This is a genomic window from Mycobacterium spongiae, assembly GCF_018278905.1.
GTDB lineage: Bacteria > Actinomycetota > Actinomycetes > Mycobacteriales > Mycobacteriaceae > Mycobacterium > Mycobacterium spongiae.
On sequence record NZ_CP046600.1, the window covers coordinates 4,149,731 to 4,265,073 of the forward strand.

At 65.2% G+C, this 115,343-nt stretch carries 98 protein-coding genes, 2 pseudogenes and 1 riboswitch (2 of these 101 running past the window's edge); of the genes and pseudogenes, 48 read left to right on the forward strand and 52 right to left on the reverse strand.

The genetic code is table 11. The features are described from left to right. The 4 genes in view from F6B93_RS16810 to F6B93_RS16825 are tightly spaced (at most 14 nt apart) and all read right to left on the reverse strand, a layout consistent with a single transcriptional unit that may run on beyond the window. Window positions 1–782 carry the 5' portion of a carbohydrate ABC transporter permease gene (locus F6B93_RS16810; RefSeq protein ID WP_211699556.1) on the reverse strand. The gene continues 43 nt to the left of window position 1, outside the view, so only the first 782 of its 825 coding nucleotides appear in the window; the start codon lies at window positions 780–782; its stop codon lies off the left edge, out of view. Between the two features lie 4 nt (window positions 783–786). Beyond that, on the reverse strand, window positions 787–1,704 hold the full coding sequence (locus tag F6B93_RS16815; protein WP_246540813.1) for a carbohydrate ABC transporter permease: 918 nt from the start codon (window positions 1,702–1,704) through the stop codon (window positions 787–789). Beyond that, entirely contained in the window at window positions 1,701–3,167 is a 1,467-nt protein-coding gene (locus tag F6B93_RS16820; RefSeq protein ID WP_211696093.1) for an extracellular solute-binding protein, read from the reverse strand. The genes F6B93_RS16815 and F6B93_RS16820 overlap by 4 nt, the downstream gene beginning before the upstream one ends. A gap of 14 nt (window positions 3,168–3,181) precedes the next feature. Continuing rightward, a complete protein-coding gene (locus F6B93_RS16825) occupies window positions 3,182–3,709 on the reverse strand; it encodes a general stress protein (protein ID WP_211696094.1) in 528 nt (175 codons plus the stop codon). A 199-nt stretch (window positions 3,710–3,908) separates the two neighbouring features. On the opposite strand from F6B93_RS16825, the gene F6B93_RS16830 reads away from it, so the two are divergent. From F6B93_RS16830 to F6B93_RS16865, 8 genes are all read left to right on the forward strand, one after another. Beyond that, window positions 3,909–4,484: a DUF4190 domain-containing protein gene (locus F6B93_RS16830; RefSeq protein WP_211696095.1), complete on the forward strand. Its 576-nt coding sequence runs from the start codon at window positions 3,909–3,911 to the stop codon at window positions 4,482–4,484. 56 nt (window positions 4,485–4,540) lie between these two features. Further along, window positions 4,541–5,839 carry a magnesium transporter MgtE N-terminal domain-containing protein gene (locus tag F6B93_RS16835; protein WP_211696096.1) on the forward strand — a complete coding sequence of 433 codons (1,299 nt, stop codon included), beginning with the start codon at window positions 4,541–4,543 and terminating at the stop codon, window positions 5,837–5,839. Then, the gene (locus tag F6B93_RS16840) at window positions 5,836–6,378 is read left to right on the forward strand and encodes a DUF1003 domain-containing protein (RefSeq protein ID WP_211696097.1); all 543 of its coding nucleotides are present in this window, start codon (window positions 5,836–5,838) and stop codon (window positions 6,376–6,378) included. The genes F6B93_RS16835 and F6B93_RS16840 overlap by 4 nt, the downstream gene beginning before the upstream one ends. 110 nt (window positions 6,379–6,488) lie before the next feature. Further along, window positions 6,489–7,952 carry a lytic transglycosylase domain-containing protein gene (locus tag F6B93_RS16845; protein ID WP_211696098.1) on the forward strand — a complete coding sequence of 488 codons (1,464 nt, stop codon included), beginning with the start codon at window positions 6,489–6,491 and terminating at the stop codon, window positions 7,950–7,952. A 51-nt stretch (window positions 7,953–8,003) separates the two neighbouring features. Next, window positions 8,004–9,167 (forward strand): Mrp/NBP35 family ATP-binding protein, encoded by a 1,164-nt coding sequence (locus tag F6B93_RS16850; protein WP_211696099.1) that lies wholly within the window; start codon window positions 8,004–8,006, stop codon window positions 9,165–9,167. Window positions 9,168–9,196: 29 nt separating this feature from the next. After that, window positions 9,197–9,730, forward strand: a complete 534-nt coding sequence (locus F6B93_RS16855; RefSeq protein ID WP_211696100.1) for a PH domain-containing protein — start codon at window positions 9,197–9,199, stop codon at window positions 9,728–9,730. Next, window positions 9,727–11,220 (forward strand): PH domain-containing protein, encoded by a 1,494-nt coding sequence (locus tag F6B93_RS16860; RefSeq protein ID WP_211696101.1) that lies wholly within the window; start codon window positions 9,727–9,729, stop codon window positions 11,218–11,220. Before F6B93_RS16855 ends, F6B93_RS16860 begins: the two co-directional genes overlap by 4 nt. After that, window positions 11,217–12,053 (forward strand): HAD-IIA family hydrolase, encoded by an 837-nt coding sequence (locus F6B93_RS16865; protein WP_211696102.1) that lies wholly within the window; start codon window positions 11,217–11,219, stop codon window positions 12,051–12,053. Before F6B93_RS16860 ends, F6B93_RS16865 begins: the two co-directional genes overlap by 4 nt. Window positions 12,054–12,065: 12 nt before the next feature. Here F6B93_RS16865 and tatB read toward each other — a convergent pair whose 3' ends face one another. The 4 genes from tatB to sigE all read right to left on the reverse strand — a co-directional run bounded on the left by tatB (window position 12,066) and on the right by sigE (window position 15,554). Next, window positions 12,066–12,476, reverse strand: a complete 411-nt coding sequence (tatB, locus tag F6B93_RS16870) for a Sec-independent protein translocase protein TatB (RefSeq protein WP_211696103.1) — start codon at window positions 12,474–12,476, stop codon at window positions 12,066–12,068. Window positions 12,477–12,478: 2 nt separating this feature from the next. Further along, on the reverse strand, window positions 12,479–13,993 hold the full coding sequence (gene htrA / locus F6B93_RS16875; RefSeq protein ID WP_211696104.1) for a serine protease HtrA: 1,515 nt from the start codon (window positions 13,991–13,993) through the stop codon (window positions 12,479–12,481). 185 nt (window positions 13,994–14,178) lie between these two features. Continuing rightward, a complete protein-coding gene (gene rseA, locus F6B93_RS16880) occupies window positions 14,179–14,586 on the reverse strand; it encodes an anti-sigma E factor RseA (RefSeq protein WP_211696105.1) in 408 nt (135 codons plus the stop codon). A gap of 203 nt (window positions 14,587–14,789) precedes the next feature. Further along, entirely contained in the window at window positions 14,790–15,554 is a 765-nt protein-coding gene (gene sigE / locus F6B93_RS16885; protein WP_211696106.1) for an RNA polymerase sigma factor SigE, read from the reverse strand. A 250-nt stretch (window positions 15,555–15,804) separates the two neighbouring features. On the opposite strand from sigE, the gene F6B93_RS16890 reads away from it, so the two are divergent. After that, on the forward strand, window positions 15,805–16,479 hold the full coding sequence (locus F6B93_RS16890) for an O-methyltransferase (RefSeq protein WP_211696107.1): 675 nt from the start codon (window positions 15,805–15,807) through the stop codon (window positions 16,477–16,479). Between the two features lie 185 nt (window positions 16,480–16,664). Further along, the gene (locus F6B93_RS16895) at window positions 16,665–17,339 is read left to right on the forward strand and encodes a methyltransferase family protein (protein ID WP_211696108.1); all 675 of its coding nucleotides are present in this window, start codon (window positions 16,665–16,667) and stop codon (window positions 17,337–17,339) included. A 37-nt stretch (window positions 17,340–17,376) separates the two neighbouring features. On the opposite strand, the gene F6B93_RS16900 is transcribed toward F6B93_RS16895, so the two are convergent. Then, entirely contained in the window at window positions 17,377–21,378 is a 4,002-nt protein-coding gene (locus F6B93_RS16900; RefSeq protein ID WP_211696109.1) for a PPE family protein, read from the reverse strand. A 401-nt stretch (window positions 21,379–21,779) separates the two neighbouring features. Further along, window positions 21,780–22,994, reverse strand: coding sequence for a glucose-1-phosphate adenylyltransferase (glgC, locus tag F6B93_RS16905; RefSeq protein WP_211696110.1), 1,215 nt, complete (start codon window positions 22,992–22,994; stop codon window positions 21,780–21,782). A gap of 402 nt (window positions 22,995–23,396) precedes the next feature. Between glgC and glgA the strand changes: the two genes are divergently transcribed. Continuing rightward, a complete protein-coding gene (gene glgA / locus F6B93_RS16910; protein ID WP_211696111.1) occupies window positions 23,397–24,560 on the forward strand; it encodes a glycogen synthase in 1,164 nt (387 codons plus the stop codon). Window positions 24,561–24,596: 36 nt separating this feature from the next. Here the strand turns inward: glgA and F6B93_RS16915 are convergent, their stop codons facing one another. From F6B93_RS16915 to F6B93_RS16945, 7 genes are all read right to left on the reverse strand, one after another. Beyond that, on the reverse strand, window positions 24,597–24,764 hold the full coding sequence (locus F6B93_RS16915; protein ID WP_003406247.1) for a DUF3117 domain-containing protein: 168 nt from the start codon (window positions 24,762–24,764) through the stop codon (window positions 24,597–24,599). A 203-nt stretch (window positions 24,765–24,967) separates the two neighbouring features. Then, window positions 24,968–25,546 (reverse strand): DNA-3-methyladenine glycosylase I, encoded by a 579-nt coding sequence (locus tag F6B93_RS16920; protein ID WP_211699558.1) that lies wholly within the window; start codon window positions 25,544–25,546, stop codon window positions 24,968–24,970. A gap of 5 nt (window positions 25,547–25,551) precedes the next feature. Continuing rightward, window positions 25,552–25,923, reverse strand: a complete 372-nt coding sequence (locus tag F6B93_RS16925; RefSeq protein ID WP_211696112.1) for a DivIVA domain-containing protein — start codon at window positions 25,921–25,923, stop codon at window positions 25,552–25,554. Between the two features lie 59 nt (window positions 25,924–25,982). Next, window positions 25,983–26,981 (reverse strand): glucosyl-3-phosphoglycerate synthase, encoded by a 999-nt coding sequence (locus F6B93_RS16930; protein WP_211696113.1) that lies wholly within the window; start codon window positions 26,979–26,981, stop codon window positions 25,983–25,985. Further along, a complete protein-coding gene (gene folP / locus F6B93_RS16935) occupies window positions 26,978–27,802 on the reverse strand; it encodes a dihydropteroate synthase (protein ID WP_211699559.1) in 825 nt (274 codons plus the stop codon). The genes F6B93_RS16930 and folP overlap by 4 nt, the downstream gene beginning before the upstream one ends. A gap of 104 nt (window positions 27,803–27,906) precedes the next feature. Beyond that, window positions 27,907–29,688, reverse strand: coding sequence for a long-chain-acyl-CoA synthetase FadD6 (gene fadD6, locus F6B93_RS16940; RefSeq protein WP_211696114.1), 1,782 nt, complete (start codon window positions 29,686–29,688; stop codon window positions 27,907–27,909). A gap of 133 nt (window positions 29,689–29,821) precedes the next feature. After that, complete coding sequence (locus F6B93_RS16945) at window positions 29,822–30,394, reverse strand: TIGR00730 family Rossman fold protein (protein WP_211696115.1); 573 nt, start codon at window positions 30,392–30,394, stop codon at window positions 29,822–29,824. 103 nt (window positions 30,395–30,497) lie between these two features. Between F6B93_RS16945 and F6B93_RS16950 the strand changes: the two genes are divergently transcribed. Continuing rightward, the gene (locus F6B93_RS16950; RefSeq protein WP_211696116.1) at window positions 30,498–32,738 is read left to right on the forward strand and encodes a GTPase domain-containing protein; all 2,241 of its coding nucleotides are present in this window, start codon (window positions 30,498–30,500) and stop codon (window positions 32,736–32,738) included. 56 nt (window positions 32,739–32,794) lie between these two features. On the opposite strand, the gene dapE is transcribed toward F6B93_RS16950, so the two are convergent. Further along, window positions 32,795–33,859, reverse strand: coding sequence for a succinyl-diaminopimelate desuccinylase (gene dapE, locus F6B93_RS16955; RefSeq protein ID WP_211696117.1), 1,065 nt, complete (start codon window positions 33,857–33,859; stop codon window positions 32,795–32,797). A 49-nt stretch (window positions 33,860–33,908) separates the two neighbouring features. Here dapE and dapD point away from each other — a divergent pair, with 49 nt between their 5' ends. Beyond that, entirely contained in the window at window positions 33,909–34,862 is a 954-nt protein-coding gene (gene dapD / locus F6B93_RS16960) for a 2,3,4,5-tetrahydropyridine-2,6-dicarboxylate N-succinyltransferase (protein ID WP_211696118.1), read from the forward strand. A gap of 12 nt (window positions 34,863–34,874) precedes the next feature. On the opposite strand, the gene F6B93_RS16965 is transcribed toward dapD, so the two are convergent. The 5 genes from F6B93_RS16965 to F6B93_RS16985 form a co-directional block, all read right to left on the reverse strand. Further along, window positions 34,875–35,375, reverse strand: a complete 501-nt coding sequence (locus F6B93_RS16965; RefSeq protein ID WP_211696119.1) for a MarR family winged helix-turn-helix transcriptional regulator — start codon at window positions 35,373–35,375, stop codon at window positions 34,875–34,877. A gap of 623 nt (window positions 35,376–35,998) precedes the next feature. Then, entirely contained in the window at window positions 35,999–37,426 is a 1,428-nt protein-coding gene (locus F6B93_RS16970) for an acyl-CoA synthetase (protein WP_211696120.1), read from the reverse strand. A gap of 38 nt (window positions 37,427–37,464) precedes the next feature. After that, window positions 37,465–38,292 (reverse strand): esterase/lipase family protein, encoded by an 828-nt coding sequence (locus tag F6B93_RS16975; RefSeq protein ID WP_425518561.1) that lies wholly within the window; start codon window positions 38,290–38,292, stop codon window positions 37,465–37,467. Continuing rightward, window positions 38,289–39,200: an alpha/beta fold hydrolase gene (locus tag F6B93_RS16980; RefSeq protein WP_211696122.1), complete on the reverse strand. Its 912-nt coding sequence runs from the start codon at window positions 39,198–39,200 to the stop codon at window positions 38,289–38,291. The genes F6B93_RS16975 and F6B93_RS16980 overlap by 4 nt, the downstream gene beginning before the upstream one ends. A 51-nt stretch (window positions 39,201–39,251) precedes the next feature. Beyond that, on the reverse strand, window positions 39,252–40,733 hold the full coding sequence (locus tag F6B93_RS16985; RefSeq protein ID WP_211696123.1) for an aldehyde dehydrogenase family protein: 1,482 nt from the start codon (window positions 40,731–40,733) through the stop codon (window positions 39,252–39,254). A gap of 276 nt (window positions 40,734–41,009) precedes the next feature. On the opposite strand from F6B93_RS16985, the gene F6B93_RS16990 reads away from it, so the two are divergent. The 6 genes from F6B93_RS16990 (at window position 41,010) to F6B93_RS17015 (ending at window position 47,443) form a co-directional block, all read left to right on the forward strand. Then, on the forward strand, window positions 41,010–41,558 hold the full coding sequence (locus tag F6B93_RS16990; protein ID WP_343232741.1) for an FAS1-like dehydratase domain-containing protein: 549 nt from the start codon (window positions 41,010–41,012) through the stop codon (window positions 41,556–41,558). 50 nt (window positions 41,559–41,608) lie between these two features. Next, window positions 41,609–42,073 carry a MaoC family dehydratase gene (locus F6B93_RS16995; RefSeq protein WP_211696125.1) on the forward strand — a complete coding sequence of 155 codons (465 nt, stop codon included), beginning with the start codon at window positions 41,609–41,611 and terminating at the stop codon, window positions 42,071–42,073. Window positions 42,074–42,076: 3 nt separating this feature from the next. Continuing rightward, window positions 42,077–42,700, forward strand: coding sequence for a TetR/AcrR family transcriptional regulator (locus F6B93_RS17000; protein WP_211696126.1), 624 nt, complete (start codon window positions 42,077–42,079; stop codon window positions 42,698–42,700). 79 nt (window positions 42,701–42,779) lie between these two features. Continuing rightward, window positions 42,780–44,351: a phospholipase C gene (locus tag F6B93_RS17005; protein WP_211696127.1), complete on the forward strand. Its 1,572-nt coding sequence runs from the start codon at window positions 42,780–42,782 to the stop codon at window positions 44,349–44,351. 154 nt (window positions 44,352–44,505) lie between these two features. Continuing rightward, window positions 44,506–46,038: an SLC13 family permease gene (locus F6B93_RS17010; protein ID WP_211696128.1), complete on the forward strand. Its 1,533-nt coding sequence runs from the start codon at window positions 44,506–44,508 to the stop codon at window positions 46,036–46,038. Between the two features lie 40 nt (window positions 46,039–46,078). Beyond that, window positions 46,079–47,443, forward strand: coding sequence for a glycerate kinase family protein (locus F6B93_RS17015; protein WP_211696129.1), 1,365 nt, complete (start codon window positions 46,079–46,081; stop codon window positions 47,441–47,443). Window positions 47,444–47,466: 23 nt separating this feature from the next. Here F6B93_RS17015 and F6B93_RS17020 read toward each other — a convergent pair whose 3' ends face one another. Continuing rightward, window positions 47,467–48,435, reverse strand: a complete 969-nt coding sequence (locus F6B93_RS17020) for a proline dehydrogenase family protein (protein WP_211696130.1) — start codon at window positions 48,433–48,435, stop codon at window positions 47,467–47,469. Then, window positions 48,435–50,066: an L-glutamate gamma-semialdehyde dehydrogenase gene (gene pruA / locus F6B93_RS17025; RefSeq protein WP_211696131.1), complete on the reverse strand. Its 1,632-nt coding sequence runs from the start codon at window positions 50,064–50,066 to the stop codon at window positions 48,435–48,437. The genes F6B93_RS17020 and pruA overlap by 1 nt, the downstream gene beginning before the upstream one ends. Window positions 50,067–50,149: 83 nt before the next feature. On the opposite strand from pruA, the gene F6B93_RS17030 reads away from it, so the two are divergent. Both F6B93_RS17030 and F6B93_RS17035 read left to right on the forward strand, forming a co-directional pair. Next, on the forward strand, window positions 50,150–51,778 hold the full coding sequence (locus F6B93_RS17030; RefSeq protein ID WP_211696132.1) for a PucR family transcriptional regulator: 1,629 nt from the start codon (window positions 50,150–50,152) through the stop codon (window positions 51,776–51,778). Window positions 51,779–51,859: 81 nt separating this feature from the next. Next, the gene (locus tag F6B93_RS17035; protein ID WP_211696133.1) at window positions 51,860–53,371 is read left to right on the forward strand and encodes an HNH endonuclease signature motif containing protein; all 1,512 of its coding nucleotides are present in this window, start codon (window positions 51,860–51,862) and stop codon (window positions 53,369–53,371) included. Here F6B93_RS17035 and F6B93_RS17040 read toward each other — a convergent pair. Continuing rightward, window positions 53,368–55,119 carry a PE family protein gene (locus tag F6B93_RS17040; protein ID WP_211699560.1) on the reverse strand — a complete coding sequence of 584 codons (1,752 nt, stop codon included), beginning with the start codon at window positions 55,117–55,119 and terminating at the stop codon, window positions 53,368–53,370. The genes F6B93_RS17035 and F6B93_RS17040 overlap by 4 nt on opposite strands. A gap of 190 nt (window positions 55,120–55,309) precedes the next feature. On the opposite strand from F6B93_RS17040, the gene F6B93_RS17045 reads away from it, so the two are divergent. Next, complete coding sequence (locus F6B93_RS17045) at window positions 55,310–55,813, forward strand: hypothetical protein (RefSeq protein WP_211696134.1); 504 nt, start codon at window positions 55,310–55,312, stop codon at window positions 55,811–55,813. Here the strand turns inward: F6B93_RS17045 and F6B93_RS17050 are convergent. Then, window positions 55,761–57,113: a sugar porter family MFS transporter gene (locus F6B93_RS17050; RefSeq protein ID WP_211699561.1), complete on the reverse strand. Its 1,353-nt coding sequence runs from the start codon at window positions 57,111–57,113 to the stop codon at window positions 55,761–55,763. The genes F6B93_RS17045 and F6B93_RS17050 overlap by 53 nt on opposite strands. A gap of 284 nt (window positions 57,114–57,397) precedes the next feature. Here F6B93_RS17050 and F6B93_RS17055 point away from each other — a divergent pair, with 284 nt between their 5' ends. Continuing rightward, window positions 57,398–57,973, forward strand: a complete 576-nt coding sequence (locus tag F6B93_RS17055) for a hypothetical protein (RefSeq protein WP_246540817.1) — start codon at window positions 57,398–57,400, stop codon at window positions 57,971–57,973. Window positions 57,974–58,001: 28 nt separating this feature from the next. Here F6B93_RS17055 and F6B93_RS17060 read toward each other — a convergent pair whose 3' ends face one another. Beyond that, the gene (locus F6B93_RS17060; RefSeq protein ID WP_211696136.1) at window positions 58,002–58,472 is read right to left on the reverse strand and encodes a hypothetical protein; all 471 of its coding nucleotides are present in this window, start codon (window positions 58,470–58,472) and stop codon (window positions 58,002–58,004) included. Between the two features lie 60 nt (window positions 58,473–58,532). On the opposite strand from F6B93_RS17060, the gene F6B93_RS17065 reads away from it, so the two are divergent. Then, window positions 58,533–61,355: a DEAD/DEAH box helicase family protein gene (locus F6B93_RS17065; protein WP_211696137.1), complete on the forward strand. Its 2,823-nt coding sequence runs from the start codon at window positions 58,533–58,535 to the stop codon at window positions 61,353–61,355. Window positions 61,356–61,398: 43 nt separating this feature from the next. Here F6B93_RS17065 and dapC read toward each other — a convergent pair whose 3' ends face one another. Together dapC and fdxA are read right to left on the reverse strand one after the other, a co-directional pair. Continuing rightward, window positions 61,399–62,493, reverse strand: a complete 1,095-nt coding sequence (gene dapC / locus F6B93_RS17070; RefSeq protein WP_211699562.1) for a succinyldiaminopimelate transaminase — start codon at window positions 62,491–62,493, stop codon at window positions 61,399–61,401. A gap of 32 nt (window positions 62,494–62,525) precedes the next feature. Then, window positions 62,526–62,852, reverse strand: a complete 327-nt coding sequence (gene fdxA / locus F6B93_RS17075) for a ferredoxin (protein ID WP_211696138.1) — start codon at window positions 62,850–62,852, stop codon at window positions 62,526–62,528. 222 nt (window positions 62,853–63,074) lie between these two features. On the opposite strand from fdxA, the gene F6B93_RS17080 reads away from it, so the two are divergent. From F6B93_RS17080 to F6B93_RS17090, 3 genes are all read left to right on the forward strand, one after another. Then, window positions 63,075–63,644, forward strand: a complete 570-nt coding sequence (locus tag F6B93_RS17080) for a PadR family transcriptional regulator (protein WP_211696139.1) — start codon at window positions 63,075–63,077, stop codon at window positions 63,642–63,644. Then, entirely contained in the window at window positions 63,641–65,704 is a 2,064-nt protein-coding gene (locus F6B93_RS17085) for an NADPH-dependent 2,4-dienoyl-CoA reductase (protein ID WP_211696140.1), read from the forward strand. The genes F6B93_RS17080 and F6B93_RS17085 overlap by 4 nt, the downstream gene beginning before the upstream one ends. Before the next feature lie 194 nt (window positions 65,705–65,898). Beyond that, a complete protein-coding gene (locus tag F6B93_RS17090; protein ID WP_211696141.1) occupies window positions 65,899–66,231 on the forward strand; it encodes a hemophore-related protein in 333 nt (110 codons plus the stop codon). A gap of 35 nt (window positions 66,232–66,266) precedes the next feature. Here F6B93_RS17090 and F6B93_RS17095 read toward each other — a convergent pair whose 3' ends face one another. Beyond that, window positions 66,267–70,826 carry a cellulose binding domain-containing protein gene (locus F6B93_RS17095; RefSeq protein WP_211696142.1) on the reverse strand — a complete coding sequence of 1,520 codons (4,560 nt, stop codon included), beginning with the start codon at window positions 70,824–70,826 and terminating at the stop codon, window positions 66,267–66,269. A gap of 1,490 nt (window positions 70,827–72,316) precedes the next feature. Here F6B93_RS17095 and F6B93_RS17100 point away from each other — a divergent pair. Beyond that, on the forward strand, window positions 72,317–73,438 hold the full coding sequence (locus F6B93_RS17100; RefSeq protein WP_211696143.1) for a polyprenyl synthetase family protein: 1,122 nt from the start codon (window positions 72,317–72,319) through the stop codon (window positions 73,436–73,438). A 129-nt stretch (window positions 73,439–73,567) separates the two neighbouring features. Continuing rightward, window positions 73,568–74,185: an isopentenyl-diphosphate Delta-isomerase gene (gene idi, locus F6B93_RS17105; RefSeq protein ID WP_211699563.1), complete on the forward strand. Its 618-nt coding sequence runs from the start codon at window positions 73,568–73,570 to the stop codon at window positions 74,183–74,185. A 13-nt stretch (window positions 74,186–74,198) separates the two neighbouring features. Here idi and F6B93_RS17110 read toward each other — a convergent pair whose 3' ends face one another. Next, entirely contained in the window at window positions 74,199–76,784 is a 2,586-nt protein-coding gene (locus F6B93_RS17110) for a bifunctional FO biosynthesis protein CofGH (RefSeq protein WP_211696144.1), read from the reverse strand. Between the two features lie 311 nt (window positions 76,785–77,095). Here F6B93_RS17110 and F6B93_RS23450 point away from each other — a divergent pair, with 311 nt between their 5' ends. Beyond that, complete coding sequence (locus F6B93_RS23450) at window positions 77,096–77,962, forward strand: PE family protein (protein WP_211696145.1); 867 nt, start codon at window positions 77,096–77,098, stop codon at window positions 77,960–77,962. Window positions 77,963–77,976: 14 nt separating this feature from the next. Here F6B93_RS23450 and F6B93_RS17120 read toward each other — a convergent pair whose 3' ends face one another. From F6B93_RS17120 to F6B93_RS17140, 5 genes are all read right to left on the reverse strand, one after another. Next, window positions 77,977–78,474, reverse strand: coding sequence for a hypothetical protein (locus tag F6B93_RS17120; RefSeq protein WP_246540818.1), 498 nt, complete (start codon window positions 78,472–78,474; stop codon window positions 77,977–77,979). 92 nt (window positions 78,475–78,566) lie between these two features. Next, entirely contained in the window at window positions 78,567–79,463 is an 897-nt protein-coding gene (mshB, locus tag F6B93_RS17125; protein WP_211696146.1) for an N-acetyl-1-D-myo-inositol-2-amino-2-deoxy-alpha-D-glucopyranoside deacetylase, read from the reverse strand. Window positions 79,464–79,503: 40 nt separating this feature from the next. Next, entirely contained in the window at window positions 79,504–81,387 is a 1,884-nt protein-coding gene (locus F6B93_RS17130) for an ABC transporter family substrate-binding protein (protein ID WP_211699565.1), read from the reverse strand. A gap of 55 nt (window positions 81,388–81,442) precedes the next feature. After that, a complete protein-coding gene (gene typA / locus F6B93_RS17135; protein WP_211699566.1) occupies window positions 81,443–83,329 on the reverse strand; it encodes a translational GTPase TypA in 1,887 nt (628 codons plus the stop codon). A 10-nt stretch (window positions 83,330–83,339) separates the two neighbouring features. Then, entirely contained in the window at window positions 83,340–83,744 is a 405-nt protein-coding gene (locus F6B93_RS17140; RefSeq protein WP_211696147.1) for a (deoxy)nucleoside triphosphate pyrophosphohydrolase, read from the reverse strand. 27 nt (window positions 83,745–83,771) lie between these two features. Here F6B93_RS17140 and F6B93_RS17145 point away from each other — a divergent pair, with 27 nt between their 5' ends. Then, window positions 83,772–84,056: a 4a-hydroxytetrahydrobiopterin dehydratase gene (locus tag F6B93_RS17145; protein WP_211696148.1), complete on the forward strand. Its 285-nt coding sequence runs from the start codon at window positions 83,772–83,774 to the stop codon at window positions 84,054–84,056. Here the strand turns inward: F6B93_RS17145 and F6B93_RS17150 are convergent. Beyond that, a complete protein-coding gene (locus F6B93_RS17150; protein ID WP_246540819.1) occupies window positions 84,053–85,372 on the reverse strand; it encodes a mannosyltransferase in 1,320 nt (439 codons plus the stop codon). The genes F6B93_RS17145 and F6B93_RS17150 overlap by 4 nt on opposite strands. A gap of 85 nt (window positions 85,373–85,457) precedes the next feature. Here F6B93_RS17150 and F6B93_RS17155 point away from each other — a divergent pair, with 85 nt between their 5' ends. After that, on the forward strand, window positions 85,458–86,177 hold the full coding sequence (locus tag F6B93_RS17155) for a hypothetical protein (protein WP_211696150.1): 720 nt from the start codon (window positions 85,458–85,460) through the stop codon (window positions 86,175–86,177). Window positions 86,178–86,221: 44 nt separating this feature from the next. Continuing rightward, entirely contained in the window at window positions 86,222–87,373 is a 1,152-nt protein-coding gene (locus F6B93_RS17160) for an Rv1157c family protein (RefSeq protein WP_211696151.1), read from the forward strand. A gap of 31 nt (window positions 87,374–87,404) precedes the next feature. Here F6B93_RS17160 and F6B93_RS17165 read toward each other — a convergent pair whose 3' ends face one another. The 4 genes from F6B93_RS17165 to F6B93_RS17180 all read right to left on the reverse strand — a co-directional run bounded on the left by F6B93_RS17165 (window position 87,405) and on the right by F6B93_RS17180 (window position 88,914). Then, window positions 87,405–87,551, reverse strand: coding sequence for a DUF1059 domain-containing protein (locus tag F6B93_RS17165; protein WP_211696152.1), 147 nt, complete (start codon window positions 87,549–87,551; stop codon window positions 87,405–87,407). A 46-nt stretch (window positions 87,552–87,597) separates the two neighbouring features. Continuing rightward, on the reverse strand, window positions 87,598–88,176 hold the full coding sequence (locus F6B93_RS17170; RefSeq protein ID WP_211696153.1) for an HhH-GPD-type base excision DNA repair protein: 579 nt from the start codon (window positions 88,174–88,176) through the stop codon (window positions 87,598–87,600). Window positions 88,177–88,250: 74 nt separating this feature from the next. After that, window positions 88,251–88,448 carry a DUF5302 domain-containing protein gene (locus F6B93_RS17175; protein WP_211696154.1) on the reverse strand — a complete coding sequence of 66 codons (198 nt, stop codon included), beginning with the start codon at window positions 88,446–88,448 and terminating at the stop codon, window positions 88,251–88,253. Window positions 88,449–88,470: 22 nt separating this feature from the next. Next, a complete protein-coding gene (locus tag F6B93_RS17180) occupies window positions 88,471–88,914 on the reverse strand; it encodes a PPOX class F420-dependent oxidoreductase (RefSeq protein ID WP_211696155.1) in 444 nt (147 codons plus the stop codon). Window positions 88,915–88,991: 77 nt separating this feature from the next. Between F6B93_RS17180 and F6B93_RS17185 the strand changes: the two genes are divergently transcribed. Together F6B93_RS17185 and F6B93_RS17190 are read left to right on the forward strand one after the other, a co-directional pair. After that, window positions 88,992–89,519 (forward strand): DUF1697 domain-containing protein, encoded by a 528-nt coding sequence (locus tag F6B93_RS17185; RefSeq protein ID WP_211696156.1) that lies wholly within the window; start codon window positions 88,992–88,994, stop codon window positions 89,517–89,519. Next, window positions 89,516–90,349, forward strand: a complete 834-nt coding sequence (locus tag F6B93_RS17190; RefSeq protein ID WP_211696157.1) for a class I SAM-dependent methyltransferase — start codon at window positions 89,516–89,518, stop codon at window positions 90,347–90,349. Before F6B93_RS17185 ends, F6B93_RS17190 begins: the two co-directional genes overlap by 4 nt. A gap of 8 nt (window positions 90,350–90,357) precedes the next feature. Here the strand turns inward: F6B93_RS17190 and F6B93_RS17195 are convergent, their stop codons facing one another. Further along, entirely contained in the window at window positions 90,358–90,723 is a 366-nt protein-coding gene (locus tag F6B93_RS17195; protein ID WP_211696158.1) for an Rv1152 family transcriptional regulator, read from the reverse strand. A 37-nt stretch (window positions 90,724–90,760) separates the two neighbouring features. Between F6B93_RS17195 and F6B93_RS17200 the strand changes: the two genes are divergently transcribed. Next, complete coding sequence (locus tag F6B93_RS17200) at window positions 90,761–91,474, forward strand: NAD-dependent deacylase (RefSeq protein WP_211696159.1); 714 nt, start codon at window positions 90,761–90,763, stop codon at window positions 91,472–91,474. 3 nt (window positions 91,475–91,477) lie between these two features. Here the strand turns inward: F6B93_RS17200 and F6B93_RS17205 are convergent, their stop codons facing one another. From F6B93_RS17205 to F6B93_RS17215, 3 genes are read right to left on the reverse strand one after another with little or no spacing between them, the layout of a single operon-like run. Further along, the gene (locus F6B93_RS17205) at window positions 91,478–92,125 is read right to left on the reverse strand and encodes a methyltransferase domain-containing protein (protein WP_211696160.1); all 648 of its coding nucleotides are present in this window, start codon (window positions 92,123–92,125) and stop codon (window positions 91,478–91,480) included. Continuing rightward, window positions 92,122–92,337 carry a hypothetical protein gene (locus F6B93_RS17210; RefSeq protein WP_211696161.1) on the reverse strand — a complete coding sequence of 72 codons (216 nt, stop codon included), beginning with the start codon at window positions 92,335–92,337 and terminating at the stop codon, window positions 92,122–92,124. The genes F6B93_RS17205 and F6B93_RS17210 overlap by 4 nt, the downstream gene beginning before the upstream one ends. 8 nt (window positions 92,338–92,345) lie before the next feature. Further along, window positions 92,346–94,721, reverse strand: a complete 2,376-nt coding sequence (locus F6B93_RS17215; RefSeq protein WP_211696162.1) for an MMPL family transporter — start codon at window positions 94,719–94,721, stop codon at window positions 92,346–92,348. A 298-nt stretch (window positions 94,722–95,019) separates the two neighbouring features. On the opposite strand from F6B93_RS17215, the gene F6B93_RS17220 reads away from it, so the two are divergent. Continuing rightward, window positions 95,020–95,175, forward strand: coding sequence for a hypothetical protein (locus F6B93_RS17220; protein WP_211699674.1), 156 nt, complete (start codon window positions 95,020–95,022; stop codon window positions 95,173–95,175). Window positions 95,176–95,338: 163 nt separating this feature from the next. Here F6B93_RS17220 and F6B93_RS17225 read toward each other — a convergent pair whose 3' ends face one another. Together F6B93_RS17225 and F6B93_RS17230 are read right to left on the reverse strand one after the other, a co-directional pair. After that, window positions 95,339–96,100 (reverse strand): 3-hydroxyacyl-CoA dehydrogenase, encoded by a 762-nt coding sequence (locus F6B93_RS17225; RefSeq protein WP_211696163.1) that lies wholly within the window; start codon window positions 96,098–96,100, stop codon window positions 95,339–95,341. Between the two features lie 66 nt (window positions 96,101–96,166). Then, the gene (locus tag F6B93_RS17230) at window positions 96,167–97,270 is read right to left on the reverse strand and encodes a CaiB/BaiF CoA transferase family protein (protein ID WP_211696164.1); all 1,104 of its coding nucleotides are present in this window, start codon (window positions 97,268–97,270) and stop codon (window positions 96,167–96,169) included. Between the two features lie 213 nt (window positions 97,271–97,483). Between F6B93_RS17230 and F6B93_RS17235 the strand changes: the two genes are divergently transcribed. Beyond that, window positions 97,484–98,860, forward strand: coding sequence for an NAD(P)H-binding protein (locus F6B93_RS17235; protein ID WP_211696165.1), 1,377 nt, complete (start codon window positions 97,484–97,486; stop codon window positions 98,858–98,860). Window positions 98,861–98,882: 22 nt separating this feature from the next. Here the strand turns inward: F6B93_RS17235 and F6B93_RS17240 are convergent, their stop codons facing one another. After that, on the reverse strand, window positions 98,883–99,605 hold the full coding sequence (locus F6B93_RS17240; RefSeq protein WP_211696166.1) for a CPBP family intramembrane glutamic endopeptidase: 723 nt from the start codon (window positions 99,603–99,605) through the stop codon (window positions 98,883–98,885). Window positions 99,606–99,845: 240 nt separating this feature from the next. Here F6B93_RS17240 and F6B93_RS17245 point away from each other — a divergent pair, with 240 nt between their 5' ends. The 4 genes and pseudogenes from F6B93_RS17245 to F6B93_RS17255 all read left to right on the forward strand — a co-directional run bounded on the left by F6B93_RS17245 (window position 99,846) and on the right by F6B93_RS17255 (window position 102,536). Next, window positions 99,846–100,940 (forward strand): type III polyketide synthase, encoded by a 1,095-nt coding sequence (locus F6B93_RS17245; RefSeq protein ID WP_211699567.1) that lies wholly within the window; start codon window positions 99,846–99,848, stop codon window positions 100,938–100,940. Further along, entirely contained in the window at window positions 100,934–101,446 is a 513-nt protein-coding gene (locus F6B93_RS17250; RefSeq protein ID WP_211696167.1) for an isoprenylcysteine carboxyl methyltransferase family protein, read from the forward strand. Before F6B93_RS17245 ends, F6B93_RS17250 begins: the two co-directional genes overlap by 7 nt. Window positions 101,447–101,454: 8 nt before the next feature. Beyond that, window positions 101,455–101,547 (forward strand): annotated as a pseudogene (locus tag F6B93_RS23805) (hypothetical protein); the annotation flags it as partial. Further along, the gene (locus F6B93_RS17255; protein ID WP_211696168.1) at window positions 101,523–102,536 is read left to right on the forward strand and encodes an NAD(P)/FAD-dependent oxidoreductase; all 1,014 of its coding nucleotides are present in this window, start codon (window positions 101,523–101,525) and stop codon (window positions 102,534–102,536) included. The pseudogene F6B93_RS23805 and the gene F6B93_RS17255, both read left to right, overlap by 25 nt. On the opposite strand, the gene F6B93_RS17260 is transcribed toward F6B93_RS17255, so the two are convergent. Further along, complete coding sequence (locus F6B93_RS17260) at window positions 102,533–103,279, reverse strand: crotonase/enoyl-CoA hydratase family protein (RefSeq protein ID WP_246541153.1); 747 nt, start codon at window positions 103,277–103,279, stop codon at window positions 102,533–102,535. The genes F6B93_RS17255 and F6B93_RS17260 overlap by 4 nt on opposite strands. Window positions 103,280–103,597: 318 nt before the next feature. On the opposite strand from F6B93_RS17260, the gene F6B93_RS17265 reads away from it, so the two are divergent. The 3 genes and pseudogenes from F6B93_RS17265 to F6B93_RS17270 all read left to right on the forward strand — a co-directional run bounded on the left by F6B93_RS17265 (window position 103,598) and on the right by F6B93_RS17270 (window position 110,842). Then, the gene (locus tag F6B93_RS17265; protein ID WP_211696170.1) at window positions 103,598–107,152 is read left to right on the forward strand and encodes a PPE domain-containing protein; all 3,555 of its coding nucleotides are present in this window, start codon (window positions 103,598–103,600) and stop codon (window positions 107,150–107,152) included. Window positions 107,153–107,401: 249 nt separating this feature from the next. Then, window positions 107,402–107,932 (forward strand): annotated as a pseudogene (locus tag F6B93_RS23810) (PPE family protein); the annotation flags it as partial. Window positions 107,933–108,130: 198 nt separating this feature from the next. Continuing rightward, window positions 108,131–110,842: a beta strand repeat-containing protein gene (locus F6B93_RS17270; protein WP_425518562.1), complete on the forward strand. Its 2,712-nt coding sequence runs from the start codon at window positions 108,131–108,133 to the stop codon at window positions 110,840–110,842. 134 nt (window positions 110,843–110,976) lie between these two features. Here the strand turns inward: F6B93_RS17270 and F6B93_RS17275 are convergent, their stop codons facing one another. Then, complete coding sequence (locus tag F6B93_RS17275; RefSeq protein WP_211696172.1) at window positions 110,977–111,906, reverse strand: LLM class flavin-dependent oxidoreductase; 930 nt, start codon at window positions 111,904–111,906, stop codon at window positions 110,977–110,979. 5 nt (window positions 111,907–111,911) lie between these two features. Between F6B93_RS17275 and F6B93_RS23455 the strand changes: the two genes are divergently transcribed. After that, window positions 111,912–112,046, forward strand: a complete 135-nt coding sequence (locus F6B93_RS23455) for a hypothetical protein (RefSeq protein WP_281426102.1) — start codon at window positions 111,912–111,914, stop codon at window positions 112,044–112,046. A 59-nt stretch (window positions 112,047–112,105) separates the two neighbouring features. On the opposite strand, the gene F6B93_RS17280 is transcribed toward F6B93_RS23455, so the two are convergent. Beyond that, window positions 112,106–113,290, reverse strand: a complete 1,185-nt coding sequence (locus tag F6B93_RS17280) for a PPE family protein (RefSeq protein WP_211699568.1) — start codon at window positions 113,288–113,290, stop codon at window positions 112,106–112,108. Between the two features lie 415 nt (window positions 113,291–113,705). Here F6B93_RS17280 and F6B93_RS17285 point away from each other — a divergent pair, with 415 nt between their 5' ends. Together F6B93_RS17285 and F6B93_RS17290 are read left to right on the forward strand one after the other, a co-directional pair. Then, complete coding sequence (locus F6B93_RS17285; RefSeq protein WP_211699569.1) at window positions 113,706–114,548, forward strand: SDR family oxidoreductase; 843 nt, start codon at window positions 113,706–113,708, stop codon at window positions 114,546–114,548. Window positions 114,549–114,563: 15 nt separating this feature from the next. Next, entirely contained in the window at window positions 114,564–115,211 is a 648-nt protein-coding gene (locus tag F6B93_RS17290; protein ID WP_211696173.1) for an SDR family oxidoreductase, read from the forward strand. A gap of 28 nt (window positions 115,212–115,239) precedes the next feature. Beyond that, a riboswitch (cobalamin riboswitch) is annotated at window positions 115,240–115,343 on the forward strand (it continues 114 nt past the right edge of the window).

Genomic DNA, 115,343 nt, shown 5'->3' on the forward strand with positions numbered 1-115,343 from the left:
CGTTGGAAGACTAGAACAAAGATGACGATCGGGACCGTGATCACTATCGCACCGGCCGCGATCGATCCGGTCGGCTCCTCGAATTGCGAACTGCCGGTGAAGTTGGCGATAGCCACCGGAGCGGTAATGGCCGCTTTGGTGGCGGTCAGCGACAGCGCAAGCAGCAGGTCGTTCCAGGCGAAGATGAACACGAGGATGGCCGCGGTCACCAGACCCGGCGCCGCCAGCGGCACGATCACCTTGCGAAAAGCCTGGCCCGGCGTGGCGCCGTCCATTGTGGCGGCCTTCTCCAGGTCCCACGGAATCTCCCGGAAGAATGCCGACAACGTGTATATCGCGAGCGGCAATGCGAACGTGATGTAGGGCACGATCAGCCCCGTCCAGGTGTCGAACAGACCGATCGCGCGTTCGATGTTGAACAACGGTGTCACCAGCGAGATCGCCGGGAACATCGTGATCAGTAGAGCGGCTCCGATCAGCACGCGTTTGCCCCGAAATTCCAGCCGGGCAACCGCATAAGCCGCCATTGCGCCAAGCACCACCGCGATCACCGTGGTGATCAGACCGATTCCGATGGAGTTGATCAACGCGGAGCTGAAGAAGTCGCCGCGAAAGATGGCACGGTAGTTGTCGAGAGTCACCGTCGACGGAATGAGCCTGCCATCCTTGACGGTTGACGTTGGCTTGAGGGACAGGCTCAGGATCCACAGCACCGGAAGTAACGCGTACCCCACCACTACCGCGTCGACGGCGACCCACATCGTGGCGCGCCGCGCGCTCACTCGGTCAGCGCCCATGGGCGTTCCCACCGGGCGCCGCGGCGCCGAAGATCTTGATGAAGAGGACCGCAATGAGGGCCACGCAGCCGAAGATCAACACACTGATCGCCGAGCCGAGCCCCACATTGAAACCCTTGAACAGGTTGTCGTAGCCGAGGATCGACACCGACCCGGTGTTGTTGTCGCCGCCGGTGAGCACATAGATGTTGTCGAAGATCCGGAACGCGTCCAGAGTCCGGAAGAGCAAGGCGACCACTACTGCCGGCTTGATGATCGGCAACGTGATCCGCGTCAGCCGCCGCCAGGCACCGGCACCGTCGACCTCGGCAGCCTTGAGTAGATCCTCGGGCACTAGCGCGAGGCCGGCCAGCAACAGTAGCGACATGAACGGTGTGGTCTTCCAGACCTCGGCGATCACGACGATGCCCAGCGATGGGATCTGCTGAGTCAACGGCGCCTCGGTCAGCGGTGAACCTTGCGGCAGCAAGTTCGCCAGATACCCGGTGCCCGGCGTCCATGCGTAGTACCAGCTGTACGACGCGACCACCGTGACAATGCCGTAGGGGATGAGCACCGCTGTGCGCACCAATCCCTTGCCGATCAGCGTGCGATGCATCGCCAGCGCCAGCGCCAGGCCCAGCACGAACTCCAGCGTCACTGAAACCACGGTGATCGCGACCGTCACGGACAGCGCCGTCCACCAGTATCGGTCGGTCAAGACCGTCTGATAGTTGGCGAGGCCGACAAACGCCGTGTCGTTCGGGGTGGCCAGGTTATAGCGCTGCAGGCTTAGCCACACCGCGTAACCGATCGGATAGGCCGTCACCGCCAGCATCAGCAGCGCCGCAGGCGCAACCAGGATCAACGCCAGTCGCTGTTCGGCGCGCCGACCCCGATTTCGGGTCCCGGCGGCGAGGGCGGTCACGGAAGCAGGCCCCTGCCGTCAATGGCCTGCTGCGCCTGCGCGGCGAGTTCATCGGCCGTGGACTCCGGATCGATCTCGGTGACGGGGCTCAGTGCCGCCGCGAGCCGGATAGACAACGCCTGATACACCGGCGTCGCCGGGCGCACCGCGGCGTCGGTGAGTTGCCGGCGGATGATCGAATGCATCGGGTACTTGGCTTGAAATTGCGGGTCGGAGTACAGCGACGCCCGCACCGCGGGCAGACCCCCTTCCAGCGACACATATTTCTGGTTCTGCAGATCACGCAAGCAGCGCACCGCCTCGAACGCCTCGGCGCGGTGCCGGGTCGTCTTGGCCACGGCCAGGTTCAACCCGCCGATTGTCACCTTGGCAGTCCTCCCGGGCGCCACGCCCGGATAGGGCGCGAAACCGAACACCTTCTGGCTGGCCGCATACGCGACGCGGAACTGCTCGTCGGTGGGCGCGAAGGTTCCGACGTCGTTGATGCTGCCCGCCAGCTCCGGGATCCGGTTGAGCGGCAGGAACGGTACGCCGCCCTTGACCGCGTTCTCCAGCATCGACGCGAGCACGTACGGCCAGTTGACCTCCAGCGCAGCCTTTCCCTGTTCAACCGCCAGCCGCGCGGTGCCTTCGTCGCTGCGCGTGATCGATGGGTCGGCTCCGGGGGCGATGGCCACCGACTTCATGATCCGCAGCGCGGCGACGGTCGCGGCGCGGTGAGCTGGCGTATCGATCAAGGTGACGTGCTTGCCGTCCTCGGAGAGCACTGATCCGCCGGCACTGGCCAGCAGCGTGTTGAACCACACCACCAAGCCCTCACCTTGGTTCGCCTGGACAGCGATCCAGCTGGGCTCACCCGCAGCGTGCAACCGGGTCGCGTCAGCCACCATCGCGTTCCAATCCGATGGCGGCTTCCCCACCAAATCCGCTCGATACCAGAGTAATTGGGTGTTGGTAGTGACCGGAGCCGCGTAGAGTTCGTGCTTCCACCTGGCCGTCGCGAGCGGGCCCGGCAGGGTGTCGAACGTTGCATCTGTCTCGGCCTGCCCGGCCGGGTCGGCAGAAAGCGGTAGCGCCCACCCCGCCTCGGCGAACTCCGCGGTCCACACCACGTCCATTGCCATCACGTCCAAGGTGCGGTCATTACCTGTCAGCCGCCTCGCCAGCTGCAGTCGTTGGTCGTCGGGCGATTTGGCCAGACTGAAGTGCTCAATGGTGAACCGGTTGTCCAACCGTTCGGTGCAGCGCTCGGCAATCGCCGTGAATGTGGCGCTGTCGCTGGCCGGCGTGTAGAGGCTGATCACCAGCCCACCCGACCTGCCCCAACCGCCGTACCCGCAGGCAGCGACAACCGAAGCGACAACCACCATGCCCAGCGCAGCCGCGCCCAGCGGCCGAATGCGTTCGCCCAGACTCAACACCGCTCGGACTACCCCACGCCTCTCATGACGCCTCTCATGCATCTCGTCGCGGAGCGTCAGATCGCCAGGCGAGCCAGCAGATCCCGCGCCTTTTCCGCGTTTTGCGGATCACAGAGTACGTCGTAGCGGCCGGCCACCAATTGCATGGTTGAGCTGAAATCCCTGGTACCGCGTGCCATTGCGTAGGGGACCGCCGAAGTAATCAGTCCGAAGAACACGCCGGCGATCAGGCCGGTGGCCAACGCGGCCCACGGGTTGGGGCTGAAAAACCCCAGGATGAGCCCGATGAACAAGCCGAGCCAGGCGCCGCTGATCACACCGCCACCGATAACTTTCGGCCACGTCAACCGGCCGGTGACCCGTTCCACCTGCATGAGGTCGACGCCGACCATGGTCACCTGCTGTACCGGGAATTGCTGTTCCGATAGGTAGTCGACCGCGCGCTGAGCCTCGGCATAGGTGGGATAGGACCCAACGGGCCAGCCTTTGGGCGGCGTCGGCAATCCGGGAACGCCGCGCCGACCCGCAGCTGCACCGGTGGGTGTGGAACCAGGAACCTGTCCGGGCTGGAATGGGCTAGTCATCGGTTGCCATTGTCCTCTGCCCCCTTCGCCAGGGCCATAGTTTCACGTCCAGTCAGGTGCAGCGATTCGGTCACACGATTGCCAGTCCGCGCGGGCAATCGAGACGCGCTGCCCGTCGCGTCCGGGCCACCCGATCCGCTGCCGCGCCCGCCCCCAACCCCCCGTTCCCGCGCCTGCCCGGCAGGCTAGGTTGAATACCATGACAGCTCCGGGCGGCCCCCCGAACGAGGGTGCGCACGACGGCGCAACGGGGCCCCCGGCGGCCGGGGATCCGGGCCCCGAACAGGTTTGGGAAGCTCCCGGGGCTGCCCCGGCTCCGCCGCCGATGGCCGGTTATCCGCCTCCGGCCTATGAGCCGCCTGGCGATGCCCCCGGATACCCACCGCCCGGTTACCAACCGCCAGCAGGCTATGGCGACCCGCCGTTCCCACCCATGCCACCACCGTATGGCGCGGCTCCGCCCAACTACGGACCGCCACCGTATCCGGGCGGGTATTCCGGCGGTTATCCGCCGGCGCCGGGCTACCTGGGTGGGTACGGAGCACCGCAACAGGGGCTGAACGCCATGGCGATCGCCGCCTTGGTCGCGTCCGGCGTCGGTGTCTTCTGCTGCATCGGCTCGGTGGTCGGCATCGTGCTCGGCACGATCGCGATCAACCAGATCAAGCAGACTCGTGAGGACGGCTACGGGCTGGCGGTGGCAGGCATCGTGCTCGGCATCGCAACCTTGGCGGTGTATCTGATCGTCGGGATCTTCACCCTGCCTTCGCGATAATGATGGCCGCCCCTCGGCACCTGCCTGCCGGCAACCGGCTGCCTAGGCTCTCCACCATGGGATCGGTCAACAGGGTGTATGTGGCGCGGCTGTCGCGGATGTTGGTACTCGGACCACTAGGCGAATCCTTCGGACGCGTCCGCGACGTGGTGATCAGCATCAGCATCGTCCGTCAACAACCACGAGTCCTGGGGCTGGTCGTCGACTTGGCGACCCGCCGGAAGATCTTCATCCCGATTCTGCGGGTCGCCGCGATCGAGCCCCATGCGGTGACGCTGAGCACGGGCAACGTGTCACTGCGCCACTTCGAGCAACGTCCGGGCGAGGTTCTGGCGCTGGGCCAGGTGCTCGACACACCGGTCCGGGTCAACGATCCGGAACTGCCGGAGCTGGCCAGCGTCGACGTCGCGATCACCGACCTGAGTATCGAGCAAACCCGGACCCGCGATTGGCTGGTATCCCGGGTCGCCGTCCGGAGCCACCGCCGGCTGAGACGACGCGGCCCCGTGCACGTCGTTGAGTGGCACAACGTGCATGGATTGACGCCGTCCGCGTTGGCGATGCCGGGTCAAGACGTGGCCCAGCTCCTCGCCCAGTTCGAGGGCCGCAAGGCCGTCGATGTGGCGGACGCCATCCGCGGGCTACCACCGAAGCGCCAATACGAGGTGTTCAAGGCGCTGGGCGACGAGCGATTGGCCGACATCCTGCAGGAACTGCCCGAGCTGGATCAGGCCCAGGTGTTGTCGCAATTGGGCACCGAACGCGCGGCTGACGTCCTCGAGGAGATGGATCCCGACGATGCCGCCGATCTGTTGGGTGTGCTGAGTCCGAACGATGCCGAGCTCCTGCTGACGCAGATGGATCCTGGGGATTCCGGTCAGGTGCGACGGCTCCTGACGCATTCTCCCGATACCGCGGGCGGCTTGATGACGTCCGAGCCTGTAGTCCTGACCCCCGACACCTCCGTTGCCGAGGCGCTAGCCCGGGTGCGTGATCCCGAACTCACGCCTGCGCTGTCGTCAATGGTCTTTGTCGCTCGCCCACCGACGGACACACCCACGGGCCGCTATCTGGGCTATGTGCAACTTCAGCGGCTGCTCCGCCAGCCTCCGGCCGAGCTGGTGGGCGGAATCGTCGATACCGACCTGCTGACCCTGGAACCGGAGACCCCACTGGCAGGGGTGACCCGCTACTTCGCCGCGTACAACCTGGTTTGTGGACCGGTGGTCGACGACCAAAACCACCTGTTGGGAGCGGTGACCGTCGATGACCTACTCGATCACCTGCTGCCGCAGGACTGGCGCGTACGTATGGAGGAGTTTGACGCTGCAACCAGACGCGGGGGACCCCAATGAGTAAGTCCGCGGCGCCGCGGCGGCTGTACACCCCACGGACGTCGCGCATTTCTGCACCGCGGGTCGACCCCGACGCGGTCGGGCAGTTCACCGAATCCATCGCGCGGTTCTTCGGCACCGGCCGCTACCTGCTCCTACAGACGATGGTGGTGGTGATTTGGATCGCGCTCAACATGTTCGCCCTCCAACTACGCTGGGACCCTTACCCATTCATCCTGCTCAACCTGGCTTTCTCCACGCAGGCGGCGTATGCGGCGCCGCTCATCCTGCTTGCCCAGAACCGGCAGGAAAACCGGGACCGCGTGGCGTTGGACGAGGATCGTCGGCGCGCGGCGCAGACCAAAGCCGACACGGAATACCTCGCCCGGGAACTGGCCGCACTGCGGCTCGCCATCGGCGAAGTACCGACGCGTGATTACTTGCGTCACGAACTGGAGAACCTGCGCACTCTGCTGGCCGACATGCCGGCGACCAAGCCGGATGGCGGGCCACCAGTGGCGGCCGACGGAGCCGAGCGGCGGACCAAGAAGCCCGGATGACAATCAACCCCCCATTGCGCCACTCCCGTCACAAGAGTTATGTATGGTGATCTAGTTCACGACACTGAGAAAACGTAGTTCCCGACGGCTCACACACTGAGGACGGTCGAGTGCGCATAGGGGGACGCCGGGCCACAGGCCCGGCCGTCGCAACGGTGCGGCAGCGGGCACTTCGCCTGATGCGGCCAGTGTTTGGCATCGCCGTGATCACACCGTTGGTATTGGGCAGCGCGGTCAGTGCAGCGGCACCGTCTTTCACCGCACAGACACTGCCCATGCCCACCGCTATCGCCCCAATGGCTTCCGTCGCCACGTCTGCCGCCGCGGCGTCCGGCCCGGTCGTGATCGCCATCCAGCGCCCACCAGCCAGCTTCCACTTCGCCGAGTCTGCGCTTTCCGCCCCCCCGCCCCCAATGATCGTGAACTCACCGGGCCGGTTGGGCATTCCGACGATGGCGCTTACCGCCTACCGCAAGGCCGAACAGCGCATGGCCACGGCGGCCCCGGGCTGCGGCATCAGCTGGAACCTGCTGGCTGGGATCGGGCGCATCGAGTCACTCCACGCCAACGGCGGTGCCACCGATTCGCACGGCACCGCCTACCCTCCGATCTACGGCCCGGCGCTGGACGGCACCCTGCCCGGCAACGAGGTCATCATCCAGAGCCAAGTCGGCAATCGCGTCACGTATGCCCGCGCGATGGGGCCCATGCAGTTCTTGCCTGGCACCTGGGCGCGTTACGCCTCAGACGGCAACGGCAACGGCGTCGCCGACCCGCAGAACATCTTCGACTCCACGCTGGCGGCCGCCCGCTACCTGTGCAGCGGCGGGCTCAACTTGCGGGATTCGACGCAGGTCATGTCCGCGATCCTGCGCTACAACAACTCGATGCCCTACGCCCGCAACGTACTGGGATGGGCAGCGGGCTACGCCACCGGCGTGTTCCCCGTCGACCTGCCGCCGATCGTGGGACCACCCCCGCCGCTCGGCGACGCCCACCTGGAGCATTCGGAGGGTCTTGGGCCCGGCTTGCCGATGAACATCAACGGTCTGGCCGCTGACGACCCGATGGCGCATATGCCGTTGATCAACTTCAACCCGCCCCAGTATGCCTTCAACCCGCCCCAGCTCGCCTTCAACCCGCCTCCGATGTTTCCGTGGATGGCGCCACAGACACCGCAGCCCGGCTGCACGGTGATCTGCATAAACTCGCAGACCCCGCCGGGCGCGTTTCCCCCTGGGTTAGGTCCGTCACCCTTCCCACCGTTCGCCCCGCCGCCGGCTGCGCCCCCGCCGCCCAATCCGCTGGCCCCGCTGGCCCCTCCGCCACCGCCGAATCCGCTGGCTCCGCCGGCCGCTCCCCCGCCGCCGGATCCGCTAGCTCCGCCCGCAGCGCCACAGCCGGATCCGCTGGCACCTCCTGGCAATCCGCCGCCGGGCCTGCCGCCGGCGGAACCGCCCGCGGGTGCGCCCCCGGAGCCAGCGCCTGCTGGCCCGCCACCGCCGAATCCCCTGGGCCCGCCAGCACCCAACGCACCGGCGCCCGATGCCCCGGCGCCACCGCCGTTCGGCTGACCCCTCGACCGGCCTGCCGAGCGCAAGCCAAGCCGCCTAGACTCAGCGGTGATGTCCGCGACCGCCAATGATGATCTGATTGCCACGATCCGCGCCGCCCTGGCGAAGGTGATCGACCCCGAACTGCGTCGCCCCATCACCGATCTTGGGATGGTCAAGAGCATCGACGTCAGCCCCCGCGGCGATGTGCACGTCGAGATCTATCTGACCATTGCCAGCTGTCCGAAGAAGTCTGAAATCAGCGAGCGCGTCACCCAGGCAGTCGCCGACGTCCCGGGCACGGCGGCGGTGCAGGTCACCCTGGATGTGATGAGCGACGAGCAACGCACCGAACTGCGCAAGCGGTTGCGCGGCACGGGATCTGATCCCAACGGCGAACCGGTCATTCCGTTCGCCCAACCAAGCTCGCTGACTCGGGTGTATGCCGTCGCCTCCGGCAAAGGCGGAGTCGGAAAGTCCACCGTCACAGTCAACCTGGCCGCTGCGATGGCCGCTCGCGGACTCTCGGTCGGCGTGCTGGACGCCGATATCTACGGCCACTCCATCCCCCGGATGATGGGCAGCACCGACCGGCCCACCCAAGTCGAGTCCATGATCCTGCCGCCCATTGCCCATGAGGTCAGAGTCATTTCGATCGCCCAATTCACGAAGTCCAACACGGCCGTGGTGTGGCGCGGACCGATGCTGCACCGGGCACTCCAGCAGTTCCTGGCGGACGTGTATTGGGGCGATCTGGACGTACTCCTGCTTGACCTGCCACCTGGAACTGGTGACATTGCCATCTCGGTGGCCCAGCTGATCCCCAATGCCGAAATCCTCGTGGTGACCACACCCCAGCTGGCCGCCGCGGAGGTGGCCGAACGGGCCGGCAGCATCGCGCTGCAGACCCGTCAGCGCATTGTCGGTGTCGTGGAAAACATGTCAGGGCTCACGCTGCCGGATGGCACGAGGCTGCAGGTTTTCGGTGAGGGAGGCGGCCAGCAGGTCGCCGACCAGCTGTCCCGGGCGGTTGGCGCTGACGTGCCGCTGCTAGGCCAGATCCCGTTGGACCCTGCGTTGGTTGCCGCCGGCGATGCGGGCGTACCCATCGTATTGAGCACACCCGACTCGAGGGCGGGCAAGGAACTGCTCGGCATCGCCGACAATCTGTCCGCGCGGCGGCGCGGACTGGCTGGCATGTCGCTGGGGCTCGATACGACGCGACGCGAACCATAGGTCACCCCCGATCACGTTCTCTGCTTCCATTGGGCCATGCTCAAACCGTGGGAAGTGCCACGGGTCCGGGTATGAACCAGTTCACGCTGGCCGAACCGGCACATCCGCCGAGCAGCAACGCACCGGTGATGTGGGCACTGTCGGCCGCGGTGGGCTGGGTGATCCCGGTGATCGCACAGCTCGTGTGGTGGGGGGTGCAGCCGCGACCGTTATGGCCCCACTTCGTCGCGGCCGCTGTTACCGCGGCGCTGATGGTGGCACACATCGGGGTGGTCCCGGTATGGCGCTACCGAGTGCATCGCTGGGAGATCAGCCCGCAAGCCGTCTTCACCCGCACCGGCTGGTTCGTACAGGAGCGCCGTATCGCTCCGATCTCTCGCGTGCAGACTGTCGACACCTTCCGCGGGCCAATGGACCGGTTATTCGGGCTGGCCAATGTCACGGTCACGACGGCCTCTTCGGCAGGGGCCGTGCAGATCGAGGCCCTTGACAACGACGTCGCCGATCGGGTGGTAGCCCAGCTGACCGACATCGCGGCGCTACGGGGCGAGGATGCGACATGATGACCCGACCCAACGAATGGCACCATCTGAGCCCCCGCATGTTGCTCGTGCATCCGATTCACGAGATGTTGCGCCAGCTCCCGGTGCTCGTCGGATCGGTCGTGCTGGGGTCGGCAACCGGCAATGCGTCGTGGCCGCTGGTGGCGCTGGGCGTGACGGTGGTATTCGGTCTGCTGCGTTGGTTTTTCACCACCTACCGCATTGACGACGAGAATGTGTCCTTGCGTACCGGCGTAATGGCGCGGCGCCAGATCTCGATACCGCGCAGCCGGATTCGCTCGGTGGAGACCGAGGCGCGCCTGCTGCACCGGCTGGTCGGACTGACGGTGCTACGGGTGGGCACTGGGCAACAAGCGGGAGGCGAGGCCGCCTTCGTGCTCGACGCGGTCGAATCGGCACTAGTGCCGCAGCTGCGCGCGTCGCTGCTAGCCGAGTCGCTGGCGGATACTCCGGGCGGTGAAGCCGCCGAACCCAGTGGCCAGGTGTTGGCCCGGTGGCAGCCGTCCTGGTTGCGCTATGCGCCGCTGAGCTTTTCGGGCCTCGTCATGATCGGCGCGGTGATCGGCGTGGGGTACCAGACCGGACTGGCCCTGGGGCTGCCGGAATCGGGCTTCGCCACGTCGACGGTGGACGCCATCCAACGAACCGGGGTGGTGTTGGTGCTGACGGTCGCGCTCGCGGTGGTGGTAGCGATCGCGGCACCGCTGGCGGTGCTGTTCTCGTGGCTAACCTACGGCAATTTGCTCCTGCGCCGCGACACCGGACGGCAGCACGGGGTGCTGCACTTGCGCTACGGGCTGCTCAGGATCCGCGAGCGCACCTTCGACATGAGTCGACTGCGCGGCGCCACCTTGCGGGAACCGTTGCTGGTACGAGCACTTCGAGGCGCCCGACTCGATGCTGTGATGACCGGCGTACACGGCGATGGCGAGTCGGCGGTCCTGCTGCCGCCGTGTCCATCGGAGACCGCGGTAGCCGTGTTGGTGGACTTGATCGGTAACCAGGACGCGGCCGCCGGCCCGCTGCGGACGCACGGCCCGGCCGCCACTCGTCGCCGATGGACCCGCGTGCTGCTGCTGCCAGCGATCGCGGGATTTGGGCTCATCGCGACCGCGTCGACAGTCGGCGTACCGGCGTGGACACCGACGGCGTGGGCAGTGTTGACCGCGTGCTGTGCCGGGATCGCAGCCGATCGCGCTCGATCGCTCGGCCACCGGGTCGCCGACGGCTGGCTGGTAGCCCGCGCTGGCAGCCTAGAACGTCGCCGCGACTGCATCGCGTGTGACGGGGTAATCGGCTGGACGGTGCGCCAAACGCTGTTCCAGCGCCGAGCAGGTGTGGCTACCCTCGTTGCGGCCACGGCTGCCGGTCGCAAGAGCTACCAGGTGATCGATGTGCCCACGGAGGCGGCGTGGTCGGTCGCTGGTGCCGCGTCACCGTGGGTGGCCGACAGCATGTGGGCGCGCCATGATGATGCGGGCGCCCCATGAAGCTCGGCGCGGGCGCCACGACGCCGTCGGGGGTGCTGTTCGACATCGACGGCGTACTGGTGTTGTCATGGCGGCCGATTCCTGGCGCGGCCGAGACAGTGCAGCAACTGGCCAGTCATCACATCGCCTGCTCATATCTGACCAACACCACCACGCGCACTCGTCGACAGATCGCCCAGGCGCTAGGTGAGGCCGGGATCGCCGTCGCTGCCGACGAGGTGATCACGGCGGGGGCGCTGACTGCCGAGTATCTGCGGGCCAAATATCCCGGCAGGCGGTGCTTCCTCGTCAATAGCGGCGACATCAGCGAAGACATGTCCGGCATCAACCTCGTCTCGTCGACCGAATTTGGGCCCGCAGACCGCCCCGATACACCCGACGTCGTGGTGCTCGGCGGCGCCGGGCCGGAATTCGACCACCTCACGCTGAGCCGGGTCTACGAGTGGATGGTCGACGGCGTGCCCGTGGTCGCGATGCACCGCAGCAGGATGTGGACCACTGATAGGGGCACCCGGATCGACACCGGGACGTATCTGACGGGGTTGGAAGAGGCCTCGGGGCGCATGGCGACCGCCGTCGGCAAGCCCGCAGCCGAGGGGTTCCTCACCGCAGCGAGCCGCATCGGGGTTGACGCAGAGCGGGTGGTCATGATCGGAGACGATCTACGCAACGATGTGGTGGCCGCCCAAGCTGTGGGTATGACCGGCGTGCTGGTACGTACCGGCAAGTTCCGCCAGGACGCGCTGGACCGCTGGGTGGCCGACGACGCGGCGACCCCACCCGACAACATCATCGACTCGGTAGCCGACCTGCCAGAGTTACTCGGGCTCTAGTTCGTCGCCGAACTAGGTCGCGTCGGTGTCGAAAGGGGCGGCACTTTCTGCGACATCCTCCGCGGCTTCCAGCCCGGCATGCGGCGGCACCGCCGAGCTCACCCCATCCGGCGCCGCCGACGTCGGCTTGTCAAAGTTTCCCGTGAACAACGAGTCATCGCCGTCAAGGAGATGCTTGGTCAAAGCCGCACGCGGTGTCATTCCCCGCAGCTTCTGCAGCTCTCCGAGATGTCCCCGCAGATCGTCGAATTCCGGCCCCATGTCCTCGCGCAGCTGGCTGGTCATGCCGCTGAGATAGTCCCGTGCCTGCCGCAAGGCGCTCGCCGTCCAGCGGATGGCCCCCGGCAGCCGCTCCGGGCCCAGCACCACCAGCCCGACCACGACAAGGACGAGCATTTCCCCCCAGCCGATGTTGGCGAACACAGCTAGCTGGTATCGGGCTCGGGTTTGACGGTGAGCGTGACGTGCCGACCATCGCGGACCACCTCAATCGGTGCGTCTTGGCCGATGGTCAGCCGGCGCACCGCCACAACGAACTCGTCGGCGTCGGCGACGGTGCGGTCACCGACCTTGACGATCACGTCGTTCTCCAGGATTCCGCCCTTTTGCGCTGGGCTTCCGGCCTTCACATTGGCTACCTGTGCGCCCGAGGCGATCGCGTTGCTTACCGACCGGGTGCTGATCCCCAGCGTGGGGTGCACGATCTTTCCGTCTTTGATCAGGGCTTCGGCAACCATTTTCATCTCGTTGACCGGAATCGCAAAGCCCAGACCACTCGCGCTCTCCGACAGCGACTTACCCGCCGTGTTGATACCGATCACCTGGGAATCCATGTCGATGAGCGCGCCGCCGGAGTTACCGTGGTTGATCGAAGCGTCGGTCTGGATCGCGTCGATGACGGTATCGGTGTCCGAGCCCTCCCCCGACAGCGGTACCGGCCGGTGCAATGCGCTGACGATGCCTTGGGTCACCGTACTGCGTAGACCAAGCGGTGCACCGACGGCGAGAACCTCATCCCCGACACGGGCCTTGGCCGAGTCCCCCAGCCGCGCCACGGTCAGATTGTCGACGTTGTCGACCTTGAGAACGGCCAGGTCGGTTTTGGGGTCGCGGCCCACCAGGTTGGCGGGCACTTCTTTGCCATCGTTGAACACGACCGTCGTCGTGAATTGACTGGGATTGTTGGCCGCCTCGGAAATCACGTGATTGTTGGTGACGATGTAGCCGCGACCGTCGACGATGACGCCGGAGCCCTGCATACCCTCCTGGTCACTGACCGACTCGACCGTTACCACCGAGTCGGCCACCGCGGCCGCCACCTTGGTGAACCGGCCAGCCGGCTCTTGGACGTTGCCACTCGTCGACAAGGTCACCTTCGACGTGGTGAACGCATCGACGACTTCGGCCGTCTTGCGGCCAATCACACCACCGATGCCGCCGATTACCAGCGCGATGGCCACCAGCACGCCGAGCGCCAACGAGGACACCTTGCCGCCGAACAACACGTCACGCACGCCAAGCTTGCCGCTGCCGCCCAAGGCACTGTGCGGTACCGGCGGGGCAAGGGCGGGAGTGCCCAGAGCTGCCGCCGCTGCGGGATCGCGCCACGGGTCGTCCGTCTCGTCAAGCTGAGCGGCGTCTTTCTCGGCGCTCAGCGCCCCGGCATCGATCGGGTGGCGCTGTAGCGAGTCAGCAGCGCCCAGGGGGCGGCCGAAGGCCTCCTCCAATACCGGATCGGCCGGTTGACTATTCGATGTGAACTCGGCCTGGTCCCGATACTTCTGCGGGCGCACGCGTTCGGCCACGAAGGACCCCGGCACGCCGGCCGGCCGGCCGAACGCCTGACGCGACGCAGCGTCGACTGGTGGCCGGGAAACAGGGCGCGGGGCCAGGCGGTCTTCCCCGTTGGAGCCGCCGTTGTTGCCTTGGTCGGAGGTCACAAGTTCCTCTTCTGGTTCCTCTTCTGGATCGCTCGTTCGAGCCTTGACGCACGCGGCCTTCTGCCGGACAGATCCGGCACGGCGTGGTCAGTGTTCACCCTAGTATCCACGGATCGCGATCAGTCGGCACGAACTCGCCGAGCCCAACACCCCGACCCGAACGCCGCAGCAAGCAGCTACGCCGCCTAGCGCCGCCTCGGCGAGTCGCGACCGTCACCCTCGACGAAACGATCGGTCACCGGCGCCGGTGCGTCATCGGCCGCGGCCTCGGATGGATGGCGCGGGATCTCGGACAGCAATCCCAGCAATGCGCTGGGGATGCGGATCGGGTGTGAGTCGCGCAGCGCGCTGCGCGCCCGGCTCTGGTCATCGACCTCGGCCGCGCATTGGGGGCACAACGAAAGGTGATGGGCGGCCCGCAGGTACGCATTCATCCGCAGCTCGCCGTCCACGAACGCCGCGATCGCTTCCGTGGAGAGATGCTCAGTGGACCGGAATTGACGCGGCGCGCCGACGGGTGCGTCGCTTTGCGACGCAAACTGTGCGGGAAGCCAGGAAAACGCGCGGCGGAACACATGTCCAGCGTCGGCCATCACTAGCTCCTTCCCAGCCTGTCGAGCTTTTTCGAGCGGCCGATATCTCGAATGTAGCGCGGCACCGGGCCTGTTAACCATCATCTGTCAACAAACCCCCAGGATTTGGAACCAATTGGCAACAACACCGTGGCTAGGCCCGCAACCGGACCCCGGCTCGCCGCCGAACGAACGGGTCAGCTGACCGCGGAGGCGCGACGCGTTTAGGACGCGCGTTGCAAGCCAGGTTCGGGATGGGCCGCCAGGTAATCCCGCAGCGCCTGGCGTCCTCGGTGGATCCGGCTGCGGACCGTGCCCAGCTTCACGCCGAGGGTCGCACCGATTTCCTCGTAGGACAGACCCTCGATGTCACACAGAACAACCGCGGCACGAAACTCCGGCGGCAGCGAATCCAGGGCGGCCTGCAGGTCGGGCCCGAGCCGCGAATCGTGGTAAATCTGCTCCGGGTCGGGTTCGTCGGCGGGCACCCGGTCGTAGTCATCCGGGAGGGCTTCCATGCGGATCCGGGCCCGCCGACGAACCATGTCGAGGAAGAGGTTCGTGGTAATTCGGTGCAGCCAGCCTTCGAACGTTCCGGGCCGGTAATTCTGGACCGACCGGAACACCCTGATGAATGTCTCCTGGGTCAGGTCCTCGGCGTCCTGCTGGTTACCGGAGAGTCGATAGGCCAGCCGGTACACCCGGTCGGCGTGCTGACGCACCAGCTCATCCCACGACGGCATGGTCGTCTTGTCGCCAGTCGCATCGAATATCGCGGTCCCTTGCAACTCGTCGGCGGGCTCCGCCCACTCGTCGTCGCGGACCTGTTGGGGATGAGACATGCTGGTCGGGCTCAAGGTGGTGATGGTTGATTCCTCCGGGATTACGCTGCGCTGTAGCTTTGGCAGTTCATCAACGCCAACGCGAAGCTGCCGTCCCGTATTCCCGGCGCCACGTCGCCCAAGTTCCGCATGGATACCGTCTTCCATGGCATCACCGTCGCGTACCGGCGTATGGGCGGCATATGAGCAAACTGAGCTTTAGCTGAGAAACACAACTGTTACCTACACTGTCCAGGGCATATCCTTCGATGCGCCGACGTTGATGACAGCGGTCTCTCGGGCGTGTCGCGCCGAGCTCCACAGCTCGGACCCACGGTAGCGGCGGCGGTGTTCGGCTTGTTGTTCAGCAAGGCGCGCCTGCCTGACCCTTCCGCCAATCCGACATACGCTGCGGGGCATGGAGGGCACCCCTGAACAAGACGCCACCCGTGGGCAGGAGGAGGCCAGTCGCGCCGAATCACTCTCCGCACACGCCGAGGGATCGATATCAGAGGACTCGATCCTGGCCAGCGCGCGCGAGCGCGCAATGGACGCCGGAGCCGGAGCAGTCACTCCTGCCGTGGGTGCGCTGCTGAGCCTCCTGACCAAGCTCAGCGGCGGCAAGGCGGTCGCCGAAGTAGGGACCGGGGCTGGGGTCAGCGGATTGTGGCTGCTCTCGGGCATGGGCGACGACGGCGTCCTGACCACGATCGATATCGAGCCCGAGCATTTGCGACTCGCCAAGCAGGCATTCGCGGAAGCAGGCATCGGGCCTTCGCGGACCAGGCTGATCAGCGGACGTGCCCAAGAGGTGCTTACCAGACTCGCTGACGCATCCTACGACCTGGTTTTTGTCGACGCCGACCCTATCGACCAGCCCGATTACGTCACCGAAGGTGTGCGGTTGCTGCGCCCTGGCGGCGCCATCATTGTCCATGGTGCCGCGCTGGGTGGGCGGGCCGGTGATCCAACAGCGCACGACGCCGAGGTCTCCGCGGTCCGCGAGGCCGCACGGCTCATTGCCGAAGACGAACGACTCACCCCGGCGCTGGTGCCGCTAGGCGACGGCCTACTGGCCGCCGTCCGCGACTAGTTCTTGGCTTCGACGACAGTACTTCCCTGTCACCGCCCGAACGGGCATTAGTTTCCTGGCCACGCCTACAGCAAACTTCAAGCCCGAATACCTGGACAACCGGCTAGGGTCGCGGCGCGATCTGCGCTGCTACCGTGGCCGCGGATGAACGCTAGGAGGGGCCTAGGAAGGGCCTAGGAGGGGCGATGAAAACCGGCCTGCGAGCTGCACTGTCATCAGTAGTGGGACTTGTCATCCTCGGCGTGGCCCTGTTCCTGTCCGCTGGAACGCTAAACTATTGGCAGGCATGGGTTTTCATCGCGGTCTTCGCCTTCGGAACGATCATCTCCAGCAGGTACTTGGCTCGGACAGCCCCTGCGGCTCTGCAGCGGCGCAAGCGCGGCGGCCCTCGGGCGGAGACCCGAATGGTTCAGAAGTTCATCGTCACCGCAGCCCTTCTAGGAGGGTTGACGATGATGGCATTCAGCGCAATCGACCATCGGTTTCGTTGGTCGTCTGTGCCCACCGCGGTGTCGCTGGTCGGAGTCGTCGCGATCGCAGCCGGACTCGGCATGATGACGTTGGTGATCGTCCAGAACCACTATGCTGCCGCGACGGTCACGGTTGAGACAGGCCAGAAAGTAGCCACCCACGGTCTCTACAGGTTCGTGCGGCACCCGATGTACGCCGCAAACGTGATCATGATGGTGGGTGTACCGCTGGCACTTGGCTCCTATTGGGGGCTGTTTCTGCTCATCCCCGTCATACTCGCGCTCGTCTTCCGCATCCTCGACGAAGAGACGTTGCTAACCCAAGAATTGGCGGGATACCGCGAATACACTCAACGGGTTCGCTACCGGTTGATTCCCTACGTGTGGTAGGCGTGTTCACCGGGGCCCGGCCGTGCGCTGGCGGCAGCTAGTTAAAGAAACCCGACTGGTTGTCACCAGCGTTGAATCCTCCCGAGCTGCCGTCGCCCGAGTTGTACACGCCCGAGGTCGCGGTGCCGGCGCCCGAGTTCCCGATACCGGTGTTGCTGTTACCGGTGTTGGACAAGCCCGCGAGCAGGTCGCCAGCGTTGTTGATGCCGGAGGTGCCCGCACCGGAATTCAGCAGACCCGACGTTTCTGAGCCGGAGTTCAGCAGACCCGAGGTGTCTTCGCCGTTGTTCCGGAAGCCGGAGTTGGCAGCGAAGCCACCCGTGTTCGTGTTCTGGAAGCCGGAGTTGCCGGCGAAACCGACAGTCCCGGTGTTCTCGAACCCGGAATTGCCGTCACCGGAGTTGTTGAACCCTGAGTTGCCCGTGCCGGTGTTGCCGAAGCCCGAGTTCGCCACCGGTTGGGTCACCGAGCTGCCGAAGCCGGTGTTCAGGTCGCCGGAGTTCAACCCGCCGGTATTGGTGTTACCCGCGTTGAACAGGCCGGTGTTCGTATTGCCTGCGTTGAACAGGCCGGTGTTGGTGTCTCCCGAGTTCAGCAGGCCGGTATTTTCGTTGCCCGCGTTGAACCAGCCCGTGTTGGAGTTGCCGGCGTTGAAGTCGCCGGTGTTCTCCGAGCCCGAGTTGAAGTTGCCGGTGTTGACATCGCCCGAGTTCCCGATACCTGTGTTGGCGAAGCCCGTGTTCCCGACGCCCATATTCTGGTTGCCCGAGTTCCCGAAACCGAAGTTGGCCGAGCCCGCGTTCCCAAAGCCGGTGTTGATGGAGCCCGAGTTCCAGAAGCCCGTGTTGGTGTCTCCGGAGTTGGAGAAGCCGAAGTTGCCGTCTCCGGAGTTGAAGAAGCCGAAGTTGCCGTCTCCGGAGTTGAAGAAGCCGATGTTGTTGCTACCGGAGTTGCCGAAGCCCAGGTTCCCGATGCCCGAGTTGAGCGCGCCAATGCCTACCAGGTTGTCGCCGGTGAGCCCAAAGCCAATGTTGTTGTTACCGTTATTGCCGAAGCCCAGGTTGCCCTCGCCAAAGTTCCCAAATCCGAGGTTATTTTGGCCTTGATTTCCGAATCCGATATTGCTTTCGCCGTTGTTGCCGCTACCCACGTTGAAATCGCCGCGGTTTCCGCCACCGAAGTTGTTCTCGGAGAAGAGGGCGCCGCCACCGTTGCCGAAGCCGAAGTTCAAGTCACCGTCGTTGCCGAATCCGAAGTTGGAGTCGTTCACATTTCCAAAGCCGAAGTTGAAGTTGCCGTCGTTGCCGAAGCCGAAGCTGAAGTCGCCGTTGTTTCCGAAGCCAAAGAAGTTCATGTCGCCGGTGTTGCCGAGGCCGAAGTTCAAGAATCCGTTGTTTCCGGAACCGAAGTTCGTGTTGCCGAGGTTTCCGCCGCCGAAGTTGAAGAAGCCGTTGTTTCCGCTGCCGAAGTTTGCGTTGCCGATGTTCCCGCTGCCCAGGTTCAAGTTGCCGATGTTTCCGCTGCCCAGGTTCACGTTGCCGAAATTGCCCAGACCCAAATTCCACGCGCCGGTGTTCCCGAAGCTGGTGTCGAGGGCCGGGATCCCGGGCAGGGCGATCACCGGCGCGGCCGGCAGTCCCGCAAACAGAATGCTGGAGATGTCAAAGAAACCTGACTGATCATCAAGGGTGTTGAACCCACCCGAGCTGTTATCACCCGAGTTCGCGAAGCCCGAGGTCTCGCTGAAGCCGGGGTTGGCGGCCGAGTTGGCGATACCGCTGTTGTTCTCGCCCGTGTTGGACAATCCTGCGAGATTGTCGCCGATGTTATTGATACCGGTGTTCGATGAGCCCGAGTTGAGCAGACCGGAGTTGTCATCGCCGCTGTTCTGGAAGCCGGTGTTACCGAAGAAGCCGCCCGTGTTCGTGTTCTGGAAGCCGGAGTTGCCGAACAGGCCCATATTCGTGTTCTGGAAGCCGGAGTTGCCGATAGCACCCATGTTCGCGTTCTCGAAGCCGGAATTGCCATCACCGGAGTTATTGAAGCCCGAGTTCCCGGCACCAATGTTGCCGAAGCCCGAATTCATCACGGGTTGGGTCACCGAGCTCCCGAAGCCCGTGTTCAGGTCACCCGCGTTCACAACGCCAGTGTTCGTGTTGCCCGCGTTGAGCAGGCCGGTGTTGGTGTTACCCGAGTTGAACAGGCCCGTGTTGGTGGTACCTGAGTTGAACAGGCCCGTGTTGCCAAAGCCTGAGTTGAACCAGCCCGTGTTGAGGCTATCCGAGTTGAAGTCGCCGGTGTTGTCACCGCCCGAGTTGAAGTTGCCGGTGTTGTCCGAGCCCGCGTTGAAGTTGCCGGTGTTGTTAGTGCCCGAGTTACCGAGACCAGTGTTCTGGTTGCCGGCGTTCCCGAAGCCGAAGTTGCCCGAGCCCGCGTTCCCGAAGCCGGTGTTGGTGGAGCCGGTGTTCCCGAAGCCCGTGTTGATGTCGCCGGAGTTGGCGAATCCGAAGTTGCCGTCTCCGGAGTTAAAGAAGCCGATGTTGTTGCTGCCGGAGTTGAAGAAACCGATGTTATTGTCACCGGAGTTGCCGAAGCCGAAGTTACCCATACCCGAGTTCAGCGCACCAATGCCAACCAGGTTGTCACCGGTGAGCCCGAAACCAATATTGTTGTTGCCGACGTTCCCAAACCCCACGTTGCCGTCGCCAAGGTTGGCAAAGCCCAGGTTATTCGCGCCGAGATTCCCGAAACCGATATTGCTGTCGCCGTTGTTGCCGCTACCCAGGTTGAAATCGTTTAGATTTCCGAAGCCAAAGTTGTAGTTGCCGTTGTTTCCGAAGCCGAAGTTCCCAAGGTTTTCGTTTCCGAAGCCGAAGTTGTACTGGGCGTCGTTGCCGTTTCCGAAGCCGAAGTTGACGTCACCCTGGTTTCCGAAGCCGAAGTTGAAGCCACCGTTGTTGCCGAACCCAAAGAAGTTCATATTGCCGTCGTTGCCGAAGCCGAAGTTCAGGGAGCCCACGTTTCCAAAACCGAAGTTCGTGTCGCCGATGTTGCCGCTACCGAAGTTGAAGAAGCCCTGGTTTCCGCTGCCCAAGTTTGCGTTGCCGATGTTCCCGCTGCCCAGGTTCGCGTTGCCGATGTTTCCGCTGCCCAGGTTCAGGTTGCCGATATTGCCCAGACCTAGATTCCACGCACCGGTGTTGCCGAGACCGGTGTTAAGCGCCGGAAGCACCGCCGCCGCCAGCCCCGCCACCGGGACACCCCCGGTGATCGGAACCGCCGCCAGCGCGCGAGAAGCCGCCGCACCAGCCCCAGTCAACGGCGCCAACACCGGATCCACCGCAGCTGCCACCGGCGCTACCGCACGCGCCGCAGCCGTACCCACCGCAGCCAGCGGTGCGGCCACCGGACTGGCCGCCACCGCCCCGGCCAGCCGCGCCCCAGCCGCAGCCACGGGCGCCGCAACCTTGCCGGCCACGCCGAGCACCTGACCTACACCCGGCAAGGCCCCTAACCCTTGCTGCAGCCCCGTTTGCCACGGCACCAAACCCGCCGCCGCCGCCGAGGCCCCGCCGTGATAGCCGACCATCGCGGCCACATCGGCAGCCCACATCTCCTCATAGATGCCTTCGGTAGCCGCGATCGCCGGCGCGTTTTGCCCAAACAGATTCGATAACACCAACTGCACGAACGCATTGCGGTTGGCCGCGACCGCCAGCGGATGCACCGTCGCCGCCCGCGCGGCCTCAAACGCGCTCGCGGCCGCTCTCGCCTGCCCAGCAGAGCCAACGGCCCGCGCCGCCGCAGCACCCAACCAACCCGCATACGGGGCGGCCGACGCGGCCATCGCCGCCGCCGCCGCGCCCTGCCAGGACTGATCGGCCAAGCCCGCGGTCACTGCCACAAATGACTCCGCCGCCACCTCCAACTCCTCGGCCAACCCCTCCCACGCCGCCGCGGCAGACAAGATGGGCGCAGACCCCGCACCGGTAAACATCCGCAACGAATTAATCTCCGGCGGCAGCACCGAAAAGCTCATGACACCCAACCCCTTCCGTCAGGCCGGCCCACGCCAGGTTCCGCGTCCGGCTGCTCATCCCCCGCCGGCAACTCAGGCGATCACATCAGTGGCAATGCTAGGAGACGCACGACCCTGCCGGTCGGATATTCGCCGACTTGTGTGCATTCCAGAAACCATTGGTGGCCAATCCTCGAGCGGCAATGGTCGCCAACCAGGGATAGCGGGTTCCGGTGAGGGGACCGGTTTGGATGGTCCAGCGGTTATGCGGCTTGGGGTTGGTGGGTCGTGGTCCCCCGAGGGCCAACTGGGTTGGGGTGAGTTCGCCGTGGCCGTAGTGGGGCCTGTGTCTTGTTGCTGCGCAACAGCACCCGGGCACCTTCGTCGCCCCAGCGAGGCCGCTAGACAAGGGGGGTAGGCACCTAAATCCAGACGCCCTTGCCGACTGCGACCACGCCGCCGGTGCTGATCGCGAACCGTTCCCGGTCCTTCTCCATGTCCACTCCGACCATTTCACCAGGTCCGACGACAACATTCTTGTCCAGGATCGCGTGGCGGACTACAGCGCCGCGGCCGACCCGAGCGCCCGGCATGATGACGCTGCCCTCGACGATCGCGCCGTCATCGACCACAACGTTCGACGACAGCACCGAATTACGCACCGACGCCGCCGAAATGATGCTGCCGGCACCGACCACCGAGTCCTGAGCCGAGCCACCGTTGACGAACTTCGCCGGCGCCAGGTTCTCCGACTCCCCACGGATCGGCCAGCGCTTGTTGTACAAGTTGAACACCGGATGCACCGACACCAAGTCCATGTGTGCGTCGTAGAACGCATCCAGCGTCCCCACGTCACGCCAATAGCCGCGGTCGCGTTCGGTGGCGCCAGGTACTTCGTTGTCCGAGAAGTCGTAGACGGCGCCCCTGCCGTCGGCCACCAGTCGGGGAATGATGTCACCGCCCATGTCGTGATCCGAATGGTCGTCGTCGGCGTCGGCGCGAATCGCGTCGATCAACACCTTGGTGGTGAAGACGTAGTTACCCATGGAAACGAACGTGGTCTCAGGGTCGTCGGGTGTTCCGGGCGGCTCTAGCGGCTTCTCGACAAAGCCACGGATGACGCCAGATTCGTCGGCGTCAATACAGCCGAATGCGGTCGCGGTCGCACGCGGAACACGAATGCCCGCCACCGTTGCGCCGGCCCCGCTATCGATATGAAACCGAACCAACTGTTCGGGATCCATCCGATAAACGTGATCGGCACCGAAAACCACTATGTACTCAGGATCTTCGTCGTAAATCAGGTTCAACGATTGATAGATCGCGTCGGCCGATCCGGTGTACCACCGCGGACCGAGGCGCTGCTGCGCCGGTACCGGGGTGATGTATTCGCCGGCCAGACCGGACAGCCGCCAGTTCTGCGAAATGTGACGGTCCAGCGAGTGCGACTTGTATTGGGTGAGAACACAGATCCTCAGGTAGCGAGCGTTGACGAGATTCGAAAGTACGAAGTCAATCAGGCGGTAGGCACCACCGAAGGGAACGGCGGGCTTGGCACGGTCGGCCGTTAGCGGGTAAAGCCGCTTGCCCTCGCCGCCGGCCAGGACGACACCCAGCACGTGCGGCACTTCCCTCATGGCTCAAACCTATCGGCCCCCGCCAACAGCTGCCAGCCGACTCCGCCTTACCGTCCGGCTGCTCCTCGTCCCACTACGCGGGCCGCATCGTCGCCGAACACCACCCCACCGTCCGGCTCCTCCTCGTCCCACTACGCGGGCCGCATCGTCGCCGAACACCACCCCACCGTCCGGCTCCTCCTCGTCCCACTACGCGGGCCGCATCGTCGCCGAACACCACCCCACCGTCCGGCTCCTCCTCGTCCCACTACGCGGGCCGCATCGTCGCCGAACACCACCCCACCGTCCGGCTCCTCCTCGTCCCACTACGCGGGCCGCATCGTCGCCGAACACCACCCCACCGTCCGGCTCCTCCTCGTCCCACTACGCGGGCCGCATCGTCGCCGAACTACGGTGCGGGGTATGCGGGTGGCGATGTTGACTCGGGAGTACCCACCGGAGGTCTATGGCGGGGCGGGGGTGCATGTCACCGAACTGGTATCCCGGCTGCGGCGGCTGTGCGAGGTTGACGTGCATTGCATCGGCGCGCCCCGCGCCGGCGCGTTGGCCCATCAGCCCGACCCGCGGCTAAGCGGCGCCAACGCGGCGCTGTCCACCTTGTCGTCGGACCTCGTGATGGCAGCTGCGGTCACTGCGGCCAACGTTGTGCATTCGCACACTTGGTACACCGGCCTGGCCGGGCACTTGGCGGCGAGGCTTCACCACATCCCCCACGTCCTGACCGCGCATTCGCTCGAGCCGCGGCGGCCGTGGAAAGCCGAGCAACTCGGCGCTGGCTATCACGTGTCCACATGGGTGGAGCAGACGGCGGTGCTGGCCGCTGACGCGGTCATCGCGGTCAGCTCGAGCATGCGCGATGACATTCAGCGGGTCTATCCGAGGTTGGATCCGAGCTTGGTGCACGTCGTCCGGAACGGGATCGACACTCACGTGTGGTACCCCACCGGGCCGACGGACGCCACGTCGGTACTGGCCGAGCTGGGCGTCGACCCGAAGCGGCCAACGGTGGCGTTCGTGGGCCGCATCACCCGGCAGAAAGGCGTTGCCCATTTGATAGCCGCCGCGCACCGATTCGTCCCCGAGGCGCAGCTCCTCCTGTGCGCCGGTGCTCCTGACACCCCGGAGATAGCCCGTGAAGTGCGCGCAGCCATCAGCGCGTTGGCCTGCAGTCGCACCGGGGTGTTCTGGGTTCGGGACCGGCTTCGGATCGAAGACTTGCGCGAAATACTTTCGGCAGCAACACTCTTCGTGTGCCCGTCGGTCTACGAGCCGTTGGGCATTGTTAATCTGGAGGCAATGGCGTGCGGGACCGCCGTTGTAGCCTCCGATGTGGGCGGGATTCCCGAAGTGGTCAGCGACGGCATCACCGGTTCGTTGGTGCATTACGCTCCTGACGACCCCGCCGCCTACGAGGCCAGATTGGCCGAGGCGGTCAATGCCCTCATCGCCGACCCGGCACGAGCGGCGCGCTACGGTCAAGCCGGGCGCCAGCGTTGTGTCGAAGAATTTTCCTGGGAACGCGCTGCCAAGCAAACCCTGGACATCTACCGGAAGGTGTGCGAATAGCGCCAACGATTCGGCGTTGGGCGATGCTAGGCCGACTTAACTCGTGACGCCCTTGAGTTCGTCGCCGAGCGCAGCAGCTTCGTCGGGCGTCAGCTCGACGACGAGACGGCCACCACCCTCAAGTGGTACCCGCATCACGATGCCACGCCCCTCCTTGGTTGCTTCCAGTGGACCGTCGCCGGTCCGGGGCTTCATCGCCGCCATCGAATGCTCCCTCCAGGTTCGAGCTGGCCCGCCCTCGCAGGCCTGGTCGGCGCCGAGCATGCCCCGCGTGTGGATTTCCAGCCATACCCGACATTGAACTGCCAAATCACCCCCCTATTGTTCCCTATTCCGGTCACCCAGGTGCACAAGGCCCGGCTGAAAAGGCCCACCGCCTCACCGAGCCCGATCGCCTGTCACCGAGGTCACGAGTGAGCGGGCACCCAGCAGTCCCGAATATGGTCATCGACCATCCCGGTCGCTTGCATCAGCGCATAGACGGTCGTGGGTCCCACGAAGCGGAACCCACGCCGCTTCAGCTCACGTGCCATCGCCTTCGATTCCGCACTTACCGAGGGAATCTCGGATAGATCGGCCGGCCGAGGCCGAGGTGGCGGCGCGAAGGACCACATCAGCTCGGACAGGTCTTCTGAGGATCCCAGGTTCGCCGCGGCACGCGCGTTGGCGACCGTCGCCTCGATCTTGGCCCGGTTGCGGACGATCCCGTCATCGGCCAGCAGCCGCTGCACGTCCGCATCCGTATAGGAAGCGACTGTCTCGATGTCGAACCCCGCGAACGCGCGGCGGAAATTCTCCCGCTTGCGCAGGATGATCAGCCACGATAGGCCACTCTGGAAGGCTTCCAGGCTCAACCGCTCGAACAACGCCACCCGACCGTACAGGGGCCGGCCCCATTCGTGGTCGTGATACTCGCGGTAGAGCTCGGCGTCGGGCCCCGGGCGCAGTACCGCCCAGCCGCAGCGAACTTGCTCCTGGTTGTTCACGTCGCTCACGTGGGGCCAGAACGATCGTGCGCGACCGGCTCGTCATCGGCAACGTTCGCGGCGTCCGGGCCGTCGACGTCTGATCGGTTGTCGGCCGCATGCATCGCGGCCAGCTCACCACGCAACACGTCGAGCTCACGGCCGAGCCGTTCCAGCACCCAGTCCACCTCACTGGTCTTGTAGCCACGCAGTACCTGAGTGAACTTGACCGCGTCGACATCCGCGCCGGTAACCCCGTATGCGGGCAGCACCGTCGCCGTCGTCGCCCGCGGCAGGGGCGGCAACTGCTCGCCACGGCCGAAAAGTAGGCTGGCCGCTCCGAACAAGACGATAGCCACCAGGACCAGCACCACCAGATACAGCAACACCAACGCCACGGAATCGATATTGCCCTACGTACTGGATGCGCCGCCGACCCCCTTGGACCGGCGTCAGCTCAACGCGGCCGCAACACCTTCATAGGGGGCCGGTCTACCAGCGACACCGGCCAGGTGTGCTGGGCGTAACCGTCACCATCGGGGCCGACAGCAAAGAACTGGGTCAACCCAGCGCCGGAATCGGGGACGCCGCAGCGCGCGAACAAGGTCGCGATGACCTGACGGCTCATTGCGCCGAGCTCGGCTAGCGGCCGGTTGCGATGCGCCCGCACGCCGAGGTTGACTTGCGCGATCCCATCCAGCCCCAGCCGGTCAAAGGTGTCGACCAGCAGGCCGATCTCCACGCCGTAGCCCGGAGCGAACGGCAGCGAGGTCAGCAGTTCCCGGGTGGCCGCGTACTCGCCGCCCAATGGCTGCAGCACGGAGCCCAGCTGGGGCCGCAGAGCCGCCAACAGCGGGCGCGCCACCAGCTCGGTGACTCGTCCACCACCGGTGGCGTCCGCGCCGCCACCCACTTCGTTGGCGTGCAGTGGGCGCCGGTAAAAGCTCTTGACCAGGTGGATGTCGTCGTCGGTCAGCAGCGGGCCGACCAACCACGGCACAAACATCGGATGCGGGTCGATCAAGTCGGAATCGACAAACACCACGATGTCACCACTGGTGGCCGCCAACGAGCGCCACAGCGCCTCGCCCTTGCCCGGTCTTACGGGGACCTCGGGGAGCGCCTGCTCACGGCTCACAACGCGGGCGCCGGCGGCAATGGCCCGTATCTCGGTGTCGTCGGTGGACCCGGAGTCCAACACGATCAGTTCGTCGACCAGGCCCCCACGGTCGCGGACCAGCGGTGTGATGCTGCCAATCACCGATTCGACGGTTTCTTCTTCGTTGAGGGCCGGCAGCACCACCGAGACCGTCCGGCCAGCCTTGGCCGCCACCAATTCGTCGATCGTCCAGCCGGGCCGATTCCGGCTGCGGTCGGAAAACCAGGTGTCGCCTGGCAACGCCGCGAGCACCCCGTCGGCGGCAAGATCCCCGGTAACTAGCTCCGATGCAGTCATGCAAGTCCTCGCACTGTGCGCGTCGGCGGACGCGTCCCCTGGATCGATGCCACCATCTCCAGCACCCGCCGGCTGGCTGCGACCTGGTGTACCCGGAACATGCGCACCCCAGCGGCGGCCGCCAGCGCGGTGGCCGCCAGCGTTCCCTCAAGCCGTTCGGTCAGATCCACGCCCAGAGTCTCTCCGACAAAGTCCTTATTGCTCAACGCCATGAGCACCGGCCACCCGGTCCTCACCAGATCGGCTACGTGCCGCAACAACGCCAACCCATGGAAGGTGTTTTTGCCGAAATCGTGCGCCGGGTCGATCAGCACCCGGTCACGGGCTACTCCGGCCGCAACCGCCCGCTCGGCGGCACCGGTGACCTGCTGAATCACGTCGTCCACCACGCCGCGGGTAGTCGTACCGTAGCTCACTCGGTAGGGACGTGTCCTCGGTAGCGCCCCCCCGGTATGCGAACACACCAAGCCCGCGCCGAACTCGGCGGCGATGTGCGGCAAGTCGGGGTCGATTCCGCCCCAGCTGTCGTTGATCAGGTCGGCACCGGTCGCGCAGGCCACCTTGGCCACCTCGGAGCGCCAGGTGTCGACGCTGATCAGCTGGTCCGGGTAGGCACCGCGGACCCATTCGATGAACGGCACCACCCGGGCGATCTCGGCAGCGGTATCAACCCGGTCACCTGGGCCCGCTTTGACGCCACCGACATCGATGACGTCCGCCCCTTCCGCGACCGCCCGATCTACTGCGGCCTGGGCCGCCTGGTCGCTGAACGTAGCGCCCTTGTCGTAAAACGAATCCGGGGTGCGATTGACGATCGCCATGATCAGCGGGCGATCATCGGCGACCCGGCGGCCGCACAGCGTTGACTGCACGCATCCATAGTGCCTGTTGACATTGATCGAGACCGCGCCCAGGGCGCCGGCCCCTAGCCCTGGGGGCGCTTACCCGACGCGACATCCTCAGCGTATTCGGCGTACCACGGCACATAACCCTCGTCTCGACCCGCCAGCACATACACCGGGTCCACCACGTCAGCACCGTATGCCTGATTGCGCAGCTCCACCTTGCGACTCTTGAATGTCGACGTGTGGGCCAGCGAATCCACCACCCGGACGAACAGCGGCAAGGCGTAGCTGGGTAGTTCGCCGTAGACGGCTCGAGCCAATGACCGCCCATCGAATTCAGCGCCGTCGCGCAGCTTGACCGCTGCCATCCCGGCGCGCCCGCCGGTTCGCGGCACCTCGACACCGTAGACGGTGCACTCCTCCACAGCGTCATCGGCTGACAACGCAGCCTCCACTTGCGTAGTGGCAACGTTCTCGCCTTTCCAGCGGAACGTGTCGCCCAAGCGGTCAACGAATGCCGCATGCCCTTTGCCCTGCGGGCTCATCACGTCACCGCTGTTGAACCAACAGTCGCCATCACGGAAAGCGTTGCGCACCAACTTCTTTTCGCTGGCCGATGAATCGGTGTAACCATCAAACGGCTGCAGCCTGTTCACCGGGCTCAGCAAGAGGCCGGGCTCGCCGGCCGGCACCCGGCGCACCCGTCCACTCTCGTCACGGAGCGGGGCGCCCGTGTCCGGGTCGTATTCGACGTAGGCCAGCGGCATCGGTGAGATGCCGGTAGTGCGAGGCACGTTGAAAATATTGATGAACGCGGAGTTGCCCTCACTGGAGGCGTAGAACTCGCACACCCTGGCGATACCGAACCGGGTGGTGAACTCTGTCCAGATCTCCGGCCGCAACCCGTTGCCAGCGATCACGCGTACCTGGTGGGCACGATCAGTCGGCTTGGGATCCTGGTTGAGGAGGTACCGGCAGAGCTCGCCTATATAGATGAATGCGGTTGCCCGGCTTGCGATCACCTCATCCCAGAACCGCGACGCGGAAAACGACTTACCCAACGCGAGCGTCGCGCCCGAGTTGATCACCGACGACAGGGCGACGGTCAGCGCATTGTTGTGGTACAGCGGCAGGCAGCTGTACAGCGTGTCGGTACCTTTCAGCCGCAGCCCCAGCCCGCCGAACACGGCAAGCGCCCGCAGCCATCGATGATGGGTCATCACGCTGGCTTTCGGGAATCCCGTCGTGCCGGACGTGAAGATGTAGAAAGCCGTGCTTCCTGCCCGCACCGCCGATGCCGACGCCGGATTCACGGTCGGTGCCGTCGCCGCGTTTTGTTCTAGATCTTCGATGGTCAGCGTGTCCGCGCCCGAGCCCCCGCATTCGCTGACGGCGCTGACGAGATCGGACTCCGCGATCAACACCTTGGCATCCAGCAAGCCCAGGCTGTGCGCGAGCACCTCGCCGCGCTGGTGGTAGTTGAGCATGCCGGCGACAGCGCCACACTTGACCGTGGCCAGCATCGTCAGTATCGCGTTGGGCGAGTTTCGCAACATGATCCCGACGACGTCGCCGGGACCGACACCGCGGGCGGCCAGCACCGCGGCGTACTGATTTGCGGTGGCGTTGGCTTCGCGGTAGGTCAACCGCTGGTCACCGAACCTGACGAAGACCCGGTCACCGTAGCGCGCAGCACGGTCTCCGAACACGGTGCCTATGGACGCCTTGGAGTTCGGCCGGGCCAGCATGCCGGTCTTCGCACCCCGCACGATCGCGGGCATGTCAGCCAACAATCCCGGCAAACCAGCCACGATATCGGTCAGCTTGACCGTTGCGCGAGCGCCACCGCCGTGATCGGACACGCGATCCCTCGATTCCGTTGACGTCAAGTTCGGCGGCCAGCCTAGTGCGGCCTCATGGCAATTACATTGTTGCCTACATGGAGGTTGCCTATATGGAGGTTGCCTATATGGAGGTCGCCCACATGGATCTTGCCTATGGAGCTCCGGCTGGCGTACACGCCCGAAGCGCATCACCGACGTTGTCGACGATGACCAGCCGCTCTAGGGCCGCATGGGAGACGTAGCCGGTATCGAGCAATCCCAGCAGCCATGTTCGCAGTCCGTCGAAATGCCCCCAGGGATCCAACACGACGATGGGTTTGTCGTGCACGCCCAGGTAACCCTCGGTCCACACGTCCAAGAGCTCGTCCAGGGTGCCGATACCACCAGGCAGCGCGATGAACGCGTCGGAGCGATCCTCCATGATCCGTTTGCGCTCCCACATCGTGTCGGTGACGATCAGCTCATCGGCATCGTGGTCGGCCAGCTCGCGGTACACCAGCATCTTGGGAATCACGCCGATGGTCCAGCCGCCCCGAGCCCGCGCAGCCGAAGCAACAGCACCCATTGCCGACACGTGGCCACCGCCCCACACCAGGTTCCAACCGTGCGCGGCGATCGCCGTGCCGACTTCGGCGGCAAGCTCCAGCAGCTCCGGATGGGTCGGCGCGGCCGCGCAGTACACCGCTACGGTCCTGTTGCGGGCTGAATCCCCTTCGGCGGGCATACACCTGAACGTAGACCAAATACCTTCGAATTCGCGGACATATTTCTCCCGTGACCCCGGCGCACGCACCGCACGCAATAAGGTCCGGCGATAAAATCCGGCCGTGCCGATTAGATGGAACGTCCCACAGCACGCGGCGGCCCTGGAGCAATTGGACGTTTCCCTTGTTTCCCCCGCGCCCACCGAGCGGGCCGAATCACAAGGTTGGCTACCGCACGCTGGGGGACCCCGACACGGCCGGCCACCGTCGCCGGGGGCCGTCGTACTTGGACCCGACGGCGTTGGCAAGTCCACCCTGGCCCGACTGGCCGGCGAACACTTCGTCCAGCGCAACCCGAGCACGCTCACGCGTTGGGTCACCGGCACCCCGACCGAGCGCGTGGTCCCGTTCGGTGCCTTCAGCCACTTGGTCGATATCGCCGACATCGGCAAACCGGCTGCACTATTGCGCGCCGCTCGGGCATCGCTGAGCCGGGACGCTCGGCAGGGCGATCTGCTGCTCATCGTCGACGATGCCCACCAACTCGACATCCTGTCCGCCACACTGGTTTATCAGCTGGCCCTGGCCGGTACGGCCCGGATGATCGTCACCGCCCAAGGCCCAGACTTTGGGGCCACACCTGAGGCTATCGCCGCGCTGTGGACCGACGGCCGACTGGCGCGCATTGACATCAAACCGCCCGGCGGGACGACCAAACAGTCCGAACCAGCTGATGTCGACGAGTTCATCGCCGAGCTCCCCGGTCCCGCGCGTGCCGTCCTGGACTATCTCGCCGTACAAGAGCCGTTGCCGCTCGCTGATCTCACGGTCCTGGCCGGCGAGGGCGCCGTCAACGATGCGCAGGATTGGGGTGCCGCGGAAACCCGGGTCCGTGGCGGACGGGCGAACGACCCCGTGGTGTACACAGCGCACCCGTTGTTTGCCGAACGTGCGCTGGCCGCCCTCGGCGACGCGGGGGCGCGGCGACGGCGCACCGAGCTGGTCGCCGTGCTGTCACAGCATTCGACCGACCACCTCAGCGACCGGCTGCGGCTGGCATCGTTGGCATTGGACAGCGACGCCCCACAACCGGTGGCCGAGGTCGCCGAGGCGGCCGAGCAGGCTCTGCGGCTCGGCGACCTGGTACTCGCGGAGCGGTTGGCCAGCTCGGCGCTGGAGCGCGCTGGCGGTCTGCCGGCGCGGCTGCCGCTGGCAAACGCATTGACCCGGCAGGGACGTGGCCGTGAAGCCGACGCACTGCTGGCCGTAGTCGACGCCGCCGCGCTATCCGAATCGGAGCTGATGTCCTGGACGCTGCTTCGGGCCGCCAATCAGTTCTTTATGCTCGGCGAACCGGAACGGGCCACCGCTTTCCTGCGGACCGTCCGCAACCGAATCACCGATCCGGGTCCGCGCCTCACCCTGGACGCGTTGGGCGCGACCTTCGCGATGAACGCGGGCAACGTCGCGAGCGCCGTCGACATCGCGCACCAGGTGCTGACGTCACCATCGGCCGGCGACTTAGCAGTGGCCTGGGCGGCGAGCGCGGCGGCGCTGTGTTCGGCCCGACAGGGCCGTTTCGAAGACGTCGAGCCGAGCGCGCAGCGTGCGCTCGACGCCGAGCATCCCGGCTTGCTGCGCTTCACGACCGGGCTAGCCCAAACCGCGACCCTTGTGATGGCGGGTCGGCTCGATGAGGCTGCCGAACTCGCTCATCAGTTCACCGACTTTGCCGAATTGCAGCAGCCGGGTCGCGCGATCGGCGAAGTGCTGCTGGCGCACGTGCTGATCGCCAAGGGTGAATTCGGTCAAGCAGCGGCCCTGCTCGGCCCGGCAGCCGCCACACTGGAACGCAGCGGCTACTCGTGGGGGCCACTGTCGTTGATCCTGCTCGCCACCGCGCTGGCGCAGCAGGGAGATATCGCCGGCGCGGGAATCGCCTTGAGCAGAGCGGAATCTCGACATGGAACGAAGTCGGCGCTGTTCACCCCGGAACTCGGTCTGGCACGCGCGTGGCGGCTGGCTTCCGTCCGCGACTCACACGGCGCCGTCGCTGCCGCGCGAAACGCGGCTCGAATGGCCGAGCGCGGTGGGCAATCGGCCGTAGCCATCCGCGCCTGGTACGAGGCCGTCCGGCTAGGAGACATCCGCGCGGCGGATCCGCTGCAGCGACTGTGTGGCGAGATCGACTGCGCCGTAGGCCGCATCGCGCTTGCCCACGCGCGGGCCTTGGCGGACGGTGACGATGAAGCGTTGCGAAAAGCGTCGAATGATCTGGCAGCGATTGGGATGCGTGCGGCAGCTGCCGATGCCAGCGCACAGGCGGAGCGGTGCAGCGGCCGCCCGCATCCAGACGGCCGCTAGCCGAGCCCCACCCGTCCCGTGCGGCCAGCCCCTGTAGTCCATCGGGCTGCAGAAGGCTACGCACTCAGGTAGCGGCGCAGTGTGGCCACGGCCTCGGTGATCGTGTCGACAGGCACGCGCTCGTCGCGACGGTGCGCCAGGTTGGGATCACCGGGCCCGTAATTGACCGCCGGAATGCCCAGGGCGGCGAATCGCGACACATCCGTCCAGCCGTATTTCGCGCGGACTTGTCCGCCGGCCGCCTCCACCAGCGCCTTGGCGGCGGGCTGCGCCAGGCCGGGTAGCGCACCCGCCGCGGCATCGGTCTGCTCGATGGCAACGTCCAGCCCAGCGAACTCGTCGTGCACGTGTTGCAGCGCCGCCGCTATCGAGCGGTCGGGGGCAAAGCGGTAATTGACGGTCACCGAAGCCACGTCCGGAACGACGTTGCCCGCCACGCCGCCGTCGACTCGCACTGCCGACAACCCCTCGCGGTACTCGCAGCCATCGATATCGACGATGCGCGCTTCGTAGGCCGCCAGCCGGTGCAGAACCGCGCTCAGCTTGTGGATTGCGTTGTCACCCAGCCAAGAACGCGCCGAATGGGCTCGCGTCCCGGTCGCCGTGACAACGACGCGCAGCGTGCCCTGGCAACCGGCTTCGATATAACCGGATGTGGGCTCGCCGAGGATGGCAACGTCGCCAATCAACCAGTCCGGGAGCTCACGCTCGATTCGGCCTAAACCGTTTGCCGCCGAATCGATCTCCTCGCAGTCGTAGAACACCAGTGTCAGGTCGTGCGCCGGTTCAGCCACGGTGGCGGCCAGATGCAGGAAAACCGCGTCGCCGGATTTCATGTCAGCTGAGCCGCAACCGTGCAGTTCGCCGTTCTCCCGACGGCTGGGCAGGTTGCCGGCTGCCGGCACCGTGTCCAGATGCCCGGCCAGGACCACCCGCGAGGGCCGGTTGAGCCGCGTGCGGGCCAGCACGGCATTGCCGTTGCGGATGATCTCGAACCCCGATGTCTGGGCCCGCAACGCAGCTTCCACCTCGTCGGCAATGCGCGCCTCGTGTCGCGACTCACTGGGAATGTCGACCAGTGCCGCAGTCAATTCAACGGGATCCCCGTGCAAGTCCAGCACCGCTCCAGGGTAGATCCCGGACGCACCCTTCCCCGGCGGGGGAAGTAGCGTGTCGATCGTGACTGGAGCTGCGGGCATCGGCCTGGCGACACTGGCCTCCGACGGAGCGATCCTCGACACCTGGTTTCCGGCACCGGAGCTCACGGGTTCGGGTACCGGCGCGACGTCGCGACTGGCCGCGTCCGAGGTGCCCGCCGAGCTGGCCGCATTGGTGGGCCACGACGCCGACCGCGATACCGAGACCATCGCGGTCCGCACCGTGATCGGCTCGCTGGATGATGTGGCCGCCGACGCCTACGACGGCTACCTACGGCTACACCTGTTGTCGCAGCGCCTGGTGGCGCCGCACGGGCTGAACGCCGGAGGCCTGTTCGGGGTATTGACCAACGTGGTGTGGACGAATCACGGACCCTGCGCCGTCGACGATTTCGAGGCGGTGCGAGCACGGTTGCGCCGCCGCGGCCCGGTCACGGTGTACGGCGTGGACAAGTTCCCCAGGATGGTGGACTACGTCGTTCCGACCGGGGTCCGCATCGCCGACGCAGATCGGGTGCGGCTGGGCGCTCACCTGGCGCCAGGCACCACCGTGATGCACGAGGGCTTCGTCAACTACAACGCCGGAACCCTGGGCGCGTCGATGGTCGAGGGCCGCATCTCGGCGGGCGTCGTTGTGGGCGACGGCTCCGACGTCGGAGGCGGCGCATCGATCATGGGCACCCTGTCCGGGGGTGGGACGGCGGTCATTTCCATTGGCAAGCGTTGTCTGCTGGGCGCCAACTCCGGTCTTGGCATCTCACTCGGGGACGACTGCATCGTTGAGGCCGGGCTCTACGTCACCGCCGGCACGAAAGTCACGACTCCGGACGGCACGTCGGTCAAGGCCCGTGACCTCTCCGGCAGCAGCAATCTGCTGTTCCGCCGCAATTCAGTGAACGGGGCAGTCGAGGTGGTCGCGCGCGACGGTCACGGCATCGCACTCAACGAGGACCTGCACGCCAACTAGCCGCCGGCGGTCTCACCACAGGTCCGGCGCACGGTAGAGGTTGACGGGATCGAAGCCCTCCTTCCCCCACGCCGCTTCGCCAACGGCGTCGAGCACCTTGCGCAGCTCGTCTGCGCCCGTCGGGCCGACCCGCTCGCGGATCGCTTCGTCGAGCGCGGCGGCGGCGCGCCGGCGCATCGCCACATACTCGATGGCCTTTGGTGTGAGCTTGACCACTTTCTCGCGCTGATCGGTCGTCGAGGCGGCGGTCTGCACGAAGCCGCGATCGCGCAGTTCGCCAACGAGCTTGCTGGCGGCCTGGCGACTGACATCGAACTGTCTACCCATCTGCGAAATCGTCATCGGCCCTGGTAGCGCATACAAAGCGAACACGTAGTTCATCGAAGCCCGGCGCTTGGGGAAACCCGCGGCCTCCATCTCGGTGTCCAGCCGGCGGACGTAGCTCCACCACGCCATCCGCAATGCCTGGCCGAGATCTGTCTGTGGCGAACGGAAACCGGATCCGTCAATCATGGTTGACAACATAGCGGATCGGCCCTAGCGTTCAAATTGTCAACCGCATATGACAATTTAGGTGGTGAACGGTGCTCCCGGAACCCGGCATGAAACAACCGGCCTGCCCGGTCGGTCATGTCGACAGGTCCGAGTTCTTCCGCGTCGACAACGCGGGCCTTGTTCCCGGGAACACCATCACCAACCGGAAGGGAATAGCAATGTCAAAGATCCGCACCTTGTCGGCAGGTGTTCTGTGCGCAGCTGGCTTGGCAGTAGGAGGATTACTTGTCGGACCCGCGGTAGCATCCGCCGCACCGGGCCCCGTAGCACCTCCGCCACACCCGGGGCCAATGGCTCCTGGCCACCCCGGCCCAGTAGGTCCAGTCCATCCCCCAGAGGGTCCGTACCGCCCGGGAATTGATCCGATGCGCCCGGTCCCTCCCCCCGACCACCCCATCTACCACTACGGCGATGACGTGACTCACCCGGTGTGGTCGGTCACCCACCCCGTCTGGGCGGCGGTTCCGTAAACCGGACTGACGATTCTGCCCCGGCCGTCGGCTAGTCCGGCGCCGGGGCAGAATTCTTGGTGCGGTCTGCATGGCCACTGCCACCGCCATGACCACGTGGCCGCACGCCGCTCAGCCCTCCGAGAGCAATTGCTTCTTGAGAACCTTCCCCAGCGCGTTGCGCGGTAGTGCGTCGACGACGCGCACCTCACGCGGGCGCTTGTGCACCGAGAGTTGTTGCGCGACAAAGTTGATGAGCCCATCGGTGTCAACGCTGGCAGAGCCCACGACATAGGCGACGATCCGCTGGCCCAGATCTTCGTCCGGCAGCCCGACGACGGCCACCTCCGCCACGTCCGGATGCCCGAGCAACACCGTCTCGATTTCTCCGGCACCAATCCGGTATCCGCCGGATTTGATCAAATCCACCGACTCGCGTCCCACGATGCGATGCATCCCATCGCCCTCGACCACCGCGACGTCGCCAGTTCGGTACCAGCCACCAGCGTCAAATGCCTCGGCGGTCGCCTCGGGTCTGTTCAGATAGCCCTCGAACAGCGTCGGGCCGCGAACCTGGATCTGGCCCAAGGTTTCCCCGTCGTGAGCTACCGCAGTTCCTGCCTCGTCCACCAGGCGAATATCCACTCCGGCCAGCGGCAGGCCAACCGAGCCGGGGCGACGTTCGCCATCAGCCCGGGTCGACAAGGTGATCAGCGTTTCCGAGGTCCCATAGCGTTCGATCGGCCGGTGCCCGGTGAGCTCCACGAGCTTGTCGAACACCGGTACCGGCAGTGCCGCGCTACCGGACACCAGCAGGCGTGCCGGCTTGAGCGCCTCGGCTGCGGGCGGATCTCCCACCACGCGAGACCACACCGTCGGCACCCCGAAATACAGTGTTCCCCCGCATTCCGCGGCGGCCTGAGCGTAGCCGGCCGGCGTTGGTTTCCCGGTGTGCACGAACCGATTTCCGACGCGCAGCGACCCCAACAAGCCCAGCACCAGGCCGTGGATGTGATAGAGCGGCAAACCGTGCACCAAGACGTCGTCGGCGGTCCACTGCCACGCTTGCGCCAGAGCGTCCAGATCGGCGGCGATTGCGCGTCGGCTCACTTGCACGCCCTTGGGCAGGCCGGTCGTGCCCGAGGTGTAGACCACCATCGCAACGGAGTCGGGTGACGGCTCCGGGTAGCGGTGCCACGACCGGGCATGCAGGCGCACCGGGATGTGCGGCAGCCCTGCCGCCGCGTCCTGATCGGGTTCCGGGCCCAGCCAGGCCTCGGCTCCCGAGTCAGTCAGCATGTGCTGCCGCTCGGTCACGCCGACATCGGCGGGTACCGGGACGATGGGCACGCCGGCAATCAGGCACCCGGTGATCGCCAGCACCGTCGAGGCGGTCGGCGTGGCCAGCACGGCGACGCGGTGGGCACCGGCGACCCGCTCGGCCACCGACGTTGCCGCGCCAACCAGATCACTTCGGCTCAGCGCCACGCCGTCAATGGTGACGGCGTCGGCGATGTCGGTGGCGGCGGCAGCGGCAGGATTCAGGGACGCCAACAGCACGTCAGTGAGGCTACCGCGGCACCTGCTCGACGATCGCGTTAGGCGGACCGCAGATGCGGACCGCTAGGCACATACGGTGGGTCGTCCGGGCGCGGAAACAGCGGGCGCAACAACGCGGGCGGCCGGAACGGGGTCCAGGTGCCGCGCGGTTGGGCCAGCCGGTCGGTGATGGCCCAGAGTGCCGCCGGGTGGTGACCGTAGCCGACGTGACTACTGAGCACCGCGATGTTTTCAGCGCGCGCCGATGTCGCGTCGATGCACGTCTGCCAGGCGACCATGCCGTCGTAGCGGGAATAGATCGAGGTCGCCGGCACCGGCATCGGCTCGGCTTCGCTCTCCAACGGGAACGCGTGACGCTCGGCATGCAGGTGCGTGAACCATCGGAACGTGGCGGCCGCGCGGGACTGCCCCTCATGACCGATGCGGAACGGGCTTCCCAGGGTGATCACCTGACGCACCGCGGACGGGTGACGACGCGCCAGGGTACGGGCGAAGATTCCGCCAAGACTCCAGCCGATGAGGCTGACCGGAGCGTCGTAGCGAGCGTGCAGCTCCGCAAGACGGTCGCTGATCCCGCTGACCACTTTGTGGGTCGGGCCGATGTTCAGGCCCAGCCCCCAGCCGTGTGCGCAATAGCCGAGGCTGTCCAATAGTCGCCGCAATGGCACGGTCGAACCGTCACCGGCCAATAGGCCCGGCAACACCAGCACCGGATGCCCGTCCCCGCTGGGCAGCGTGCCTCGCAGCGGCATTGTGGCAATCATCTGCCCGAACTCGATCACCGCGCGCGGTATGTCGGTGAGGTAGAGCGCCAGGTTGGGCGGCTCTACCCATTGCTCGACCGTTTCAGCGTCGGCCATGATCAGACCTCCTGCTCGTCCCAGATCTTCATCAGCGTCGCCAGGATCTCCTCGCCGCGGCCCAGTCCAGCTAGGTGGCTTTCACCCGGTAAATGATAAAGCTCGGCGTCGGGCAGCCGCGACACGACGTGCTCCCCGTGGGAGAACGGAATGATGTGGTCGTGGTCACCGTGCCACCAACGGACTGGGACCTTGACGTCCTCGAGCCGAAATCCCCAGTCGCGGGCAAATACGATGGCATCGGCGAAAGGCGCGGCCAACTGCTTGCGGCTGCCGTTGAGCAGGTCGTCGAGAAACATGGCCTTGAACTCAGGACGGGCCAGCAAGTGGCGATCAGCTTGTGGTGAGAGCAGACCATAAACATCGAGCGCCGGCGACGCGACGGGCCGGGCCGTGCGGATCAGCATGCTGGCGGCCAGCCGAAGCGGGCTGCCGCCAAGCTGTATCAACGGTGCGATCGGTACAACGAGCCGCATCGCACCACCGCTGATCGCGTCGGGGCCACGAGTTGGCGCTACGCCACCGAGTACCCCGGCCGCGATCACCCGGTCCGGCAACCCCGCGGCACAGGCCAAGGTGTAGGGACCCCCTCCGGACAGGCCGACGACGGCCATCTTGTCGATTCCCAGGGTGTCGGCGATGGTGCGGAGGTCGTCGGCGAAGGAAAAGATGGTCTCGTATTGGTGTGGCGTCGACGAGCCAATGCCGGGCCGGTCGACGCCGATCAGGCGAACGCCGTGGAGTTCTGCGAAGACCCGGGCCTCGGTGGGAATCTGCCGGCGGGCGCCGGGAGTGCCATGCAACCAGAAAACAGCTCGTCCCTGGGGTACACCGAACTCGGCGAAGCCGATCTGACGGTCTTCGCCGACAGCGATGTTTCCTTCTAGCTTTGGTCGAGCAATCGCGACGGCCATGCCGAGAGCTTTACACGAGGTGCCGCCGCGGCACACCGTTTTGGGCCAGGATCACCAGCATTGCTGGTGCTTTGGACCGGGGATTCCGATCGCTTTGGGCTCCATGTATTGGTGCAGTCCCCTGATTCCGCCGCCCTCGCGGCCGAATCCGCTCAGTTTGAAGCCGCCGAACGGTGCCCCACCTGGACCGAAGCCGTTGACCGCGATCTGGCCGGTGCGGATACGGCGGGCCACCGCGACTGCCCGGTCGACGTCAGCGCCCCAGACGGCACCGGAGAGGCCGTAGCGGGAGTTGTTGGCAATCGCGACCGCGTCGTCGTCGTCACGGTAAGGCAGCACCGCCAAGACGGGTCCGAACACTTCTTCCTGGGCAATCACCGAATCCGGGTCGACTCCGGTCAGGATTGTCGGTTCGAAGTAGAAACCGACATCCAGGCCGGCCGGCCGGCGGCCACCGGTCGCCAGCGTGGCTCCGTTGTTGACCGCCTCAGCAACATGTGTCTGTACCCGCCGCAGTTGCGCGGCGCTGATGAGTGGTCCCATCTCCACGGAAGCATCTGTGGGATCGCCGACGCGGATCGCGCGGGCGAGTGCGACCAGCCGACCAACGATCTCGTCGTGTGTGGATTCGGGTAGCAGCAGCCGGCTATGCAGGATGCAGGCCTGTCCGGCGTGCAGCGAGCAACAATCGAACAGCATCTGCTCGAGCATTTCGTCGGTGACATCCGCGTCGTCGAGAACGATGCTGGCTGACTTCCCACCGCACTCCAGCAAGATCCGCTTCATGGAGTCACCGGCGGCTCGCATGACCTCGCAGCCGACGGCCGAACTGCCGGTGAAGCTGATCATGTCGACGCGCGGATCGGTGGTCAGCAGCTTGGCGGCCTCAACCCCCGAAGGCGTGACAACGTTGACCACGCCCGGCGGGATGTCGGTGTATTCGTCGATGATCCGGGCGAGCGCTAGTCCGGCCAGCGGCGTCAACGGCGAGGGCTTGAGCACGACGGTGTTGCCCGCGGCGAGCGCATTGTTCACCTTCATGACGTTGAGACTGTGCGGGAAGTTCCACGGCGTCAGGATGGATACGACGCCGAGGGCCTCGTGCCGCAGCACCGTCGTACCGGCACCGATGCGGCTCACTGGCTCATCGTTGAGCGTCGTCGCCAGTTGCGCCGCACGCATGGACACGGGTCCAGCGCTGTCGATCTGCATGACCCGCTCGTTGGCGAGGCAGCCCCATTCCACCTGAGCAAGCGCGAAGAAATCGTCCGCGTGCTTGCTCAGGGCGTCGCCGAGCTGGGTGAGACAGCCGGCGCGCTCCTCGTGGGTCATGGCACCCCACGGTCCATCGTCGAAGGCCCGCCGGGCAGCCGCGATTGCCTCAGCGACCTGGCCGACACTCGCATCGGGAGCGGCGGCGATGACCGCCTCGGTGGCCGGGGAAATGTCGTCGTAGCGGCCGTCCTGCGGCTGGACCCACCGTCCGTCGATGTAGAGCTGATAGGTGTCGACAAGAGCGTGCGAATCAGCCATCTGCTCCCTCACCGAATTCAGGCATCTAGACACCCGGTGTACACCCACCGAACTCGGGCGTCAATCGCCAACGAGTTGAATTCCACTCAAGCTCAATGGGTTGTCGCTGGGTCGTCGCTCTATTGACAGTGGCGGGCGCCAGAGAGTAGATACAGTCTGCAAGACAGATCGCATGCTTATGTCGGATTTGCATTGCATATGTCGGATCACAGGCTCCACGCCGCGTTCCCGCTGCTCGAGCCCTACCAGCGCGACGTCATCACGAGGAGTACCGAGGTGGACACCGACCCCGCAACCGACTTTCAGGCCAAGCTACGCGCGCTCGTTGGCCAACCCACCGGATCAGGGCAGCCGTCGCTGGCACCGGATCCGGTCAACCAACCGATGATTCGACACTGGGCGCACGCGATCGACGACATGAATCCGGTCTATCTCGATCCGGAATTTGCCGCCGCGTCGCGTTTCGGTGGAATTGTGTCGCCACCGGTGATGCTGCAAACCTGGATCATGCCCGCGCCGCAGCTCGAGGGGATCGGCGACCGCGGCGGGTTCCCTGTCGAGGTCAAAGCCAGTCCAACGGCCTTCCTGGACGAAGCCGGCTACACCAGCACGGTAGCGACGAATTCGGAGTTCGAGATCGAGCGCTATCCCCGGCTTGGCGATGTCATTAGCGCGACTGCCGTCTACGAATCGGTCTCGGACGAGAAGAAGACAGCAATGGGAACTGGCTTCTTCCTCACCTGGGTCACCACCTACGTCAACCAGCACGGGGAAGTGTTGGGGCGGCAGCGATTCCGGGTGCTGCGATTCAGGCCGGAGCACTGAGGCACAGCGCGGCCGGGCACCAGAAGCGCGACAATCGGAAGGGGACACCCGTGACGAAAACCACAACCCGCACCACGACCTTGAGATGGGCCGACATTCAGGTTGGCGACGAGCTCACTCCCCTTGAGATCCCCATCACCACAACGATGATCGTGGCCGGCGCGATCGCGTCGCGGGACTTCATGCCGGTGCACCACGATCGCGACTACGCGAACAAGCAGGGTTCACCCGACCTTTTCATGAACATCCTGACGACCAATGGGTATTGTGTGCGTTTCCTCACCGACTGGGCGGGACCCGAGGCAGCGGTGAAGAATCTGTCGATTCGGCTGGGCGTGCCATGCTTTCCCGACGATCCGCTTCGTTTCACCGGCTGTGTGACCGGCAAATCCGACGGCTCGACCGAACCCGGTGGCGAGAACTTCGTCGAAATCGCCTTCCAGGGCGCCAACAGCCTCGGCAACCACGTGGCCGGCACCGCGGTTCTCAGCCTCCTCAACAGCGCCGGCGCATGAGTGATGACTTCGGCTGCCCCGTCCACTCAGGCGACGGATACCCGTGAGCTGATTGTCGCGTCGGCGTATGCGTGTTTCCGCAAGCACGGATTGCAGAAGGCGACGATCGTCGACATCGCAAGAGCCGCCAATGTGTCCCGCAGCACGGTCTACGAGTATTTCAGCGACAAAGGCGCAATCTTGGAGGCCTGCGCCGAACATGCCTCCGAGCAGTTCTACCGGGAGATGGCCAAGGCGATCGACGCCGGTCGCTCATTGGAGGAAAAACTCAGCTGGGCGGCGGTATTCGTCACCCAGGCACGCCGCGCCATTGCCTCCGAGAAGTACTTCGATGAAGACGCGATCAGCCTGCTACTGACCAAGGATGCCGGAGTGTTGCTGCGCGAATGCGTCGACTTTTTTGCGCCCTACCTTGCCGCCGCCAAACTGACCGGCGAGGTCCGTAAAGACCTCGATGTATCCGCCGCCGGCGAATGGTTTGCCCGCATATTGTTTTCGCTGTTCAGCACGCCTTCTGCGGTCCGGGACGCCGACGACCCCGCCGTCGTCGCCGAGTTCGTGCGTGCTCACGTAGTGCGTGGCTTCAGCGGCGATCGCCCACGGCCGCGGCGCGGGACCGACAGGTAGCCGCCACCGTGCGGCATGCTATCGAAATGGGTCTGCTATCAACGTGAAGCCGGCATGTGTTGTCTGTTTCCGCACCGCTATGGCGGCGCTCCTTGTCCTGGTCGCCGGTTGCGTCGCGCCGCGACCTAGCGCGCCGCGCGCGGAGCCACCCACCGCCACACCCATCCACCATCTCGTCGTGATCATTCAAGAGAATGTCTCCTTCGACCACTATTTCGGAACCTATCCGCGCGCAGCGAACATCGATGGCCAACCATTCACGGCCAGGCCGGACACGCCCGAGGTCGACGGGCTGGCTGCCGAGCTGTTAACGAGCAATCCCAATGCGGCACAACCGGTGCGCCTGGGCGGCCCGGATCAACAGGTGGTGTGCGATCAGGACCACACGTACCGCACCGAGCAATTGGCTGCTAACGGCGGTGCGATGAATCGGTTTGTCGAAAACAGCCCGGACAGGCTCTGCCCCGCGCCAATCCTCAACGCTCCGTGGCTGGTCATGGCCTACTACGACGGCAACACGGTGACCGCGCTGTGGAACTACGCGCAGCACTTCTCGATCAGCGACAACTTCTACAACACGACATTCGGCCCGTCCACTCCCGGCCATATCAGTCTTGTTTCAGGCCAAACTCATGGAATAACAGCACAATTCATGCCCGGCGGACAACCGTTCCCGCCGCATGTCGTCATCGACAGCACCGACAACGGGCAAGGCACGCTGATCGGCGATCCGCAACCGCTGAGCGACGACTGCTCCACCCGCGATCAAGTGCAGTTCAGCAGCAAGAACAAGAACATCGGCGACCTACTCAATGCAAAGGGCGTCACCTGGGGCTACTTTCAGGACGGATTCAAGCCCACCGCCCGACGGGCCGACGGCACCGCCGAGTGCGGAGCGACGCACAACGTTGGTGCGATTTTGGGCGGAACCGGAAAGACCGGTGCATTGCCGTTCGGCACCAAACCTGACTACCTTCCGCACCACGAGCCGTTCCAGTACTACGTATCGACGGCAAATCCACATCACCGACCACCGAGCGCCATCGAAAACATCGGAATCACCGACCAAGCCAATCATCAGTACGACTTGGCGGACTTTTGGGCCGCTTCCGAGGCAGGTCACATGCCATCGGTCAGCTTCCTCAAACCGCCCGCCTATCAGGACGGGCACGCCGGCTACTCGGATCCGCTCGACGAGCAGCAGTTTCTCGTTGAAACGATCAACCGGCTGCAACGGCTTCCGGACTGGCAGGACACTGCAGCCATCATCGTTTATGACGACTCCGACGGCTTCTACGACCACAAGGCGCCGCCGACGGTATCGCCGTCCACCACAGCTGAAGACGCACTGAACGCTCCGGGGGTCTGCGGTGATCCGAACGACGCGCCCGTCATCTACCAAGGGCGGTGCGGATACGGTCCACGCCTACCGCTGCTGGTGATATCGCCATTTGCCAAAGAAAATTTCGTTGATCACACCCTTGCTGACCAAACCTCGATCCTTCGGTTCATCGAAGACAACTGGGACACCGGACGCATCGGCGATCAGTCGCTCGACGAACGCGCCGGCCCGCTGGACGCGATGTTCGATTTCACCGGTCCAAAGCAACCGACGCTGCTCCTGGATCCCCACACCGGCAACCCGACCTAACGAGCCGGTCTTGCCGGGCTCATCCCCGTGACCAGGGCAGTGCAGCCCGCGCCGAGGCCAGCTGCTGGCGTTCCAAGAATCTATTCAGAATCCGGGGATCGCGTCGCCGGAACCTTGTACCCAGACAACGACGGGTACGACACAGGGGACGCACATGTTGATCACTCCGGCCACGCGAGAAGCTCTCGATCTGAGCAACGTCGAGAGCCAACCAGAAACCACCGGGGTCCGCGCTGGCATGCGATCTGCGTCGCTGTCCCGATATGCCCGTCACGCCGGTTCTCTCATGGTCGCTCTGGCCGCTTTGTCGGGGATCGTCCACTCGTGCATGTCCGGTGGCTTGAGTGTGCGGGGTGCGACCACGCTCGTGGTCTTCCTCGCCACGGTCTGGATGTGGATCGCAACACCCATCAAAGACTCTCATGTGGCCCTCGGCGCGGTGGCTGTCCTGGCGGTCGCTGGCGCCATCGATGTCGGCGATGTCACCGCGGTGGTGGGCCAGGACCTTATCTGGCTGCTGATCGGGGCCTTCATCATCGCTACCGCTGTCACGGCGACCGGGCTGCCGGCCAGATACGCCGCACGACTGCTGGCAATGGCACGCACCCCTCGCCAACTCGTGCACCTTGTCACGGCCGCGCTCATCGTCGCCACATTCGCCGTTCCGGCCACATCCGGCCGGGCAGTGTTGGCCCTGCCGGTGTTCGGGGGCCTCGCTGCCGCGCTATCAGACCGCAAGCAGCTGACACGGTGCCTGGCCATGCTGATTCCGACCGTCATCCTGTTGTCGGCCATCGCCTCCCCTATTGGCGCCGGCGCACATTTGGTGACCAACCACATCCTTGGCGAAACCGTCGGCCAAAGCATCAGCTTTCTCCAATGGCTGGCTGCGGGTCTGCCGCTGGCCGTGGTGTGGTCGCACCTTGCCGCCGAAGTCATCCTGATGCTGTTCACCAGCGCACCGGATCGACGGACTCGTCTGAGCGTGCCGGCAACCGCATTGACGTGCGACGAATCGACCACCCCAGGTGCTCGGCTCGACGGGCCGCAACGTCGGGTCGTCGGCTTGCTCGCGATGGTCATCATCGGCTGGTGCACCGGGCCGATCCACCACATCGCTGCGGCGGTCATCGCCGTCGTCGGAGCACTGATCACTGTTGCCCCGAGATTCGGGACGACATCGGTGTCGGACGCGTTGAAGGCGGTGCCCTGGTCGCTGTTGACCTTCATGGCCGCCACGCTTGCGCTGGGAACCGCCGTGACCGACAGTGGAGCCGCGGAGTGGCTGGCACGAGCTGCCTTCAGTCCGTGCAACCTCTTGGGTAGCTGGGCCACGAGCGGTTTCGTGATCATCCTGGTCGTCGTTTCGATCGGCGCCCATCTCGTCCTGCAGTCGCGATCGGCACGGTCTGCGGTGCTGATTCCCATTGTCGTCACCATCGCACCCATGGCAGGCATCGCTCCGGTTGCCGCCGCGTTCATCTCGACGGCGGCCGCAGGCTTTTGCCTGACACTGACCAGCTCGGCCAAGCCTGTCGCGATGTTCGCCGCAACTGACGACTTCCCGGGCTACACCAGCAGGGATTTGCTTCGGCTGTCTGCCGCGCTAGCGCCGCTGTCGGCAATCCTACTGGCACTTTTCGCCTTCGACGTGTGGCCGCTGCTCGGCCTGTCGCTGTACCTGTAACGACCAACCTCCAAATCGACCCGAAAACTAAGGAGTGATGATGAGCATCTACCCAGCACTACGAATCTTGGTTGCGCCCAGCGGATTCAAGGAAAGCTTGTCCGCGGAGGAGGTCGCCGACGCGATCGCCGCCGGTATCCGACGGGTGGCGCCAGCCACATCGGTGGACATCGCACCTATCCCCGACGGCGGCGAGGGAACCGCACACACCCTTGCAACAGCAACCGGTGGCGGGTTGGTTCGGGTGCCGGTCCACGGTCCGGCCGGCGGAACCGTCACAGCCCACTACGCACGCCTGGGAGGAGCAGCTTCCGGAACGGCCGTGATCGAGATGGCGGCCGCGGCAGGACTTTCCCTAGTGCCCCGCGATCGGCGCGACCCGTGCGCGACGACCACCTACGGCGTGGGACAACTCATTGCCGCGGCCCTTGACGACGGCGCAGACCGGATCATCGTCGGTTGCGGCGACTCCGGCACGTGCGACGGTGGCGCCGGCGCGCTGCAAGCACTCGGTGCGCGGGTGCTGGACTCCGCCGGCCGTGATCTTCCGCTGGGCGGGCGCCATCTCGCGCGGGCCGCCTCACTTGATCTCAGCGGATTGCATCGCGGGCTCGCCGGCGTCGACATTGTGCTGGCCTGCAATCCCAACAACGTGCTGTGCGGCGAAAAAGGCGTCGCGCCGGTCTTCGCCAGGCAAAAAGGCGCCAGCGACGAAGACGTCGAAGTGCTGTCGCAGGCGCTGGAAAACTGGGCAACGATTCTCAAGCGCGACGGCTACCGAGTCGCCGACATCCGCACCGGGATGGGGACGGGCGCATCGGGCGGATTGGGCGCAGGACTTGCTGCCGGCGTCGGCGCTACCCTGCTCTCCCGTTTCGATGCGCTGCTTGATTCTGGGCTGTGTGGAATTGATCTCGACACCAAGATCGCCGAAGCGGACCTCGTCATCACCGCCGAAGGATCGGTCGACTTCCAGACTCCCCGGGGGAAGGTGCCAGCTGAGGTGGCGCGGCGCGCGGAACGCGCGGGGGTACCCGTGATCGCGCTCGCTGGTTCGATCGGCCCGGGGGCGCGGGCGGTTCACGATGTGGGTATCGAGGCCATTTCCTCGATCATGCCGGCGCCGATGTCGTTGGCCGACGCTGTCGCCGACGCCCAGCGGCTCTTGACGGACGCCGCTGAGCAGACGATGCGAACGATCCTCATCGGCGCATCGGTGACCACCCGCCAAAGTGCGAAGCGAGAAGGTAGCCGGTGGGAGCCAGCACGCAGAAGTGGGCCAGACCGTGCATACGGCAGGGCCGGTAACCGCGACGACCGCGCGTGCACGGTCACCGGCAGCACTCGACCGGGTGGCCGGCAGCGATCCCACAGGGTGGGCGACCCGCGGCACGCGCGTGCGTGACCGATCCGCTGGCCTGATACCGCTCAGCCGCGGCGCTCACCCAACGCCCGCAAGAAGAACCCCAGGTTGGCCGGGCGTTCGGCCAACCGTCGGACGAAGTACCCGTACCACTCGGTGCCGAACGGTACGTAGACGCGCACGTGGTTACCGGCGTCGGTCAGTCGGCGCTGTTCATCGTCGCGAACGCCGTACAGCATTTGATATTCGAAATCGGCTTCGGTGCGCCCAGATTCGTGAACCATCCGCGGCACCGCATCGATCACGGTCGGATCATGTGAGGCCACCATCGGATACCCGGTGCCGGCCATCAGGACCTGAAGGCACCGCAGATACGAGTCGGTGACGTCGGCTTCATCTCGATATGCCACCGCCGCCGGCTCGTCGTAGGCTCCTTTGCACAATCGGACGCGAGCACCAACGGCCGCCAGTTCGTGGCAGTCGCTAAGGGTGCGCCGCAGGTAGGCCTGCACAACCGTGCCGAGCCAAGGAAAGTCGACGCGAAGATCGCCCGCGATCGACAGCGTTGCGTCGGTGGTGGAGTGGTCTTCGGCGTCTACCGTGACCCATGCGCCCACGTGTTGGGCCCGCTCGCAGACGATGCGGGCGTTTTCCAGCGCGATCTTCTGTCCGTCGCGATCCACCGCCTGCCCTAACGCCGACAGCTTGAGCGAAACCTCTAGCGGAGGAACGCTGTTCGTTGCCGCCCCGGCTCGCTGACCCAGCGCGTCGAGGAGGTCGAGGTATGCCTGCACGGTGGCTGCGGCGTCGTCGGCGTCGGTGACGTTCTCACCCAGGTAGTCGATGCTTACGTAGCGGCCCGAATCCCTCAGCACCGAGATGGCATCCAGGACATCGCCGAGCGTGTCGCCCGGGACGAACCGCCGCACCACCCTACCGGTGATCGGCGATCGCTCGACGGAACGTCGCAGCCGCTCGGATCGGCTCGCCGCCAACAAGGCCGGCCGCAGCGTGTGGGCGAACAGAGCGGACATCACTCTGACGCCATGTGCGGGTAGCTGTGGTCGGTCGCTGGGACAAAAGTCTCCTTGATGCTGCGCGCGGAGGTCCAGCGCATCATGTTCATTACCGATCCGGCCTTGTCATTGGTGCCCGATCGGCGCGACCCACCGAACGGCTGCCGCCCGACCACCGCCCCAGTGGGCTTGTCATTGACATAGAAGTTTCCAGCCGCAAAACGCAACCGCTGCTGTGCGGTCAGCACTGCATCGCGGTCGTCGGCGATGACCGCGCCGGTCAGCGCGTAACGCGAACCGGTGTCGATGACATCCAGGATCTGCTCGTACTGCGCGTCGGGGTACACGTGCACCGACAGCACGGGCCCGAAGTACTCGGTTGCGAAGGACTCATCCCGCGGATCGTCGGACAGCAGGACCGTCGGATACACGAAATAACCCACGCTGTCGTCATATTCGCCGCCAGCGGCGATGGTGACGCCGGCTGCCCCCTTCGCCCGCTCGATCGCGTCGACGTTCTTGTCGAAGGCACGCCGGTCGATCAGCGCCCCGCCGAAGTTGGAGAGATCCGCGATGTCGCCGTATCGCAACTCCGAAGTCGCTTCCAGGAAGTCGTCACCCATCCGCTGCCACACCGAGTGTGCGATGAAGGCCCGCGACACCGCTGAGCATTTTTGTCCTTGGTAGTCGTAGGCGCCACGAATCAAAGCGGTGCGCAACACATCCGGATGTGCAGAGGCATGAGCGACCACAAAGTCCTTGCCCCCGGTCTCGCCGACCAGGCGCGGATAGCTCTGGTAGTGACCGATATTCGCACCCACCCGCTGCCAGAGGTGGCCGAAGGTGGCCGTAGATCCAGTGAAGTGGATGCCGGCCAGTCGAGGATCTTCCAGCGCCACGTCGGACACGGCGAAGCCATCGCCGGTGACCAGGTTGATCACCCCGGGCGGCAACCCGGCAGCCTCGAGCAGCTGCATGGTCAGGTAGGCCGCCAGCGTTTGGGTGATCGACGGCTTCCAGATGACGGTGTTGCCCATCAATGCCGGTGCGCTGGGCAGGTTGGCGGCGATCGAGGAGAAGTTGAACGGGGTGATCGCGTACACGAAACCGTCTAGCGGGCGGTAGTCGCTTCGGTTCCACTCCCCGGGGCCACTGATCGGTTGCTGTTCGAGGATCTGGCGAGCGAATGCAACGTCGAACCGCCAAAAGTCGATGAGTTCGCAAACCGCATCGATCTCAGCCTGATAAGCGGATTTGGACTGACCGAGCATGGTCGCCGCAGCGATCTTCTCCCGCCAGGGCCCCGCCAGCAGATCGGCGGCGCGCAGGAACACCGCAGCGCGTTCGTCGAACGGAAGGTGCGCCCAGGGGTTCTTCGCGGCCATGGCCGCCTCGATCGCGGCGCCGGCATCGGCGGCCACGGCGTTGGTCAGGGTGCCCAGTCTTGCCGTGTGCCGGTGCGGCTGAACGACATCCATCGATTGGCCGTCACCCATCCGATGTTTGCCGCCAATGACATGCGGGAGGTCGATCGGGTGCGCAGCCAGCCGGGCAAGCTCGGCACGCAGCCGAGTCCGCTCCGGGCATTGGGGCGCATAGGCATGGACCGGCTCGTTGGCCGGTAGCGGCACCTGAGTAATGGCGTCCATGTAGCCAGGATCCCCGCGCCGCGGGCCGGATTGCTTGTCTGATCGGACAACATGATGGGGTTGTCCTAGTAAAATCAGACAACATGAGGGTGGCTGGTGTAGGCCTGGGGCAGCTGTTGCTCGCGTTGGACGCGACAGTCGTGAGCCTGGTAGATGCGCCGCGCGGCCTGGACCTGCCGGTGTCCTCCATGGCGCTGATCGACTCCGACGATGTGCGGCTGGGCCTGACGGCGGCGGCCGGCTCGGCCGATGTCTTCTTCTTGCTCGGAGTCACAGACGACGAGGCCGTGCAGTGGCTTGACGGGCAGACCCGCGGGCGAGCGCCGGTCGCGATCTTCGCCAAACAGCCGCGGCAAGCTCTGGTGGCGAAAGCGGTCCGGGCCGGCGCAGCGGTGGTCGCCGTGGAGCCGCAAGCCCGTTGGGAGCGGCTATACCAGTTGGTGAACCACGTCTTGGAGCACCACGGCGACCGGGGCCCGGATGATTCGGGCGCCGACCTGTTTGGCCTCGCGCAGTCGCTGGCCGATCGGATTCACGGCATGGTCAGCGTCGAAGATGCCCAGTCACATGTACTCGCCTATTCGGCCTCCAACGAGGAAGCCGACGAGCTGCGTCGGCTCTCGATCCTGGGTCGCGCCGGCCCGCCCGAGCATCTGGAATGGATCGGTCAGTGGGGCATCTTCGACGCGCTGCGGGCCAGCGCCGCGGTGGTGCGCGTTGCCGCGCGCCCGGAGCTGGGTCTGCGCCCGCGCCTGGCCATCGGGATTCATCAGCCCGCGGTCGGGACGCGGCCGCCGCCGGTGTTCGCCGGCACCATCTGGGTGCAGCAGGGCTCACAGCCGTTGGCCGACGATGCCGAGGAGATGCTGCAGGGAGCTGCGGTGCTGGCCGCCCGGCTCATGGCGCGGCTGGCGGCCCAGCCGTCCACGCACGCGCGTCGAGTGCAGCAGTTGCTCGGACTGGCCGACTCAGATGTAGCCACCGCAGCGTTCGACGTATCTGCCATCGCCCGCGAGCTGGGCGTCGCACCGGACGGAAACGCCGCGCTGATCGGCTTCGCCACCGCCGATGCCGCGGATACCAGCGACACCGCGGACGTCGGGCCACGTCCCACCCGGCTGGCTGACGTCCTGGCTCTGAGCGCAAGCGCATTTCGCGGTGATGCCCAGGTAGCTGCGCGTGATTCAAGGATCTATGTCCTGCTGCCACAAACCACCTCGACCCGGTCCATCACCTCGTGGGCTCGTGGCACGATCGGCGCTCTTCGCACCGAGCTGGGAGTGGAGCTGCGAGCCGCGATCGCGGCCCCGGTTGCCGGGCTAACCCATGTCGCCACGGCCCGGGCCGAGGTGGACCGGGTGCTGGATAGCGCGCAACGCCATCCGATCTCGATCGGACAGGTGACATCGCTGGCCGAAGCCCGCACCACCGTTCTCCTTGACGAGATCGTCGCGCTGATCGGCACCGACGTTCGGCTCGTGGACCCGCGGGTGGCTGATCTGTACGCGCAGGATCCGGCGCTGGCCGACACGCTGCGCGCCTACCTGGACAGCTTTGGCGACATCGCTGCAGCGGCACACTGGTTACAGGTGCATCCCAACACTGTCCGCTATCGGGTACGGCGCATCGAGAAACTATTGGCGACCTCGCTCGCCGATCCCGAGGTGCGGCTGCTCTTTTCGCTGGGGCTGCGAGTCTGCGCCGGCCGTTGAGATTATCCACAGTGGAAAGTTTGTGCACAGCCGCCGATTTCGGCCGCGCGGACGCTGCTCCTGTCCGCTAGATTCGAAAGTATGTTCGATCGTGTTGCAGATCGGGTCGTGGTGTCGGAGATGGCTGATTCGGCCCGCGCCGAGGCCGCCGCGGCCGCACGCCGGCTAGCCGCGATCGCAGAGTTGGTCACCCGACACGCCGATGGCCCGGCCGACCGCGCGTACTGGTCATGCGACAACTGGGATGCGATTGCCGCCCAGGTCGCTGCAGCGCTCAACGTCAGCCACGGACTGGCCTCGAGCCAGATGTATCTGGCGATGGCGCTACGCGACCGACTGCCCGCTGTGGCGGCTTTGTTCGCCGAGGGCACTCTCAGCCTGCGGCTGGTCTCCGCGATCGCCTGGCACACCGCCCTGATCAAAGACCCCGGCGCTCTCCGGGAGGTGGACGCCGTCTTGGCCAGCGCCGCGCGCCAGTTCGGACCGCTGTCGCAGGCAAAGACCGCTCAGGCAATCGACGCCATCGTCGACCGCTACGACCCCGCGGCGCTGCGACGCACTCGCGCCGGCGCCCGGGGGCGCGAGGTAGTGATCGCACCGGACGACAACAACGACGGCACTGCAACGCTGTGGGGCTCACTGTTGGCCACCGACGGTGCCGTGCTGGATCGCCGGCTCGCTGAAATGGCCCACCACGTCTGCGACGCCGATCCACGCACTATCGCCCAGCGACGCGCCGACGCCCTGGGAACCTTGGCCGCTGGGGGTGTACGGCTCACTTGCGCTTGCTCGACCACCGGTTGTCCCGCTGCGGCCGACGCCGACCCGCGGGCCGCAGCGGTGATGATCCACGTAATCACCGACGCCGCAACACTAACCGCCCAACCGGACCCACACACCTCCGGCGAGGAACCTGCGCGGCCGATCACGCCAGGTACCTCCGTCCGCGAGGCGCTGGATCCCGACCCCGAAACACCCGAAACCCGGTTGCCGGCAGCATTCCTCACCAGCGGCGCCATGGTGCCCGCCTCACGGGTGGCCGAACTCATCGCCGGCGGCGCCACGATCCGCCGCGTGAATGCCTTCGCCGACGCCGGGCCAGAGCCGGGGTATCGCCCCTCGGCATCACTGCAGCGCTTCATCCGATGCCGCGATATGACGTGCCGATTCCCGGGTTGCGATCGGCCCGCGGAATCCACCGATATCGACCACACCATCCCCTACCCGTACGGGCCGACCCACCCGTCAAACCTCAAGTGCCTGTGCCGCAAACACCACTTGCTCAAGACGTTCTGGACCGGACCCGGCGGCTGGCGTGACCGCCAACACCCCGACGGCACCATCACCTGGACCTCCCCCAGCGGGCACACCTACACCACCCGACCCGGCAGTCGCTTGCTGTTTCCCAGCCTGTGCCTGCCCACCGCCCAATTGCCCCTTGCCGCAACGGCGGATCGACCGCTCGGCCATCGCGGAGCCACGATGCCGACCCGCAGCCGTACCCGGCAGCAAGACCGCGCCCACCGCATCAACGCCGAGCGTGCGCTCAACGCCGGCCGCGTCGCCGAACGCAATCAACCGCCGCCGTTCTAGGGAGTCCCGGGCGCGCCGAAGAGCAACCCACCGCTGCCACCGAGGCCGTCGGTTCCCGGCAGCTCGCCAGTGCCGCCAGACCCGCCATTGCCGCCGTTACCGACCCACTGCGCGTTGCCGCCGTTGGCGCCATCGCCGCCGTCGCCATCGGCACCGTCGCCGATGCCGCCCTGACCGGCAACCCCGCCGTTGCCGCCGGCGCCACCATTGCCGCCGCCACCGACCAGCCCGGCGCCGCCGCCAAGAGCTCCGGCCCCACCGTTGCCGCCGGCGCCGCCTGCACCGAGACTGGTTCTCCCACCGTTGCCGCCACCGCCCCCCGCACCGCCAGTCCCACCATCGCCATACAGCAGCCCACCGATCCCGCCATGAGCGCCGGCTCCACCGGCACCACCGGTGCCGCCATTACCCAAATTGCCTTCCCCGCCGTTGCCGCCGTCGCCGCCGATGCCACCGTCGCCACCGTTGCCGAAGTGCGATCCGCCGGCCCCACCAGGAGCGCCGGCCCCGCCCTTGCCGCCGTGGCCGCCGCTCTCGTCACCGGCGCCGGCCGTGCCGCCGGACCCACCGGCGCCCCCGACACCACCAGTGCCGATCAGCCCGGCGGCGCCACCATGAGCGCCATCTCCGCCAGCTCCGCCGGCACCACCGAAGCGAGTCCCAGCCTCGTCGATCGTAGCGCCGGCACCGCCGGCCCCTCCGGCCCCGCCACTGCCGTACAGCAGGCCGCCGGCGCCGCCGCGGGCGCCCGCCCCCCCGTCGCCTCCGGCCCCACTGGTGCCGCCGACGCCAGTGAAGCCGCCGACCTCACCTTGGCCGCCGTGCCCGCCGGCCCCACCGTCCCCGATCAGGCCGGCGGCCCCACCGATGCCGCCGACCCCGCCGGCTCCGCCGGTTCCACCGATCCCGTCGAAGGCCATCGCCTCGCCACCAAGTCCGCCTTCGCCGCCGAACCCGCCGGCGCCGCCCGCTCCCACGAGCATCCCGCCGGCCCCGCCCGCCCCACCGGCGCCGCCGCGGCCACCCATGCCACCATCGGGGCCACTGTCGCCGGGGGCGCCCAGCCCGCCGGCCCCACCAACCCCACCTACACCGATCAACCCGGCGGCCCCACCATTTCCGCCGGTGGCCCCGACCCCGCCGACCACGCTGCCGTTCCCGCCAACCCCACCAAAACCGCCGTTGCCGTACAGCAGGCCACCGCGACCACCCACGCCGCCGGCCGCGCCCGTGCCGCCGACCCCACCGGCCCCGCCGTTGCCGATCAATCCGGCATCCCCGCCGCTACCACCGACTTGACCGAAAGCGCCGGCCGCCCCGGACCCGCCGTTTCCATACAAGATTCCGCCGTCGCCGCCGTTACCACCCGGAGTCGTCGCGTTGGCGCCATCACCGATCAGGGGGCGCCCCAGCAGTGTTTGGGTGGGCGTATTGATGATGTCGAGCACCTGCTGCAAGGGTGACGCGCTGGCGGCCTCGGCGCCCGCATACGAGCCAGCACCGGCGGTAAGAGCCTGCACAAAGTGGTAGTGAAACGCCGCTGCCCGTGCGCTCAACGCCTGATACTCCTGGGCGTAGCTGCCGAACAACGCCGCGATCGCCACAGACACCTCATCGGCGCCCGCCGCAGGCACGCGTGCGGTTGAGGCCGCCGCGGCACCATTGGCCGCGTCCAGCGCCGAGCCAACACCCGACAGATCGCTGGCCGCCGCCAGCAGCGCCTCCGGCGCCGTCGCCATGTAGGACATCGTCGTCATCCCAAAAACCGGCCCCCGCTGTGGGCCAAGTGTATCGCGATCCCGCAAAGGCATTGTTGGGATGCTGACACTTGGCTACCGCGCCCGGACGGGAAGTGATGAAGTCAGGAGACGGACAATAGGGCGTCGGCTGCACCCTGACAATCGCGGAGAGACTACGACATGCAAGGAGACCAAACCGGTGAAAACCCGACAAATTGCCGCGCTGTGGCCGGGATTGTGGGCCGGCGCTGCTGCTGGCGCAGCCGGCACCAGCGCACTCAATGTCATCGGCTACCTCGACATGGCAGTCCGGGGCCGCCCGGCGAGCACGACGCCGGAACGGACCGCTGAGGCGCTAGCCAGGCTGTTTCACATCACAATCCCAGGCAGCGGTGACGCCTTGGCCGGCCGAATCTCCGGCCTTGGCGCATTGAGCGGCTACACCGCCGGCATCGGCATCGGGGTGCTCCTTGGCCTGGCCTACGCGCTGGGCTGGCGACCCGGGTGGATCGTTACCGCGGCGGTCGCCACCGTCGGCGCGCTGGTCGGAACGAACGGACCCATGATCGCTCTCGGGGTCACCGACCCGCGGACGTGGGGCTTGATCGGCTGGATCAGCGATCTCGTCCCGCACCTCGGGTATGGCGTGGTCACCGCCCTGGTCTTGCACTACCTCTACCCACCGCGCTCGACTTCGCCGTAGCGGGCTCTTGCCAGACGCGCCGGATGTCTTCCAGCTGACGGCCTTTCGTTTCCGGGGCCAACCGGTAGACAAACACCAACGCGGCCAGTCCGAGGCTACCCAACACCGTGAAAGTGCCGGCACCCCCAAGCGAGTCCAGCAGCGTCAAGAAGACGGTGACCGTGATCGCATTGGCCACCAGATTCGAGCTGAGCATCAAGCTCGAACCCATCGAACGCATCCGCGCGGGCAGACTTTCACCGGCGTAGACGCTGACCAACGAGCCGAAGCCGAAACTGAACCCGGCGGTGAAAAGCGCGACTCCGGCCAGTCCTATCACCCCTGCCGCGGAATCCGAGCTAACCGTGAAGCCGGCGATGAGCGCGACGTCCGCAGTGACCATCATCGCGATGCCCGACAACAGAATCGGCCTCCGACCCAATCGGTCCACAAGCATCATCGATGCGACGACTGCCGCCAACGCGGAGACTTGGGCCAATGCGGGCAGGATCGCCATAGCGAAGTTCCCACTCAATCCCATGGCCGCAAACAGGCGAGGGCTGTAGTAGACGATGGCGTTGATACCCGTGATCTGACCGAAGAAACCGAGGCCGACCACGAAGACCGTGGCGCGCAAGTATGGCGGCCGCAGCATCGTGGCGAGCACGCTGCCGCGTTCTTCCTCCTGCGCGCTGGCGATCTCGTCGAGATCGCGCTCGGCGTCCGCATCCGACTCAACGCATCGCAGAACCTGGCGTGCGGGCCCAACACGGCCCTGGAGCATGTGCCAGCGAGCGGTCTCCGGTATCAGTAGCAAGAGCGACATGATCAGCGCGGAGGGCACCGCGGCCAGGCCCAGCATCCAGCGCCAGGAATCCGAGCCGGCCAGCAGGTACGCAGCCAGGTAGCCGGCGAGGATGCCCAGGATCGTTGCCAGCTGGTACCCGACCAGAACTGAACCTCGCATCCTGGCGGGCGCGCACTCGGCCATGAAGACCGGAACCACGACGACTGACACCCCGATGGCCAGACCCACCATCAACCGGGCAACCAACAGCACCGGCACGCTGACCGCCATCGCACCCACCACCGCAAACGCCCCGTACACGACCGTTACCAGCAGCATCGAGTACTTGCGCCCGATCGTGTTGGCGAGCGCACCACCGCCAACCGCACCACCGATCTGTCCGATCACCCCCGCAGCGATCACCATCTCTTGGCCGCCGGTTGAGAAGTCGTACTCGTCGGCGATGTACCGCAGCGCGCTGGAGATGGTGGACAAGTCGTAGCCGTAGATGATGCCGATGCTGGCCGCGGTCATGCCCGCGAGGGGTCCTGCCAACAACCTTTGCCATCTATCGACTTGCCCCACGCTGTTGCACCTTTCGACGTGCACGAACTCTACTCGGCACGCCGCGCGGCCCCGGCCCTGTGATGCGGTCGAAGGCTGCCGCGGGGATAGGCGGCCGACGGCGAAGCACTAGCGTGGGGATCGACCAGCTGATCACCAATTCACGTACCAATCCACCCGTTCGGACGCCAGGAGGCAGCATGCATCCCGCTTTACTTCGAGTCATGGCCGTGCCGTTGATCGCGCTACCAAGCTTGATTGCGGCCGGCTGCGGCTCGAATTCGACCGAGCCCGCAGCAACCAGTCAGAGCCAGACGACGTCCGATGAGTCGTCCCCGACGACGGCAACGGGGGACGTGGAAGGCTTCGACTGCCCTACAGAGACCGCGGTAACCGTCAGCTCAACGAATGGGGCGTATCCCGACGGGCTGGATTGGTCCACCGTCTACGCGGTGGCAGATCGCCCGCTTGCCGGGCTGGGCGGCGATGGCAGAGCGGTCGTGGTGTATATCGGCACCAGCGAACGCCCACTGTCGGAGCTTACGGACCCTAAAACCGAACTGAACCCCGACGAGGCGTTCCTCAAGCTCACCTTCACCGACGGCGCGCGAAGCGCGGATTCAGGCAACTACAGCACCGCCGCCAACCCCAGTGATCCCAACACAGTTGACCTCTCCATCCGGGTCACCGGCCGAACGACCGTACAGCTGTCGCAGCCGACCGGCGAAGCGCAGCTCGTCAACAACACCAACGCGGTGTGTGGCACGTTCACGCTTGCCGATCAATGGACCGAGGCATCTGGCGCCTTTCTCGCCGATATCAGCACGTAGCTCGACCTAGCTCGGCGATCGTCAGCTTTCAGCTTTCGGCCGCATACTTCCACGCGGCCTCGATCTCGGTCGACGGCGAGAATGCATAGTGCCCCAAGTCGTCCAGGCGGACCTCCCCCTCCGGGTGGGCGTCCTCGGCGACATTGCCCACGAGCAGCATGAGGACGCGCGGCGCAATGCCCGACGTTTGCAACGACCGGGCGAGCATCGTCGCAACACCCTTGAGCTGGCCACCGACCAGCCCGGGCTGGCAAATGATCACCACCACATCGATTTTCGACCGATCATCGATACTGGGTCTTTCTTCTTGACTGACGAGCGTGACCCCGGCCGGTAGCGGTGTCGATTCCAATGCCGCTCGAATCTCGCCGCTGCCGAATGACGGCGCCGTCGTCGGGCAGGCCCCGGCGGGGGCATCGCTGGACGCCGAGTGCGGCGGCGAGCTCGAGGATCCGCAGGCCCCGGTGGAGAGCAACAGCACCACGCCAACGAAGAACACAGCCAGCCACCTTGCGCGCGTCATAGTGGTTGCCAACCCTAGCTAATAGGGTGGGCTGTCGTGGAGCCTCGCCGCGAACTTGAGTCGCGGGGCTTCGTCGGACAATGGCGGGTGTATCAGCGTCAGGCGTTGGACGCGTTCGACGCCGATGTCGCTGCCGGAGACAACCGCGCGTATCTGGTGCTGCCCCCCGGCGCAGGCAAGACCATGATCGGACTGGAGGCCGCGCGCCGACTGGGGCGGCGGACCTTGGTGCTGGTGCCCAATACGGCGGTGCAGGCGCAGTGGGCCGCGTTGTGGGACAACAACTTTCCATCGACACAGCCATCGGCGTCTGATTGCGGCACCGAGCGTGACCTGACGTCGGCAATGAACGTACTGACGTATCAGTCCCTCGCCGTCATCGATGACGACACGGATTCCGCAGTTCGGCGGAAGGTCCTCAAGAGCCGCGATCAACAGGCCTTGCTGGGGCTGCTGCACCCCAACGGAAGGGCGTTGATCGAGCGAGCGGCGGCGCGAGGACCGTGGACGTTGGTGCTCGATGAATGTCACCACCTGCTGGCGACGTGGGGAGCGCTGGTCAGCGCGTTGGCGTCGGTACTGGGACCCCAGACGGGTCTGATCGGTCTGACAGCAACCCCACCGACAGAGCTCACGGCGTGGCAGCACACGCTTCATGACGAGCTGTTCGGCACCGCCGATTTCGTGGTCCCGACACCCGCACTGGTCAAAGAAGGCGACCTCGCGCCCTATCAAGAGCTGGTCTACCTGACCGAACCGACGCCCGACGAGCAAGCCTGGGTCGCGACCCATCGCGCCCGCTTCGCCGAGCTCATGCTGGAGCTGATCGACCAACAGGTGGGCAGCATGTCGCTGGCCGCGTGGCTACGCGCGCGGATCGTGGATCGATCAACAGCAGAGGGCAATCAGATCGCATGGTCGACATTCGAACGCGCCGAACCCGATCTCGCGATGAGCGGACTGCGTTTCGCGTTTGACGGCATGATTCCGCTGCCCGACGGAGCCCGCCTGCGCGAACAGCACCGCGTTGCACCCGACGCACACGATTGGGTCAATGTCTTGACCGACTTCAGCATTGGGCACCTACAACGCAGCGAGGATCCCCGCGACGGGCACGCGCTCACCGCGATCAAACGGGTGCTGCCCGGCTTGGGCTACCGGCTGACCCGCGGTGGCGTGCGTGTCGCGACCTCACCGGTGGACAGAGTCTGTGCACTCTCCGAGTCGAAGATCGCCGCGACCGCGCACATCCTCGACACCGAAGACGCCGTCCTGGGATCGCGGTTGCGGGCTCTGGTGCTCTGCGACTTCGAATCGATGTCGGGCACCCTGCCAACGTCACTGAAGGGAGCTCCCATCAGCAATCAGTCGGGTTCGGCCCAGCTGGTCACCGCCATGCTTGCGGTATCCGACGCCCGACGTAGCACCCCACTCAACGCCTTGCTGGTGACGGGGCAAACCTTCGCGTGCCCAGCTGCGATTGACGATCACCTCGTCGCGTTCTGCGCAGAGCGGGGCGCACTTGTCACCACCGAGCCGTTCGATGCCCATCCGGCGTTGCGCGTTGTCCGCGGCCGTGCGGGCGGCTTCTCCCCGCGAACGTGGGTCGCGCTGGCGACGGCATACTTCCTGTCGGGAGCCGCGCGCGTGCTGGTCGGAACCCGCGCCCTTCTGGGCGAGGGCTGGGACTGCGCGGCGGTCAACGTCAACATCGACCTGACGAGCGCAACCACGAAGGCGGCGATCACGCAGATGCGCGGCCGTGCAATCCGCAAAGATCCCAATGATGTTCACAAAGTTGCCGACAACTGGTCGGTCTGCTGTAGCACCGCAGACCATCCGCGCGGCGATGCCGACTACCTCCGCCTGGTACGCAAACACGACGACTATTTCGCGGCCAGTCCCCAGGGGCTCATCGAATCGGGTGTGACGCACTGTGATCCATCGCTTTCGCCTTACCGCCCACCGGTCACCGATGCCCACACCATCACCGCGCAGGCGCTGCGGCGCACGGCTGAACGTGCCCGGGCCCGGGCATGGTGGCGCATTGGCGAGCCCTATGAGGGGATCGACGTAGCAACCATCCGCGTGCGGTCGGGTGGTTCACTCGGGGTTGCAGCGCCTCGCATCCCGGCGTCCGCATTGACCCCACCCGTGCCAGGGCGGCTCAATCCGGTCCGACTGGCCAGGAGCGCACGCACCGGCCTATCTGCGGTCGCCGCCGGAGCCGGCGGAGTCATCGCGTACGCCAACTTTGGCCCAGTCGCCGGGGCCGCGACCGCTGGCGGCATTATCGCGACGGGCGCTGGCATAGTGACAGCCGCCGCAGTAACCGAGAGCCGCCGCCTGGAACAGGCGCCCAACGCACTCGAGCGGTTGGCCGCGGTCGTCGCGGATGCACTCCATGCGGCCGGCGGCGCCGAACGAGGTGCGGAAGCACTTCGGATCAAGGCGGACCCCGACGGCTGGATCCGGTGTGAACTCGACGGCGTACCCACCGAGCAATCCCAGCGGTTCACGGCAGCCCTCGACGAGCTACTCGCGCCTCTCGGCGAGCCGCGCTACCTCATCGGCCGCAAGATCCTGACGCCGCCGGCCACGCGCCTGGCTCGGGCAGCGTTCGCGGCGCGTGCGGTCATGGGGCTACCCGTGCCAGGCGCAGTGGCCTGGCATGCCGTACCGCGCTGGTTAGCACGAAACAAAGATCGACGGCGACATCTCGCACAGGCCTGGCGAACCCACATCGGCCCGCCCCGGCAGCTGCGAGCCGACTCACCCGACGGCCAAGCCATCCTCGATCTGTTCCGCGGCGACAATCCGCTCGCACTCACGACCCAGCTGCGCACGACCTGGCGGTGAGCCCGGCCGCCGGTACGTAACGCGCTTGTGGCGCACACCGGGGCTAGCTCAACCGTTTCACCGCAGCGGAGATGCGCTCGTCGGTAGCGGTCAGCGCCACCCGAACGTGTTGGGAGCCGCGGGGGCCGTAGAAGTCGCCAGGGGCGACCAGGATGCCGCGTTGCGCCAACCACGCGACGGTCTCGCGGCCGTCCTCCCCGCGGGTGGCCCATAGATAGAGACCCGCCTCGGAATGGTCAACAGCAAAGCCTGCTCCGCGCAACGCCGGCAGCAGGATCGCGCGCCGCCGCGCATAACGCTCGCGCTGCAGATTCTCGTGGTCGTCGTCTTCCAGGGCGGCCACCATGGCAGCTTGGACAGGCGTCGGCACCATCATCCCGGCGTGTCTGCGCACGGCCAGCAGCTCACTGACGAGGGCTGAGTCCCCTGCGACGAAACCAGCCCGATAGCCGGCCAGCGATGAGGTCTTCGATAGCGAGTGCACCGCAAGCAACCCGGTATGGTCGCCGTCGCAGATTGCCGGATGCAACACCGACAACGCTCCCGGAGGCTCGGCGTCCCAACTCAAACCCAAATAGCACTCGTCGGAAGCCACGATTGCGCCTCGATCGCGTGCCCACCCGACCACTTTTCGCAGGTGGTCGACGCCAAGCACCCGCCCGGTCGGGTTGCTCGGCGAGTTCAGGTAGACCAGAGCCGCCGATTGTGGGCCCAGCTGAGTCAGCGAATCCGCACGCAGCACCTGCGCTCCCGCTAGCCGGGCGCCCACTTCGTATGTCGGATATGCCAATTCGGGGACCACGACCGCGTCGGTGGTGTCCAGGCCCAGCAGCGTCGGCAACCAGGCGATGAGTTCTTTGGTGCCGATCACGGGGAGCACCGCCGCCTCGATCAAACCAGTGATCTGGTAGCGGCGAGCCAGCGCGGCCACGGCGGACTCACGCAGTCGTGGGGTACCGGCCGTAGCCGGGTAGCCAGATGCCGAACCGGCACCTGCCAGCGCTTCCTGGATCAGCGGCGCGACCGGGTCGACCGGGGTGCCGACGGAGAGATCGACGGCTCCGTCCGGATGAGCCCCGGCCAGCTCTTTGGCTGCGGCGATGGTGTCCCAGGGGAATTGCGGCAGGTTCGCCGACACAGGCCGGCGATCCCGGGCGTTCACCGGCCCGCTCAGTCGCCTTCGCCCTGCGGCGGCAAGTCCTTCACCACTTGCGGGTCGTGCTCGGTCATCCCGACCTTGGCCGCACCTCCAGGCGATCCCAGCTCGTCGAAGAAGTCGGCGTTGATCTGGGTGTACTGGCTCCACTGTTCGGGCACGTCGTCTTCGTAGTAGATCGCCTCGACGGGGCACACCGGCTCGCACGCGCCACAGTCGACGCACTCGTCGGGGTGGATGTAGAGCATCCGGGCACCCTCGTATATGCAGTCGACCGGGCACTCCTCAATGCATGCCTTGTCTTTGATGTCGACGCAAGGTTCGGCGATCGTGTACGTCACGGACGGCTCCTCAACGTGTCCTCTGGGTACTGCTCAGTGTGGGCTGCTGTTCACCTCGCCAGGGATCCTTCGAGGTCCCCTCGTCGTAGCCAAAGTGGCGAGGCGTTCAGTTACTGATACTAGACGTAGCACATACACACCGGTCAATTGGTACGCTCGCCGGCGCACCCAACGCTATGCACCCAGTTGCATAGCAACGCCGGCCGCCCCTATGCTTCCCGGGTGCCGTTGACCCACGCGATCCTGGTGTCGCTGTCCGAAAAGGCCGGCTCCGGCTACGAGCTGGCGCACCGATTCGACCGGTCCATTGGCCACTTCTGGACCGCCACCCACCAACAGATCTATCGGACATTACGCAGGATGGAGAGCGACGGCTGGGTGCACGGAAAAACCGTCGTCCAGCGTGGCAGGCCGGACAAGAAGGTCTATACGGTTTCCGAGAACGGCCGCGCCGAATTGGCCCGCTGGATCGCCGAGCCCCTCAGCACCACCAGGCCCGGCCGGGGCAGCGCCCTCACCGACTCCAGCACCCGCGACATCGCCGTCAAACTGCGCGGTGCGATCTATGGAGACATCGCAGCGCTGCGTGCCCAAGTCACCGCGCTGCGCGCCGAGCGGATCGAATCGCTGGACGTATATCGCGGTATCGAGAAGCGCACATTTCCTAATCCATCGGTGCTTCAGGGCGCCGCACTCCATCAATACCTCGTGCTGCGCGGCGGCATCCGAGCCGAAGAAAACGCGATCGACTGGCTCGACGAGGTCTGTGACGCACTACAGGAGAAACCATGACTCGGCCCGAGAAGAGCCACAAACCACATACAAGTCCGTACCCAAACTTGCTGTCCCCGTTGGACCTCGGCTTCACCACGCTGCGCAACAGGGTGGTCATGGGTTCCATGCACACTGGGCTGGAGGACCGAGCCCGCCACACCGATCGGCTTGCCGAATACTTCGCCGAACGCGCTCGCGGCGGCGTCGGGCTGATCATCACGGGTGGCTACGCGCCCAACCGAACCGGTTGGCTGCTGCCCTTCGCCTCGGAACTGGTCACCACGGCCCAGGCGCGGCGGCACCGCCGCATTACGGCGGCGGTGCATGACAATGGCGGCAAGATCCTGCTGCAGATCCTGCATGCCGGACGCTATGCCTACCACCCGCTTTCGGTGAGCGCATCGTCGATCAAGGCGCCGATCAACCCGTTTCGGCCGCGAGCACTCTCATCACGCGGGGTCGAATCCACCATCAACGATTTCGTCCGCTGCGCGCAGCTGGCTCGTGAAGCCGGCTACGACGGAGTCGAAATCATGGGCAGTGAAGGGTATCTGCTCAATCAGTTCCTGGCGACGCGCACCAACAAGCGCACCGACGCTTGGGGCGGCGCACCGGCCAACCGCCGCAGGCTCCCCGTCGAGATCGTGCGACGCACCCGCGCCGCCGTGGGATCGGACTTCATCATCTGCTACCGGATGTCGATGGCCGACTACGTCGAGGACGGCCAGACGTGGCAGGAAATCGTCTCGCTGGCAACCGACGTGGAAGCGGCGGGCGCAACCATCATCAACTCCGGCTTCGGCTGGCATGAGGCCCGCGTGCCGACAATCGTCACCTCGGTGCCCAACAGCGCGTTCGTCGACATCAGCAGCGCCGTCGCCGAACACGTCCGCATCCCGGTGGTGGCATCAAACCGGATCAACATGCCACAGGCCGCCGAACAAGTCCTCGCCGAAACCCAGGTGCGCCTGATATCGATGGCCCGGCCAATGCTGAGCGACCCCGAGTGGGTGCTCAAAGCGCAATCCGACCGGGCCGACGAAATCAACACGTGCATCTCCTGCAACCAAGCCTGCCTTGATCACGCATTCGCTCGAAAAACAGTGTCGTGTCTGCTCAATCCACGGGCCGGTCACGAGACCACATTGCTGCTGTCGCCGACGCGGCGCGCGCGCTCGGTCGCGGTCGTCGGGGCCGGTCCGGCGGGGCTGGCCACCGCGGTCAACGCCGCCAAACGAGGTCACGACGTCACGCTGTTCGAGGCCAACGAGTTCATCGGCGGCCAGTTCGACATGGCCCGCCGGATCCCTGGCAAAGAAGAATTCAGCGAGACCATCAGGTACTTCTCGACGATGCTGGCCCGCCACGGCGTCGGGGTCCGGCTAGGCGCCCGAGTGTCGGCCGACGAGTTGACCGGCTACGACGAAGTCGTGTTGGCCACCGGCGTGGCGCCCCGCATTCCGGAGATACCGGGCATTGATCACCCCAAGGTGCTGACCTACGCCGAGGCGATCACCGGCGCCAAGCCGGTCGGCAAGACCGTGGCCGTCGTGGGCGCCGGAGGCATCGGATTCGACGTCACCGAACTCCTGGTCACCGACTCCTCACCCACCGGTGAACCCCAAGGCCTCAAAGAATGGAAAGCCGAGTGGGGCGTCGCCGATCCGCAAGAAGCCCCTGGAGCTTTGACGACACCCCTGCCTGCGCCGCCCGCTCGTGAGGTGTACTTGTTACAGCGCACCAAGGGCCGGCAGGGCAAGCGGCTCGGCAAGACCACCGGGTGGGTACACCGGGCAGCGGTGAAGGCCAAAGGCGTTCATCAGCTGTCGGGAGTCAATTACGAGCGGATCAGCGACGACGGCCTGCACATCAGCTTCGGCCCGGACCGACAGCGACCACAGGTGCTGGCGGTGGACAACGTGGTCATCTGCGCCGGACAGGAACCGGTGCGCGACCTGGAGACCGAATTGCGCCGCAACGGCGTCGACCCGCACATTATCGGTGGCGCGGCAGTCGCCGAAGAACTGGACGCCAAGCGCGCAATCAAGCAAGGCACCGAGCTTGCGGCCCAGCTTTGAGCTCACCTCGCCGCACCCGACAACGTCGTCGATTGTGCCGCTGACCTGCAAAAAGTTATGGCAGCGTGGAATCGTCCGATAAAGTGTTGAGACAAGCAAGCCCGCGGAGCCTGGTAATCTCGATCACAGACGGCAACCGTTGGGCAAATGTCGTCGTCTTCTTGTTGACGGTGCATTAGGGAAGGTGTCCGCAAATGAGGCTGTCATTGACCAGTCTGGCCGCCGCTGCTGGCGGCGTGGCCTTAGCGTTAACCGTCGGGTCCGGTGTGGCATCCGCAGATCCGTATGACGCGGTGATTAACACCACCTGCAACTACGGGCAGGTGGTAGCTGCGCTCAACGCTCAAGATCCAGGAGCCGCCGCGGAGTTCAACGCCTCACCGGTGGCGCAAAACTATCTGCGCAATTTCCTCGCCGCGCCGCCGCCGCAGCGCGCGGCGATGGCGGCGCAACTGCAGGCCATACCTGGGGCCTCGGGATACGTGGGACTCGTCGCGGCGGTCGCCGGCTCCTGCAATAGCTACTGAGCTGACCGCCAGCTGCCTGCCCTCCCGCTGGGCTGTTAGTCCGATGCGGCCTGTTCGGCGGCGGCGTCTTCGGCGAAGTCATCGAAAATCTCGGTGAAATCCCAAGCCTGCTGCGCGATTCCACTGCCCTCGTTGTTGGCAACACCCAACACACCCTGCATATCGCGAGGAAGCTGCCACATCGACAACTCACCAATATTGTTCTGATCAGCGAACGCCGCCAGCTGCACAGCATCGTCCAGGGTAAAAACCTCACTCGGATTGTCATTGACTCCGATCATCGGCGTCACCCCCAGCATCGCCCACACCTGCTCACTGCTCAGCGACGGATACAACCCCATCAACTGCCCATGAGTGGCCTGCGCCGCATCAATCGCCAAGGCCCCCATGTCATACGGCGCATACGTCGGATCGAAATAGTCCATCGTCATGATGTTGACCCGCTCAATCACAACACCATTACTCTGCGCAATCTCAACAACCCGCAACCCATCAACCGTCAGACCCGTCGGCAACACCGGAAGGGTATACGACACCGTCACCGGAGTACCGTTAGCGTCCCCCCACTGCTGAGCAAGAACAATCGCCTGCGACTGCGCCTCTAGGGCCGCCACATTGGACTGCATCGCCCCCTCAACATCGAAATCGATGTCATAGATCTCATAGGTCGTCATCACCTGCTGATACTGCAGCGCAAGCTCAGCAGGACTGACATCGTTCGCCGCGGCATACACAGCCAGATCCGTACCAGCCGCCCCACCAAAGGAAATGGTCCCGTTGATGCCCGCGCTATCCATGTTGGCAAGCTGATTATCAATAAACCAACTATGACTGCCACCGCTGACGTCGTACTCCGGATAGCCACCCCACGCCGCCTCGCCCCCAGGAGTAGCAGTGATAAAGGCCAGCGTGACATCATCGACCCCCGCCTGCGCCACCGCAGCAAAGTCAAACCCCTCATTCGACGGCCACAACGTAATATCGACATACGGCGAGAACCTCCCATACACCACCCCGTCACCCGTGCCGGTCCCGCCGCCGCTGCCGCCACTGCCGCCAGTCCCGGTGCCGCCGCCGGTTGACTGTCCGTTGACCAGGACGTTCGTCGGTTCCGAGTAGGCGCCGGTGAGCAGGGCTTGGAAGCCAACCACGACCGACTCGCCCGGCTGAATCGTTTGCGTCCAAGACTCCGGGGTGATCGTGTAGTGCGTACCATCCTGGGCGAGCTGACCACTCCACAGATTGGTGATGGATTGGCCTGCGGCCAAATCGAATTCCACCTGCCAACCAGTCACCGCGGTCTCACCGGCATTCGAGATCGTGAAATCAGCCACGAAGCCGTTATCCCATTGCGACGTCACCGCATACGTCGCGGCCACCGCGCTATCACCAGCGCCACCATCACCCGTCCCCCCATCACCAGCGCCACCATCACCGGTACCCCCATCCCCAGCGCCACCATCACCGGTACCCCCATCCCCAGCGCCACCATCACCCGTGCCACCGTCACCGGTACCGCCGTCACCCGTGCCACCATCACCCGTGCCGCCATCACCGGTTGCGTCGGCCTGTTCGGCGGCGGCGTCTTCGGCGAAGTCATCGAAAATCTCGGTGAAATCCCAAGCCTGCTGCACGATTCCACTGCCCTCGTTGTTGGCAACACCCAACACACCCTGCATATCGCGAGGAAGCTGCCACATCGACAACTCACCAATATTGTTCTGATCAGCGAACGCCGCCAGCTGCACAGCATCGTCCAGGGTAAAAACCTCACTCGGATTGTCATTGACTCCGATCATCGGCGTCACCCCCAGCATCGCCCACACCTGCTCACTGCTCAGCGACGGATACAACCCCATCAACTGCCCATGAGTGGCCTGCGCCGCATCAATCGCCAAGGCCCCCATGTCATACGGCGCATACGTCGGATCGAAATAGTCCATCGTCATGATGTTGACCCGCTCAATCACAACACCATTACTCTGCGCAATCTCAACAACCCGCAACCCATCAACCGTCAGACCCGTCGGCAACACCGGAAGGGTATACGACACCGTCACCGGAGTACCGTTAGCGTCCCCCCACTGCTGAGCAAGAACAATCGCCTGCGACTGCGCCTCTAGGGCCGCCACATTGGACTGCATCGCCCCCTCAACATCGAAATCGATGTCATAGATCTCATAGGTCGTCATCACCTGCTGATACTGCAGCGCAAGCTCAGCAGGACTGACATCGTTCGCCGCGGCATACACAGCCAGATCCGTACCAGCCGCCCCACCAAAGGAAATGGTCCCGTTGATGCCCGCGCTATCCATGTTGGCAAGCTGATTATCAATAAACCAACTATGACTGCCACCGCTGACGTCGTACTCCGGATAGCCACCCCACGCCGCCTCGCCCCCAGGAGTAGCAGTGATAAAGGCCAGCGTGACATCATCGACCCCCGCCTGCGCCACCGCAGCAAAGTCAAACCCCTCATTCGACGGCCACAACGTAATATCGACATACGGCGAGAACCTCCCATACACCACCCCGTCACCCGTGCCGGTCCCGCCGCCGCTGCCGCCACTGCCGCCAGTCCCGGTGCCGCCGCCAGTCCCGGTGCCGCCGCCAGTCCCGGTGCCGCCACCGGTCCCGGTGCTGCCGCCGGTTGACTGTCCGTTGACCAGGACGTTCGTCGGTTCCGAGTAGGCGCCGGTGAGCAGGGCTTGGAAGCCAACCACGACCGACTCGCCCGGCTGAATCGTTTGCGTCCAAGACTCCGGGGTGATCGTGTAGTGCGTACCATCCTGGGCGAGCTGACCACTCCACAGATTGGTGATGGATTGGCCTGCGGCCAAATCGAATTCCACCTGCCAACCAGTCACCGCGGTCTCACCGGCATTCGAGATCGTGAAATCAGCCACGAAGCCGTTATCCCATTGCGACGTCACCGCATACGTCGCGGCCACCGCGCTATCACCAGCGCCACCATCACCCGTCCCCCCATCACCAGCGCCACCATCACCGGTACCCCCATCACCAGCGCCCCCATCACCGGCACCCCCATCACCGGTACCCCCGTCACCGGTACCCCCATCACCGGTTGCGTCGGCCTGTTCGGCGGCGGCGTCTTCGGCGAAGTCATCGAAAATCTCGGTGAAATCCCAAGCCTGCTGCACGATTCCACTGCCCTCGTTGTTGGCAACACCCAACACACCCTGCATATCGCGAGGAAGCTGCCACATCGACAACTCACCAATATTGTTCTGATCAGCGAACGCCGCCAGCTGCACAGCATCGTCCAGGGTAAAAACCTCACTCGGATTGTCATTGACTCCGATCATCGGCGTCACCCCCAGCATCGCCCACACCTGCTCACTGCTCAGCGACGGATACAACCCCATCAACTGCCCATGAGTGGCCTGCGCCGCATCAATCGCCAAGGCCCCCATGTCATACGGCGCATACGTCGGATCGAAATAGTCCATCGTCATGATGTTGACCCGCTCAATCACAACACCATTACTCTGCGCAATCTCAACAACCCGCAACCCATCAACCGTCAGACCCGTCGGCAACACCGGAAGGGTATACGACACCGTCACCGGAGTACCGTTAGCGTCCCCCCACTGCTGAGCAAGAACAATCGCCTGCGACTGCGCCTCTAGGGCCGCCACATTGGACTGCATCGCCCCCTCAACATCGAAATCGATGTCATAGATCTCATAGGTCGTCATCACCTGCTGATACTGCAGCGCAAGCTCAGCAGGACTGACATCGTTCGCCGCGGCATACACAGCCAGATCCGTACCAGCCGCCCCACCAAAGGAAATGGTCCCGTTGATGCCCGCGCTATCCATGTTGGCAAGCTGATTATCAATAAACCAACTATGACTGCCACCGCTGACGTCGTACTCCGGATAGCCACCCCACGCCGCCTCGCCCCCAGGAGTAGCAGTGATAAAGGCCAGCGTGACATCATCGACCCCCGCCTGCGCCACCGCAGCAAAGTCAAACCCCTCATTCGACGGCCACAACGTAATATCGACATACGGCGAGAACCTCCCATACACCACCCCGTCACCACCGCCACCCGTGCCGCCACTCGCGGTGCTGGCTGAGCTAACGAGTCCCGGATTAGCCGCCGCGCCGCTGGCGATCTGCCCGCCGCTCGTGCCCTCAACCAGCTGAGCGGAATTGGCACCGTTGACGCTCTCCACAGCCGCTACCCCAGACAGTTCGACATTGCCCGCCGACGGACCCCCGGCGCCGCCGATGACCGCATTGATCATTCCTTGCGCCGCTCGCGCCGCGCTCTGCAATGGCGATGCGTTCGTCGCATCGACTAGCGCATACGCCTGCGCACTTGCGGCCAACGTCTGCGCAAACCGGGCATGAAACGCCGCCACTTGGGCGCTGACGGCTTGATACTCCCCTGCGTGCGCATCGAACCATGCCACGATGGCCGCCGACACCTCGTCGATGCCCATCGCCGCCAACCCCGCCGTCCGAGTCGCCGCCACCGCATTGGCAATGCTCAGCTGTGATCGCAACGCCTCCAACTCCGTCGCCGCCGCGGCCACCATCTGCGCATTCGCGATCACAAAGGACATATCTCACTCCTCCGGCCGCAGTGATACGACCGTGATATCGACGAAAAGTGTTCGAGCACTATTTTGACCGTCAATTTTCCTCAATAGCAAGACACTGGGAGATTTTCTTGATCATTCGAATATTCGAACGGCAAGATCTGGCTGTTTCGCCATGACGGCGGCTGCCGCCGAAGCAATAAGGCTCCGAATAGCGCGTGCTCGCATTCGTCGACAACGTCGCCCCATCACAGCGGTCTATAATCTTTTACACAGTAACTTCTAAGGTGCGGCACAGGGCCGGGACAGCCAAGCGAACAGCGGTCCTCAATAAAGCTTATTCAACGAAACCGCATGTGAAGGCCGATAAAGAGCGCTTCTAAAGATCTTTTTGCCCGGACCATTGGCTATGGACAAATATAATCAGAGAAACATTGTTCTCAGTTTTGCGGGACGATATGCCTGCACCCCACCCCGGCCGCAGTGGAAAAGTCTTGGGCTACTAAAATGTCCAATACAGCGCCGTAAAGGCATCGGCGTGATGCTCCTATTACCTACCGTAGCCCCCCGGGTATTCGCAAATGCGATCAGATGCTCCGTTGCACGAAATTCCCGGCGCCGCTACGCTTCCGGGCCGAGCCTGCGGCGACACGGATGCGCAGCAGAAGCCTACCGCGGTGTGACGCTGGTGAAATACGTCGAGAAATGAGTCGAAACTATTGTTATCTTCCTGGTCAGATTTCGGCGTGCCGGCATAGCGAGTGTGGCCCGTCGTGTGAGGACGCATCGGCGGCACCTGCCGATCGCGGCCAGGCGACGACGAAGCCGCGTCGCACCGGACGATTCTGGGATTACCAAGATTCGATTTCTTCACACCTGGCCGAGCGAAGCCGCAGTCCATAATCACGCCGTATTTCCGCCTGGTCACGCGCCACCAGCGAAGCGGGGTGCTGGCGGTGGACATCAGCGCATCGTCAGTGCTGCAGTCGCCGAAGAACTCGGCGATCGGAGAGCTCCATCCCGTTGTCGCGAGAGCAGCGCGGCCTGTGCGCTGCCCCAGCACCCACCGGGCCTCGCACCGTTGCGACTACGACAGCGGCCTGGGACACGTCGGCAAATCTCACTCGCAGGGGTAGCACGGAGTGCGAGCCACCCTTGCTGGCGGTAATCCTGCGACGGCTCTGGGCATGCTTGGGCTATCGACTTTTTCATTACTACGTTGGTTCACTAGGGATTACAGCTAGACAGCCGCTGATGAGGACTGGCCGTCCATGCCGACTCCGGTTGTCTGCGGCCGCGACATCCAGGACACCCGAGAGCCTCACAGTGAGATGACGAGTTGGCAAACAAGTCGACAACGGTTCTCGGTTCCTTCTTTCGGCTTGACCCGACGAGGATGATTGCCAATACTGCAGTAGCACTTGCTATTTCGGCCTTGCTCGCGATCCATTCTTGCCGATCAAAAGCCAAACAGGCCAACGCCGGCCAAGTCCGTAGGCTACATCGAGACAAGAATGACTGACACGACGACGAACGCCAGAACCACATCTCCGGGAAACGGCGATGTCGATGCCCGGCGCGTCACGCGTTTCGCAACCGAAGTCGCGGCGGCGATGTCGGACGAGTTGGCCGCACGCTGGATCGCCATCGCGCGACGATACGGGGCGGCCATCGGCTGCGGCACCGAAGGCGCGTTCGTCTGCGACGTCGCGACCCTCGATGGCGGCGAGTACGTTCGCCCGCTTCTGGCGGCCGCCAGTTATGCGGGCTGCGGGGGAACCGACTACGACGACATCACCACTCTGGCGATCGCGTTGCAGTTCCTGCACGTAGGTCTTTGCGCCCACAACGATCTCATCGACGATGAGGACATCCGTCATGGGCGCCCGAACATGCTGGCTCGAGCCAGACAGGATCCACTGATCAACGCGCGGCCGGCGCACACCGCTCAACGGCATGTCACTGCGCGCAGCGTACTGGCTGGCGACTTGGCGGTCGGCGCTGCGTTCACTGCTGTGACCGAGATGACGATCAGTCCCCGCCTCATGGCCGCGATCACCAAACAGTTCGCCCTCGCCTTGGAGACCAGTGTGCTTGGCGAATTCGCGGATACTTATGCCGAACTCCTCGATGTCGATACCACCGATACCGTGGTCAGGGCCGAACGCAAGACCGCCAGTTCCAGCACAGTTCTCCCGCTAGTCTCGGGCGCCATCTGCGCGGGCCAGACCGACGAGGCGTCGCTGCACCAGCTCACTGGCGTCGGCCTGGCGCTGGGACTCAGCTATCAGCTGGCCGACGACCTCTTGTCTGTTGTCGGCGATTCCGCGCTCAGCGGCAAGCCATTATTCAGCAACATCCGAGCCGGCAAGCACACCGAGCTCGTTCGCCAGGCGCTCCGCCGAGCAGATCGGCACCAACGTTCGATTATCGAGCGGTGCCTCGGCAACGATGTCGACGGCACCGCCGGACCCATGCTGGCCGCAATCTTCCACGACACCGGAGCCGTTGGCGCAGTCCGCTCAATGATCGACCAGTGCACCGAGCGCATCGCGGCATCACGGCTGCAATTCGCTCCGGGACTCAGGGACCACCTGGTGCACATCGCTCACGCGCTCGCTCGCCGGGTCGCCTAGCCTGAACTGCACGGTCAACTGTGAGAACATTGAGCCACAGCCCGCACGTGGCGGTCCGCTCGTGTTGGCCGCCTCCATCACCGCAAGGACGACTTGGTGACCGACAGCGTCCAACCACGCGACCGATCGATCTCTGTCGAGCAGGTTGTCTTGCTCGATGAACGCGGCGGCGCCGTAGGTGTAGCCGACAAGGCCACCGTTCATACTTCTGATACCCCACTGCACCTAGCCTTTTCCAGCTACGTGTTCGATGCCGAGGATCGCGTGCTGATCACCCAGCGGGCCGCCGCGAAACGAACCTGGCCAGGCGTGTGGACCAACAGTTGTTGCGGACACCCCCTGCCTGGTGAATCGTTGCCCGACGCTATACGACGTCGGCTGGCCGATGAACTCAGGTTGCGTGTCGATCGGGTGGATCTGATCCTGCCGGAGTTCCGCTACCGAGCCACCATGGCCGACGGCATCGTAGAAAACGAGATCTGCCCGGTGTACAGAGTGCACAGCGACCAACAACCGCGGCCGAACTCCGACGAGGTTGACGCGGTCCGCTGGGTCCCCTGGGAACAGTTCGTCTCCGAAGCCAGCGCCGGACACATCACGCCACTGTCACCGTGGTGTCGTAGTCAACTGGACCTGCTGACCGCATTGGGACCTCGCCCAGCCTGGTGGCGCGTTGCCGACGACAGTCGGCTGCCGATGGCCGCCCGGCCGAACACCCCGCGCACAGGGGAAACGGGAAACCTCTAAGACCGAGGTGTCCTCAGCCCAGACACTCCGGGACCGCAAGTGGCGCATAGGTAGTGGTGCGCTGCCGAGCGGGCCGCCCGATCCCCTCGGCGATCGCGGCCAGTTCGGCAACTGTCTTGGACGATCCGTGTTCGGAACCTGCCATGCGCGAAATGGTCTCCTCCATCAGTGTTCCGCCGAGGTCGTCGGCACCGCCGTTGAGCATCACCCGAGTGCGCTCGATACCCAGCTTCACCCAACTGGTCTGTATATGGGAGATGCGGCCATGCAACATGATCCGCGCCAGCGCGTGCACAGCCCTGTTATCGCGATGTGTGGGCCCGGGCCGTGCCGCGCCCGCCAGATACAGCGGCGAATTCTGGTGCACGAACGGCAACGGCACGAACTCGGTGAAGCCACCGGTACGGTCCTGGATATCACGGAGCACGTTGAGGTGCGCGACCCAGTGCCGTGGGCTGTCGACATGTCCGTACATCATCGTTGACGAGGACGGCAAGCCCACCTCGTGGGCGGTCGTCACGATCTCGATCCACAGCGACGTCGGTAGCTTGCCCTTGGTGAGCACCCAGCGCACCTCGTCGTCCAGTATTTCGGCGGCTGTGCCGGGAATACTGCCTAGCCCGGCCTCGCGCAGACTGATCAGCCACTCGCGAATGCTCAGCCCGCTCTTGGTGACACCGTTGGCGATCTCCATCGGGGAAAACGCGTGAACATGGATCGACGGCACCCGCGCTTTAACGGCGCGGACGAGATCGGCGTAGCCGGTGACCGGGAGCTCTGGGTCAATGCCGCCCTGCATGCACACTTCGGTGGCGCCGGCGACATGAGCCTCCCAGGCTCGGTCGGCGACCTCGGTAACCGACAGTGAGTAGGCGTCCGCGTCTCCTTTGCGCTGGGCGAACGCGCAGAATCGGCACCCGGTATAGCAGATATTGGTGAAGTTGATATTTCGGTTGACCACGTAGGTCACGTCGTCTCCCACGGCATCGGCACGCAACGAATCAGCCAGTGCAACAACGGCTTCCAATGCGGGGCCGGCGGCGGTAGCCAACGCCAGATACTCCTTGTCGGCACAGCCGCCCGGAGCCCGCTCAACCGACCGCAGCGCGGCGAGCACATCGGTGTCAATACGCTCAGGCGCTCGCGCAGCCAGTTCGTGCACATGCGCCCGGATCGACTCCCAATCACCGAAGGCGCTGTCCAGGTCGCTACGAGCCTCGGTATTGCGACCTTGGGTGTCGATCGCCGCGTTGAGATCCACTCGCCCCGAGGACTCCACGTCGTCGGGCTCCTGCCAGGGCATGCCCACCGGATTGATGTCGCGGGCAAAGCCAGTTGCCGGATCAGCCAGCGCCACAACGTGTCCGCGCACCCGCGGATCGATCCACGCGGCCCCAGCCTGCACGTACTTCGGCTGGGCCGTCAGCCGCTGCACCAGGTCGTAGCCGCCCTCCGCCGTCACGGCGGCCAGCTCATCCAATGCGGGCCAGGGCCTCTCAGGATTGACATGGTCGGGGGTCAGCGGCGAGACACCACCCCAGTCGTCGACACCGGCGCCAATCAACGCCAGGCATTCGTCACGAGACACAAGGTTGGGCGGCGCCTGGATGCGCATCCCCGGCCCGAGCACCAGACGCGCCACCGCGACGGTGGCCACATAGTCCTCGAACCCGGCGTCGGGCACGTTAGCCATCGCCGTGTGTTCCTTGGCCCGGAAGTTTTGCACGATCACTTCCTGGATGTGCCCGAACTCCTTGTGCGACTTGCGAATCGCGTGCAGGGTCTCGGCACGTTCGTATAGAGTTTCACCGATGCCGACCAACAGTCCGGTAGTAAACGGAATGGACAACCGCCCGGCGTCAGTCAGGACGCGCAGACGCACCGCCGGGTCCTTGTCCGGGCTGCCGAAATGCGCGAGCCCCTTTGATTCGAACAGTCTTCGCGATGTGGTCTCGAGCATCATTCCCATCGAGGGCGCCACCGGTTTGAGTCGCGCCATCTCCGACCAGCTCATCACACCCGGGTTCAAGTGCGGCAACAGACCGGTTTCCTCGAGTACTCGGATCGCCATCGCCCGCACGTAGGACAGCGTCGAATCGTAGCCTCGTTCGCCCAGCCACTCGCGTGCCTCCGCCCATCGCTGCTCGGGGCGGTCGCCCAGGGTGAATAGCGCTTCCTTGCAACCAAGTTCACCCCCGCGACGGGCCACGTCGAGGATCTCGTCGGGCTCCAGGTACATCCCGGCGCCTTGGGCGCGTAGCTTGCCCGGCACAGTGACAAACGTGCAGTAGTGGCAGGTATCGCGGCACAGATGGGTGACCGGAATGAACACTTTGCGCGAATAGCTGATCGGCAACCGGCCCTGAGGACCTTGCCGTCCGGCCGACTTCAATCCCGCGTCGCGCACTCGCGCCGCACTCGCGGTCAGGTCGGCCAGGTCGGCGCCGCGGGCGGCCATCGCAACAGCGGCCTCATCGATGTTTAGCGCGACACCGTTTCGAGCCCGCCGCAGTACCCGTCGCAACGCTGACGGAGCGATCTTGGGCCTAACGATGGGGCTAGGCAGAGCTGTGGGCTCCCGGTCCGGAGTCAATGACACGTTGGTGTAACTTCCCAGCGATCCGATTTCATCCGCGCGTCCCGACGTGCCCGACTCTGGGCAACCGTGAGGACAACCTTGGTGCCATACCCGCCACAGTAGCGCCAGACCACGGCCGATACGCGATCGAGGTTGCTGCACCATTGATTGGCCCGACTTGCAAGCGGCTGACCACCGATCGCGATACCATCCGTTTTGAGAGCCTTGAAGACCCTTGACGACCCTTGAAGGCCCTTGTAGACCCTTGAATCGGAGGAAGAGGCGCAAGCACCGCGGCAGTCGCGGGGCTGCGCGGCGGGAAGCGGTGTGAGATGTCGTTCTTGCAAGCGGTGCCGGAGGCGCTGACGGCAGCGGCGTCGGACGTTGCCGGCATCGGAGCCAACCTGAATGCCGCCAATGCGGCCGCAGCACCGACAACCGCACCCCTGGCAGCGGCCGCCGATGAGGTCTCGACGCAGGTCGCCGCGCTGTTTTCCGCACATGCACGCGGATATCAGCAGCTCAGCGCGCAGATGGCGGGGTTTCACGACCAGTTTGTGCTAGCCCTTAAAGGCGGCGCGAGCTCGTATGCGGCCGCCGAGGCCAATGCCGCAGAGACTCTGATGAACGCGGTGAACGCTCCCGCCGAGAAGTTGCTCGGGCACCCATTGATCGGCAGCGGCGTTGGTGCGTTGGTGCCAAACGCAATAGCCAACGTCAACAACGCCTTCCTCGGCGGGACCGCGACGGCGGAAAGCGCCGCCGCCAGCGCGGGCGCACTGGCGCTGCAACCCGCCGGCGGGGCCAGCGGTCTGGCCGCCACCACCGCGTTGCTGCAACCTATGGCGAACGCGCTGGCCGCGTCCGGATCCATCGGCATGGCCATTGAGAATCTCTACCTGGCAGTCCAGCCGTGGGTGGAGTACGGGTTTCTGCTCGCCTCGTACGCGGTGGGTTGGCTGCCCTTTGGCTTCCTGTTGGGTCCCCAGATCATCTTCCTCTACGACCTCTTTCAGCCCATGGTTCAGAGTGCGCTGTTCAACACGATCGACTGGCTCGAAGGAACCATCACCTTCGCCCAGGGGCTGGAAAACTTCTGGGCGGCCACGACCGCGTCAATCAACCAATTCATCAACACCCAGATCAACTGGATCCTCAGCTTCCTCCCGCCGTTCCCACCGATCCAGAACGTTCCCTAACCGTCTAGCACCCGCTAGCCATGGGCTCTGCTCCGCCACAGCACCACTGCCGGCGGTCCGACACCAAGCAGGATGAGAACCAGGGGCCCGTATGCCAGCAGGCCCTGGCCACCCAGGATGACATCGTCGGCGGGACCGCCGAAGCTCATCGCCGCCACCGTCAACAGCCACATCCATAGCGGCAGCGCCGCGACCCGCGCCGACGTGGTCCATCGCCCTGCCGCCCATACCAGCGCAGCGTTCACCAATCCACTGATCAAGGCGCTAATGGGAAATGGTGTCGAGCCGATGTAGATGGGTAGCAGCAGACCGCCGGCTAGCGCAGAGAGGACCCCGTCAACAGCCAACAGGGCCAAGACAACCAACCGGATTGCGGGATCCGTCGCTTCGATTTCACGGCCGGACGCGACGCGCGATTTGGTTTCGGTCAGGTCGGGACTTTCGGTCAGGTCGGGACTTTCGGTCAGGTCGGGACACTGTCGATCTGAGAGAGAATCGACCCAAGTACCCATTGCAGGCTGTCGAGTCGGTCCTGCCAATGCTGCAGGTTGGGGTCCAGGTCGGGGTCCATACCAGTTCCTTCCGCGGCTGCCTGCTTCGCAGCCTACGTCGCGTACCCGGCGAAGCCCAGACCCGCAAGCAGATCCGTTTCCCAGCCCCGATCGTCGCGATCACCGGCGGAGCCGGCCACAAGAACGTAGTGCTCCTGCGCCAGAATCGGTATCGCCATGTTGTTCGACAGGGCACACGCCCGACCGGTCTGACCGACGACGACCTGGGTGGCATGCGAGGCAAGTGCTGCGGCCTTGGCAGTCCGCGCATCTCCATCGGCCTCGATCGCCGCGTTGATCTTTTCGTCCGGGTATCCGAACGGGATCTCCTCGGGGGGTAGCACCCACTCGGGTCGCAGATCGTCACGGACCAGTTCCCGCGCCCCACGAATGAATGCGCTGAGTGCAATGACCGTCCAGTAGAACTTCGGCACCGTCCATGGGTCGCCGGGGTAGTCAGCACTGCGGGCCCCAGCCACAGCGGCCGTGGTAACGCTGTGGGCGCGCATATGGTCAGGATGTCCGTAGCCCCCATCGGGGTCGTACGTCACGACGACATGGGGACGCAGCTCGCGGATGATCGCAACCAGCGCAGCCACGGCCTCCCGTTCGTCGGCGTCAACGAATCTTCGCTGACTGCGCGGAGCGGTGCCGGCCATCCCAGAATCGCGCCACCGGCCCGCACCGCCGAGGTAGATGGGTTGGCTGACTCCCAGTGCGCGCAACGCCGATGTGAGCTCACTGATGCGGTAACCGCCCAGTTGGTTCGCATGCTCGACACCGAGTTGCGCCCAGCGCTCGCCGATGATTTCGCCCTCTTCACCGAGCGTGCACGTGACGACGTGGACCTGTGCGCCGCGGGCGGTGTAGTGCGCAATGGTGGCGCCGTTGCTGAGGCTCTCGTCATCGGGGTGCGCATGAACGAACAACAGCCGCGGCGTATCAGCCATGAACGCTCACCCTACTCGCCGGCAGGCGCAGGCCAGCGCTTTAGGACCCGGTCTTGATCCATCGGCCGGCGTCGCCGACGATACCGACCGGTACCGCACCAGACAGGCTGACATTCTGCACGCTCGGCCCCGCGGCGACGATTGTGGTGTCCTGCAGTATTGGCAGCACCGTCGACATGTTCCACAGACGCGGTTCGACCGCGGTGATCACCTCGTCGATGTCCTTGGTGCCATCGAGCGCGGCGTCGATATTCGACTGGATGCTGAGATCACAGGTGCCGGTGAGATTCGATGGGGCTTTCACCAACGCTCCCGGCTTCGGTGGAGCGGGAGGAGCCGCCGGGGGCTGCGCCGGGGTCGTGAGCGTGGTGTCCGGCAGCGCTGTCGGCGTACCCGTCGGGGTGAGCACCTCGGTCGCCTGCAGGGCGGGGCAGCCGTATCGGGAAGCGAGCAACGTAGCGAGATTTCCGCCAGCCTGTCGCCAGCCCACAATGGCATCCACGCGGTTCTCCCGTAACGCGTCGCGGTAGAGCACGACCGGGTCCAGTGCCAGCACGGTCGCGGCGATGCCGACGTTGCGCAACTGATCGGCAGCCGTATTGGCCACGGCCACGGAGGTCGGATCGTTCGACGCCACCCCGATGACCAGCGCCAGCTGCTTACCGTTCTTGCTGATCCGGCCGCGAATGACTTTCGGAGGCCCGGTGCTCACCGGTGCGGCCGTCGAGTCCGGGCTAGGCGGTGCCGACGAAACCGACGCGTTGCTCTCGACCTGAAATCCTGACTCCTCCAGAAGGCCCAGCGCGACCGTCGTGCCCATCGCTGGGGGCGCGGTCGGCACGTACCCGGGGTCACTCGGCGACCGGATCTGCGCCTGGTCCAAGGTGACGGTGTTGTCGGTGCCGGCGCCCACCGCAGCCAGCAAGTCCACGTCGAGTAACCCCAAGATCGCCTTGCGCACCTGCCGCTCGGCCAGCTTGGCGACGTTCGCGCGCAACGTCAGCTGCATCACCCGCGGTGTGACGATCCGCGCGGTCTGCACGTCAGGAATAGCCGACAACTGAGCGAATGCCGCTGAGCCACCATGGACCTGAGCCACTTGGGTGTCACGGTTGCGCATGGAATCGGCCAGCGCGGCCGGCGAACCCGCCCTGCGGAAGAGAATGAGGGCGGGTTTCGCCGGACGCCCCCAATAGCGATCATTGCGGGCGATCAAGATTTCGTCGCGCTGCGGGTCGATGTTGTCCACCCGGAATTGGCCGCCGGTGACCGGCATCGCCCGAGCCAGCCCGGCTGCGAAGCCGCCCGGAATATCCTTCACGATATGCGCTGGCAGGATGTTGCTGAACAACTCGCGCCACGCCGGGTACGGCTGCGCGAACGTGACCACGGCCTGCTTACCGCCGTCGAGTGACTGCACCCCAGTGATCAGGTCGTAACCGGCGGGATCGACGACCCCTGGCTGGGTGACCATCTGCTGCCACAGGTACCAGAAGTCATCCGCGGCGATCGGCGCGTTGTCTGTCCATTGCGCCTCCGGCCGAATCTTGTAGGCCACTGTGAAGGGGTTCTCCCGGGTCACCCGCGCAGACACCAGCAAGGTGGGGTCCATCTCCCAGCGGGAACCGGTCGGCGTGTTGGGATCGGGCACCGGCCGAAACGCGCTCGGCAACACCAGCGCGCTGATCGCCGCATTCACCGGTGACAGATCGGAGAGCAGATGGGGGTTGAACCCGGGACCGATCGAGTCGATGCCCATGATGATCTGGATCGGACGCTGTGGAGGCGGCGGCGAGTTGTGCGGCGTGTCGGTGCTTTGCGGCGCGGGTGGCGGGCTGACTGTGCAGCCCGACACCAATCCGACGAGCGAGACCAGGACGCCGAATCCCACGAGTAGGCGGCGGGCTCGACGCGACATGCCCATCAGGGTATCGAGCGCCGCCTCGGATACGCGGTCGCGCGGCCGTGGCGGCGCCACGCTAGCCGCGGGCCTTCGCGCGCGCCCGGCTGCGGGCTCGGGCAGTGGCATCCAACTCGACCTTGCGCACCCGCACACTCTCGGGTGTCACCTCGACGCACTCGTCCGCCGCGCAAAACTCCATGGCGCGCTCGAGGTCGAGTTCGAGCGGCTTGGCCAGCGTCTCGATGACGTCGGCCGTGGAGGACCGCATGTTGGTCAGCTTCTTCTCGCGTGTGACATTGATATCGAGATCCTCGGGACGCGGGTTGATCCCGACGACCATGCCCGCGTAGGTGTCCTGTCCGGGCTCGACGAAGAACTGACCGCGGTCAGCGAGTTGCAGCAGCGCGAACGGTGTGATGGTGCCGGATCGGTCGGCCACCAATGATCCGGTGTACCGGGCCCGGATCTCTCCCGCCCACGGCTGGTATCCGTCGAACACCGCGTGCCCGACGCCGGTGCCGCGGGTCTCGGTCAGGAAGTCGGTGCGCCATCCGATCAATCCGCGACTGGGAACGACGAAATCCATTCGGACCCAGCCGGTGGTGTGGTTGGCCATCTCCACCATGCGGCCCTTGCGCGCGGCCATCAATTGCGTGACCGCACCGACGTACTCCTCAGGGCAGTCGACGGTCATAGCCTCAACCGGCTCGTGCAGCGTGCCGTCGATCGTCTTGGTCACTACCTGCGGCTTGCCCACGGTGAGTTCAAAACCCTCCCGACGCATCTGCTCGACCAGTACCGCCAGCGCCAGTTCACCGCGGCCTTGCACCTCCCAGGTGTCCGGCGCGCCGAAGTCGACGACGCGAATGGACACGTTGCCGACCAGCTCGGCGTCCAGCCGACTTCGGACCATGCGGGCGGTGAGCTTGTGGCCGCCTACCTTGCCGGCCAGGGGCGACGTGTTGGTGCCGATCGTGACTGAGATCGCCGGCTCGTCCACGGTGATCCTGGGCAGTGCCACGGGTGTCGCGGGATCTGCCAGCGTGTCGCCGATCATGATCTCCGGCAGGCCGGCCACGGCCACGATATCGCCCGCGATGGCCTCCTCAGTCGGTTTGCGTTCGACCCCTTCAGTGGCCAGCAACTCGGTGATCTTCGCCGTGGTAATGGTTTCTTGCCCGTCCAGTTCGCGGATCCATGCGACCTGCTGGCCCTTGCGGATACGACCGTTGGACACGCGGATCAACGCCAGCCGGCCTAAGAAGGTTGACGCGTCGAGATTGGTAACCAGGGCCTGCAGCGGGACGTCCACGTCGCCCGTCGGCGGCGGTACGTGCTCCAGCAGAACGTCGAATAGTGGGTCCAGGCTGGCACCGGCGGGCACCTGACCATCGGCCGGTGCTGTGGTGCTCGCCACCCCGGCTCGACCGGACGCGTACAGCGTCGGCAGGCCCAGTGCTAGCTCCGCGGCCGCGGCCGCCTCATCGTCAAGGTCGGAGGCGACTTCGAGCAACAGGTCGTGGCTGGCTTCCACCACCTCGGCAATGCGCGCGTCGGGGCGATCTGTCTTGTTGACCACCAGAATCACCGGCAGGTGCGCGGCCAATGCTTTGCGCAACACGAAGCGGGTCTGCGGCAACGGGCCTTCGGAGGCGTCGACCAGCAACAGCACCCCGTCCACCATGGACAGCCCGCGTTCCACCTCGCCGCCGAAGTCGGCGTGCCCTGGGGTGTCAATCACATTGATCACGGTGACGGTGCCGTCGGGATCATGGCGATGCACGGCGGTGTTCTTGGCGAGGATGGTGATGCCCTTCTCGCGTTCCAGGTCGCCAGTGTCCATCACGCGTTCCTGCAGTTCACCGCGTTCATGCAGGGCGCCGGACTGGCGCAGCATCGCGTCGACGAGCGTGGTCTTGCCGTGGTCGACGTGCGCGACGATGGCGACATTGCGGAATGGCACGACGGTGATCTTAGAGGGCTTGAGCCAGGTCATTGAGCCAGCCGCGATCGGCGGGCACCCAATCGACGTCGGGCAGCTCCGCGGCCGTCACCCAGCGCAGCGCCTTGTGGTCATGGGCGTGCGGTTCGCCGCGGATCAGTCGCACGCGATATGCCCGCAGTATTGTCGTGCGGTTCAAGGCGCGGTTCAATGCAATATCGCCGCCCAGTCGGTCCCCGACCGCGACATCGCTGGCATCCAGGCCCAGTTCCTCTGCGAGCTCGCGGACGAGCGCGCCGCGCTCGGATTCGCCGGGCGCGACCTTGCCCCCGGGAAGCTCCCACCGACCGGCCAGCTCCGGTGGCCGCGACCGCTGCGCCACCAGCAGTGTGGAACCACGGATGACGGCGCCGGCAACGACGACCTGGTTCGGCATGGGCAGTGACGGTATACCGTCGAACGCATGGCTGTGTTAACGGATGACCAAGTAGACGCCGCACTGCCTGATCTCAACGGCTGGGAACGTGCCGACGGTGTCCTGCGTCGCAAAATCAAGTTTCCGACGTTTCTCGCCGGCATCGACGCTGTGCGCCGGGTTGCAGATCACGCGGAAGCTAAGGATCACCACCCCGATATTGATATCCGTTGGCGGACAGTGACTTTCATGCTAGTCACGCATTCGGCGGGCGGCATTACCCAGAACGATATCGGGATGGCGCACGATATCGACGAGATTGTCGGGGATTAGCCAGCTCGACTTCGGCTCGAGCTAGCGGCGGTTCTGCTGGTGCTGGCAATCCAACCAAAGGTGCCAAGGGTTGCCACCACGTAGACCAGCCCAGCCCAGGCCAGGTACCAGGGCCGGCTGATCTGCCAGATTGTCGGCTGCGCGAAGCTCAGCAACCAGGGCACACCGATGATGGTCAGGACCAACCACCCGCAGCCCAAGATCCGGGCGCCGCGACGCTCGGCCAGTGGCCCCTGTAGCAACCACATCATGAGCGGCACCAGCCATACCCAGTGATGGGTCCACGAGATCGGCGACAGCAGCAGCCCGAATAGCTGCACCACCAACAGCCTGCCGAGCTGATCGGAGCCTGTGCGATCGGGGCTCAGCGCCCGCCAGGCCAGGACAGCCAGCACCGCTGTAGCCGCGAGGGCGGCCACCACCAGTGGGCCAAAACCCATGTCGTGGCCAAGAATCCGCGAGAGCGCGCCACGCCAGGACTGATTGGTCGAGGTGGCGATCGGCCCGACCCGCCGCGCGTCACCCAGCAAGTCGGTGAAGTAATGGCGAGCCTGATTCCCGACGACCAGTACCGACACCGCCACCGTGGCAATAAACACGACGGCAGAAAATGCGGCGGCACGCAGGCGCCGGACGCCGAGGAAATAGATCGCGGTAATCGCCGGCGTCAACTTGACGCCGGTCGCCAGACCGACCAGCAACCCCGATAGCCACCATCGGGTGCTGCGGACCGCCCACAGCGCCGCCAGCACCAGCAGCAGATTGATCTGCCCGTAGTCGAAGTTGCTGCGCAGTGGCTCGATCCAGATGGCGATCGCCGTCCACAACATTGCAGCCGCATAACCGCTGCCCGCGGCAACACCCATCAGGCGCTGGCTGATCCGAACTACGCCATACAGCGCGCCCATGCTCCCGACCTGCCAGAGAAAAGCAACCACGCCGAACGGCAGCAGATGCAAGGGGTAGAAGACGACAGCCGCAAACGGCGGGTACGTGAACGGCAACGGGAAATCCGGTGTTTGGTCCGCGTAAACGTAGCTGTACAGCGTGCCGGGATGGTCCAGGGCCGCCGCGCCTCCCAGGTAGACGTGCAAATCGACAAAGTTTGCGCCATTGGGCACCAGATAGGTCCACATGAGTCGCGCAGCCACACTGAGGAGCAGCAGCAACGCCGCGTACGTAATCCGGGCGTCCAGCGGGATCGCTTGCGGCCGAGAGGCGCGCGCCTCCGGACCGTTTGACCTGGTGTCTATCCGCCCGACTCTAGCGATTCCGGCTAGCCGGTCACCGCCGACGCTCGTAATCGTAACGATCAAATAACCGCCACACGTGTCACTTGAGTCACATCTGTACCGCGCTAACTTCGTGCCGGGACCTGTCGCCAACCAACCAGGGAGAGTCATGCCAACCATCTGGACCTATGTACGCGCCGGCGCCGTCTTGGTCGGTTCGTCCGCCGCGCTACTGACGGGCGGTATCGCCCACGCAGATCCGGCGCCGGTGCCGGCTCCTGCTCCCGCTACCGTTCCGGCTCCCGATCCAGCTGCCGCCGCTGCCAGCATTCCGCAGCAGTTGATCAGTTCGGCCGCCAACGCGCCCCAGATTCTGCAGAACCTCGCGACGGCCCTCGGCGCCAAGCCACCGATCGCGCCGGCACCGGCCGCACCGGGCATCACTGCTACCGTCCCGGGCCTGACCCCGGCAGCGCCGGCAGCACCGGCCGGCGTCCCCGCGACAGTCCCGTCGATTCCCGGCTTGACCGCTCCGATCCCCGGAATCACCGCGCCGGCAGCCCCGGCGGCAACCCCTGCCAATCCCGGAGCAATCGCTCCGATCCCGGGGATAGCCGCGCCGGCGACAGGGGCAGCGCCAGGGGCAGTGCCAGGGGCGGCAGCGGCTCCGGCCGCAGCCCCGGGTGTCCCATCGGCGAAGGTCGACCTACCACAGTTGCCCTACCTGCCGCTGCAGGTGCCATCGCAGATTTCGCTCCCCGGCGACCTGTCCGCGCTGGCAGCGAGTGCTATGCCGGCAACACCGATTGTGGGAACTCCGCCGGTCCCGGGAGCGCCTGCGCCGGCTAGCCCGGCCGGCCCGCCGTCGCTGCTGTCCGCACTGCCCTGAGCCATCCGTAGCCGGCTGACCACTACACGAACCGGGAGAACATCGTGGCAAACACCGGGAGTCTGTTCAAGGGTTTGGCCGCCGTCGTCGTCACCTCGGCTGCCGCGTTCACGTTTTGTCCGAACGCGGCAGCCGACCCGGCGACCCCGCCGCCGCCCGGCCCCTCCCAACAGCTACCTGGCCTGCCAGCGTTAGCCCAGCTCAGTCCCATAATCCAACAAGCAGCGGGTAACCCCGCACAGGCGACACAACTACTGATGGCGGCGGCGCAGGCGTTCGTCCAAAATCCGACCGCACCCACCGAAGCCAAGAATGTTGCTTCCTCGGTGAATCAGTTTGTGGCCGAGCCAGGCAATCCCCCTCCCGGATCGCCGCCACTGGCCGTGCCGACCCCGGCTACGCCGCCGAATGCGGTCGCCCTGCCTGATGCCGGCCCGGTGCCACACGTGCCGGCGCTGGGTGTGGAACCCGGCTTCCAGTCGCACTTGCCGTCCGGCATTGATCCAACCCACGCCGCCGGCCCCGCTCCCGCACAGGCATCGGCAGCTGCCCCGCCGATCACCCACCACGGCGCATCCGCCCCAACCCCCGGACCGGCGGACGCACCCGATGCGGCGCCCGCACCGGCCGCCGCACATGCACCCGCGGCGGCCACGGCCGCCGCGCCGGCCGCGCCGGCTCCCGCGCCCGCGGCCGCTGCGACTCCCGCACCGGTCGCCGAACCCGCCCCCGCGCCGGCGCCGGAGGTCGCCGCGGCACCCGCGGCTGCGCCGGGTTTCGGCCCTGACGCTCCGCCGACCCAGGACTTTCTCTACCCCTCGATCGGCACCAACTGCCTTGCTGATGGCGGCAACTCCATCGCGACCGCACTATCGGTAGCGGGCCCCGCCACAATCCCGCTTCCCGGTCCGGGACCCGGCCAGACCGCGTATGTATTCACTGCCGTCGGCACCCCAGGGCCCGCCGATGTACAGCGGCTGCCATTGAACGTCACATGGGTGAACCTGACTACCGGCAAGTCGGGAAGCGCGACACTCACGCCGCGCGCGGACATCAACCCGGAGGGACCGACCACGCTGACAGTGATCGCCGACACCGGTTCGGGCAGCATCATGTCAACGATCTTCGGGCAGGTCACCACCAAGGACCGACAGTGCCAGTTCATGCCCACCATCGGATCAACCGTGGTGCCCTAGAACCGGGCTTGCGCGCCGCCGCAGGCGGGCGTCAATACGCCATGAACAGAATCGCGTCGCGGTCGTAATCCAATCCAGGATGAACGCTGGCAAGGTGGGCTTGGGTCAGATCGACCAAATCGTCCTCGTCCTTGCCGACGATGGCTTCGCCGCACGGACATGTGATGTGTGTCTTCACGATGCCGCCTTTCCGACTCGGGCCTACGATGACCCCTCTGGTGAGCCTACTTTTGAGCGCTCGCCTTGGCTGCCTTCATCTGCTTCTTGTGCGAGCGGACCTGCCCAAGGGTGCGAGCGTCGACGATATCGGCAACGGACATACACGTGCCGGGTTGACCGTACTCCCCAGCCGCCGCTTGCCAGCCCTGCGGCGTCACACCGTACTGCTTGCCGAGCAGCGCCAGAAAAATCTTGGCCTTCTGCTCGCCGAAACCGGGTAGCGCCTTGAGCCTGCGCAGCAACTCTTTGCCGTCCGGCTCACCGGCTGACCACACGGCGGCCGCGTCCCCGTCGTACTGGTCCACAACGATCCGCGCGAGCGCCTGGACACGCTTGGCCATCGATCCGGGAAAGCGATGGATGGCAGGCTTTTCCGAGCACAGGGCAGCGAACTTGTCCGGGTCGTGGTCGGCGATCTCGCCAGCATCGAATCCACCCATTCGGTCGGCGATCTTCTTGGGCCCGGCGAAGGCGGTCTCCATCGGAACCTGCTGGTCGAGCAACATCCCGACCAGCAACGCAAACGGGTTCGAGTCCAACAGCGCGTCGGCGGCTGGATCCTGGACAAGCTGCAGTTTCGGCATCCGCCTAGTCTAGAACCGTTCTTGACAACCGCCCGGTGAGCATCGATTCGGATGGCTCGGGTGGCTCGGATGTGCTAGCCGCTCTTGCGGCGAAACTCCCGGCGGTTCTCAACGGGACCATGCGCGCGGGACTGCTTGCCGCCGCCATCCTTGTGATCAGATCCGCCGGACGAATGGGCCAGCTTGCGGTCAAGGGCTTCACGGAACTTGCGTTTGGTCGCGTCCTCTTCCCCAGAAGCTTCGGACTCTTGCGGGGACTTCGATTCAGCCATACCCGGAGCCTAACCCGGGTTGCTAGCGCATACCTGGGGGCAGGCCATATACATGCGAGATCGGCAGCGTCAGCAACACGCGACGATCGGTGACCATGGCCTGTCGATATTCGTCCCAGTCCGGATGCTCACCGGCGATGTTGCGATACAAGGCGATCAGCGCTTCCACCGTCTCGTCAGCGGGCGCCGCCGCGGGAGGCGTCAGTTCCGCGGTCCCCTCAGCAACCGCGTAGGACCATCCGTCGTCAGCATCGACGAGGATCGATGCCCGTGGGTCGCGCCGCAAGTTGCGGGTCTTGGCCCGCGGTTCGGTGATCGAGACTTGCAACACCAATCCGCGCGGGTCGAAATGATATTGAACATTGGACAATTGCGGGCGCCCGTCACGTTTGATGGTGGCCAGCACCCCGATGGAGTTCCCGCTGATGACCGCCAACAGCTTGTCGTCGAAGACGTCGCGTCCCATGACGAAAGCCTACGTCGGGTGTCCAGCTGTTCGGTCCCGGATCTCTTCGTTGCTCAGTGGCCTGATGGAATGGGATCGTGGCTCGATTCGCGGCGTTCCTACGCGGCGTCAACGTTGGGGGCATCAACCTCGCGATGTCCGAGGTGGCCGCCGCGTTGACGGGCGCGGGTTTCGCCAACGTGCGGACCATCCTGGCCAGCGGCAATGTGTTGCTCGATTCCTCCTCCGGGGTCGCAGCCGTGCGGCAGACAGCCGAATCCGCGTTGCGGGAAAGATTCGGCTACGACGCGCGGGTGCTGGTCTACGACATCGACACGCTGCGTAGCATCGTCGAGGCCTACCCGTTCGAACGCGAGGTCGACGGATACCAGTCCTACGTCACGTTTGTCGCCGATACCGCAATGCTCAGGGAGCTAGCCGAGCTCGCCCAGCAGGCCGGATCCAAAGAAGAGATCTGCGCTGGCCCCGATCCTGGTGTCATCTACTGGCAGGTCCCCAAGGGCAGCACCCTGAACAGCACCATCGGGCAGACCATGGGCAAGAAGCGCTACAGGTCGTCGACGACGACGCGCAACTTGCGCACCCTGGATAAGGTGTTGCGGTGAGCCGCGACGAGCCAGCACGACGCAAAGTCACCCTGTCCGGAGTGTCCGAGACGGCCCTGCTGACGCTGAACGCGCGGGCCTCTGAGGCGCGCCGGGACGACCGGATCATCGAGGATCCGTTGGCGATAGCCTTGGTTGACTCGATCGAGTTCGACTTCGGCAAGTTCGGCCCCACCCGTCAGGACTTCGCATTGCGAGCGCAGGCCTTCGACGGCCAAGCACTGTCCTATCTCGACCAACACCCGTCGGCCACCGTTGTGGCGCTGGCTGAGGGGCTGCAAACCAGCTTCTGGCGTTTGGACGCAGCCCGCCCCAACGGCCAGTTCCATTGGCTCACGGTTGATCTGCCTCCGATTATCGATATCCGATCCCAGCTGCTGCCGACTTCGCCGCGAGTCTCGGTCTGCGCCCAATCCGCGTTGGACTACAGCTGGATGGATTCCGTTGACCCCTCCGGCGGCGTGTTCATCACGGCCGAAGGTCTGCTGATGTACCTGGAACCCGAACAGGCGCTCGGGTTGATCGCCCAGTGCGCCAGAAAGTTTCCGGGTGGCCAGATGCTTTTCGACTTGCCGCCGCGCTGGTTTTCGCTGTGGAGCCGCCTCGGCATGCGCACCTCGCTGCGCTACAAGGTGCCGCGGATGCCGTTCAGCCTGTCCTCGGCGCAGGCCGCGGACCTGGCCAACAGCGTGCCGGGTATTCGCGCCGTTCGTGATCTGCAGTTGCCGCAAGGCCGCGGGCTGCTGTTCAACAAGGTGCTGTCCACGGTGTACCGCATGGGAGTCCTCGACGCATTGCGTCCGTGTCTGACCCTGCTGGAATTCGGCTAGCGCGCGAGTCAGTCGTCGGGCTCGTTAGCGAGGTAGCGCATCGCGTCGGACTTGGTCAGCCCCAATGCCCGGGCGACTTCGACATACTCATGGGCGGCGGCTGCCATCGCGGCATCGGTCGGATCGAATCGAGAGATGAAGGTGCCGAAGCGCCCCCGTGTTTCGACGATCGCCGCCGACTCCAGCTCGCGATAGGCACGCGCCACCGTATTTGCCGCGACCCCAAGCTGGCCGGCCAGGTCCCGCACCGTCGGGAGCCGAGTGCCGGGCGGCAACGCGCCGGCGCGAACTCCGTCGATGACCTGTGTTCTGAGCTGGTCGAACAGCGGTTTGCCCGCCTTCACGTCGACCCTTAACAAATCTCGCAGCTCCACATACTCAGTATCCAACAAGCACGGCTATGTTTGTGGGATGCGAGTAGCGGTGCTTAGTGGGGCCGGGATCTCGGCGGAGAGCGGCGTACCGACGTTCCGCGACGACAAGAACGGCCTATGGGCACGTTTTGACCCCTACGAGTTGTCCAGCACCCAAGGATGGGAGAGCAATCCGCATCGGGTGTGGGGATGGTACTTGTGGCGCCACTATCTGGTGGCCGATGTCGAACCAAACGACGGACACCGCGCAATCGCCGCCTGGCAAGACCATGCCGAAGTCAGCGTCGTCACCCAGAATGTCGACGATCTGCACGAGCGCGCCGGCAGCAGTGAGGTGCATCATGTGCACGGCAGCCTATTCGAATTCTGTTGCGCCCGTTGCGGCGAGCCGTATTCGGAGGCACTTCCCGAGATGCCCGAACCCGCATTGGAGGTGGAGCCACCGGTTTGCGGCTGTGGTGGTTTGATCCGGCCCGACATCGTGTGGTTCGGTGAGCAGCTGCCCCAGGGGCCATGGCAAGCCGCGGTCGAAGCGGCAGCAGCCGCCGACGTCATGGTCGTGGTAGGGACCTCCGCGATCGTCTACCCTGCCGCCGGGCTACCCGACCTGGCGTTGGCCCGCGGCACGCCGGTCGTCGAGGTCAACCCCGAACCAACGCCCTTGTCCGGGAGCGTAACGATCAGCATTCGCCAGACGGCCAGCCAAGCCCTGCCCGGGTTGCTAGCGCGGCTACCCGCGCTACTGAAGTAGCACCTAGCGAGCGCGTGCCCGGCCCAGCGCGAGCTCTGACACCGGCGAAGGCACCCAGGCGGGGTAGGTCCACTCCCGCCGGGCGCTGTCCACGTCGAATCCGGCGTCGACGATCGCGCGTTCGGTATCGCGATGCGTGTGGCAGTTGCCCGCCACTTTCGGCCAAAATGTCGCGTCGACAAACCGCTGCGCCACGCCCCGCACGCCGGCGCTAGCCACATGCTCGAGATACCGCAGCTGTCCGCCCGGGCGCAATAGTGCACGCAGTCGCCGCAGCACCGCGTCGGGGTCCGCGACGGAGCACAGCACCAGCGAGCAGACGACCGCGTCGAACTTCTCGCTGTCGCTGAACTCCTCTGCGGTCTTGTCAGTCACGACGATGCGACTCGGCGCGCCGGCCGCGGCCACGCGTGCCCTGGCCGCCAACCGCGGCTCGGGCTCGGTAGCGATGACCGTGTCGACGGACTGCGGATAGTAGCCAAAGTTCGTCCCGACCCCCGCGCCCACCTCCAGCACGCGCCCCGACAGGCCCGCCAGATTCTCCTGGCGCAGGGCCCGTACCCGTGCGACCTCGTGGGCGGCGACAAACGGCCAGATTCTGGCGAAGAACGGGTGGTTGACCTTCGCCGGCGAAGCCGGGCGTGACCTCATAGCCGTGGTTCCTCCCGACGCGCCTCGTCGCCGTTGGGCCGCTGGGCATAGTTCCGCTCGTGGGTGCCGGGCGGCACCCAGTCGGCCAGCTGCCGGGCCGTGGCGTCGGCGCCAACCAACCCCGTTACCCTATGGCTGCGCTGCATCGCGCCTAGCACCCGGTCGGCGAACGCGCCAGCATCGCCGGACGGCAGGTGCCCTTTGGCGGCCAACAGGGCCGCTACCCTATGGGCCCCGCCGCGGCAGGGACCGGCTCAGCACCGCTTGGCAACCGAATCTCGTCCGCCCGACTGGCCTGTGGATCGCGGCTCGAAACCGGCTCCACCGGCTCCACCGGCTCGCCAGCCTCCTCGAGGCCGAAGCGGTCGTGGAGCCATACCAGGGGCCGAGGCGCCCACCAGTTCCAGCGCCCCATGACATGCATGAACGCGGGAACCAGGACCATCCGCACGAGCGTGGCATCTGCCGCCACCGCGATGGTCAGGCCGAGACCGAACATCCGCATGAACGAGACGTGGGCGGAGATCAAAGCAGCAAACGACAGCGACATCACCAACGCCGCAGCGGTGATCACCCGGCCAGTGCGGGCCACGCCGAGTGCCACACTCTCGTCGTTGGCGGCGTGGGCTTCGGCTGCGGTCGGCCTGGCAGGTCGAGCGGCTCCGGAATTCAGCCAGTACTCGCGGATCCTGGAAACCAGGAACACCTCGTAGTCCATGGACAACCCGAACGCGATACAGAACAACAGCACCGGCATGTTGGCTACCAGCGTCCCGCTCGGCGTTGTCCCGAGCGCTCCGAGGTGGCCGTCTTGGAAGATCCACACCAGCGCGCCGAACGCCGCGGTCAACGAGAGGACATTGAGCGCCAGCGCTTTCACCGGCAGCACTACGCTGCCGGTGAGCAGGAACAGCAAGATGAACGTAATGGCGGCCATCAGGCCCAAGACCAGCGGAAGCTGGTCCAGCACCGCATCGACGCTGTCGCGGTTGACCTGCGCCACACCGGCCATCTCGACCGATCGGCCGGCGGGTCCAGCGACCTCGTGCAGCTGCGTGAGCTGGGTGTCGGAGGCAGGCGAAAACAATCGCGCGGTGCTGTTCACACTCAGGAACGCGCTGCCGTCAGCGAACCCGGTCGCTCCGGCGGGCGGCCCTACCCGGATTCCGTCCACGAACGTGCCCGTCGGCGCCGTCACCGAGGACACGTCGCGCACCCGCGATAGGGCGGCAGCATAGCGTTCGAGGTCGGCCGAGCTCAGACCACGAGCGTCAGGCACGACGACGGGCACGACCGTCGCGGGATCGTGCGCGAAGTCCGTGCGCAGGATGTCACCGACTTGGTGCGACGACGCCGACTGCGGCAGCACCCGGTCGTCCGGGAATCCCCACTTCACTGAGAAGAATGGCAATCCGAGCAGCACAAGCAGCGTGACGACAGCCGCGCCGGCCGGCAGCCAGTGGCGCATCACGAATTTGCTCGACCGGTACCAGAACAGCCGGTTGACCGGTTTGGGCGTGGGTTCTGGGCGGCCCAGCAGCCGGCGCCCAAACCGGCGCACATCGAACGCATCCAGACGAGGACCCAGCAATGTGATCGCGGCCGGGGTGATCACGATCGATGCGGTCGCGACGAAGGCGACCGTGGCGACACCGGCATAGGCGAACGACTTCAGGAAGTACATCGGGAACAGCACCGTCACCGACATCGACAGCGCCACGGTGACCGCGGAGAACAGCACCGTCCGTCCGGACGTGACCATGGTCCGGATCAGCGCCTGGTCTCGGTCACTGCCCGCGGCAACCTCGTCGCGATAGCGGCTGACGATCAGCAGCGTGTAGTCAATAGCCAACGCCAGGCCCAAAGCGGTGCTCAGGTTCAGCGCGAAGATCGACACTGTGGTGGCAAACGTGACGAGTCGCAACACCGCCATGGATCCGACCACGGCCAGCGCGCCCAAAGCGACGGGCAGTCCGGCGGCCAACAAACCACCAAAAACCCAGACCAGCACCAGGAAGCTGAGCGGCATCGCGATCAACTCCATCGTCAGCAGATCCTTTTCGTTCTGCTCGTTGATCTGGGCGTACTCCATCGCGGAGCCACCGGTACGAACAGTGACGCCGTCCCGGTCGTGGACGATCTCGTCGGTCAGAGTGTCGGCGTTCTTCTGCGCGTTGTTCTCGCCGCCTTTGACGTTGACCACGATCAAGCCCGACTTGCCATCGACGCTGACCAGATCGGCTGAAGCGTCGGGAGCCCCGGCAGTTGGTCCATTCCACGGTGACGTCACGTTGTACACCAACGGCGACCGTTGCAGCTGGTTGACGATGTCGGTGCCGGCCTCGCGGGCCTGTGCACTGTCAACGCCGGCGGGTGCCGTGACCACGATCAACAGCTTCTGACCGCTCTCCCCGAACTTTTCGGTCAACACGTCGATTGCCTGAGCCGACTCCGAGTCCGGATCCTGGAAGCCGCCCGCGGACAGGCTCTTTGCGACCGGGAGTCCGAATACGGCGGCGGCGATGAAGACCAGGACCGCTAACCCGATGATTTGGCGTGGCGCCGCGATGGCGAATCGAGCGATCCGGTCGAGCATGTTGCGTCCCTCCGCCGCCGGTGCCCACCACGAAGGCCGGCACCATGTCCGCGGTAACTAATCGGCGATAAGTTACGGTGTCTAAACAACACCTGCCCCTAGTCACGAGAGCGGGCAGCCCGATGGTTCACCCGATTTCAGATTCGCCTCGCAGGTATTCCCAACACTGCTGGTCATGAGGGTTGCGACCCGCTGCATGCTAGGTGGGACCGCCATGTTTACGCGGTCGATGCGCAGCCACCCTACCCGTCGGTAATAATTGCCACTGTTTTCCGAATTGTGACTCAAGGATTCCTTAATGGAGACCCATAGGCTCGGTGCCATGTGGATCGACGACTCGAGTGCCGACGTCATCAAGGCTGACTTCGAGGCTCTCTACCACGGCGACATGCTGGTAGAAGGCGAGACCTCGGAGCAGCTGGACGACTGGCACCCACTGCTTAACGCAAGCTGAGCCACACCATGGGCATGCTTGCGCGGCTACTTATGGCCGAACCCGCCGTCAGTCGTTGGTTTCGTCGGTAGCGTTCGCTACCGGATCCTTTTCCTTCATGGAACCCTCCGCCATGCGGAGGGTTTTTTTGGGTCTTGGGTTGGGGTCTTGGGGTGGCCCGCGCCTAGCGCGGCGCCATACGGATGGCGCCGTCCAGTCGGATGACCTCGCCGTTGAGCATCGGGTTTTCGATGATGTGCACTGCCAGCGCCCCATACTCATCTGGGTTGCCCAGCCGTGATGGGTGCGGTACCTGCTTGCACAGGGATGCCTTGGCCTCCTCCGGCAATGAAGCCAATAGCGGCGTGTCGAACAGCCCGGGTGCGATCGTGACTACCCGGATCCGGTGGCTGGCCAGGTCACGGGCGATTGGCAGCGTCAGACCGGCCACTCCGCCTTTAGAGGCTGAGTAGGCGGCCTGGCCGATCTGGCCGTCGAACGCGGCCACCGATGCGGTGTTGATAATGACGCCGCGCTCTTCCCCATTGCCACCGATAGGTTCGGTCTTGGCGATCCTCTCAGCCGCTAGCCGCAGCACGTTGAATGTGCCAACCAGATTGATGTTCACGATCTTTTGGAACGCCGCCAACGGAAAGACGCCGTCGCGGCCGAGGATGCGAATCGAGTTGCCGGTGCCAGCGCAATTGACGACGACGCGCAGCGGGCCCAGCGAGTCCGCGGTGTCTAGGGCGCTGGTGACGGCGGCCTCGTCGGTGACATCGGCCCTCACGAAATGCGCGCGATCGCCGAGTTCACCGATCACGTCTCCGCCTTTGAGGTCGAGCACGACCACGAGCGCTCCCGCGTCCAGCAGCCGTTTCGTCGTGGCCAGGCCCAGCCCTGACGCCCCACCGGTGACGACTGCTACGGCGTCGTTGATTTCCACTCGATTCCTCCTCGTGATCAGGCCCCTTGATCGGGCCCCACCCACCAAGCGTCCGGCTGGCTGAGGTTATGCCCAATCGTTGAGTATTGCTTCGCCATCTGTCGCGGGCGCAGCCGGGCGGGGCTCGCTTGGCGCTGTGCGGGAAAACCGTGGCGCCGGCATCGGCTGCAACCCGCCGTTCGCGTCGTAAAAGGTGTTCCGTTCGGTGATGTGCGGCTCGGTATGCACCTCGCCGAACGCTAGGACCGGGGTCACACAGGCATCGGAATCAGCGAACACCTCCCTCCAATGGTCGCGGTCATGTTTGGCGAACGCCTCGGTCAGCAGAGCACGCAGTTCAGGCCAGCGCGCGGCATCGTTCTGTGGGGGCAAGTCGGCACCCTCGAGCCCCAACCCAGCCAGCAGGGCCGCATAAAACTGCGGTTCGATCGCGCCGACCGCGACATAGCGGCCGTCGGCGCACTCGTAGGTGTCGTAGTACGGTGCGCCGCCATCGAGCATGTTCGTGCCGCGGACGTCGGACCAAAGTCCGCTCGCACGCATCGTCCACATCATCTGCACCAGCACGCTGGACCCGTCAACCATCGCGGCGTCAACAACCTGCCCCTTTCCCGAGCTCTGTCGCTCCCAGAGGGCGGCCAGGATGCCAACCAACAGGAACATCGAGCCGCCACCGAAGTCGCCGACCAGGTTCAGCGGTGGGACGGGTCGCTCATTGACCCGACCGATGGCATGCAGGATGCCATTCAGCGAGATGTAATTGATGTCGTGTCCGGCCTGCTGACTACGTGGACCTACTTGGCCCCATCCAGTCATGCGGGCATAGATCAAGCGGTCATTGACCCGTGCGCAGTCCTCGGGTCCCAGGCCGAGCCGTTCGGTAACGCCGGGGCGGTAACCCTCGATCAACACGTCGGCTCGGGCGACAAGTTTGAGCACAAGCTCGCGCCCTGTTTCGGACTTGAGATCAGCGGTGACGATTCGCCGGTTGCGCATCATGGCGTCTCTGGTGACGCCACCCGATCCGCGACCGCCTTTGCGTGGGCGATCGACGCGCACCACGTCAGCGCCCAGGTCTCCCAGAATCATCGCCGCATGCGGACCCGGCCCGATGCCGGCCAATTCCACAACACGCAAACCGTTCAGAGGCCCGTTGCCGATTCCCGCCATCTGTACCGACCTTTCATTGCATCGTGGGTCGCGGTCTAGATCTAGTCGCATCGAACACCCAGTGATTGCATCCTCCCAGGCCGCCAGTCTGACACCGGTCGAAGGTGTTGATGTCACTGTGAGCGGCGGGGGTTACTCACCCTGGTGTGAGCCAGCCGTCCTTACTGCCGGTTGATCCGAATCAGTAACATCTGCGGGCAGAACGGAGACCCGATGTCGGCAAAACAGGTTAGCTGCCTCGTGTCTGGCGCCACCGGTTACATAGGTGCCCGGCTGGTGCCACGACTGCTCGACGAAGGCCACCGCGTTCGCGCGCTGGCCCGCGACCCGAGGAAGCTGGCGAACGTGCCCTGGCGAGAGCGCGCTGAGCTGGCACGGGGTGACTTGGGTGATGTCAACTCACTGATCGCGGCTTTCGACGGTATGGACGTTGTCTACTACCTGGTGCACTCGATGGGCACATCGAAGGACTTCGCCGCCGAGGAAACCCGCGCCGTGCGCAACGTCGTGACGGCCGCTCGTCGCACCGGGGTGCGGCGCGTGGTGTATCTCAGCGGCCTGCATCCGGAAGACCGCAAGCTCTCGCCGCACCTCGAGTCCCGCAAAGCCGTAGGCGACGCGCTGATCGATTCCGGCATCGAGACGATGGTGCTGCAGGCTGGGGTGGTCGTCGGGTCGGGCTCGGCGTCGTTCGAGATGGTCAGACACCTCACTGACCGATTGCCGGTGATGACCACGCCGAAGTGGGTACACAACCGAATACAACCCATCGCAATTCGCGACGCGTTGCACTACTTGGTGGCTGCGGCCACGGCTACAGTGCCTTGTTCGCGAACATGGGACATCGGCGGCCCCGACGTGTTGGAGTACGGCGACATGATGCAGCTCTATGCCGAGGCTGCGGGCCTGCATCGCCGCTACTTGATCGTGCTGCCGTTTCTGACGCCGACCATAGCCAGCTTGTGGATTGGAACGGTGACTCCGATCCCCCCGGGTCTGGCGCGGCCGCTGATCGAATCGCTGGAGTGTGACGCGGTGATGCGCAACACCGATATCGACACCATCATCGAGCCGCCGCCAGGTGGTCTCACCGGGTATCGCCGCGCGGTCGCGTTAGCACTCAACCGGGCCGCGCAGGGGCTTCCCGATGCGACCTGGGCGTCCTTGCTGTCGGAGCCCGCCGAGCCAGTGCCCAGCGATCCGGACTGGGCCGGCGAAATTGTGTACACCGATGTGCGCACCGTCGCGACCAGCGCGCAACCCGAGCAAGTGTGGAAGGCGGCGGAGGACGTCGCCAATACCACCAGGTGGTACTCGGTAGTGCTCGCACCGCGGCGCCGCGGCCAGCGGTGGAGCGTGGCCGAGCGCACTTTGGGTGTGCTGCGGCTGCGGGCTCGGACACGGTCACCAGGACCAGCGTGGCTGGAGTTCGCTGTCGCACCACAACACGAGCTGGACAGCGGTTACATGCAACGGGCGATCGTCTTTCCGCGCGGCCTGCCGGGCCGGGTGTACTGGCTGATAACGCGGCCGCTCTACGCCGCCGCGCTGCGCGCACTAGCACGCGACATCATCGCGTCGGCCCGATAGCCGGCGGTTCGCGGCGCGGTGGTCAGACGCCGAACAACGGTGGCAGCGCGAGGATCACGACCAGGCTAAACATCAGATGGGTCAGTATCGGGGCCAACACGCCGCCTGTCGAGCGCCGCTCCCACGCACATACGGTGCCGAGGATGATCGCGGCGAATCCCAGTATCAGGTTGGCGCTGGCCATGATGGCACCGATGTAGACGATGGTCGAAACGGTGACCGGATAGAACCCCCCCAAGGCGGTGTACACCGCACCGCGGAAGAACATCTCTTCGGCGATGCCGTTGACTAATGCGATTGTCAGCACCAGTAACACCGGTCCGTGACTCGCAAATTGCAGCACCCGGATCACCAATGCTGAAGCCGCTGGAATTTCCCTGGCCACCAATCCGCCCACCACAAAGACACCTCCGAGGAGCAGACCGACGGTGGTGCCAGTGATGACCGGACGCTGGTTACGACCGCGCCAATGGATACCACCCAGATGCAACGGCCCGGAAGCGAGCGCCCCGAGGGTCCACACCGCCGCCAGAGCCAGCGTCAGCCAGTAGAAGGTCGACTCGCCGGGGCGCCTGCTCATGGCCAGCCCCATCACCACAGCGCCAATCGCCAGCACGATGCAGACGACCACCCGTCGCCGCAACACCACCGAGGGCGCTTCATGATGTGGCACAGCGACATTGGTGATTGCGTGGCGCAGCTCGTCGAGCATGCTGCTGTGGTAAGGCGAGGTGGACTGGCTCATACGTGGCAGGCTTTCGGGCTCAGAGTGGTCTGGGGATCCAGGCTAGTTCCTGAAGCAGCGGTGAGCGTGCCCGGGGACGATCTGCACCGGATTGCGGAAGGTGGATCCCGGAGTCCGATTGCCACGCCTGATCTACCTCGGGTGAGATGGCGTCCCGCCAAGGAGTGTGACCTGACGCTGAACCTAAACGGTTGCACTAACGTAACTTCCTACATGGATAGGATCACAGGCGGCAGAACCATGTGCCTCGGTGTTCAGACACCGAGGGCCACTCAGTCAGCAAGCAGGCCGGCAAACCCCGCGGTAGCGGGCGTGGCCGTGCAATTCCCACCGCACCGCTATCGCCAAGAAGAAGCTATTGGGGCGCTCACCGATTTCGCCGGCCCGGAGTTTCGACGGTTCGCGCTCAGCAGCGGCGTCGAGGCGCGCCACACGGCACTGCCGCTCTCGCGCTACGGGAAGCTCAGCGGCTTCACCGAGGCAAACGACGCCTTCGTCGATGTTGCCCTCGACTTGGGCGAGCAAGCGCTGCTGGCGGCACTCGATAACGCCGAGGTCAAACCGTCGGAGGTCGACATCATCTTTTCGACGACGGTGACCGGACTCTCCGTACCCACATTGGAAGCGCGATTGGCGGCCCGCGTCGGGCTGCGTGAGGACGTCAAACGGGTCCCGCTGTTCGGGCTGGGATGCGTGGCCGGCGCCGCCGGCGTGGCGCGCATGCACGACTACCTGCGAGCGTTTCCGGACCAGGTCGCAGCGCTGCTCGCGGTTGAATTGTGCTCACTGACCATTCAGCGCCAAGACAATTCGGTGGCCAACTTGGTTGCCACGAGCCTCTTTGGCGACGGCGCAGCCGCGGTGATCACCAAGGGCGGCTCCCTCGCCGCACCGGGCAACACAGGGCCGCGTGTGCTCGCCACCCGCAGCCGGATCTACCCCGACACCGAAGAAGTGATGGGCTGGAGGATCGGCAGCGACGGCTTTCGGATCGTCTTGTCGGTCGATGTCGCGACCGTCACTGAGAAATACCTCGGCGAGGACGTCCGCCAGTTTCTGGCCGACTATGGGCTGACCACGCAGGACGTGACAACGTGGGTGTGTCACCCTGGTGGGCCCCGCGTGATCGAGACCGTCGAGAACGTGTTGGACCTACCCGTGAACGCGCTGGACCACACGCGAAACTCCCTGCGCGACAACGGGAACCTGTCATCGGTGTCAGTCCTGGATGTCCTTCGAGCCAATATGGCCGATCCGCCGCAGGCTGGTTCGATTGGGCTGATGATCGCAATGGGGCCAGCCTTCTGCTCGGAGCTGGTGCTGCTCCAGTGGTAGAGCGCTGGTACTACCTGCTGGTCCTAGCGGTCGCCATCGAACGCTTGGCGGAACTGGTAGTGGCGCGGCGCAATGCGCGGTGGTCTTTCGCCCAGGGCGGCAAGGAGTTTGGCCGGCAGCACTACCCGGTAATGGTTGTGTTGCACACGGCGCTGCTGCTGGGCTGTCTGGTCGAACCATGGGCGCTGCATCGACCGTTCCTGCCGTGGCTGGGCTGGCCGATGCTCGCGGTGGTAGCAGGAAGCCAGGGCCTGCGCTGGTGGTGTGTCAAGTCGCTGGGCTCACACTGGAACACCCGGGTTATCGTCGTGCCGCATACCCCACTAGTTCACCGGGGTCCCTATCGTTGGATGCATCACCCGAACTATGTTGCGGTGGTGGCCGAAGGGTTCGCGCTGCCGCTGGTGCACACGGCGTGGCTGACCGCGCTCGCTTTCACCCTGGCCAATGCGCTGTTGCTGACCGTGCGCTTGCGGGTAGAAAATTCGGTTCTGGGCCACGCATGACGACGTGCGCCAGCAACGATGCAGTGGGGGTACCGCCCGCCTGCGGGAGACGAAGCGATGAGGAGGAGCGGCGCTCATGGCATACGACACCGACCTGCTGATCGTCGGCGGCGGCCCCGCAGGCCTCGCCACCGCCTTACACGCGCGCCAGCAGGGACTTTCTGTGATCGTCGCCGAACCTCGGGACAACCCCATTGACAAGGCATGCGGCGAGGGCCTCATGCCCGGCGGGCTGTCGGAATTGACCGCGCTCGGCGTGGACCCGGCCGGTATGCCGTTTCGGGGCATCGCGTACGTGAGCCAACGCCGAAGGGCCGAGGGTTTGTTCCGCAGCGGGCCAGGCCGCGGCGTGCGGCGCACCACGCTGCACGCCGCGCTCGCGGCGCGGGCCAAGGAGCAGGACACTGAGTGGATCCAGGCACGAGTGAGCAGTGTTACTCAAGACGCCCACGGCGTAGCGGCCGCCGGGGTGCGCGCAAAGTGGTTGGTAGCAGCCGATGGACTGCACTCGGCCGTTCGGCGCAGCGTCGGGATCACAGCGACCGCCGGCACCCCTCGACGTCACGGCCTGCGCTGGCACTATCACGTTCCGGCGTGGTCGGAATTCGTCGAGGTTCATTGGTCGCGGTGGGGTGAGGCGTACGTGACGCCGGTGGAGCCTGACCTGGTCGGCGTCGCGATTCTGTCCCGGCAGCGACCGGAACTCGACTGGTTCCCGTGGCTTGCGGAGCGCCTGGATGGTGCCAGCCGCAGCCGGGCGCGTGGTTGCGGCCCGCTACGGCAGGTGGTCACCCGACGCGTCGCGGGACGGGTGCTTTTGGTTGGCGACGCGGCGGGATACGAGGACGCACTGACCGGCGAGGGCATCAGCCTGGCCGTGAAGCAAGCCGCGGCGGCGGTCCGCGCCATCGTCGACGATGCGCCGACTTCCTATGAGGCGGCATGGCGCCGGGTTACCCGCGACTACCGACTGATTACCCGCGGGCTGGTCCTGGCCAGCACGCCGCGTGTGACCCGACGGGCCATCGTGCCGGCAGCCGCGCTCCTCCCGGCCGTGTTTCAACGGGCAGTGAATGTCCTGGCGTCCTAACGGGCTTTCCAGACCGGATCCCGCTTCTCGGCGAACGCCAACGGCCCCTCCCTGGCATCTTCGGATCTGATCAAGGTGCGCATCTCGCGCATAGTGCGCTCCCAACCCACTTCTTCGTCGGTGACGATGCCATCATCGACCCCGTAGGCGATGCGTTTGCTGGCCTGAACGGACAACGGTGCGTTGACCGTCACCCGCGCCGCCAACGCCAGAGCCGCGTCTACAACCGAACCGTCGCTGACGACCTGGTTGATCAAGCCCCACTGGCACGCTTGGGATGCGGTGAGCGGCTCGCCTGTCAACAGCAGCTCCATCGCCACTTTCCGCGGCAATTGGTTCACGATCCGGAAAACACCGCCCGCCGCGGCGATCAGCCCTCGTTTGACTTCCGGCAGCCCGAACGTGGCGCGCTCGTCGGCCACCACCAGATCACTGGCCAGAGCCAGCTCGGTCCCACCGCCAAGCGCGGTGCCGTTGACCGCGGCGATGGTCGGCTTATCTATGAAATGGTGCACGTATCCCGCGAATCCCCATTCCCCGTGGTCGGGGTGGTACAGGTTCTCGCGACGCGCGATGGCCTTGAGATCGGCCCCGGCACAAAACGACTTGTCACCGGCGCCAGTGATCACCACAGCGCGTACGTCGGGGTTTTGGTGCGCTTCTTCAAGGGCGTCCCCGACCGCGATGCTGACCGCACCGTTGACCGCATTACGGGCCTCGGGCCGATTGATCGTAATGATCATGACGTTGCCACGGAGCTCCAGTAGAGCCGCCTGCTGATCATCGACGTTTGTCACAGCACCTCCAGGAGGGCATCGGCCGGACCGGCCCTTCCCACATGGTCGGCACGCCAGGACGAATTCCCTTGTCGCGCATGTGGTGTAGGCCGGCTTGTGGTTTAGCAGTGTAGTCACCGACTGCGCCCCGGACGCGCCGGGGTGGCCGAGCGCTTTGGTGAAAACGCCAATACCGGCGCGTGAGCCTCGTAGTGTTTTTGTTGCCAAGGTTTGTGAGTTGTGGCGGGATCGGACCTGTGTTGCTCAACTTGTAAGGGATGCGCGATGAATTTCATGGTGTTGCCTCCTGAGATCAATTCGGCACGAATCTTTGCCGGTGCCGGGTCAGCCCCAACGCTGGCCGCCGCGGCCGCCTGGGACGGACTCGCCGCCGAGTTGGGGGAAGCGGCAACCGCATTTTCATCGGTCACAGTGGATGTGGCCGCTGAGGCATGGCAGGGTCCAGCGGCGGCGGCGATGGCGGCCGCGGCAGCCCCGTATGCGACCTGGCTGGGCGCCGCCGCCGCGCGGGCTCTCGGCGCCGCGCAACAGGCCCAGGCGGCCGCGGCGGTGTTTGAGGCCGCCCGAGCGGCCATGGCGCATCCACTGTTGGTGTCAGCCAACCGCAACCAGTTGGTGTCGCTGGTGCTGTCGAACTTGTTTGGCCAAAACGCTCCCGCCATCGCCGCGACGGAGGCCGCCTACGAGCAGTTGTGGGCTCAAGATGTCGCGGCCATGGTGGGCTATCACAGCGGGGCATCCGCGGTGGCCGGCCAGCTCGCACCCTGGCAGCAGGCATTACGAGCCCTGCCCGGCTCGGTCGCCGCGAACGCATCGGCAGTGGCGGCGGCTCCCGCCGCGGCCCTGCGCTCCGTGGTCGCGGGCGCGGGTGCGCCGGTGGCCGCGGCCCTATCATCGGGGGCGGCGGCGGCCTCGAGCCCAGCCGCGCTGGCGATCCCCGCGTTGGGTATCGGCAACATCGGTATGGGCAACGTGTTCAGCATCGGCAATATCGGCAACTTCAACCTGGGCAGCGGCAATATCGGCGACTTCAACCTGGGCAGCGGCAACAACGGCAACGCCAACCTGGGCAGCGGGAACATGGGCCAGGCCAACCTGGGCAGCGGAAACTTCGGCTTCTTCAACCTCGGCAGCGGCAACATTGGTAGCTCGACCCTGGGCAGCGGGAACTTCGGCAATCTCAACCTGGGTGGCGGAAACAGCGGCAACAGCAACTTCGGCTTCGGGAACCTGAATGACGGTAACTTCGGTTTCGGAAACCGCGGCGGCAGCAACTTCGGCTTCGGAAACGACGGCACGCTCAACTTCGGTTTCGGAAACGCCGGCGACCGCAACTTCGGCGGCGGAAGCCAGGGCTTGTTCAATCTGGGCAGCGGCAACAACGGCGACGGCAATATCGGGTTCGGGAACCTCGGCAACAACAACCTGGGGTTTGGGAACCTCGGCAATGCAAACCTGGGATTTGGGAACAACGGCAACAACAACATCGGCTTCGGGCTCACCGGCGACAACCTGGTGGGCATCGGCGCGCTCAATTCCGGGATGGGGAACTTCGGTTTCGGCAACTCCGGGGACAACAACATCGGATTCTTCAACTCCGGCAGCAACAACATCGGCTTCTTCAACTCGGGGGACGGCAACTTCGGCTTCTCGAACTCCGGTAGCACCAACACCGGATTCTGGAACGCGGGCTTGACCAACACCGGCATCGGGAACGCGGGCTTGAGCAACTTCGGTTTCGGGAACGCGGGTGACCAGAATATGGGCTCCGGGAATGCCGGCGTCCAAAACATGGGCTCCGGGAACGCGGGCAACTTCAACGTGGGCGACTTTAACTCGGGCTTCGAGAACACGGGCGACTTCAACTCGGGCCAGCGCAACACGGGCCTGTTCAACTCGGGCGAGTTCAATACGGGCCTATTCAACTCGGGGGGGTTCAATACGGGCCTATTCAACTCGGCGGACACCAACACGGGATTCTTCAATTCGGGCAACACCAACACCGGTCTGTTCAACTCGGGTGACCTGAACACCGGCATCGGCAGCCCGGACACGCAGGCGGTTGCCAACTCGGGCTTCGGCAACACCGGCACCGGTAACTCGGGTTTCAACAACTCGGGTGACAATAATTCCGGGTTCGAGAACACGAACCAGGGCGCTGCCTTCGGTAACTCCGGCTTCCAGAACGTCGGCACCGGCGCTCTGTTCAGTAACTCCGGCGTGCGAAACACCGGCGCCGCAATCTCGGGTCTATTCAATGCTGGCACGGAAAACACCGGTCTGCTTAATTCGGGGTCAAACAACTCCGGTATCAATAACGCGGGCTCCCAACTCGTAGGCATCTCCAACACGGGAACGTTCAACACCGGCCTCGCGAACTCTGGCAGCGGCGGCTTCCCGGCAACGTCGGGATTCTATAACTCCGGCGAGAACAGCTCGGGGGGCTTCAACACCGGTGATAACCAGTCGGGTTTCTTTGATATCTCCAACATTTTGTTTGCGGCGGTGGCCAGCGTGCCCGCCGTACCGGTGATCGCACTGCCGGGACTCGTGGTACCCGCCCTGGACACCGGCTTGGGAAATACGGGCGCGTGGAACTTGGGTCTTGGCAATATCGGCAATGCCAACCTCGGTAGCGGAAATATCGGCAACGCGAACCTGGGCAGCGGAAACGAGGGCTTCTTCAACTTCAGCAGCGGAAATATCGGCAACACGAACCTGGGCTCGGGCAACCAGGGCTTCTTCAACTTCGGCGGCGGCAATATCGGCGACATCAACTTCGGCTTCGGAAACAACGGCCACTTCAACCTCGGCAGCGGGAATGCCGGCGACAGCAACTTCGGCTTCGGCAACCTCGGCAGCCTCAACTGGGGTAGCGGCAACCTGGGTAGCTCCAACATCGGCAAAGGCAACCTCGGTTCCTTCAACATCGGCTTTGGAAACAACGGCAGCACCAACATCGGCTTCGGCAACCTCGGCGACTTCAACCTGGGCTTTGCCAACAACGGCAACAACAACATCGGCTTCGGGCTCACCGGCGACAACATGATCGGCATCGGCGCACTGAACACCGGTATCGGCAACATGGGCTTCGGCAACTCCGGAGACAACAACATCGGTTTCTTCAACTCCGGCAGCAACAACGTCGGCTTCTTCAACTCCGGCGACGGCAACACCGGCTTCGGCAACGCCGGCGCCACCAACACCGGATTCTTCAACGCCGGTGCCACGAACACCGGCTACGGCAACGCCGGCAGCATCAACTTCGGCCACTGGAACGCCGGCAGCTCGAACATGGGCAACGGCAACGCCGGCGGCTTCAACCTCGGGTTGGGCAATTCGGGCAGCACCAACACCGGCAGCTTCAACTCGGGCTCCCTCAACACCGGCGACTTCAACTCGGGCGACACCAACACCGGGTGGGCCAACTCCGGCGACACCAACACCGGCTTGCTCAACTCCGGGGACCTCAACACCGGAATCGGCAGCTCGGTAAATCAGATCGGGCCGAACTCGGGCTTCGGGCACACCGGCACCGGCAACTCGGGCTTCTTCAACTCCGGCGACGGCAACTCCGGGTTCGAAAACGCCAACACCGGCGGCGGGGCCACCGGCCACTCGGGCCTGCGCAACTTCGGCGACGACACCAACGTCGGCTTCCTCAACTCCGGCACCAACAACACCGGCATCTTCAACGGCGGCAGCTCCAACACGGGGTTGGACAACTCCGGCAACGGCAGCTCGGGCGTGCAGAACTCGGGCGACAACAGCTCGGGATTCGACAACTCCGGCGACAACCAATCCGGTTTCAACAACTAGGACTGTCCGGTTCCGAGGAGTCCTCGTCCGGACCGGCGACCAGGGGTGCGGCAGAAAAGATCGAGCGCTTTGGTGAAAACGCTGATACCGGCGCACGACCCTCGTAGTGTTTTTGTTGCCAAGTTCTGTGAATGGTGGCGGGATCGGATCCTGTGTTGTTGACGGGAGGCACCATGAGCCGCGGTGACGGCCCTGTGGTCAAGATCAGCGCCAAGATCAGCCTCAAGATGGCTATGAAGGGATGGCGTGATGAACTTTATGGTGTTGCCTCCTGAGATCAATTCGGCACGAATCTTTGCCGGTGCCGGGTCAGCCCCAACGCTGGCCGCCGCGGCCGCCTGGGACGGACTCGCCGCCGAGTTGGGGGAAGCGGCAACCGCATTTTCATCCGTCACAGCGGATTTGGCCGCTGAGGCATGGCAGGGTCCAGCGGCGGCGGCGATGGCGGCCGCGGCAGCCCCATATGCCACCTGGCTGGGCGCCGCCGCCGCGCGGGCTCTCGGCGCCGCGCAACAGGCCCAGGCGGCCGCGGCGGTGTTTGAGGCCGCGCGCGCTGCCACGGCGCATCCACTATTGGTGTCAGCCAACCGCAACCAGTTGGTGTCGCTGGTGCTGTCGAACTTGTTTGGCCAAAACGCTCCCGCCATCGCTGCCACCGAGGCCGCCTACGAGCAGTTGTGGGCTCAAGATGTCGTGGCCATGGTGGGCTATCACAGCGGGGCATCCGCGGTGGCCGCCCAGCTCGCACCCTGGCAGCAGGCCTTGGGTGCGCTGCCCGGCACGGTGGCGAGCTCGGTGGGCGCTGGCGTATCCGCGATGGCCGGCGCCCCGGCGGCGACGGTCGGCTCGGTGGGCGCTGGCGTATCGACAGTGGCTGCTGCCCCGGTAGCGGCGGTGCGCTCAGTGGGCGCTGGCGTATCAGCGGCGGCCGCCGCGCCGATAGCGGCGGTGCGCTCAATGGGCGCTGGCGCGTCGGCGATGGCCGCGGCGCCCGTGGCTGCGTTGCGCTCGGTGGCCGCGGGAGCGGGTGCGCCCGTGGCCGCCGCTATGGCTTCGGCGGCGTCTAGCCCGGCTGCGTTGGCGATCCCCGCGTTGGGAATCGGCAACATCGGCATGGGCAACCTGCTCAGCATCGGCAATATCGGCAACTTCAACCTGGGCAGCGGCAACACCGGCGACTACAACCTCGGCTCCGGGAATATCGGCAACTCCAACCTGGGTAGCGGGAACATGGGCCAGGCCAACCTGGGCAGCGGAAACTTCGGTTTCTTCAACCTCGGCAGCGGCAACATCGGCAACAGCAACTTCGGCTGGGGAAACTTCGGCAGCCTCAACCTGGGTAGCGGCAACGTCGGAGATAGCAACTTCGGTTTCGGCAACATCGGTAGTGGGAACTTCGGCAGCGGCAACTCCGGCAGCGCCAACTGGGGCGGTGGCAACCTCGGCTCGTTCAACTGGGGTCACGGAAACTTGGGCAGCAACAACATCGGCTTCGGCAACCTCGGCACCTTCAACCTGGGCTTTGGCAACAACGGCACCAACAACATCGGCTTTGGGCTCACCGGCGACAACTTGGTCGGCATCGGCGCACTGAACTCCGGGATGGGCAACTTCGGCTTCGGCAACTCCGGAGATGGCAACATCGGCTTCTTCAACTCCGGTAACAACAACATCGGCTTCTTCAACTCCGGAGACGGCAACTTCGGCCACGACAACGCCGGCAACATCAACACCGGCTTCGGGAACGCGGGCTCGACCAATACCGGCTTCGGTAACTCGGGCAGCGTCAACTTCGGCTTCGGTAACTCCGGCTTGCAGAACATGGGAGGCGGCAACGCCGGCGGCAACAACGTCGGCTTCGGAAACTCCGGTGGCTTCAATATGGGCAGCTTCAACTCGGGCTCCACCAACACCGGCGACTTCAACTCGGGCTCGACCAACACCGGGTGGGCCAACTCGGGCGACACCAACACCGGTCTGTTCAATGCGGGTGACTTGAACACCGGTATCGGCAGCCCGGACAACCAAGCGGTGGCTAACTCGGGCTTCGGTAACACCGGCACCGGTAACTCGGGCTTCAACAATTCCGGCGTCGGTAACTCGGGCTTCGAGAACACCAACGGCGGGGGCCTCGCTCTCGGCAGCGCAGGTCTGCTCAACTTGGGCGAAGGAAATGTGGGCATCAGCAACTCGGGCGACGGGCTGAATACAGGCTTGTTCAACACCGGCTCCGGGAATGCCGGTGTGGCGAACTCAACCTCCGGCGGTGCATTCACCGGCGCCAACTCGGGTGTGGCCAACTTGGGTACCGAGAGCTCGGGGTTCTTCAATACCGGTGATATGCAGTCGGGATTCTTCGACTTGTCCACTATCTTGTTTGCGACCGCGGCCAGCGTGGGAACCCAGCTCACCACAACGGCTGCCGCGCTCGCCGCGGCCCTGCCCGCGATCGACGTTCCGGTCTTCAACGTGGGCATCGGCAACATCGGCGAGTACAACCTGGGCAGCGGAAACATCGGCTCCTTCAACCACGGCCTCGGAAACATCGGCAACGCAAACCACGGCAGCGGCAACACCGGCAACGCCAACTGGGGCAGCGGAAACATTGGGTTCTTCAACTGGGGCAGCGGCAACGAAGGCAGCACCAACTTCGGTTGGGGCAACATCGGCGACCTCAACCTCGGTAGCGGCAATGCCGGCGACGGCAACTACGGCTTCGGCAACCTCGGCAGCTTCAACTGGGGTAGCGGCAACCTGGGGAGCTCCAACATCGGCAAAGGCAACCTCGGTTCCTTCAACATCGGCTTTGGAAACAACGGCAGCACCAACATCGGCTTCGGCAACCTCGGCGACTTCAACCTGGGCTTTGCCAACAACGGCAACAACAACATCGGCTTCGGGCTCACCGGCGACAACCAGATCGGCATCGGCGCACTGAACACCGGTATCGGCAACATGGGCTTCGGCAACTCCGGAGACAACAACATCGGTTTCTTCAACTCCGGCAGCAACAACGTCGGCTTCTTCAACTCCGGCGACGGCAACACCGGCTTCGGCAACGCCGGCGCCACCAACACCGGTTTCTGGAACGCCGGCAGCACGAACACCGGCTACGGCAACGCCGGCAGCATCAACTTCGGCCACTGGAACGCTGGCAGCTCGAACATGGGCAACGGCAACGCCGGCAGCTTCAACCTGGGCTTCGGCAACGCCGGCAGCACCAACACCGGCAGCTTCAACTCAGGCTCCCTGAACACCGGCGACCTCAACTCCGGCGACACCAACACCGGGTGGGCCAACTCCGGTAGCACCAACACCGGCCTGCTCAACTCCGGTGATCTGAACACCAATATCGGCAGCACCGTCGATCAAGTCGGGCCGAACTCGGGCTTCGGGCACACCGGCACCGGCAACTCGGGCTTCTTCAACTCCGGTGATGGCAACTCCGGATTCCAGAACGCCAACACCGGCGGCGGGGCCATCGGCCACTCGGGCCTGCGCAACTTCGGTGACGACACCAACGTCGGCTTCCTCAACTCCGGCACCAACAACACCGGCATCTTCAACGGCGGCAGCTCCAACACGGGGTTGGACAACTCTGGCAACGGCAGCTCGGGCGTGCAGAACTCGGGCGACAACAGCTCGGGATTCGACAACTCCGGCGACAACCAATCCGGTTTCAACAACTAGAACCGCAACGGGCACGGGGCCAGGCCTGAAACGCCTCCTCATTGACTCGCGACTCGTCGTTGCGCCAACTCTGGGGTCGTGGCCGAGTTGCGTTCGCGAGGTCGATCCCAGCACACCGAGGAGACACACTCAGCTCATTGCACTTGATGGAGCAGTGGTTGCACCTGGGCACCGACGAACCTGACGAAGTCCTCGATGTCGACGTTGGCGGCGGGTTGCAAGACCAGGGTGTCTGTTCCGGCGTCGATCCAACGCTGAGCAGCGTCGGCTATAGCCGGGGCATCATCAGGTGCGGTGATTTGAGCGAGATCATCAAATCCCGAGTCCAGGATTTCGTCATCGACACCCGTTCGTGCATCCGGATCGGTGGCGCACAACACGTAGGTGACGATCGAATGCGACTTGATCGCAGATTGGTTGGCTCGGCCCCGGTCAATGTGACCGATCGCGGCGCGCACCGCATCAGGCGCTGTGCCATCTGCAAGGACAGTTCCGGTGGCCAGTTCTCCGCTGAGTTGAAGTGTCAGGGGGCCTTTGGCGGCCACGAGCAAGTCAACGTCACCTTCAGGAGGCCACGCCAGGCGGACATCACTCAGGGACATATATTGGCCGTGGTAAGAGACAACCTCTCCGTCCAGCAGCGCAGTCAAGCAGGTGACGTACTCGCGTAGCAAGGTCATCGGCGAGCTGACCTTTCCACCGATCTGGCCCATCCAATCCTGAACGCCGTGGCCAACTCCAATCCGAACCCGGCCAGGGAAGGCGCGATCCAGCGTGGCGATCTCCATCGCGGTGAGGGCTACGTTGCGCATGGGTACCGGTAGCACACCGATCCCTACGGTGAGCCGAGCGCTGTGAGATAGCGCAATGGCTGCAGCAGAGATACCACCGGATAGGAAGCAGTCTTCCCACAGCCACAGCTCGTCTAGCGCGGCTTCGTCGGCAACACGAGCCGTGGCAGCCAGCCTTTCAGGGCCGAACTGTGGCAGATAAACGCAGCCGAGCCGGACCTTCGGTCGAGGGAAATTATGGTCGCTGAAGTTCAACGTGCCGTGCAGACTCATAACTGGTGAACATCCCACAACCCACCGACAACCACGACCGACCGGCCTATAACCCCGCGGAGCGCCGCCCCCGCAGCGACTACCGGCGCACCCTCATTGACAAAGCCGGCAAAGTAGGACTAGCCACGGTCAAGGGCTGACAGCGCCGGATTTTAGAGATGTCGTCAGCGGCTGACCCAGCCACTTCTGGCTAGGGCCGCTATCCGATGCCGGTCCGGGGGATCACACTGGGCCGTGCGGTCACCACATTCGGATTGGCCCCACCACGGCCCAACATCCCGCCGGGCGCCCCAGCCCCAGCACCACCCATACCCATGGGCATCGGCATCATCCCCATCGGGCGACCACCCGCCGCGGCCATCTCGGCCGTATTCGGCATCGCACCCAGCCCCGACACCGCCGAACTGGTGATCCCTTTGGGCACCGACCCCTCCCACGTCGGCGGCACCGACATCGCACCCACCAACCGCGCCTTACCCAATTCGCCGGCCATCCCCGAACCCAAAGCCCCGGCACCGCCCAGGCCCTCCAACGGAGCAACATCACCGGCCAACAACGCACCATCAGCGGCGGCCAACCCGCCAGCCTCAGCCCCAAATGTCCCCGCAGTCGCGCCTGTCTGCCCCAACTGCATCAACGGCCCAATAAGCATGCTGGCCGGCATCGCCACCGCCTGCGAGGCCCCCAACACCGTCTCCACCGGCACCGCCGAGGCCATCGCCGGCAAACTCTCGGCCGCGCCCTGAACCACCGGCGACAACGCCCCCGTCGCCGCCGTGGCCATCCCGGCAAGCTGACCATTCACCTGCGCACCAATAGCGGCGACCTGCCCACCAATAGCGCCCAACCCCGCCAACTCCAGCGGCGGCACACCAAAGGGCGTCAACGCCGCGGCCACCGACGTCGCCCCCGCGTCATAGCCCACCATCGCGGCCACGTCCTGAGCCCACATCTCCACATAGTCGAACTCGGTCGCCGCGATCAGCGGCGTGTTCTGACCCAAGAAATTCGTCGCCACCAACGACATCAACGCCGTGCGGTTGGCCGCCACCGCCGCTGGATGCACCGTCGCGGCCAATGCCGCATCAAACGCCAGCGCCGCCGCACGCGCCTGGCCCGCCGACAACTCCGCCTGGCCCGCCGCAGCGCTCAACCACGCCACATACGGTGCCGCCGCAGCCGCCATCGACACCGACGCCGGACCCGACCACGGGCCATTGGCCAACCCGCTCAGCACCGACTGAAACGACGTCGCCGAACCTGCCAAATCCGCCGCCAACCCGTCCCAGGCCGCCGCCGCCACGAACAGCGGGCTCGACCCCGCACCACCAAAAATCCGCGCCGAGTTAATCTCCGGCGGCAACCACGAAAAATCCAGAATCATCACAACCCCAACCCAGCAGCCCGCAAAGCGGATCCAGTAGTCACACGGCCAACGGCTATCGCCGATGATAGCCATTCATAGGACATTCATAGAAATAGTCGCCTATGGCGACTATTTCTCCAACCGAATAGTACGGCATGCCCGCACGAAAGTCTGCACTTTGGCGAAACCTCCTTCGACAGTCTCATCACCATAGATCAGATCTCTGCGCAATCACTTCCGCGGCCCGATCGCTGTCGAGGCGCACCGGGCACGACCGCAGCCTAGAGAGCGCGCGTCGCCAATCCTTGAGAGACACCGTCCCGCGGTGCGCCGCCGTGCATAGCAAGTCCGCCTCCCCCGATTGGTCGGTGTTGAGATCAACTATATGTTCTTCTCCAGAGATGCAGGCCAGGCGGTCCGAGGAGGGAGCATCATGACTGCAATCGACCGCTTCCGATACGACGGCAAGCGAGCGCTCGTTGTCGGTGGCGCGACGGGCATGGGCGCCGCCGCGGCCAAGACAGCGGCAGAACTCGGCGCCGAAGTTGTCGCGATGGATTACGCGCCGGTGCGCTACGACGTCGCGCACGCAATAAACGTGGATCTGCGCGACCCCGCTTCAATCAACTCGGCGATTGATCAGATCGGCGGACCGGTACACGCAGTGTTCTCTGCCGCCGGCGTCGCAGATGGTCCAGACCTTATGAGGATCAACTTCATCGGCCATCGCCATCTCATCAAGCGACTGCTTGACAACAACCTGCTCTCGTCGGGCTCGGCGATCTGTTTGATCTCCTCAGTCGCCGGCATGGGGTGGGAAAACGATCTGCCGCGACTGCTGGAGTTTCTGGCCACGCCCGACTATGCGGCGGCCCAAGATTGGGTATCGGCGCACGAGGCCGACGGCATCATCCATTACGGCTTTAGCAAGAAGGCCATCAATGCCTACGTGGCGACCCAGGCCTATCCCCTTTTGAAGAAGGGGATCCGCATCAACGCCATTTGCCCCGGTCCGACCGACACCCCGCTGGCCCAGGCCAACGCAGACCTGTGGCTCACCTTTGCGCAGGACTATCGGGACGAAACCGGCTCCAAGGTCCATACCCCGGAGCAGATGGGCGATGCCATGGCGTTCCTCAACAGCGCCGCCGCTTTCGGGATCAGTGGAATCACGATGCTGGTGGACTACGGACACACGATGTCATCGCTCACCGGTGCGTACCCGCCCGGCAAACCCATCATCGATCTGATCATGGGCCGCGCCCCGCTGCCCTAGCGGTAGCGTCGGGTCATGGCGCGCATCATCGTTATCGGTGGCCACGGCAAGATCGGACTGCGACTGGCCCGCATCCTGACCGAACGCGGCGACCAAGTCAGTTCGGTCTTCCGCAATCCCGATCACTCCGACGACGTCGCCGCGACGGGCGCCAAGCCGGTGGCGGCCGATATCGAACAACTCGATACCGCCGCGCTGGCGCAACTGTTGGCCGGGCACGATGCGGTCGTCTTTTCGGCTGGCGCAGGGGGCGGCAACCCGGCGCGGACGTACGCGGTCGATCGTGATGCCGCAATCCGGGTGATCGATGCCGCCGCGCCAGCGGGCGTTCGTCGTTTCGTGATGGTTTCCTACTTCGGCGCGGGTCCCAACCACGGCGTGGCAATCGACAATCCGTTCTTTCCGTACGCGGAGGCCAAGGCGACCGCGGATGCTCATCTACGGGCCAGCGACCTGGATTGGACCGTGCTGGGACCGGGCCGGCTCACGCTCGAACCCGCGACGGGCCGAATCGCTGTGGGTGCGGGAAAAGGCACTGTCGCAAGGGCAAATGTCGCACTTGTTGTGGCCGCAGCGCTGAGGGACGCCTCGACCATTGGCCGAACCATCGAGTTCAACGACGGAGATGTCCCGATCACCGACGCGCTGGTGGCCGCAGAGTAACCTGGAGCACGCAGCTGGTCTGCCGTCGCCACATGATGCTGGCGCCGGCATCGAGCGAAGCAACGATGCGTCGCGAGAGGGAACCCGGTGAGAATCCGGGACTGTCCCGCAGCGGTATGCAGGAACGACCGC

Excerpts from the sequence above, each read along its gene's own strand:
- F6B93_RS23450 (WP_211696145.1), top strand. The coding sequence starts at position 77,096 with ATGTCGTTCTTGCAAGCGGTGCCGGAGGCGCTGACGGCAGCGGCGTCG.
- sigE (WP_211696106.1), bottom strand. The coding sequence starts at position 15,554 with ATGGAAGACGGTATCCATGCGGAACTTGGGCGACGTGGCGCCGGGAAT.
- F6B93_RS16835 (WP_211696096.1), top strand. The coding sequence starts at position 4,541 with ATGGGATCGGTCAACAGGGTGTATGTGGCGCGGCTGTCGCGGATGTTG.
- F6B93_RS16865 (WP_211696102.1), top strand. The coding sequence starts at position 11,217 with ATGAAGCTCGGCGCGGGCGCCACGACGCCGTCGGGGGTGCTGTTCGAC.
- F6B93_RS16965 (WP_211696119.1), bottom strand. The coding sequence starts at position 35,375 with ATGATTGACGGATCCGGTTTCCGTTCGCCACAGACAGATCTCGGCCAG.
- F6B93_RS17005 (WP_211696127.1), top strand. The coding sequence starts at position 42,780 with ATGGCGGCGCTCCTTGTCCTGGTCGCCGGTTGCGTCGCGCCGCGACCT.
- F6B93_RS16825 (WP_211696094.1), bottom strand. The coding sequence starts at position 3,709 with ATGACTAGCCCATTCCAGCCCGGACAGGTTCCTGGTTCCACACCCACC.
- F6B93_RS17275 (WP_211696172.1), bottom strand. The coding sequence starts at position 111,906 with ATGAGTCTGCACGGCACGTTGAACTTCAGCGACCATAATTTCCCTCGA.
- F6B93_RS17230 (WP_211696164.1), bottom strand. The coding sequence starts at position 97,270 with ATGGCGGGAATCGGCAACGGGCCTCTGAACGGTTTGCGTGTTGTGGAA.
- F6B93_RS17170 (WP_211696153.1), bottom strand. The coding sequence starts at position 88,176 with ATGCCGAAACTGCAGCTTGTCCAGGATCCAGCCGCCGACGCGCTGTTG.
- F6B93_RS16930 (WP_211696113.1), bottom strand. The coding sequence starts at position 26,981 with ATGACTGCATCGGAGCTAGTTACCGGGGATCTTGCCGCCGACGGGGTG.
- glgA (WP_211696111.1), top strand. The coding sequence starts at position 23,397 with ATGCGGGTGGCGATGTTGACTCGGGAGTACCCACCGGAGGTCTATGGC.
- F6B93_RS16915 (WP_003406247.1), bottom strand. The coding sequence starts at position 24,764 with ATGGCGGCGATGAAGCCCCGGACCGGCGACGGTCCACTGGAAGCAACC.
- F6B93_RS17120 (WP_246540818.1), bottom strand. The coding sequence starts at position 78,474 with ATGGGTACTTGGGTCGATTCTCTCTCAGATCGACAGTGTCCCGACCTG.
- F6B93_RS17015 (WP_211696129.1), top strand. The coding sequence starts at position 46,079 with ATGAGCATCTACCCAGCACTACGAATCTTGGTTGCGCCCAGCGGATTC.
- F6B93_RS17095 (WP_211696142.1), bottom strand. The coding sequence starts at position 70,826 with ATGTCCTTTGTGATCGCGAATGCGCAGATGGTGGCCGCGGCGGCGACG.
- mshB (WP_211696146.1), bottom strand. The coding sequence starts at position 79,463 with ATGGCTGATACGCCGCGGCTGTTGTTCGTTCATGCGCACCCCGATGAC.
- F6B93_RS17145 (WP_211696148.1), top strand. The coding sequence starts at position 83,772 with ATGGCTGTGTTAACGGATGACCAAGTAGACGCCGCACTGCCTGATCTC.
- F6B93_RS17260 (WP_246541153.1), bottom strand. The coding sequence starts at position 103,279 with ATGATCATTACGATCAATCGGCCCGAGGCCCGTAATGCGGTCAACGGT.
- F6B93_RS17180 (WP_211696155.1), bottom strand. The coding sequence starts at position 88,914 with ATGGGACGCGACGTCTTCGACGACAAGCTGTTGGCGGTCATCAGCGGG.
- F6B93_RS16900 (WP_211696109.1), bottom strand. The coding sequence starts at position 21,378 with ATGAGCTTTTCGGTGCTGCCGCCGGAGATTAATTCGTTGCGGATGTTT.
- F6B93_RS16980 (WP_211696122.1), bottom strand. The coding sequence starts at position 39,200 with ATGGCCGTCGCGATTGCTCGACCAAAGCTAGAAGGAAACATCGCTGTC.
- F6B93_RS17220 (WP_211699674.1), top strand. The coding sequence starts at position 95,020 with ATGGAGACCCATAGGCTCGGTGCCATGTGGATCGACGACTCGAGTGCC.
- F6B93_RS17205 (WP_211696160.1), bottom strand. The coding sequence starts at position 92,125 with ATGAGGTCACGCCCGGCTTCGCCGGCGAAGGTCAACCACCCGTTCTTC.
- folP (WP_211699559.1), bottom strand. The coding sequence starts at position 27,802 with ATGGCGATCGTCAATCGCACCCCGGATTCGTTTTACGACAAGGGCGCT.
- F6B93_RS17255 (WP_211696168.1), top strand. The coding sequence starts at position 101,523 with ATGGCATACGACACCGACCTGCTGATCGTCGGCGGCGGCCCCGCAGGC.
- F6B93_RS17270 (WP_425518562.1), top strand. The coding sequence starts at position 108,131 with ATGGCCGCGGCGCCCGTGGCTGCGTTGCGCTCGGTGGCCGCGGGAGCG.
- F6B93_RS16890 (WP_211696107.1), top strand. The coding sequence starts at position 15,805 with ATGGAGGGCACCCCTGAACAAGACGCCACCCGTGGGCAGGAGGAGGCC.
- F6B93_RS16850 (WP_211696099.1), top strand. The coding sequence starts at position 8,004 with ATGTCCGCGACCGCCAATGATGATCTGATTGCCACGATCCGCGCCGCC.
- F6B93_RS17020 (WP_211696130.1), bottom strand. The coding sequence starts at position 48,435 with ATGTCCGCTCTGTTCGCCCACACGCTGCGGCCGGCCTTGTTGGCGGCG.
- F6B93_RS17175 (WP_211696154.1), bottom strand. The coding sequence starts at position 88,448 with ATGGCTGAATCGAAGTCCCCGCAAGAGTCCGAAGCTTCTGGGGAAGAG.
- F6B93_RS17010 (WP_211696128.1), top strand. The coding sequence starts at position 44,506 with ATGTTGATCACTCCGGCCACGCGAGAAGCTCTCGATCTGAGCAACGTC.
- F6B93_RS17140 (WP_211696147.1), bottom strand. The coding sequence starts at position 83,744 with ATGCCGAACCAGGTCGTCGTTGCCGGCGCCGTCATCCGTGGTTCCACA.
- F6B93_RS17035 (WP_211696133.1), top strand. The coding sequence starts at position 51,860 with ATGTTCGATCGTGTTGCAGATCGGGTCGTGGTGTCGGAGATGGCTGAT.
- F6B93_RS16840 (WP_211696097.1), top strand. The coding sequence starts at position 5,836 with ATGAGTAAGTCCGCGGCGCCGCGGCGGCTGTACACCCCACGGACGTCG.
- F6B93_RS17245 (WP_211699567.1), top strand. The coding sequence starts at position 99,846 with ATGTGCCTCGGTGTTCAGACACCGAGGGCCACTCAGTCAGCAAGCAGG.
- F6B93_RS16860 (WP_211696101.1), top strand. The coding sequence starts at position 9,727 with ATGATGACCCGACCCAACGAATGGCACCATCTGAGCCCCCGCATGTTG.
- F6B93_RS17235 (WP_211696165.1), top strand. The coding sequence starts at position 97,484 with ATGTCGGCAAAACAGGTTAGCTGCCTCGTGTCTGGCGCCACCGGTTAC.
- F6B93_RS17240 (WP_211696166.1), bottom strand. The coding sequence starts at position 99,605 with ATGAGCCAGTCCACCTCGCCTTACCACAGCAGCATGCTCGACGAGCTG.
- glgC (WP_211696110.1), bottom strand. The coding sequence starts at position 22,994 with ATGAGGGAAGTGCCGCACGTGCTGGGTGTCGTCCTGGCCGGCGGCGAG.
- F6B93_RS16985 (WP_211696123.1), bottom strand. The coding sequence starts at position 40,733 with ATGGCTGATTCGCACGCTCTTGTCGACACCTATCAGCTCTACATCGAC.
- F6B93_RS17130 (WP_211699565.1), bottom strand. The coding sequence starts at position 81,387 with ATGGGCATGTCGCGTCGAGCCCGCCGCCTACTCGTGGGATTCGGCGTC.
- F6B93_RS17215 (WP_211696162.1), bottom strand. The coding sequence starts at position 94,721 with ATGCTCGACCGGATCGCTCGATTCGCCATCGCGGCGCCACGCCAAATC.
- F6B93_RS17290 (WP_211696173.1), top strand. The coding sequence starts at position 114,564 with ATGGCGCGCATCATCGTTATCGGTGGCCACGGCAAGATCGGACTGCGA.
- F6B93_RS16895 (WP_211696108.1), top strand. The coding sequence starts at position 16,665 with ATGAAAACCGGCCTGCGAGCTGCACTGTCATCAGTAGTGGGACTTGTC.
- rseA (WP_211696105.1), bottom strand. The coding sequence starts at position 14,586 with ATGGCCGACGCTGGACATGTGTTCCGCCGCGCGTTTTCCTGGCTTCCC.
- pruA (WP_211696131.1), bottom strand. The coding sequence starts at position 50,066 with ATGGACGCCATTACTCAGGTGCCGCTACCGGCCAACGAGCCGGTCCAT.
- F6B93_RS16945 (WP_211696115.1), bottom strand. The coding sequence starts at position 30,394 with ATGCCCGCCGAAGGGGATTCAGCCCGCAACAGGACCGTAGCGGTGTAC.
- F6B93_RS16820 (WP_211696093.1), bottom strand. The coding sequence starts at position 3,167 with ATGCATGAGAGGCGTCATGAGAGGCGTGGGGTAGTCCGAGCGGTGTTG.
- F6B93_RS17265 (WP_211696170.1), top strand. The coding sequence starts at position 103,598 with ATGAATTTCATGGTGTTGCCTCCTGAGATCAATTCGGCACGAATCTTT.
- F6B93_RS17050 (WP_211699561.1), bottom strand. The coding sequence starts at position 57,113 with ATGACCGCGGCCAGCATCGGCATCATCTACGGCTACGACTTGTCCACC.
- F6B93_RS17100 (WP_211696143.1), top strand. The coding sequence starts at position 72,317 with ATGACTGACACGACGACGAACGCCAGAACCACATCTCCGGGAAACGGC.
- F6B93_RS16830 (WP_211696095.1), top strand. The coding sequence starts at position 3,909 with ATGACAGCTCCGGGCGGCCCCCCGAACGAGGGTGCGCACGACGGCGCA.
- F6B93_RS17090 (WP_211696141.1), top strand. The coding sequence starts at position 65,899 with ATGAGGCTGTCATTGACCAGTCTGGCCGCCGCTGCTGGCGGCGTGGCC.
- F6B93_RS17285 (WP_211699569.1), top strand. The coding sequence starts at position 113,706 with ATGACTGCAATCGACCGCTTCCGATACGACGGCAAGCGAGCGCTCGTT.
- F6B93_RS17155 (WP_211696150.1), top strand. The coding sequence starts at position 85,458 with ATGCCAACCATCTGGACCTATGTACGCGCCGGCGCCGTCTTGGTCGGT.
- F6B93_RS17000 (WP_211696126.1), top strand. The coding sequence starts at position 42,077 with ATGACTTCGGCTGCCCCGTCCACTCAGGCGACGGATACCCGTGAGCTG.
- F6B93_RS17280 (WP_211699568.1), bottom strand. The coding sequence starts at position 113,290 with ATGATTCTGGATTTTTCGTGGTTGCCGCCGGAGATTAACTCGGCGCGG.
- F6B93_RS17030 (WP_211696132.1), top strand. The coding sequence starts at position 50,150 with ATGAGGGTGGCTGGTGTAGGCCTGGGGCAGCTGTTGCTCGCGTTGGAC.
- F6B93_RS17200 (WP_211696159.1), top strand. The coding sequence starts at position 90,761 with ATGCGAGTAGCGGTGCTTAGTGGGGCCGGGATCTCGGCGGAGAGCGGC.
- F6B93_RS17040 (WP_211699560.1), bottom strand. The coding sequence starts at position 55,119 with ATGTCCTACATGGCGACGGCGCCGGAGGCGCTGCTGGCGGCGGCCAGC.
- F6B93_RS17085 (WP_211696140.1), top strand. The coding sequence starts at position 63,641 with ATGACTCGGCCCGAGAAGAGCCACAAACCACATACAAGTCCGTACCCA.